The 87,240-nt window shown below is 63.3% G+C and carries 95 protein-coding genes and 2 pseudogenes; 52 read left to right on the forward strand and 45 right to left on the reverse strand.

Annotation, left to right across the window (positions count from 1 at the left end):
• Positions 1-283: 283 nt before the first annotated feature.
• Both ACTHLA_RS05570 and ACTHLA_RS05575 read right to left on the reverse strand, forming a co-directional pair.
• A pseudogene (locus tag ACTHLA_RS05570) lies at positions 284-526 on the reverse strand (type II toxin-antitoxin system death-on-curing family toxin); the annotation flags it as partial.
• Between the two features lie 161 nt (positions 527-687).
• Positions 688-849 (reverse strand): hypothetical protein, encoded by a 162-nt coding sequence (locus ACTHLA_RS05575; RefSeq protein ID WP_440186096.1) that lies wholly within the window; start codon positions 847-849, stop codon positions 688-690.
• A gap of 211 nt (positions 850-1,060) precedes the next feature.
• On the opposite strand from ACTHLA_RS05575, the gene ACTHLA_RS05580 reads away from it, so the two are divergent.
• From ACTHLA_RS05580 to ACTHLA_RS05595, 4 genes are all read left to right on the forward strand, one after another.
• The gene (locus ACTHLA_RS05580; RefSeq protein ID WP_440186097.1) at positions 1,061-2,077 is read left to right on the forward strand and encodes a hypothetical protein; all 1,017 of its coding nucleotides are present in this window, start codon (positions 1,061-1,063) and stop codon (positions 2,075-2,077) included.
• Positions 2,078-2,176: 99 nt separating this feature from the next.
• Positions 2,177-2,509, forward strand: coding sequence for an ArsR/SmtB family transcription factor (locus ACTHLA_RS05585; RefSeq protein WP_440186098.1), 333 nt, complete (start codon positions 2,177-2,179; stop codon positions 2,507-2,509).
• On the forward strand, positions 2,506-2,928 hold the full coding sequence (locus tag ACTHLA_RS05590) for an SRPBCC family protein (protein WP_440186099.1): 423 nt from the start codon (positions 2,506-2,508) through the stop codon (positions 2,926-2,928). The genes ACTHLA_RS05585 and ACTHLA_RS05590 overlap by 4 nt, the downstream gene beginning before the upstream one ends.
• Positions 2,925-3,125 carry a hypothetical protein gene (locus ACTHLA_RS05595; RefSeq protein ID WP_440186100.1) on the forward strand — a complete coding sequence of 67 codons (201 nt, stop codon included), beginning with the start codon at positions 2,925-2,927 and terminating at the stop codon, positions 3,123-3,125. Before ACTHLA_RS05590 ends, ACTHLA_RS05595 begins: the two co-directional genes overlap by 4 nt.
• Before the next feature lie 10 nt (positions 3,126-3,135).
• Here ACTHLA_RS05595 and ACTHLA_RS05600 read toward each other — a convergent pair whose 3' ends face one another.
• The 3 genes from ACTHLA_RS05600 to coaBC all read right to left on the reverse strand — a co-directional run bounded on the left by ACTHLA_RS05600 (position 3,136) and on the right by coaBC (position 5,339).
• On the reverse strand, positions 3,136-3,483 hold the full coding sequence (locus tag ACTHLA_RS05600) for a hypothetical protein (protein WP_440186101.1): 348 nt from the start codon (positions 3,481-3,483) through the stop codon (positions 3,136-3,138).
• 117 nt (positions 3,484-3,600) lie between these two features.
• On the reverse strand, positions 3,601-4,095 hold the full coding sequence (dut, locus tag ACTHLA_RS05605) for a dUTP diphosphatase (protein ID WP_440186102.1): 495 nt from the start codon (positions 4,093-4,095) through the stop codon (positions 3,601-3,603).
• Between the two features lie 50 nt (positions 4,096-4,145).
• On the reverse strand, positions 4,146-5,339 hold the full coding sequence (gene coaBC / locus ACTHLA_RS05610; protein WP_440186103.1) for a bifunctional phosphopantothenoylcysteine decarboxylase/phosphopantothenate--cysteine ligase CoaBC: 1,194 nt from the start codon (positions 5,337-5,339) through the stop codon (positions 4,146-4,148).
• A gap of 73 nt (positions 5,340-5,412) precedes the next feature.
• On the opposite strand from coaBC, the gene ACTHLA_RS05615 reads away from it, so the two are divergent.
• Positions 5,413-6,006, forward strand: coding sequence for a hypothetical protein (locus tag ACTHLA_RS05615; protein WP_440186104.1), 594 nt, complete (start codon positions 5,413-5,415; stop codon positions 6,004-6,006).
• Here the strand turns inward: ACTHLA_RS05615 and ACTHLA_RS05620 are convergent.
• From ACTHLA_RS05620 to ACTHLA_RS05630, 3 genes are read right to left on the reverse strand one after another with little or no spacing between them, the layout of a single operon-like run.
• Positions 6,003-6,701, reverse strand: coding sequence for a DUF6445 family protein (locus tag ACTHLA_RS05620; RefSeq protein WP_440186105.1), 699 nt, complete (start codon positions 6,699-6,701; stop codon positions 6,003-6,005). The genes ACTHLA_RS05615 and ACTHLA_RS05620 overlap by 4 nt on opposite strands.
• Positions 6,701-7,705 (reverse strand): Gfo/Idh/MocA family protein, encoded by a 1,005-nt coding sequence (locus ACTHLA_RS05625; RefSeq protein WP_440186106.1) that lies wholly within the window; start codon positions 7,703-7,705, stop codon positions 6,701-6,703. Before ACTHLA_RS05625 ends, ACTHLA_RS05620 begins: the two co-directional genes overlap by 1 nt.
• Complete coding sequence (locus tag ACTHLA_RS05630) at positions 7,705-8,490, reverse strand: DUF72 domain-containing protein (RefSeq protein ID WP_440186107.1); 786 nt, start codon at positions 8,488-8,490, stop codon at positions 7,705-7,707. Before ACTHLA_RS05630 ends, ACTHLA_RS05625 begins: the two co-directional genes overlap by 1 nt.
• Positions 8,491-8,589: 99 nt before the next feature.
• On the opposite strand from ACTHLA_RS05630, the gene dinB reads away from it, so the two are divergent.
• The 5 genes from dinB to ACTHLA_RS05655 all read left to right on the forward strand — a co-directional run bounded on the left by dinB (position 8,590) and on the right by ACTHLA_RS05655 (position 13,278).
• Positions 8,590-9,675, forward strand: coding sequence for a DNA polymerase IV (dinB, locus tag ACTHLA_RS05635; RefSeq protein ID WP_440186108.1), 1,086 nt, complete (start codon positions 8,590-8,592; stop codon positions 9,673-9,675).
• Positions 9,676-9,816: 141 nt separating this feature from the next.
• Positions 9,817-10,479 carry a ribulose-phosphate 3-epimerase gene (gene rpe / locus ACTHLA_RS05640; RefSeq protein WP_440186109.1) on the forward strand — a complete coding sequence of 221 codons (663 nt, stop codon included), beginning with the start codon at positions 9,817-9,819 and terminating at the stop codon, positions 10,477-10,479.
• Positions 10,480-10,482: 3 nt separating this feature from the next.
• A complete protein-coding gene (locus ACTHLA_RS05645; protein ID WP_440186110.1) occupies positions 10,483-12,207 on the forward strand; it encodes a heparinase II/III family protein in 1,725 nt (574 codons plus the stop codon).
• 91 nt (positions 12,208-12,298) lie between these two features.
• Positions 12,299-12,682 carry a glycine zipper 2TM domain-containing protein gene (locus ACTHLA_RS05650; protein WP_440186111.1) on the forward strand — a complete coding sequence of 128 codons (384 nt, stop codon included), beginning with the start codon at positions 12,299-12,301 and terminating at the stop codon, positions 12,680-12,682.
• 155 nt (positions 12,683-12,837) lie between these two features.
• Positions 12,838-13,278: a glycine zipper 2TM domain-containing protein gene (locus ACTHLA_RS05655; protein ID WP_440186112.1), complete on the forward strand. Its 441-nt coding sequence runs from the start codon at positions 12,838-12,840 to the stop codon at positions 13,276-13,278.
• Between the two features lie 131 nt (positions 13,279-13,409).
• Here the strand turns inward: ACTHLA_RS05655 and ACTHLA_RS05660 are convergent, their stop codons facing one another.
• The gene (locus ACTHLA_RS05660; protein WP_440186113.1) at positions 13,410-14,273 is read right to left on the reverse strand and encodes a C40 family peptidase; all 864 of its coding nucleotides are present in this window, start codon (positions 14,271-14,273) and stop codon (positions 13,410-13,412) included.
• A 146-nt stretch (positions 14,274-14,419) separates the two neighbouring features.
• Positions 14,420-15,805, reverse strand: coding sequence for a leucyl aminopeptidase family protein (locus tag ACTHLA_RS05665; protein WP_440186114.1), 1,386 nt, complete (start codon positions 15,803-15,805; stop codon positions 14,420-14,422).
• Between the two features lie 90 nt (positions 15,806-15,895).
• On the opposite strand from ACTHLA_RS05665, the gene ACTHLA_RS05670 reads away from it, so the two are divergent.
• Positions 15,896-16,840, forward strand: coding sequence for a tetratricopeptide repeat protein (locus ACTHLA_RS05670; protein ID WP_440186115.1), 945 nt, complete (start codon positions 15,896-15,898; stop codon positions 16,838-16,840).
• A 1-nt stretch (position 16,841) separates the two neighbouring features.
• Here ACTHLA_RS05670 and mutM read toward each other — a convergent pair whose 3' ends face one another.
• From mutM to ACTHLA_RS05685, 3 genes are read right to left on the reverse strand one after another with little or no spacing between them, the layout of a single operon-like run.
• The gene (mutM, locus tag ACTHLA_RS05675) at positions 16,842-17,699 is read right to left on the reverse strand and encodes a bifunctional DNA-formamidopyrimidine glycosylase/DNA-(apurinic or apyrimidinic site) lyase (RefSeq protein WP_440186116.1); all 858 of its coding nucleotides are present in this window, start codon (positions 17,697-17,699) and stop codon (positions 16,842-16,844) included.
• A 9-nt stretch (positions 17,700-17,708) separates the two neighbouring features.
• Positions 17,709-18,344 (reverse strand): CatB-related O-acetyltransferase, encoded by a 636-nt coding sequence (locus tag ACTHLA_RS05680; RefSeq protein WP_440186117.1) that lies wholly within the window; start codon positions 18,342-18,344, stop codon positions 17,709-17,711.
• Between the two features lie 8 nt (positions 18,345-18,352).
• A complete protein-coding gene (locus ACTHLA_RS05685; RefSeq protein ID WP_440186118.1) occupies positions 18,353-18,862 on the reverse strand; it encodes a hypothetical protein in 510 nt (169 codons plus the stop codon).
• Positions 18,863-19,125: 263 nt separating this feature from the next.
• On the opposite strand from ACTHLA_RS05685, the gene ACTHLA_RS05690 reads away from it, so the two are divergent.
• Positions 19,126-20,070: an alpha/beta fold hydrolase gene (locus ACTHLA_RS05690; protein WP_440186119.1), complete on the forward strand. Its 945-nt coding sequence runs from the start codon at positions 19,126-19,128 to the stop codon at positions 20,068-20,070.
• 74 nt (positions 20,071-20,144) lie between these two features.
• A complete protein-coding gene (locus ACTHLA_RS05695) occupies positions 20,145-20,558 on the forward strand; it encodes an Hsp20 family protein (protein WP_440186120.1) in 414 nt (137 codons plus the stop codon).
• Between the two features lie 173 nt (positions 20,559-20,731).
• Here the strand turns inward: ACTHLA_RS05695 and ptsN are convergent, their stop codons facing one another.
• The 10 genes from ptsN to ACTHLA_RS05745 all read right to left on the reverse strand — a co-directional run bounded on the left by ptsN (position 20,732) and on the right by ACTHLA_RS05745 (position 28,411).
• Positions 20,732-21,196, reverse strand: a complete 465-nt coding sequence (gene ptsN, locus ACTHLA_RS05700) for a PTS IIA-like nitrogen regulatory protein PtsN (RefSeq protein WP_440186121.1) — start codon at positions 21,194-21,196, stop codon at positions 20,732-20,734.
• Positions 21,197-21,357: 161 nt separating this feature from the next.
• The gene (gene hpf, locus ACTHLA_RS05705; protein ID WP_440186122.1) at positions 21,358-21,972 is read right to left on the reverse strand and encodes a ribosome hibernation-promoting factor, HPF/YfiA family; all 615 of its coding nucleotides are present in this window, start codon (positions 21,970-21,972) and stop codon (positions 21,358-21,360) included.
• A gap of 199 nt (positions 21,973-22,171) precedes the next feature.
• On the reverse strand, positions 22,172-22,300 hold the full coding sequence (locus tag ACTHLA_RS05710) for a hypothetical protein (protein WP_440186123.1): 129 nt from the start codon (positions 22,298-22,300) through the stop codon (positions 22,172-22,174).
• A gap of 410 nt (positions 22,301-22,710) precedes the next feature.
• Positions 22,711-24,228 carry an RNA polymerase factor sigma-54 gene (rpoN, locus tag ACTHLA_RS05715; protein ID WP_440186124.1) on the reverse strand — a complete coding sequence of 506 codons (1,518 nt, stop codon included), beginning with the start codon at positions 24,226-24,228 and terminating at the stop codon, positions 22,711-22,713.
• A gap of 116 nt (positions 24,229-24,344) precedes the next feature.
• Positions 24,345-25,076 (reverse strand): LPS export ABC transporter ATP-binding protein, encoded by a 732-nt coding sequence (gene lptB, locus ACTHLA_RS05720; RefSeq protein WP_440186239.1) that lies wholly within the window; start codon positions 25,074-25,076, stop codon positions 24,345-24,347.
• 56 nt (positions 25,077-25,132) lie between these two features.
• Positions 25,133-25,714 (reverse strand): LptA/OstA family protein, encoded by a 582-nt coding sequence (locus tag ACTHLA_RS05725; RefSeq protein WP_440186125.1) that lies wholly within the window; start codon positions 25,712-25,714, stop codon positions 25,133-25,135.
• Between the two features lie 30 nt (positions 25,715-25,744).
• A complete protein-coding gene (lptC, locus tag ACTHLA_RS05730) occupies positions 25,745-26,461 on the reverse strand; it encodes an LPS export ABC transporter periplasmic protein LptC (protein ID WP_440186126.1) in 717 nt (238 codons plus the stop codon).
• Positions 26,462-26,477: 16 nt separating this feature from the next.
• A complete protein-coding gene (locus ACTHLA_RS05735; RefSeq protein WP_440186127.1) occupies positions 26,478-27,098 on the reverse strand; it encodes a ribonuclease D in 621 nt (206 codons plus the stop codon).
• Positions 27,099-27,164: 66 nt separating this feature from the next.
• Positions 27,165-27,695, reverse strand: a complete 531-nt coding sequence (locus tag ACTHLA_RS05740; RefSeq protein ID WP_440186128.1) for a hypothetical protein — start codon at positions 27,693-27,695, stop codon at positions 27,165-27,167.
• A gap of 53 nt (positions 27,696-27,748) precedes the next feature.
• Positions 27,749-28,411 carry a dienelactone hydrolase family protein gene (locus ACTHLA_RS05745; RefSeq protein ID WP_440186129.1) on the reverse strand — a complete coding sequence of 221 codons (663 nt, stop codon included), beginning with the start codon at positions 28,409-28,411 and terminating at the stop codon, positions 27,749-27,751.
• 135 nt (positions 28,412-28,546) lie between these two features.
• On the opposite strand from ACTHLA_RS05745, the gene ACTHLA_RS05750 reads away from it, so the two are divergent.
• The 5 genes from ACTHLA_RS05750 to ACTHLA_RS05770 all read left to right on the forward strand — a co-directional run bounded on the left by ACTHLA_RS05750 (position 28,547) and on the right by ACTHLA_RS05770 (position 32,730).
• Entirely contained in the window at positions 28,547-29,113 is a 567-nt protein-coding gene (locus ACTHLA_RS05750; protein ID WP_440186130.1) for a NifU family protein, read from the forward strand.
• Entirely contained in the window at positions 29,110-29,757 is a 648-nt protein-coding gene (gene tsaB / locus ACTHLA_RS05755; RefSeq protein WP_440186131.1) for a tRNA (adenosine(37)-N6)-threonylcarbamoyltransferase complex dimerization subunit type 1 TsaB, read from the forward strand. The genes ACTHLA_RS05750 and tsaB overlap by 4 nt, the downstream gene beginning before the upstream one ends.
• Entirely contained in the window at positions 29,754-30,212 is a 459-nt protein-coding gene (rimI, locus tag ACTHLA_RS05760) for a ribosomal protein S18-alanine N-acetyltransferase (protein ID WP_440186132.1), read from the forward strand. Before tsaB ends, rimI begins: the two co-directional genes overlap by 4 nt.
• A 10-nt stretch (positions 30,213-30,222) precedes the next feature.
• The gene (locus ACTHLA_RS05765) at positions 30,223-30,639 is read left to right on the forward strand and encodes a Fur family transcriptional regulator (RefSeq protein WP_440186133.1); all 417 of its coding nucleotides are present in this window, start codon (positions 30,223-30,225) and stop codon (positions 30,637-30,639) included.
• Between the two features lie 189 nt (positions 30,640-30,828).
• On the forward strand, positions 30,829-32,730 hold the full coding sequence (locus ACTHLA_RS05770) for a putative bifunctional diguanylate cyclase/phosphodiesterase (protein WP_440186134.1): 1,902 nt from the start codon (positions 30,829-30,831) through the stop codon (positions 32,728-32,730).
• Here ACTHLA_RS05770 and ACTHLA_RS05775 read toward each other — a convergent pair whose 3' ends face one another.
• The 4 genes from ACTHLA_RS05775 to ACTHLA_RS05790 all read right to left on the reverse strand — a co-directional run bounded on the left by ACTHLA_RS05775 (position 32,731) and on the right by ACTHLA_RS05790 (position 35,021).
• Positions 32,731-33,264, reverse strand: coding sequence for a hypothetical protein (locus ACTHLA_RS05775; protein WP_440186135.1), 534 nt, complete (start codon positions 33,262-33,264; stop codon positions 32,731-32,733). It abuts the gene before it with no gap.
• 36 nt (positions 33,265-33,300) lie between these two features.
• Positions 33,301-33,861 carry a TadE/TadG family type IV pilus assembly protein gene (locus ACTHLA_RS05780; protein ID WP_440186136.1) on the reverse strand — a complete coding sequence of 187 codons (561 nt, stop codon included), beginning with the start codon at positions 33,859-33,861 and terminating at the stop codon, positions 33,301-33,303.
• Positions 33,862-33,980: 119 nt separating this feature from the next.
• A complete protein-coding gene (locus tag ACTHLA_RS05785) occupies positions 33,981-34,535 on the reverse strand; it encodes a TadE/TadG family type IV pilus assembly protein (protein ID WP_440186137.1) in 555 nt (184 codons plus the stop codon).
• A gap of 21 nt (positions 34,536-34,556) precedes the next feature.
• A complete protein-coding gene (locus tag ACTHLA_RS05790; RefSeq protein WP_440186138.1) occupies positions 34,557-35,021 on the reverse strand; it encodes a pilus assembly protein N-terminal domain-containing protein in 465 nt (154 codons plus the stop codon).
• A 417-nt stretch (positions 35,022-35,438) separates the two neighbouring features.
• On the opposite strand from ACTHLA_RS05790, the gene ACTHLA_RS05795 reads away from it, so the two are divergent.
• The 11 genes from ACTHLA_RS05795 (at position 35,439) to ACTHLA_RS05845 (ending at position 46,802) form a co-directional block, all read left to right on the forward strand.
• Positions 35,439-35,624, forward strand: coding sequence for a Flp family type IVb pilin (locus tag ACTHLA_RS05795; protein WP_440186139.1), 186 nt, complete (start codon positions 35,439-35,441; stop codon positions 35,622-35,624).
• A gap of 98 nt (positions 35,625-35,722) precedes the next feature.
• Positions 35,723-35,905: a Flp family type IVb pilin gene (locus tag ACTHLA_RS05800; protein ID WP_440186141.1), complete on the forward strand. Its 183-nt coding sequence runs from the start codon at positions 35,723-35,725 to the stop codon at positions 35,903-35,905.
• 58 nt (positions 35,906-35,963) lie between these two features.
• On the forward strand, positions 35,964-36,488 hold the full coding sequence (locus ACTHLA_RS05805) for an A24 family peptidase (RefSeq protein WP_440186143.1): 525 nt from the start codon (positions 35,964-35,966) through the stop codon (positions 36,486-36,488).
• A gap of 176 nt (positions 36,489-36,664) precedes the next feature.
• Positions 36,665-37,597, forward strand: coding sequence for a Flp pilus assembly protein CpaB (gene cpaB, locus ACTHLA_RS05810; protein ID WP_440186145.1), 933 nt, complete (start codon positions 36,665-36,667; stop codon positions 37,595-37,597).
• Positions 37,594-39,177, forward strand: coding sequence for a type II and III secretion system protein family protein (locus ACTHLA_RS05815; RefSeq protein ID WP_440186147.1), 1,584 nt, complete (start codon positions 37,594-37,596; stop codon positions 39,175-39,177). Before cpaB ends, ACTHLA_RS05815 begins: the two co-directional genes overlap by 4 nt.
• 14 nt (positions 39,178-39,191) lie before the next feature.
• On the forward strand, positions 39,192-39,902 hold the full coding sequence (locus tag ACTHLA_RS05820) for a CpaD family pilus assembly protein (protein ID WP_440186149.1): 711 nt from the start codon (positions 39,192-39,194) through the stop codon (positions 39,900-39,902).
• 8 nt (positions 39,903-39,910) lie between these two features.
• Positions 39,911-41,383, forward strand: coding sequence for an AAA family ATPase (locus tag ACTHLA_RS05825; protein ID WP_440186151.1), 1,473 nt, complete (start codon positions 39,911-39,913; stop codon positions 41,381-41,383).
• 101 nt (positions 41,384-41,484) lie between these two features.
• Positions 41,485-43,008 (forward strand): CpaF family protein, encoded by a 1,524-nt coding sequence (locus ACTHLA_RS05830; RefSeq protein ID WP_440186241.1) that lies wholly within the window; start codon positions 41,485-41,487, stop codon positions 43,006-43,008.
• A 105-nt stretch (positions 43,009-43,113) separates the two neighbouring features.
• Positions 43,114-44,112, forward strand: a complete 999-nt coding sequence (locus ACTHLA_RS05835) for a type II secretion system F family protein (protein ID WP_440186153.1) — start codon at positions 43,114-43,116, stop codon at positions 44,110-44,112.
• Between the two features lie 13 nt (positions 44,113-44,125).
• Positions 44,126-45,154 carry a type II secretion system F family protein gene (locus ACTHLA_RS05840; RefSeq protein ID WP_440186155.1) on the forward strand — a complete coding sequence of 343 codons (1,029 nt, stop codon included), beginning with the start codon at positions 44,126-44,128 and terminating at the stop codon, positions 45,152-45,154.
• A gap of 79 nt (positions 45,155-45,233) precedes the next feature.
• Positions 45,234-46,802, forward strand: a complete 1,569-nt coding sequence (locus ACTHLA_RS05845; RefSeq protein ID WP_440186157.1) for an alpha-N-arabinofuranosidase — start codon at positions 45,234-45,236, stop codon at positions 46,800-46,802.
• A gap of 196 nt (positions 46,803-46,998) precedes the next feature.
• On the opposite strand, the gene ACTHLA_RS05850 is transcribed toward ACTHLA_RS05845, so the two are convergent.
• The 8 genes from ACTHLA_RS05850 to rdgB form a co-directional block, all read right to left on the reverse strand.
• Positions 46,999-48,687: an AmpG family muropeptide MFS transporter gene (locus ACTHLA_RS05850; protein ID WP_440186159.1), complete on the reverse strand. Its 1,689-nt coding sequence runs from the start codon at positions 48,685-48,687 to the stop codon at positions 46,999-47,001.
• A 48-nt stretch (positions 48,688-48,735) separates the two neighbouring features.
• The gene (locus ACTHLA_RS05855) at positions 48,736-50,259 is read right to left on the reverse strand and encodes a response regulator (protein ID WP_440186161.1); all 1,524 of its coding nucleotides are present in this window, start codon (positions 50,257-50,259) and stop codon (positions 48,736-48,738) included.
• 76 nt (positions 50,260-50,335) lie between these two features.
• Entirely contained in the window at positions 50,336-51,886 is a 1,551-nt protein-coding gene (locus ACTHLA_RS05860) for a YifB family Mg chelatase-like AAA ATPase (protein ID WP_440186163.1), read from the reverse strand.
• Between the two features lie 209 nt (positions 51,887-52,095).
• Entirely contained in the window at positions 52,096-53,049 is a 954-nt protein-coding gene (gene gshB, locus ACTHLA_RS05865) for a glutathione synthase (protein WP_440186165.1), read from the reverse strand.
• A gap of 63 nt (positions 53,050-53,112) precedes the next feature.
• Positions 53,113-53,487, reverse strand: a complete 375-nt coding sequence (locus ACTHLA_RS05870) for a YraN family protein (RefSeq protein WP_440186167.1) — start codon at positions 53,485-53,487, stop codon at positions 53,113-53,115.
• Positions 53,480-54,346: a 16S rRNA (cytidine(1402)-2'-O)-methyltransferase gene (rsmI, locus tag ACTHLA_RS05875; protein WP_440186169.1), complete on the reverse strand. Its 867-nt coding sequence runs from the start codon at positions 54,344-54,346 to the stop codon at positions 53,480-53,482. Before rsmI ends, ACTHLA_RS05870 begins: the two co-directional genes overlap by 8 nt.
• A gap of 3 nt (positions 54,347-54,349) precedes the next feature.
• Positions 54,350-55,462 carry a radical SAM family heme chaperone HemW gene (hemW, locus tag ACTHLA_RS05880; protein WP_440186171.1) on the reverse strand — a complete coding sequence of 371 codons (1,113 nt, stop codon included), beginning with the start codon at positions 55,460-55,462 and terminating at the stop codon, positions 54,350-54,352.
• Positions 55,463-56,077, reverse strand: coding sequence for an RdgB/HAM1 family non-canonical purine NTP pyrophosphatase (gene rdgB, locus ACTHLA_RS05885; RefSeq protein ID WP_440186173.1), 615 nt, complete (start codon positions 56,075-56,077; stop codon positions 55,463-55,465). It abuts the gene before it with no gap.
• Positions 56,078-56,187: 110 nt separating this feature from the next.
• Between rdgB and ACTHLA_RS05890 the strand changes: the two genes are divergently transcribed.
• Complete coding sequence (locus ACTHLA_RS05890) at positions 56,188-56,709, forward strand: DUF2975 domain-containing protein (protein WP_440186175.1); 522 nt, start codon at positions 56,188-56,190, stop codon at positions 56,707-56,709.
• Entirely contained in the window at positions 56,706-56,909 is a 204-nt protein-coding gene (locus tag ACTHLA_RS05895) for a helix-turn-helix domain-containing protein (protein ID WP_440186177.1), read from the forward strand. Before ACTHLA_RS05890 ends, ACTHLA_RS05895 begins: the two co-directional genes overlap by 4 nt.
• Here ACTHLA_RS05895 and ACTHLA_RS05900 read toward each other — a convergent pair.
• Positions 56,906-57,526: an SCO family protein gene (locus ACTHLA_RS05900; protein ID WP_440186179.1), complete on the reverse strand. Its 621-nt coding sequence runs from the start codon at positions 57,524-57,526 to the stop codon at positions 56,906-56,908. The two genes, ACTHLA_RS05895 and ACTHLA_RS05900, sit on opposite strands and share 4 nt — an antisense overlap.
• A gap of 60 nt (positions 57,527-57,586) precedes the next feature.
• On the opposite strand from ACTHLA_RS05900, the gene ACTHLA_RS05905 reads away from it, so the two are divergent.
• Positions 57,587-59,032 (forward strand): ActS/PrrB/RegB family redox-sensitive histidine kinase, encoded by a 1,446-nt coding sequence (locus tag ACTHLA_RS05905; protein ID WP_440186181.1) that lies wholly within the window; start codon positions 57,587-57,589, stop codon positions 59,030-59,032.
• Positions 59,029-59,616, forward strand: coding sequence for an ActR/PrrA/RegA family redox response regulator transcription factor (locus tag ACTHLA_RS05910; RefSeq protein WP_440186183.1), 588 nt, complete (start codon positions 59,029-59,031; stop codon positions 59,614-59,616). Before ACTHLA_RS05905 ends, ACTHLA_RS05910 begins: the two co-directional genes overlap by 4 nt.
• 11 nt (positions 59,617-59,627) lie before the next feature.
• Here ACTHLA_RS05910 and ACTHLA_RS05915 read toward each other — a convergent pair whose 3' ends face one another.
• Positions 59,628-60,236 (reverse strand): hypothetical protein, encoded by a 609-nt coding sequence (locus ACTHLA_RS05915; RefSeq protein ID WP_440186185.1) that lies wholly within the window; start codon positions 60,234-60,236, stop codon positions 59,628-59,630.
• Positions 60,237-60,350: 114 nt separating this feature from the next.
• Between ACTHLA_RS05915 and ACTHLA_RS05920 the strand changes: the two genes are divergently transcribed.
• The 3 genes from ACTHLA_RS05920 (at position 60,351) to ACTHLA_RS05930 (ending at position 65,427) form a co-directional block, all read left to right on the forward strand.
• Positions 60,351-61,373 (forward strand): alpha/beta hydrolase, encoded by a 1,023-nt coding sequence (locus ACTHLA_RS05920; protein ID WP_440186187.1) that lies wholly within the window; start codon positions 60,351-60,353, stop codon positions 61,371-61,373.
• A 105-nt stretch (positions 61,374-61,478) separates the two neighbouring features.
• Positions 61,479-63,902, forward strand: coding sequence for an ATP-binding protein (locus tag ACTHLA_RS05925; RefSeq protein ID WP_440186189.1), 2,424 nt, complete (start codon positions 61,479-61,481; stop codon positions 63,900-63,902).
• Positions 63,903-64,050: 148 nt separating this feature from the next.
• Positions 64,051-65,427: a chloride channel protein gene (locus ACTHLA_RS05930; RefSeq protein WP_440186191.1), complete on the forward strand. Its 1,377-nt coding sequence runs from the start codon at positions 64,051-64,053 to the stop codon at positions 65,425-65,427.
• On the opposite strand, the gene ACTHLA_RS05935 is transcribed toward ACTHLA_RS05930, so the two are convergent.
• The 7 genes from ACTHLA_RS05935 to sdhC form a co-directional block, all read right to left on the reverse strand.
• Positions 65,428-66,525: an HPP family protein gene (locus ACTHLA_RS05935; protein ID WP_440186193.1), complete on the reverse strand. Its 1,098-nt coding sequence runs from the start codon at positions 66,523-66,525 to the stop codon at positions 65,428-65,430.
• Positions 66,526-66,703: 178 nt separating this feature from the next.
• The gene (creD, locus tag ACTHLA_RS05940) at positions 66,704-68,092 is read right to left on the reverse strand and encodes a cell envelope integrity protein CreD (protein ID WP_440186195.1); all 1,389 of its coding nucleotides are present in this window, start codon (positions 68,090-68,092) and stop codon (positions 66,704-66,706) included.
• A 90-nt stretch (positions 68,093-68,182) separates the two neighbouring features.
• Positions 68,183-68,503: a 2Fe-2S iron-sulfur cluster-binding protein gene (locus ACTHLA_RS05945; RefSeq protein ID WP_440186197.1), complete on the reverse strand. Its 321-nt coding sequence runs from the start codon at positions 68,501-68,503 to the stop codon at positions 68,183-68,185.
• A gap of 118 nt (positions 68,504-68,621) precedes the next feature.
• Positions 68,622-69,395 carry a succinate dehydrogenase iron-sulfur subunit gene (locus ACTHLA_RS05950; protein WP_440186199.1) on the reverse strand — a complete coding sequence of 258 codons (774 nt, stop codon included), beginning with the start codon at positions 69,393-69,395 and terminating at the stop codon, positions 68,622-68,624.
• 1 nt (position 69,396) lies between these two features.
• Positions 69,397-71,196 (reverse strand): succinate dehydrogenase flavoprotein subunit, encoded by a 1,800-nt coding sequence (sdhA, locus tag ACTHLA_RS05955; protein ID WP_440186201.1) that lies wholly within the window; start codon positions 71,194-71,196, stop codon positions 69,397-69,399.
• Between the two features lie 5 nt (positions 71,197-71,201).
• On the reverse strand, positions 71,202-71,591 hold the full coding sequence (gene sdhD, locus ACTHLA_RS05960; protein WP_440186203.1) for a succinate dehydrogenase, hydrophobic membrane anchor protein: 390 nt from the start codon (positions 71,589-71,591) through the stop codon (positions 71,202-71,204).
• Positions 71,588-72,013 carry a succinate dehydrogenase, cytochrome b556 subunit gene (gene sdhC, locus ACTHLA_RS05965; RefSeq protein ID WP_440186205.1) on the reverse strand — a complete coding sequence of 142 codons (426 nt, stop codon included), beginning with the start codon at positions 72,011-72,013 and terminating at the stop codon, positions 71,588-71,590. The genes sdhD and sdhC overlap by 4 nt, the downstream gene beginning before the upstream one ends.
• A 450-nt stretch (positions 72,014-72,463) precedes the next feature.
• Between sdhC and ACTHLA_RS05970 the strand changes: the two genes are divergently transcribed.
• The 11 genes and pseudogenes from ACTHLA_RS05970 (at position 72,464) to ACTHLA_RS06020 (ending at position 79,025) form a co-directional block, all read left to right on the forward strand.
• Positions 72,464-72,946 carry a hypothetical protein gene (locus ACTHLA_RS05970; RefSeq protein ID WP_440186207.1) on the forward strand — a complete coding sequence of 161 codons (483 nt, stop codon included), beginning with the start codon at positions 72,464-72,466 and terminating at the stop codon, positions 72,944-72,946.
• Positions 72,947-73,063: 117 nt separating this feature from the next.
• The gene (gene mdh, locus ACTHLA_RS05975) at positions 73,064-74,026 is read left to right on the forward strand and encodes a malate dehydrogenase (RefSeq protein ID WP_440186209.1); all 963 of its coding nucleotides are present in this window, start codon (positions 73,064-73,066) and stop codon (positions 74,024-74,026) included.
• Between the two features lie 132 nt (positions 74,027-74,158).
• Complete coding sequence (locus tag ACTHLA_RS05980; protein ID WP_440186211.1) at positions 74,159-74,875, forward strand: MliC family protein; 717 nt, start codon at positions 74,159-74,161, stop codon at positions 74,873-74,875.
• Between the two features lie 12 nt (positions 74,876-74,887).
• Positions 74,888-75,214 carry a hypothetical protein gene (locus ACTHLA_RS05985; protein WP_440186213.1) on the forward strand — a complete coding sequence of 109 codons (327 nt, stop codon included), beginning with the start codon at positions 74,888-74,890 and terminating at the stop codon, positions 75,212-75,214.
• A 31-nt stretch (positions 75,215-75,245) separates the two neighbouring features.
• Positions 75,246-75,806 (forward strand): annotated as a pseudogene (locus tag ACTHLA_RS05990) (GNAT family N-acetyltransferase).
• Positions 75,807-75,878: 72 nt separating this feature from the next.
• Positions 75,879-76,223, forward strand: coding sequence for an ArsR/SmtB family transcription factor (locus ACTHLA_RS05995; protein WP_440186215.1), 345 nt, complete (start codon positions 75,879-75,881; stop codon positions 76,221-76,223).
• A 9-nt stretch (positions 76,224-76,232) separates the two neighbouring features.
• Positions 76,233-76,751, forward strand: a complete 519-nt coding sequence (locus tag ACTHLA_RS06000; protein WP_440186217.1) for an SRPBCC family protein — start codon at positions 76,233-76,235, stop codon at positions 76,749-76,751.
• Positions 76,752-76,754: 3 nt separating this feature from the next.
• Positions 76,755-77,228 (forward strand): SRPBCC domain-containing protein, encoded by a 474-nt coding sequence (locus tag ACTHLA_RS06005; protein ID WP_440186219.1) that lies wholly within the window; start codon positions 76,755-76,757, stop codon positions 77,226-77,228.
• 81 nt (positions 77,229-77,309) lie between these two features.
• Positions 77,310-77,990, forward strand: a complete 681-nt coding sequence (locus tag ACTHLA_RS06010) for a YceI family protein (RefSeq protein ID WP_440186221.1) — start codon at positions 77,310-77,312, stop codon at positions 77,988-77,990.
• A gap of 106 nt (positions 77,991-78,096) precedes the next feature.
• On the forward strand, positions 78,097-78,516 hold the full coding sequence (locus ACTHLA_RS06015; protein ID WP_440186223.1) for a VOC family protein: 420 nt from the start codon (positions 78,097-78,099) through the stop codon (positions 78,514-78,516).
• Positions 78,513-79,025 (forward strand): SRPBCC family protein, encoded by a 513-nt coding sequence (locus ACTHLA_RS06020; protein ID WP_440186225.1) that lies wholly within the window; start codon positions 78,513-78,515, stop codon positions 79,023-79,025. Before ACTHLA_RS06015 ends, ACTHLA_RS06020 begins: the two co-directional genes overlap by 4 nt.
• On the opposite strand, the gene ACTHLA_RS06025 is transcribed toward ACTHLA_RS06020, so the two are convergent.
• The gene (locus ACTHLA_RS06025; RefSeq protein WP_440186227.1) at positions 79,020-79,811 is read right to left on the reverse strand and encodes a LytTR family DNA-binding domain-containing protein; all 792 of its coding nucleotides are present in this window, start codon (positions 79,809-79,811) and stop codon (positions 79,020-79,022) included. The genes ACTHLA_RS06020 and ACTHLA_RS06025 overlap by 6 nt on opposite strands.
• A 97-nt stretch (positions 79,812-79,908) precedes the next feature.
• Between ACTHLA_RS06025 and ACTHLA_RS06030 the strand changes: the two genes are divergently transcribed.
• From ACTHLA_RS06030 to ACTHLA_RS06050, 5 genes are all read left to right on the forward strand, one after another.
• Positions 79,909-80,337, forward strand: a complete 429-nt coding sequence (locus tag ACTHLA_RS06030; RefSeq protein ID WP_440186229.1) for a DUF2306 domain-containing protein — start codon at positions 79,909-79,911, stop codon at positions 80,335-80,337.
• Positions 80,338-80,646: 309 nt separating this feature from the next.
• The gene (sucC, locus tag ACTHLA_RS06035) at positions 80,647-81,852 is read left to right on the forward strand and encodes an ADP-forming succinate--CoA ligase subunit beta (RefSeq protein WP_440186231.1); all 1,206 of its coding nucleotides are present in this window, start codon (positions 80,647-80,649) and stop codon (positions 81,850-81,852) included.
• A 5-nt stretch (positions 81,853-81,857) separates the two neighbouring features.
• Positions 81,858-82,745, forward strand: a complete 888-nt coding sequence (sucD, locus tag ACTHLA_RS06040; RefSeq protein ID WP_440186233.1) for a succinate--CoA ligase subunit alpha — start codon at positions 81,858-81,860, stop codon at positions 82,743-82,745.
• 309 nt (positions 82,746-83,054) lie between these two features.
• Positions 83,055-86,012, forward strand: coding sequence for a 2-oxoglutarate dehydrogenase E1 component (locus tag ACTHLA_RS06045; RefSeq protein ID WP_440186235.1), 2,958 nt, complete (start codon positions 83,055-83,057; stop codon positions 86,010-86,012).
• A gap of 92 nt (positions 86,013-86,104) precedes the next feature.
• Positions 86,105-87,240 (forward strand): biotin/lipoyl-containing protein (locus ACTHLA_RS06050; RefSeq protein ID WP_440186237.1); only part of this gene is annotated, 1,136 nt, incomplete at its 3' end.

Genomic DNA, 87,240 nt, shown 5'->3' on the forward strand with positions numbered 1-87,240 from the left:
ACGTCGCCCTAACCATCAACCCGATCAGAGGAAAATCAGTCCCAAGCGCGTGGCGAAAAACACGACACAGAAAAGTGCGACCGTATAAACCCCAAACTAAATCGAAATGAGAACCGCGTTACGATGAATGAAGCGGGCTAGGCTATCCGTGCAGATGGCCGAAGGCCATCATCCGTGTTTTGGCTGCGCCGAACGCCGTTTCCGTGGTTCAATCCAAATCTGCGTTCATCTGCGTCAATCTGCGGTTCCCCTTTTCCCTAGAGGCGCAGGAGGCGGCGGCGGTTCATAATCCCTGCCGCGTCACGACATGCCGCCGCAGCCACGGCTCCAGCCGCTCAAAACGCAAGGCGTTCGCGTCATAAAGCGGGATAACGAACCCCATCGCCGTGTCCAGATCGGCGTCCAGACCACAGCCGTTCAGGATCAGAAAAACGTGCATGGCCGCGAAGGCCGTGCGCTTATTGCCGTCGATAAACGGATGGTTTTGCGACAGGCTTTCCCAAAGCGCAGCGGCTTCGGCGACGAGATCGGGATAATAGCCGGTCCTTTTTCACAACTATGGACAGGACAAGAGCGGGTTTCTGGGCGTAGTTTTTATCCTTCCCCGTTTACGGGGAAGGGGGACCGCGAAGCGGTGGAAGGGGGGATCTCGCCGCGCGTTTGCCCCTGCCTCAAGGCTTCACACCCCTAAATCCCCACCCGCGATTCCGCCAGCCTCCAGCTTCCGACCGCCTCCTCCACCAGAGACTGAAGCTGACGCCCCTCAGTCTTGGCCAGAGCGCGCAGATCAGCCAGCATCGCGCTATCCATCTGCGTAGCGAACTTTTCCCGCGACGACTGCTCTGTCATGGCTGAAACTCCCTTATAAGCATTTTATCATGAAATTTCATGATGAGGCAGCCGCAACTTGAGGCTTGAAAGCGGCGTCGGTCTCACCTTCGAACACGTCCGCCAATGGCTGGCCCGCACCGAGGCCCAACCCTTCTTTACGGCGATGGAGAAGACAAAGGCCGGGTTTTGGGCGTAATATTTTATCTTTCCTCGTTTAAGGGCATTGATAATGCAGACGGACTTCATAAGCGCGCTTTGCGTGATTTGCTCGGACGTGTACGGCGGTAAATGCCATATTCACGGGGAAAGGGGCGGCTGGAGCGGCTACGAATGCGACGTCTGCGGCAAATACGGCCTCACTCACGACGCCTTGGGAAATTTTAGCGACCTGCGTTCGACTGATGCCTCTAAGCTGAAACGTGCAGCGCTATCGCACTATTTAAGCCGAAGCAAAGCTAATTCACCGGACAGGTATTTCGTTCTCAACCTTCAGAAGCTCCAGAGCATAGTTGAGACAGAACGCCTTCCTACGCCGCCGGAGCAGGTTCAAAATCTCATTGTGTATATTGGGAATTATGTTCGAGATAATGGCGTTGCATTTCACGGGTCTAAAGACCTTGCAGCAATAGTTGGGGCATTTAACGACGAACGCATACAGCAGATTGCTGATCAGATGATCGCCCGTGGTCTAATTTCACGCACCGATCCAAGGCCTCTTGAAAACGGAGAGCAGCCGCATGTCTATTATCCAAAGTACGACCTTACCTTAGATGGTTGGGAGCTTTACGACAAAGAAAAGCATGGAGAATTGACCGGTTCGTACGGATTCTTGGCGCGCAAGTTTAATGAACCAACGTTCGAGGCCTACTTAAAAGATGTCAAGGCTGGAGTCTTGGCAAACACGGGTTTCGAACTTCGCGAAGTGAGCACCTTCAAAGAGCCTGGAATTATAGACAATATTATGCGTCAGAAAATCCGCGAAAGCGCGTTCGTAGTCGCAGACCTAAGCCACGGCAATAAAGGTGCTTACTGGGAAGCGGGTTATGCGGAAGGGCTTGGAAAGCCTGTGATCTACATTTGCGAACGATCTGTCTTTGACCACCCTACCGATGGGCCGCATTTTGATACGAAGCACTGCAACACGGTAATATGGGAGTATGGTTCCGTCGATTACCTGATCAGTGAATTGACGGCGACCATCAAGACAATGCTAGCTTTAAGAGAAAGCGCTCCCCGTAGGAGCTAAAATGCATCCCCAATGACCCAAAAGTGAAGGGCAAAACGGTATTACGCGGATCACCCGTTACCCTTGACTCATTCATAACTAATGCATTATGAATAACCTATGAGTTATGAATCACCCCAAACCGACGCCATCTTCAAAGCCCTGTCCGATCCGACGCGGCGGGGCATTTTCGAGCGCCTGTGCCGCGAGGGCGAGCAGACGGTGGTGGCGCTGACCCGCCATGCCGGGATTTCGCAGCCCGCCGTCTCAAAGCATCTGGCGGCGCTGAAACTGGCCGGGCTGGTGACGGATCGCCCCGACGGGCGCCAGACCCATTACAGCGCGCAGCCCGCCGCGCTCGGTCCCTTGCGCGACTGGACCGTCGAGATGACCGCCTTCTGGCGGGGCCGCTTCGACAAGCTCGATAATCTCCTGAACAGGATGGACCAATGACCGACGCCGCCGAACTCCAGACCGTCGCCATCGAGCGCGACTTCGCCCATCCGCCGCATAAGCTGTGGCGCGCCCTGACCCAGCCGCACCTGATCCGCGAATGGCTGATGGACAACGATTTCGCCCCTGAGGTCGGCCACCGGTTCAAGCTGCGCGGCGAATGGGGCGGCGTGCTCGATTGCGAAGTGCTGCTGATCGAGCCGGAGCGCAGCCTGTCCTACACCTGGGATTTCAACAGCGACGACCCCGCCTATGCGCTCAAAAGCGTGGTCACCTTCACACTGACCCCGACCGAAACCGGCGCGCGCCTGCGCATGGAGCAATCCGGCTTCCGTCCCGAGCAGAAACAGGCCATCGGCGGCGCCAAATACGGCTGGGCGCAGTTCTTCGACAAGCTGGATCAGGTGGCCGCGCAATGACCCTCAGCCAGACCATCCGCACCACGCACCGCTGGCTGTCCATTATCTTCACCGTGGCGGCCCTGATCAATATCGCCGCCGTCATCATGCAGGTTCAGGCGCAATGGATCGGCCTTCTGGCCGCCGTGCCGCTGATTCCAATGCTGATCACCGGCCTCTACATGTTTTTTCTGCCGTACCTGCGCCGCCAGACCTGACCAGAGCTGATCAGTGCGCGGCCTTGGCGGCGCCCAGCTTGGTCATGCCTTTCAAGCCGCCCAGCACGCCGATCATGCCATAGGCGAAGACATAGAGCAGGAACAGATCGACCACCGCGCCGATATGGCTGAGATCGGGCCAGCGCGCATAGCCGTGGTTCATCACCACAGGCAGGAAGATCTGAAACGCCAGCACGACCACGACCGCCAGCAGCGCCTTGAGCCCCAGCCGGTCGGCCTTGGGCTGCAACAGGCCGATCAGGATCGCGACGATCAGCACCGGCAGCGGATTGAGCGTGGATAAGGCGTTGCTGAAACCGTCGCTGACGCCGGTGAAAAAATGCCAGATGTCATTCATGCTGGTCCCTTTTTATAATGGAGGAGGGGAGGAAGCACGCAACAAATACGGCGCGATGATACGCGCCGTTCGACTTTGGTTAAGGAATTATCAAAAAGCGATGCGGAAGGTAGCGGCTTATCGGCCGGTCGAGCCGAAACCGCCTTCGCCGCGCGTCGTGACCTCTAAACTGTCGGTCTGTTGCCAGACGATGCGCGCATGCCGCGCCACGATCATCTGCGCGATGCGGTCACCGCGCCGGATGACGAAATCCTCTGCGCCGAGATTGATCAGGATCACGCCGACCTCGCCGCGATAGTCGCTGTCGACCGTGCCGGGCGTGTTCAGGCAGGTAACGCCGAATTTCAGCGCCAGACCGGAGCGCGGACGCACCTGAACCTCAAAGCCCTGCGGCACGGCCATCTTCAGTCCGGTCGGCACCAGAGCGCGGCCTAGCGGCTTCAGCGTCAATTCATCGCCTTCGGGGATCGCCGCGCGCAGGTCGAGCCCCGCCGATCCGTCCGTCTCATAGGCGGGCAGGGACAGGCCGACGGCGTGCGGCAATTGCACGACATAGGCGGTGACGTCCGGCTGGGCGGGGGTTTGCGGCGTGGGTGGGATGGGTGGGTTCATTTGGGGCCTAATTTTCGCAAATTTCGGCTAATTCACACGATTCTCGGCCATTATCCCAATCGTTTTTGAATATATCCGACCAGAAAATCGGCGATCTCCGCCTTCGTCCCACCCTCGATCGGGGTGTAACCGCCAAGGTCCACCAGAGTCGCGCGGTTCTCCGCCGCGCCGAAAACGCCGCTCGACACATCGTTGGCGATGATGGCGTCGCAGCCTTTCGAGGCCAGTTTCGCCTTGGCGTAATCCTCCAGTTTTTGCGTCTCCGCCGCAAAGCCGATCACAAGGCGCGGGCGCGCGTCCAGATGCTTGGAAACCGATTCCAGAATGTCGGGATTCTTAACCAGGGTAAGGCTTAGCGTGTCCTCGGCGGTCTTCTTCTGCTTCTCGCTGGCCACCTCTTTGGCGCGCCAGTCGGCCACCGCCGCCACTCCGATAAAGGCGTCGCACGGCAAGGACTTATGCACGGCCTCATACATCTCCTGCGCCGTCTCGACGTCGATCCGCACGACCCCCGGCGGCGTCGCCAAAGCCACCGGCCCGGAGACCAGAACCACCTCGGCGCCCGCCTCCGCCAGCTTCTGCGCCACCGCATAGCCCTGCTTGCCGGACGACCGGTTGGTCAGACCGCGCACCGGGTCCAAAGGCTCGAAAGTCGGCCCGGCGGTCACTATAATCTTCTTGCTAATCAAAGACTTAGACGCTTCCTGCAACGCCGACATAATCGCGTCGAAAATCGCCTCCGGCTCCTGCATCCGCCCCGGTCCGAACTCGCCGCACGCCATTTCCCCCTCGTCTGGCCCCGCAAACAACACGCCATCCGCCTTCAAGGTCGCCAGATTCCGCTGCGTCGCCGCATGGCGCCACATGCGCACATTCATCGCCGGCGCCATCAAAACGCGCTTGTCCGTAGCCAGCAACAGGGTCGAGGCCAGATCATTCGCCAAACCGTTGGCCAGCTTGGCCATCAGGTCGGCGGTGGCCGGCGCGACCACGACCAGATCGGCCTGCCGCGACAGGCTGATATGCCCCATTTCCGTCTCGTCGGTCAGGTCGAACAGGTCGCTATAGACCTTGTCCCCGGACAGGGCGGCGGCGCTCAAAGACGTCACAAAGGCCTGCGCCGCCTGGGTCAGAACGACGCGGACCTCATGCCCGGCCTTCTTGATCAGCCGGATCAGCTCCAGCGACTTATAGGCCGCAATGCCGCCGCCGACGATCAGCAGGATACGTTTGGGACTGGCCATCTCGGCTCCTTTAACTCACTGCGCGCTTGTGCCATAGGTGGGGACGGGTCGGCAAGCCGTGAAGGGGGAAGCTATGCGAACGCGCGCCATTCTGATCGCCGGACTGTTGCTGCTGAGCGCCTGCGACGCCGGGCCGTCCGCCGTGATCGGCGACGGGCAGGGCGAGTCGCCGACCCTGCCCGCAAAGGCCGCGCCGCCAGCGTCCGACGCCGAGGCCTCCATGCCGGTGACGAACGACGCGCCGCCGCCGGAAACCGTTGCGCCGCAAACGGGCGCCGCCCTGCCCCTGCCGTCCGGGCCGCGCGCGCAGATCACCGAAACCGCTTACGGCGACTGGCCGCTCTGGTCGCAAAGCCGCAAATATTCCGCCGACGACAATGCCCATTATCAGTACGCGCATCACGGCGCCGAGATCGGCGCGAAATCCTACGCCGATTTTCTGGCCATGGCGCATGGCTTTGTCCACGCGCCGCCGAAGGGCGTGCAGACCCTGAAACGCCGCAATGGCGACACGCTGCTTTACGATCCGCGTCAGAATATCTTCGCCGTCATGACCAAACAGGGCGCGCCGCGCATCCTGTTCCGTCCCCGCGACGGCGCCGACTACTGGGAGCAGCAAAAAGACATCGAAGCTTCAGGCGGATGGCGCAAAGCGCGCAACGACTAGGCGGCACGGATAAAGCTGTTGGCGGTCAGGCGCCCAAGGCGCGGGTCGTCGCTTAACCGCGCGCCGTCGAACAGGGCGCAATGCAACACGCAGGCCGGATAGATAATCAGCCGGTTGAATCGCGCCTCGACAGCCTCGGTCAGGGTAAAGCCCGGCGTGTCCGGCCCGGCGAACCCTTTCAGCGCCGCGCCGTGCGCGTCCAGTTCGGCGTCGATGGCGGCCATATAGGCTTCGCGCCGGTCGGGCGTGATCGCCTCGAAGCCGCTGGCGTCATGACGGAAAAAGCCGGTGCCGCCGCCCTGATCGTGCGCCAGATAATGCACACAGGCCAGAATATCGGTTTCGGCGTGGTCATAATGCGGAATGCGCTGGCGCGGCGTCAGCTCGTCGGCGCGCCGGGTGGACAGGGCGAAGAAACCGTGCGCCGACAGCCGCCGGTCGGGCGCGATGCCGAAGACCCGCTGCAGGGACGGGCGCAGGGCGGGCAGCAGGGCTTCCAGATAGCTCTGCGGCAGGGCGGCGTTGACGCCGGGATACCAGATGCTGACCGGATCGCCGAACGGGGTCTTTATAGCGATGTCGCGCGCCGCCTCTGGATCGGCCAGCACGTTATCGACCATCAATAAAGGCGCGCTCTCTTTGCCGAGACGGCGCGCGCTGGCTTCGGCGGCGGGATTGACGGCGAAGGCCGACATCAGGCGATCTCGGCCCAGCCGCCGGACCGCTCTGATGCGAACAGGGCGTCGAGAATTTTCATGTTCCGGCGCGCGTCCGCCATTCCGTAGGGCAGGGACGCCTCGCCGCGGATGGCGGCGGCGAAGGCTTCGCCCATCAACTGGTACTGGTCGGCGACCGGCAGGGTGTGAACAATCGCCTCATGTCCGTCGAGCGTCGCGCCATTGTCGATGACGACGCGACTGGGCGTGGTCACCGGCTGGTTGAACGGAATGGGCAGGTTGAGCCGCGCGGTCTGGCCGAAGACATTGATCGTCTGACTGCGGCCCGCCTCGGTCGAGACCGTAAAGGACAGTTGCCGTCCCTGCCCGAAATCGAGCAGGCCGGAGGCGACCACATCCGTGCCGAAAATCTCGGAGCGTTTGACCAGCGAGACGGCGCGCAACGGTTCGGCCTCGAAGAAATAGCGTCCGGCGACAATGCAGTAGCAGCCGATGTCCATCAGCCCGCCGCCGCCCCATTCGACCTTGTTGCGGATATTGTCGGGATCAAGGTTTTCATAACTGAAATAGCTCTGGATCATATGCGGCGCGCCGATGGCGCCGTCGCGGATCAGATCGCGCGCCTTTTGCCATTGCAACGAGTGCCGCACCATGAAGGCTTCCATGATGTGGACGGACCGCGCCGCCTCTTCCAGCGCGTCGATTTCGGCGGCGTTGAGCGCCATCGGCTTTTCGCACAGGACGTGTTTGCCCGCCTCAGCCGCCTGAAGCGTCAGCGGCACATGCAGGTGATTGGGCAGCGGGTTATAGATCGCTTCGATTTCCGGGTCGGCCAGCAGGTCTTCGTAAGACCCATAGGCCTGCTCCAGCCCAAGCTTATCGACCGCAGCCTGCGCCGATTCCAGCGTGCGCGAGGCGATGCCCTTGACGCGAATCCTGTCGCTTTTCAAAAAGGCCGGGATGACCTTGTTGAGGCCGATTTTCGCGGTGGACAGGATGCCGAAGACGACGGGTTTTTGCATCAGGCAAGTCTCTCGATAAGCGCCATGGCGGCGGCGGGATTGGCGACCTTGTGGCCGCTGATCACAAAGGCATAGACGTCGCGCGGCGCCGCCTTGCGCTCGCCAGTGACGCAAGGCAGATCACCGGGGATGTCGCCCTCGCTCAACGCTTTAATGCGCTTGGCCCAGGCGTCGAGATCGGCCTCGCTATAGCCCCTGTCATGGCCCTCGGTCGTGCCCATCAGGCGCAAATACGCATAGTCCGCCGTCTGATCGGCGATGACCGGGAATTCGGAATCCGCGCCGGTGATGATGGCGATATTGTAGCGTTTCGCCAGGGCGATGAAGGCCGGGTCGCGGAAGCTGTCGTGCCGCACCTCGACCGCGTGGCGCAGACGCACTCCGTCCAGCTCCGGCGGCAGCAGTTTGAAGAAGTTGTCAAAGTCCTGCTCGTCGAACTTTTTGGTCGCCATGAACTGCCAGTTGATCGGCCCCAGCTTGTCGCCCAGTTCGGTAATTCCGCTTTTTAAGAAGCGTTCGACCGACTCGCTGGACGCCGCCAGATCCTTGCGGTTGGTGGCGTAGCGCGTGCCCTTGACGGCGAAGGTGAAGCCGTCCGGCGTCTCATTGCGCCATTTTCGGAACGATTCCGGCTTTTGCGAACCGTAATAGGTGCCATTGATCTCTATGCCGGTCAGTTTCGACGCCGCGTAGTCCAGTTCCCGCTTCTGCGTCAGGCCGTCGGGATAGAAGGTTCCGCGCCACGGCTCATAGGTCCAGCCGCCGATGCCGATAAAAATAGCCATGAGCTTCCTCCGTTGCCGTTTTTTGACGCATCCGGCGTCAACATGCCAGACGCAAATTACATGTTCACTTAATGTTCCTGTTGTGGCAGAGTCAAGCCGATGGATTCGTCAGAAAGCGACAGCACCCGGCATCGAAAGATCATCCATATCGATATGGACGCCTTTTTCGCGTCGGTGGAACAGCGCGACAATCCCGACCTGCGCGGCAAGCCGGTGGCGGTCGGCGGTTCGTCCTTGCGCGGCGTGGTGGCGGCGGCCAGTTACGAGGCGCGCACATTCGGCGTCCATTCCGCCATGCCCAGCGTAACGGCGAAGCGCAAATGCCCGGACCTGATCTTCGTGCGCCACCGCTTCGACGTCTATAAGCAGGTATCGCGCCAGATCCGCGATATTTTCGAGGACTATACGCCGCTGGTCGAGCCTTTATCACTCGATGAAGCCTATCTCGACGTGACGGAAAACCGGAAAAATATGGCTTCGGCCACCGAGATCGCGAAGGAAATCCGCGCGCGCATTTTCGAGGCCACGCAACTGACCGCCTCGGCGGGCGTATCCTATAACAAGTTCCTGGCCAAGCTGGCCTCCGATCAGAACAAGCCGAACGGCCTGTGCGTGATCCGGCCCGAACAGGGTGCGGCCTTCGTCGCCGCCCTGCCAGTCAAGAAATTCCACGGCGTCGGCCCGGCGACGGCGGCGAAGATGCACAGGCTGGGTATCGAAACCGGCGCAGATTTGCGCGCGCGGTCGCTGGACGATCTGACGCGCGCCTTCGGCGTGTCGGGCAAGCATTATTACTGGATCGCGCGCGGCGTGGACCGGCGCGAGGTCAAACCGGATCGCGAGCGCAAATCCATCGGCGCTGAAACCACTTTCTTCACGGACCTGACCGCGTTCGACGCCGCCTGGCGCGAACTGGAGCCTCTGATCGACAAGGTGTGGCGCCATGTCGAGACGAACGCGGTGCGCGCCCGCACGGTGACGCTGAAGGTGAAATTCTCCGACTTCCAGATCATCACCCGCTCGCACACCGGCGCGGTCCTGACCGATAAAAGCGAGATGATCGCAGCGGTCAACAGCCTGCTGCTCAACGTCTTTCCGCCGCCCAAGGGCGTGCGTCTTCTGGGCGTCACCCTGTCCAATCTGGGCGCGGAGGCGGATGAGCCGCAGTTGAGCCTGGGCTTGTAGCCCGAAAGGCAAAAGACGGCTTTGTGATGACGTCCTGCTGAGCTATGTCGGGTAAACGCCTTTGGCGCGTCAAAATGGTTGACCCCGCCGACGCAATAACGCTTTAAACATCACACCCCAATTCCGCGAGTTTTACCCCTTATGTCCGCTGCGCCGCTGATCTGCCCGTCCATTCTGGCCTCCGACTTCGCCGCGCTCGGCGCCGAGGTGAAGGCGATCACGGAGGCGGGCGCCGATTTCGTGCATATCGACGTGATGGACGGCCATTTCGTGCCCAACATCACCATCGGCCCGGACGTGGTCAAGGCGCTGCGCCCGCACACCGATCTGCCCTTTGACTGCCACCTGATGATCTCGCCCGTCGATGCGTTTCTTGACGCCTTCCGCGCGGCGGGCGCCGATCTGATCAGCGTCCATCCCGAAGCCGGGCCGCACCTGCACCGCACCTTGAAATATATCCGTCAGCTCGGCGCCAGGGCCGGGGTCGTGCTGAACCCCGCCACGTCGGTCGATGTGCTCGACTATGTGATGGACGATATCGACCTCGTGCTGGTGATGAGCGTCAATCCGGGTTTCGGCGGCCAGAGCTTTATCGACACTCAGTTGCGCAAGATCGAGGTCATCCGCAAAAAGCTCGACGCGGCGGAAAATCCGGCGATTCTGCAGGTCGATGGCGGGGTCAACGCCCAGAACGCCGGGCTATGCGTCAGCGCAGGCGCTACGGCCCTGGTCGCCGGGACGGCCGTGTTCAAGGGCGGACCTTCGGCCTACGCCGCCAATATCAAGGCGTTGAAAGGGCTGTAAACCGTGCAGCCCTTCGAGTCCGTCAGCCCCCACAGCTCCACCCCGACGCGCCCGTCCGTCGCGCGCATCCTGTCGGCGTGGTTCAAGCATCAGCTCGGCGCCGAGCTGTTCGGCATGCCGGGCTATGGCCTCACCTTGCGCGGACGCACGCCTGACGGTTTCCTGGCTGCGCCGCACGATGCCCGTCCGGCGGACGCGCGGCTCGGCAAGGCCATCCTGGCCGGACGCTTCGCCCTGGCCGATGCGCGCATGAGCGTTCAGGGCAGCGGCGATCCGTGGAACCGGCCTTCGCCGTCGCGCGCCTTCGCCGCCGAACTGCACCGTTTCTCCTGGCTGCCGTCGCTGATGGCGCAGGGCGAGCCGGGCGCGAAAGAGGCCTTGCGCCTGTTCGTCCTGTGGCTGCGCACCTTCCGGCGCTGGGCGCCCTTTCCGTGGGGCGCGTCCATCCTGCCGCGTCGCCTGATCAACCTGTCCGCCCATGCGCGCCGCATCGCCGCCGCCGGAACGCCCGAAGACGGGGTCTGGCTGGCTCAGTCGCTGTCCGAACAGGGGCGGCACCTGTTGCGTCTTTATAACGACCCGGCGACCCAGGCGACGCGCGCGATTGCGCTGAGCCTGCTCGGCTGCGTCCTGTCGGGGCGGATCGGCGACGGCTTTCGCCGCAAGGGGCTGAAGCGCCTGCCCGCCGCGTTGAAGCGCACCGTGCTGGCCGACGGCGGCCACGCTTCGCGCAGCCCGCAGGCGGCGCTGGAGCTGCTCTATGACCTCCTGATGCTGGAAGACGCGCTGGCGCAGCGCTCTCTGGCCATCCCGCCCGCCGTCGAACAGGCGGTCGAGGCTTTAAGCCGCTTCGTGCGCGCCCTGTCGCATCCGAACGGGAGCCTATGCGCCTTTCAGGGCGGCGAGGGCGTTTCCGAAACGCGCATCGCCCCGGCCCTCGTTCATACCGACGGCAAGGCCGGCGCCTTGCCCGGCGCGCTGGAGCAGAGCCGTTATCAGCGCCTGATCGCGCGTTCGCTCAGCGTCTTTGTCGATGCGGGCGAGCCGCGCATGGACGCCTTCGGAACCGCCGCCTGCGACCAGCCGATGAATTTCGAGGCGTCCGGCGGTCACGACAAGCTGATCGTCTCCAATGGCTGGTCGCCCCTGCAGGCGGACCGGCAGGCGTTCCGCGTCATCGGCGCCGGCAACGGCCTCAGCATCGGCGAGGACGCGATCCTGGCGCCGGTGACCGGCCCGTTCGGCCCCTTGCTCGACAATGCGCTGGAAGGTCCGCGCTATAAGGTCCGCTCGCGCCGCGCCGAGGCGGAAGGCGCCGGGGTGCTGCTGGAGATGGAGCATGACGGTTGGAAGCCGAAATACGGCATGCGTCACGAGCGTCGCCTCTACATCGACCTGCAACGCGACGAATTGCGCGGCGAAGACCGTCTGACCGCCATTGAAACGCGCAAGGATCTGCCCATGGCGGCGCCCTTCGCCATCCGCTTCGTGCTGCACCCGGAAGTGCAGGCCTCGCTGGCGCGCGACCGCAAGAGCATCCTGCTGCGCGGACCCGGCGGGCGCGGCTGGTGGTTGCGGCACGACGCGCGCGACGTGGCGCTGGAGGATAATGGAACGGTTTTCGAGGCCGGACAGCCGCGCCGCACGACCGTGATCGCCCTGCGCGGCTCCTGTCGGCTCGACGCGGCCACGCGCGTGCGCTGGAAATTATCGCCCGCCGAAGCGTAACATGCTCGCTTACAAAATCGGGACGGCTTACCGACTGCATCCTTATTCGGTCGCGGAGATACTGACCGCGAAGAGAGAAAGGAGCACAGTCATGTCTCAGTTTCATCACAAGATCGCCGCCGCCGTGGTCGGCGCGGGCCTGCTGACGGGCCTGGCCGCGATTCCGAACGTGGCCGACGCCACCAGCTATGTCTGCAAGTACGAAGAAAAGAAGAGCAGCAAGACCGGCACGGTGATCGGCGCGGTCGCGGGCGGCGCCATTGGCGGTTCGCTGGCCGACACGCACAATAAGGGCCTTGGCACGGTCGCCGGCGCCGTGGTCGGCGGTCTGGTCGGCTCGAAAATGGGCAAAAACCACGGCAAGGAGCGCTGCGAGGACGAGCACGCCTGGCGCGAACGCACGGTCTGGGAAAAAGATCGTCACGGTCGTCGCCACAAGGTCGTCTATAAATATGTCGATCCGCGCTATCGCTAGCGTTTTTGCAAAAGCCCCGCCGTCCGGCGGGGTTTTTTGTTACCTGAACCAGGATGAACGGGCGGCTCAAGCTCCGTTCAGCTTGCGGGGTTTATAACCGGTTTCATGATCGGTCGCGGAAACGCTCCGGGCCATAGAAGAAAGGAACTTAAGTTATGAACAAGATCGCTCGCAACGCCACAGTCGCGGTCATGTCGATGGGCCTGATCGCTTCCGCCGCCGCCGTCCCCGCCATGGCTGAGGCCCGTCCCGTCTATGGCTGCAAGGCCATGACGCAGGAAAAGGCCAAGACCGGGACCATCATCGGCGCCCTGCTGGGCGGCGCCCTGGGCGGCAGCGTCGCCGATACGCACAATAAGGGTCTGGGCGTCGCCGCCGGGGCCGTGGTCGGCGGTCTGGTCGGCAACAGCGTCGCCAAGGACAAGGCCCGCGACGACTGCTACCAGGCGCGCATGCAGCCGGTGCGTTACAAGGCTTATGACAGCCACAATTATAACCGCTACAGCTATGATCGCCACAGCTATAGCAACAACGACCGTCGCGACAGCCGCGACCGTTATGACCGCAATGATGGCCGCTACGGGGCTCGCTGGTAAATCTCCGGCTTGAGCCGCCCGGCCATCAAGAAGGCCCTGCCGATCCAGAGGCGGCAGGGCCTTTTATAGTATGTCATTGCGGTGATGACGCCGCCGCACTATCGGCGCGCCAAGCGGTTGAGCCTGATCGCTTACAGTCGGCGAAAGCCGGTCGGCTGGCCTGAGCCCGCCGCGTCGATGCGCGCAATCGCCTCGCGCAGCGGTTCGATGGCCACCTTCATATGATGGGCGTTGGCGTGGATGATGTGGTGATCGTCGACCATGATGGCGACATGGCCCTTCCAGAAGACGAGATCGCCGCGACGCAGGTCGCCCAGATCGGGACCGACCGTCAGCGCGACGCCGAGTTTCGCCTGCATGTCGGAATCGCGCGGGCAGCCGTAACCGGCGGCGTACAGCGACTGCTGCAACAGGCCGGAGCAGTCCAGCCCGATGCTTTCGCGCCCGCCCCACTGGTAGGGCGCGTTGATATAGGATTCGGCTACCGCCACGAAGTCCTCGGCGAAGCGCTCGAAATCGCTGAGGTGGTTGGCGAACACCCAGCCCATCTCGTTGATATAGGCAAAGCCGTTCTCATAGCGCGTCACCGACACCAGCGCGTTCAGGCTGAGCGCGGTCAGGATCGACGCCTTCAGGTTCGGCGCGGCGAAGACGTAGGTGCGAAGCGTCGCGACATAGTGGGTCGGCAGATACCAGTCGCGGCGGAAGGCCGACACCGGCACATAGCCGACATAGCCGTCGCGCAGCGCCTGACCCCAGAAGAAGTCGTGCTTGCGCTCGATCACCTTGAAGCGCTCGCCCATCAGGAGCTGGTCCCACTGCTCGGCGCCGTGTTCTGGCGAGGACAGGATCGGCGCCGTGGCGTCGTAACAGCTCAACACCTCGCCCGCGACGTAGGATCGCGCCCGGATCAGGCCTTCGTGCGCCTGGTCGGTCACGCCATCCTTGAAGGGCGTCGTGCGCTTGTCATAGGGTTCGTCGCTCATATGCGTCATGGAAGCTTCTGCCTTCACCAATACTATGAGGGCAGCTTAGCGCAGGGATGCAAAAGTCGCGTTAACAGCCACAGTCAATAAAGTGTTGCGAGCGTTTCCCCAAAAAGTGGTTCCACTTCTTGGATAAGGAAGAGCGACAAAAATATCTAATACGCTTTCAAGACCTCGTAAACCGCCCGCAGCGCCTGGGCTTCGGCGCCGACCGGATGGCCGGGGCGGCTGCGCGGGTTCCAGGCGTAGATGTCGAAATGGACCCAGGCGCCCGTCGTCGGGGCGAAGCGTTGCAGGAACAGGGCCGCCGTTACCGATCCGGCCTGCGCCCAGCCCGCCGGATCGTTGCGGATGTCGGCGATGTCGCTGTCGAGCGCGTCCTTATAGCCCGCCCACAGCGGCATGCGCCATAAGGGGTCGTGGCGCGCGATTGCGGCGACTTCGAGGCGGCGGGCCAGATCCTCGTCCTCGGTATAGAAGGGGATCACCTCCGGCCCCAGCGCCACGCGCGCCGCGCCGGTCAGGGTGGCGAAATCGACCGTCAGGGTCGGGTTCAACTCGCCCGCCCGCGTCAGGGCGTCGGCCAGGATCAGTCGACCTTCGGCGTCGGTATTACCGATCTCGATGCTGATCCCGGCGCGCGAGGCCAGCACGTCGCCCGGGCGGAAGGCGTCGCCCGACACCGAATTCTCCACCGCCGGAATCAGAATATGCAACTGCACCGGCAGGTTCGACGCCATCACCCAGTCGCCGAGCGCCAGAGCATGAGCGGCGCCGCCCATATCCTTTTTCATCAGCCCCATACTGGCGCCCGGCTTGAGATTCAGCCCGCCGGTGTCGAAGGCGACGCCCTTGCCGACCAGCACGATCACCGGCGCGTCCTTTTGCGCGGGGTTGCTGCGCCAGGTCATTTCGATGAGGCGCGGCGCATTGTTCGGACCCGCCGCGCGTCCGACGGCGTGGACGGCGGGGTAATTCTCTTTCAGCAGATCGTCGCCGGTGATGACCGTGATGTCGGCGCCATGGGTCTGGGCCAGGCGCCTCGCCGCCGCTTCGATCTCGGCGGGCCCCATATCGTTGGCGGGCGTATTGACCAGATCGCGCGCCAGCCTATGCGCGCCGACCTCGATCTCGACCTGCGCGCGGGTTTCGCCGTCCAGCTCGGCGTCGTCCAGTCTGGCCTCGATGGCCTTGCCCGCCTTGTAGCGCGTAAAAGCGTAGGCGCCGAAGCCCCAGGCGGCGTGGATGGCGGCGCGATCAAGCCCGACATCGGCCTCCAGCCGCCACAGCCCCTTGGGCAATTGCGTCGGCAGGGCGCGGAAGCGCATCGGCGTGTAATGACGGCGCGCCCCCAGGCCGAACCAGGCGATCAGCCCCGATTTCGACGGCAGCACGATCAGACTGCCCGCCTTGCCGCTAAACCCCTTCAGACGCAGGAAATCGGCTTCGGCGGCCAGACCGACGACGGACTCGGCCTCCTCCTCGAACACGGCGATCAGGCGGTGAGCGGTGGGGGCGGGCGTCTTGAGCGGCTTGGGCATGGTGGATCCGGTTAACGAAGGTTAAGCGCCTTAACTCTATCTTCATGAGATTAACCGAAAGCTTAAAATCGCCATTCGGGAGAGTCATGCGTGAGTCGTCATCGTCTTTTCGTCTTCGCCGCCGCTCTGGCTGTAAGCGGTCTTGTAACAGCCGCGCCCGCCTCGGCGGGCCTGTTCGGCGGCAAGCCGAAAGCGGATGCTGCCCCTGCATCGGGCGTGACGCCCTCGGTGAGCGGCAATACCCAGACCAGCGTGACCACCAACCTGCCCACCATGTCGGATGATGGCGGCGACGCGGCCTTCCACAAAGCCTCCAAGGACGAGATCGCCGCCGCCCTGCGCGCCGATCCGCTGGCCCAGTCGGCCTTCTTCACCAACCAGTTCGACCACGCGCCCGACGATCCTCAGATGGGGCTTTATTTGTCCAACGCCCTGCGCGCTTTGGGTCGCTACGATCAGGCCGCCGATATCGCCCATCGCGTTCTGCTGTTCGCACCGGACAATGTCGATCTGCTGCTGGCCGCCGCGCGCGCCCATATTGCGGGCGACGACGCGTTCTTAGCCGTCGCGCCGTTGCAGCATGTGATTGAGCTGAGGCCGAAAGACTGGACCGCCCATTCGCTGCTCGGCGTCGCCTATCAGCAGATCAAGCGCCCGGACGACGCGCAATCGGAATGGGCGGCGGCGCTGAAACTGTCGCCGGACAATCCCGACGTGCTGACCAATATCGCCATGGCCAAGGCGGCGGGCGGCGATCTGGCCGGGGCCGAGCCCTTGCTGCGCACCGCCGCCGCGCAGAAGGACGCCAGCATGCAGGTGCGTCAGAATCTGGCGCTGGTGCTGGGCCTGCAAGGCAAGCTGTCCGAGGCCGAACGTCTGCTGCGTCAGGATCTGCCGCCGCAGCAGGCCGATGCTGATCTGGCCTGGCTGCAACAGGCTTCGGCGGCGCGCCGCGCCGGTTCCGCCGCCGTGGCGCCCGCCGCATCGCAGGCGCCGATCCGTTCCTGGGCCTCGGTTCAGGCCGCCGGGGGATAGATTAAATCTGACAGACCGGGCAGAAGAAGGTCGAGCGTCCCTGATGGACCTTGCGCGCGATCATGCCGCCGTCCTTGCGCGCGCATGGCTCGCCTTCGCGGTCATAGACGCAGAAACGGTGCTGGAAATAGCCGAATTCGCCCGACGCCGCCGCAAAATCGCTGATTGACGAGCCGCCGGAGGCGATGGCGTCGTTCAGGACGGACCTGATCGCGTCGGTCAGGGCCGCCGCCTGATCGGGCGTCAGGTCGCGCGCCTTGCGGTCCGGCGACAGGCGCGCGCGCCATAACGCTTCGCAGACATAGATATTGCCAAGACCCGCAATCCCGGCCTGCGCCATAAGCAGCGCCTTGAGGTTGAGGTTGCGCCCCTGCGCCTTGCCGAGCAGATAGGCTGGCGTCAGATCGTCGGACAGGGGTTCGACGCCCAGCCCCTGAAACCAGCGGCTGGCGTAGAGTTCATCCGGCGTCAGCAGCAGCATAAAGCCGAAGCGGCGCGGATCGTAATAGTCGATCTCGACGCTCTGACCGTCTTTTTCGGCGATGACCTGAAAATGCCGGTGTTTGGGATCGGGCGCGGTCTGGTAATAGGGTTCCGAACCCGGCGCGGCATCGACGCGGAAGCGACCGGTCATGCCCAGATGCGTGACCCAGACGCTTTGCGTATCCAGATGGGCGAGCAGATATTTCGCCCGCCGCTCCAGCCGCAGCACGGTTGCGCCCTCCAGCCGCTCAGTGAACCGGTCCGGGAACGGCCAGCGCAGGTCGGGACGATGAAGGCGCGCCCGCGTCAGGCGCGCCCCTTCCAGATAAGGGATCAGGCCGCGCCGGACGGTTTCGACTTCGGGCAGTTCGGGCATAACGACTCTTTACGCGGAAGCCAGCGCGGCCAGGTACGCGCCTTCAATGGCCGCCAGATTGGCCGCGATCTTCTCCGGCGTCCAGTCCCACCAGCGGATACGCAGCAGTTCCGCCACCGTAGCGTCGTCAAAGCGGCGGCGGATAAGAGTCGCCGGATTGCCGCCAACGAGGCTGTAGGGCGCAACATCCTTGGTCACCACCGCGCCGGTCGCGATAATGGCGCCGTCGCCGATCGTCACGCCCGGCATGATCAGGGCGTTCATACCGATCCAGACATCATTGCCGACGACCGTGTCGCGACACGGCAGGTTCAGATAGTCGCCCATCGTCTCCGGGCGCAGCACCCGGAACGGGAAGGTCGAAAATCCGCCCATCGGGTGATTGGCCGAGGAGGTGATGAAGCGCGCGCCGTGGGCGATCTGGCAGAAGCGACCGATCACCAGCTTTTCACGGCTGATCGGGAACAGATAGGGCGCCAGGGTCTGCGCCCAGTCTTCGACCGGATCGAAGCTGGACGCATAGCTGAAATCGCCCGCCGTGATGCGCGGGTGGTCGATGACCTTGTTGAGATAGACGGTGTTGCGGATCTCGGTCCCGTCGGGCAGCGCGATCGGGTGGGTCTTGTTGGGATTAAGCCAGCTCATGTCGGGCCTCAATGGGTCAGAAGAAAACGCCGCGTCAGGGCGGCGACGATGCGGGCATGAGCCGCCGGATCGGCGGGCCGCACAAAGTCGTAGCCGATGTCGCGCCAGTCGGGATCGTCGGTCGTAAAGCCCAGCCGCGGCAGGATGGCGGTCGAGGTCACGAACATCTGCTGGCGATAGGGCAAAAGCACGCCGTCCGTCTCGGCGCGATGACCGGCGGCCTCCGCATGGTCCGTGAACCACGCATTGAGCGAATCCTTCAGGCCGGGCGCAGCGAAAAATTCGGAAAAGTCCGGTCCGTCGCAGGCCTGTTTCAGCGCCGCCCAGTTGGGATAGCCCGCCTCGTCGGCGATGACGGCCAGGGCGTGCTTGAGCTGGAAGGTCTGGGGCGGGATGCGCATGGCCAGGCGGGCGAAGCGGTCCATGGCCGAGGCGTGGCGCAATTCGTCGTCGCTGCGCATGCCTTTCAACAGGCGTACAGCGGCGCGGCGATAGGTATCGAGAGAAGATGAGGACATAGGGTCTCCTTTGCGAAACGGCCCGGTCCCCATCCCGGTCAGGCCAACAAAGAAGCGTCAATTGTCGTCGGCAAAGCCTTGCGTCCGGGTAGCTTGCGCTTTTCGTGGGGCGGGGCCTTTCCGGCAGGCCCGTTCGTTACATAGCCGCAAGCGGCGCCGGATTCAAGACTCCTGACGTTAGGCTTATCTTTACCCCCTGCCTCAATGATGCGTGAAACCCGGAAATGTGAGCGACTCCTTTGCGCCAGCTCAGCGAACAGCGGATGGAAACAGATGTTGCGGACTTCGCCCCCGAAGCGCCGCCGCTGCTGGTCCGCAAGCCCCTGCCCTATGCGGATCGCTGGTGGCGCAGCGAGGACGGCTTGCAGCTCTATGCGCGCGACTATCCGGCGGTGGCCGGGCGCGTGCGTCTGCCGGTGATCTGCCTGCACGGCATGCGCCGCAACAGCGCCGATTTCGAGACCGTCGCCCCCTATATCTCCGCCCTTGAGCGCCGCGTCATCGCGCCGGACCTGCGCGGGCGCGGCCTGTCGGAAAACGATCCCGACGCGGGCAATTATCACCTGTGGACCTATGCGCGCGATGTGGCGCAGATGTGCGACGCCTTCGGCATCGGTCAGGCGATATTTATCGGCAGTTCGATGGGCGGTCTGGCGGTTATGGTGCTGGCAAGCTTGCGCCCGCATCTGGTGCGCGCCGCCGTTCTGAACGATGTCGGACCGAAGCTGACGAAAAAGGGGCTGGCGCGCATCGCCGCCCGCGCCGAAGCCGAGCTTGCGCCCCACGACGACTGGGTTTCGGTCGCCGCCGTTCTGGCGGAACAGTCCGGCGAAGACTATCCGAACTATGAAGCGTCCGACTGGCTGAACATGGCGCAGCGCCTCTATCGTAAGGGCCGCGACGGGCGGCTGCACGCGGCCTATGATCCGCGCCTGACCGCCGCCTGCCGTCATCTGACGCTCGATCTGGCCGCCTACGATCTGGAGCCGTGCTATGCCAGCCTGGCGCATCAGCGCCCCGTCCTGCTGCTGCATGGCGCGCAGTCCGACCTGATCGGCGAAAAAGAGATTCGGGCCATGAAGCGCGCCAGCCGCGCGGGCGGCGGCGACTTCACCCGCGTCGATATCAGCCATGTCGGCCACGCGCCCGACCTGAGCGAGGCGCAGGCGCGGCTGGCGATACAGGATTTTCTTGACGTCCAGGCCTGAACGTCCAAAGCCCTGAACGTCTTGCCTTACTTGTGGCCAAGCCCCATATCCCATCTGCAACAGCGGAGATCGGCATGGCGCGCGGCGTGATATTCGACAGTCCCTATCTTCTGGGTTTTGACGAGATGCGCCTCCTGATCGAGCGCGTCGGGCGCAATCATGACGCCTACCCGCCCTATAATGTCGAGGCCCTGCCTTCAGGGCGTTTGCGCATCAGCATCGCCGTCGCCGGATTCACCTTGGATCAGTTGCGCGTCGAGGTGCGCGGCGCGCATCTGACGGTCAGCGCTATGCGCGATAAGGCTGAGAGTGTGGAGCGCGACTATCTGCATCGCGGCATCGCCCTGCGCGGCTTCAACCGCGCCTTCGTCTTGTCGGATGGCTGGCAGGTGACGGAAGCGGCTCTGGCGCACGGCTTGCTGCATATCGACCTGGAAAAGCCCGAACCCAGCGACGTCGCGCAGACGATACCGATTAAAGCTGAATAATTCCGAAGGCTCGCCTTCGGCAAGGGCGCTTAAATTATCTGCTTTGGCCGCCGCGCACGTTTGCGCGAGAGCCCCGGTTTTAGCGAAGCTAAAACGATGTCTGAGATGTTCATGTCCGCAAAAGCGGACATGGGGGCAATTGAACGCAAAAAAAGCTTAACCTGCTTTGCAGGTTAAGCCGCGTTGCTGTCGGCCATGTCGGTCAGCAGGGCGTAGATGGCGTCGGGATTGTCGATGGCGCGCAACTGTTCGCGCAGGTCTTTCTGGCGTAAGAGGCGCGACACCTTGGCCAGGGCGCGCAAATGCTCGGTCCCTGCGTCTTCGGGCGCCAGCAGGGCGAAGACAAGATCGACCGGCATGTCGTCGATGGCTTCATAATCCACCGGCGTCTCCAGCCGCATGAATACCCCGTACATACGGTCCAGACCCTTGAGCGCGGCGTGCGGCACGGCGACGCCCAGACCCACGCCGGTCGAGCCGAGCTTTTCGCGCTCCAGCAGGGCCTGCAGCACCTCGCCAGCGTCCAGTTTGAGGTTGCGCGCGACCGCGTCGGCGATCACCTGAAGCGCCTGACGCTTGGAATTGACGCTGACATGGCCCAGGATAGCGTTGCGTTCGAGCAGGGTGGCTAAAGACATAATCCGTCCGTGAAGGCTTAAATTTTGGCGCATCCGTAACGACGTTAACGCCGCGCGTTGCCTTAAAGGGGCGGGCCGCAGGCGTCAACCCACCCCTAGATGACAAGTTTTTGACTGGCTTTCAGCCCATTTCGCGTATTGCGCGCACAGAATCGGCGCGTTTACGCGTGGCCGCGCACATTGGTGCGCTCTGGATCGATCCAGCCGATATTGCCGTCTGGACGGCGATAAATGACTGAAAAGCCGCCGTGCGCCGCGTTGCGGAACATCACGACCGGATAGTTGGACATCTCCATTTCGGCCACGGCGGCGGAGACCGTCAGGGTGCGCAAAGGCGCCTGGGTCTCGGCGATGATCATGGCCTGCGGTTCGGAGCCGTGATCCATGCCGTCATCGAAATCATCGTCCACATCGGCGCCGTCAAGATCGGCCGCGCGCAGCACGGTGACATTGGCGATCTCTTCTTTTTGCGGCGCGCCGTTATGGTGGCTCTTGAGCCGTCGCTTATAGCGCCGGACGCGCTTTTCCATATTGTCGAGCGTACCGGAGAAAGCGGAATGGGCGTCGCCGCCAAAGGCGTGGGACACCAGCACCTGACCGGAGGCCAGGCGCACCAGACAGTCGGCCTTGAAGAGATAGCCCTGCTTCGAGATCGTGACCTCGGCGATGCCGCCGCGCTCGAAATATTTTGCGACGCCTTGCGACAGTTCGCTTTCGATGCGCTCACGCAGAGCCTCGCCGACTTCAACCTGTTTTCCGCTGACTTGAATTTGCATAGCGAAGTACGCTCCGTTCTTTTAGGTTAAGAACCTGACCGCCCGGGTGATGACCAAAAGCGGCTCGCCCCCGGCGCGCCCGCATCCTTCAGGATACCGAAGGTATGCAAGCAGGACTTTACGCCTTTCATGGGGCGTGAAAAGTCACGAAACTGTGTAAGCTCTGCGACCGAACGGCGCAGGCTTCACGTTGAATTTATTAATGAATATTGAAGTTTTCCGCACTGTGCGCAAAGCCGGGGGACAGGGAGGGCGCAGCGATCAGGGTTGAGCTGGCGGCCAGGGCCAGAAGCGCGGACAAGGCAAGCGGCAATCTATAGCGTGTCATGGGGCGACCGTTTTGACGAAGTTGATCTTCGCTTATAGACCGGTCGCCGTAAACGCTCAGGCGGGATATGGGTCGCGCGGTATAAGGCGCGGATCAGGAGAGGGGCGGATTACTCGACGACCGGCAGACGGTGCGCGCGGCCCCACAGGACGACAAGGCGGACGATGAATTGGGACAGGGTCTTCATGGGCATGGACCTTCTTGCTGAAATTAAAGCGCGGAGCCAGGGGCCATGCCAAAGGCGAGCAGGGCGGCGGCGATGCGGTCAAACAGGGTCTTCATAGGAACACACAATCTAAGTGTTGATGACAGCGCTGTCATAACACATCTCGCATATGCGAGAAAGAGGCGCCTCGGTCACAATTTCGGAGTGGGATTGTAACAATCCGCAGGACGCCGTTTTCGCGTCGTCAGCGCAATTGCCGCTTGCGTTCGACCGATGACGGGATGCGCAGGGCTTCGCGGTATTTGGCGACGGTGCGTCGCGCGATATCGACGCCAGCCTCTTTGAGAATATCGACGATGCGGTCGTCAGACAGGATTTCGCCCGACGCCTTTTCACCGTCGATCAGGCTCTTGATCTTGTGGCGCACGGCTTCGGCGGAATGGGCCGCCGTGCCGTCGGACGAGGCGATAGCGGCGGTGAAGAAGAATTTCAGCTCGAACACGCCGCGCGGCGTGGCGATATATTTGTTGGTGGTGACGCGCGACACGGTCGATTCGTGCATGCCGACCGCTTCGGCGACCGTCTTGAGGTTCAGCGGGCGCAGGTATTCGACGCCATAGACGAAGAAGGCGTCCTGCTGGCGCACGATTTCCGACGACACTTTCAGGATGGTGCGCGCGCGCTGATCCAGACTACGGATCAGCCAGTTGGCCTGGTTCAGGCATTCGTGCAGATAGGTCTTTTCCTGATCCGAACGCGCCGCATGGGCGACGCGGGCGTGATAGGTCTGATCGACCAGCACGCGCGGCAGGGTGTCGGAATTGAGGTCGATGCGCCATCCGCCGCTGGCGTCGGCGCGCACGAAGACATCGGGGACGATGGCGGGCGACGGTTCGGCGTCGAAGGCGGCGCCGGGGCGCGGATTAAGCGCCTTCAACTCGGCGATCATCTCGGCCAGGTCTTCATCATCGACGCCACAGATTTTGCGCAAAGCGCCGAGGTCGCGCCGCGCCAACAGGTCGAGATGTTCGACCAGAGCCGCCATGGCCGGATCGAAACGGTTGCGCTCGATCAGTTGCAGCTTCAGGCATTCCGGCACGCTGCGCGCCATCACGCCGGTCGGTTCGAAGCCCTGGCAGCGTTGCAGCACATCCTCGACCAGATCAAGGCCGCAGCCCAGCCGTTCGGCGATTTCGGGCAGGGAGACGCGTAAGTATCCGGCCTCGTCTACGCCGTCGATCAGGATCTGGGCGACGGCCATGTCGGATGTAGAGAAGTGCGCGATCAGCGCCTGATCGGTCAGGTGTTCGCGTAAGGATTTGTCGCGCGTCAGACTGCGCTCAAGCCCTTCGTCGTCGCCGTCGAAGCCGCCGCCGCCCTTGCCCGCCTTGGACCAGTCCACCACCGGACCTTCGCCCGCATCGGCGGTCGGTTCGCGTTCGCGCACCGAGGGCGCGTCTTCGCCATAGACGTCGCCGTCGCTGGCGTCGAGCTGGTTGTTGGCGTCGCCCGCGTCGCGGTCGGACAGGGTCAGTTCGCGCATATCGTCGCCGCCGGTCTCGACGGGCGCATCCGTCTCGGAGGCGTCCGCAGCCGGATCGGCGTCGTCGCGTTGCAGCAGCGGATTGCGCTCTAGCTCGGCTTCGATCACCGCCTCCAGCTCAAGATTGGACAATTGCAGCAGCTTGATCGCCTGCTGCAACTGGGGCGTGATGACCAGCCCCTGTCCCTGCCTGAGTTCGAGTCTTTGTCCAAGCGCCATGCGTCGCCGTGTCCGTAATCCTGTTGCGGACCCGATCCTGCCATGCGTTCGTTAATATTTGCTTGGAAAGCTTAACCGCCTGAGCAGATTGGCACGATTTTTGCGCGCATGGCTTTTTAAGCGCCGAAAGTGTCGCCCAGATAGACGCGGCGCACTTCCGGGTCGTGGGTGATTTCCTGCGCCGTGCCTTCGAACAGCACCTCGCCGGAATGGATGATCGAGGCGCGATCGACGATTTCAAGCGTTTCACGGACATTGTGGTCGGTGATCAATATGCCGATGCCGCGGCCCTTCAGATAGGTGATCACCTCGCGGATGTCGGAAATGGCCAGCGGGTCGATGCCGGCGAACGGCTCATCAAGCAGAATGAAGGAGGGCTTGCCCGCCAGGGCGCGCGCGATCTCGACGCGACGGCGCTCGCCGCCCGACAGGGCCGTGGCGGGAGAGCGGCGGATATGGGTGATGCGCAGTTCTTCGAGCAGGCGCGTCGTTTCCTCGGCGATGGCGCGCGGATTGTCGTCGTGCAGCTCCAGCACCGCCATGACGTTTTCCTCGACCGACATGCCGCGAAAGATCGAGGCTTCCTGCGGCAGGTAGCCGATGCCCATGCGGGCGCGCTGATACATGGGCTGGCGGGTGATGTCCTGACCGTCGAGCCGGATGACGCCGTAATCGGCCTCGATCAGGCCGGTGATCATGTAGAAGCACGTCGTCTTGCCCGCCCCGTTCGGCCCCAGCAGGCCGACGACCTCGCCGCGGCGCAGCGATAGCGACACGCTCTTGACGACGGCGCGCTCCTTATAGGTCTTGCCGACGCCTTCGACGCGGATGCCGTCGTCGTCGGAAATCGCGGTCGCTTTGACCGTGGGCGAGAGGATCGTGTCGGAAATCACGGCGTAGGTCCTTAATGCGCCGCGCTGCTGCTGGCGGAGGATGACGCGCTCGCGCCTTTCTTGTCGTCGGGATAGAAGACGGCGTGGACGCGGCCCGGATTGCCGTTGACCGGATTGGCGTCCAGCGTGGTGATGTGTTTGCCGACCTGAGAGACCAGCTTGTTGCCGGTCATCACGTTCTTGTCCTGGGTCAGCACCACGTCGCCGGTGACCACCATGGTGTCGTCCGACTTGGTATAGACCGCCTTGTCGCCCTTTACCGTCGAATCGGGGCGGACATAATAGATATTGCCGGTCGCCACGATGGTGCTGATCGGGCCGAAGCTGTTTTCGGTTTCGCCAGGCAGATAGGTCATGACGACGTGATCGGCGCGCAGGCGCGCGTCCTGCTGGATGATTTCAACCCGCCCGTCCAAGGTCTGGGTGTGATCGGCCTGGTTCATGGAGGCCGTGTCCGAGCCGACCATGATCGGCCCGCCCTGCGAGGACACCTGAGCCTGGGTCAGTTCAGGCGCAATCGCCGCAGCCGACACCAGGGCCAGCACCGCCAGAGTTCCGACCCATGTCGTCGCGCCTGATTTCCGCATCTTCATCTTGCCGTTCGCTCTTCCGCCGTCAGGGCGTCATTTGGTATTGTTGATGGTGATCCAGACCTTTGTGTCGCCCCGGCCATGGAAGATGGAATGGGCGCCATTGTCCGTGATGACGAAGGATTCCGCTTCTATATGACCCGAAGCGTTGGTTCCTTCAACGTGTTTGTCGCCGGCGATGCTGGAATTGATCAGATCGACCACGGCCTGTTCGGTCTTCATATCCATATCGCCGTCATTCAGGCGCACATTGCCCATCAGGGTCAGCTTGCGCGTATTCTGGTCATAGACGCCATTCGCCGCCGTCACATGGGTCACGCGACCGGAATCGGCGTTGAAGTCGATCATCGGCGCCTTGAGCGTAATGGTGGTCGAATCGCGCCCCTTGCGCACCGCTTCAAGGCCGCTGATGGTGAAATGCTCGCCATTGTCATTGCGCCCGAAATAGCGCGGATTGGTCATACGGATTTCCGCGTCGGCGCTGGCGTAAACGTTCATCGAATTGATGATGGTCTGGGTGACGATCCAGCCGATATTGAGCAGCAGCAGGGCGATGATCGTTCCCGGCAGCAGATAGCGCATCAGCTTGACGCGACGCGAACGCCTGCGCACCATGATCGCCTGCTTGGCCAGTCGCGCGTGGCGTTCGGCGATCTCTGTCTCGGCGTCGAGGCCGCGCGCCAGTCCGCCGCCGGACAGAAGTCCGGTGGGACGCGGGCCTTCGGGGGCGGCGAGATCGCTGAGATTCATCGGACGGGCCTGCTGATCAGCTCCAGGAATGGGCGAAAATATCGCAATCTTCCCAACCTGCCAAATCCAGTTTGACGCGGTGCGGTAAAAAATCGAACGCGGCCTGCGCCAGTTCGGCGCGGCCTTCGCGCGCCAGCATCATGTCCAGCTTCTCTTTCAGCGCGTGCAGGTGCAGAACGTCCGAGGCCGCATAAGCCAGTTGCTCCGGCGTCAGAGTCTTCTGGCCCCAGTCGCTCGATTGCTGCGCCTTGGACAGATCGACGCTCAGAAGCTCGCGCACCAGATCCTTCAGGCCGTGCCGGTCGGTATAGGTGCGCGCCAGCTTGGAGGCGATTTTGGTGCAATAGACCGGCGACGTGGTCACGCCCAGATGCAGTTCGAACATGCCGATGTCGAAGCGACCGAAGTGAAACAGCTTCAGCACCTTGGGGTCGGCCAGCAGACGCTTGAGGTTGGGACAGTCGTAAGCCGGACGGTTCAGGCGCACGACATGCGCATTGCCATCGCCGGACGACAATTGCACAACGCACAGATCGTCGCGGCGAAAGCGCAGGCCCATGGTTTCAGAATCAATGGCGACCGACGAGCCCAGATCGAGACCTTCGGGCAGGTCGCCTTCATGATAATGGATAGTCAAGATGCGCGGCCTTTCGGGAAGTCACGGAAATTCAAAGCTGTGGCCTAAGCCCAAACGCCGTTCAGGTCAATCGGCGTCCGCTCGACGGACAGAATCGCGCCGCAAAGCTTTCACAAGCGCCATAAAGCTCTCGGGCCGGGCCAGAAAAACATAGGCCAGCCCCAGACTGGCTACGGCGTGAAAAATATACGTCAACATATAGCCATTGTGCCTGGCATCCTCATTGAAACCGCCGTAGTTCACGATTTCAGATAAGAGCCGCGATAGCTCTGTCAGCAGGCCAGAGACGGAAAATGCCCCGGCCACCATGAGTCCCAGACGTTCCCATGCGATCGTCTGCCCGCCTGCGCCGGACGCTGAGGAAGGGAGGTCTGGAGACGGGGCGTCGGCGGCCAGCAGAGACGACACCCAATTCGCCTTGTTCCAGAAAATATAGGCGGCGATGCAGCCGACGATCGGAAACACCAGGACGATCAGGAAGTAGATAACGGGCCGCGTAACGTTCAGCTCGCTCCCCGCCAGGTAGCGACCTAGAATATCGGCCAGTTGCGGCATGACCTGAATGAGCAGCCAGGCCGCGAACAGGCGGCTGGCCAAATAGGCGATCTGTCGTACAGTCATGAAAATCCCCCCCCCTTGAGCCTTGCAGCCTAGAGCTTCGTCTTCAGGAAAGCAATCATCCGCGTCCAGGCCAGTTCGGCGGCTTCAGGATTATAGACTTCAGGGCGCGTCTTGTTGAAGAAGGCGTGATCGGCGTCGTAGGACCAGACTTCGGGCGGGTTGCCCGCCTTGGTCATTTCGGTTTCGAGGCCTGCGACGACTTCCGGCGTCACCCAGTCGTCCTTGGCGCCGAAATGGCCCTGAAACGGGATTTTTATCTGCTCCGGCGCGGCGAAGGCGCGCGGCGGGACGCCGTAGAAACAGACAGCGGCCCCGAAACCGTCGAGCCGCGCTGCGGCGGCGATGGTCAGCGCGCCGCCCATGCAGAAGCCCATAACCGCAACCTTCGGGTTGATCGTCTTCAGATGCGCGAGCGCGGCGGCGACGTCCTCATGCACGGCGCCCGGAAAGTCGAGGCCGTTCATCATATGGCTGGCCTCATCGGCGTCCCTGGCGACGCGGCCATGATAGAGGTCGGGCGCCAGGGCGTTGAAACCGGCGGCGGCGAAGCGGTCGCAGATCGACTTGATGTGATCGTTCAGCCCCCACCATTCCTGCAGGACGATGACGCTGGGACGGTCCGCCTCGATATCGGACTGATAGGCGGCGATTTCGCCGCCGTCGGGACGTTGCAAACTGATCATCTGGCCCATGGCGCTTCTCCGTATGCGTGTCGGTTGCGGTTTTATAGACCCCTTTTACGTCTGCGCAATCGCGCCGGATGACAAATTGACTTGTTTTCAGACCGCTTTGCGCCCATCTGTGCGGCGGAAAAGCGAGATTGCACCATGTTTATTCAGACCGAAGCCACGCCCAATCCCGACGTCATCAAGTTCATCCCCGGCAAAAGCGTGCTGGAGACAGGGACGCGCGAATTCCGCTCAGAACAGGACGCGGAGGCGTCGCCTCTGGCGCAAAGCCTGTTCGCGATTGACGGCGTATCGGCGCTGTTTTTCGGCTCGGACTTTCTCACCGTGCGCCGTTCGCCGGAATCGAGCCTGATCTGGGCGCAGTTGAAGCCGCCGATCCTGACCGCGATCATGGACTTCTACACGTCAGGCCAGCCAATCCTGCGCGAGGAAACGCACAAGGAAGAAACCGTCTATGAGGGCGAGCTGGGCCAGATCGTCGCTGAAATCAAAGACCTGCTGGAGACGCGCGTACGCCCGGCGGTGGCGCAGGACGGCGGCGACATCGAATTCGACTCGTTCGACCTCGACAGCGGCACGCTCTATCTGCATATGCGCGGCGCGTGCGCGGGCTGTCCGTCCTCCTCAGCGACCTTGCGTCAGGGCGTTGAGAGCCTGATGAAGCATTATGTGCCGGAGGTGAAGGCCATCGAGGCCGTGCTTTGATCCTGGTCATCGACACGGCGCTGGGCGCCTGTCAGGCGGGACTTTACCGCGACGGCGCAGCTTTGTTGACGCAGTCCGAGCCGATGGCGCGTGGTCATCAGGAGGCGCTGGGGCCGATGGTTGCGGCCTTGTTGCGCAAGGCGGAGGCGACGCCGCGCGATCTGACCAATATCGGCGTCACGCTTGGCCCCGGCTCCTTCACCGGCCTGCGCGTGGGCTTGAGCTTCGCCAAGGGCATGGCGGCGGCGCTGGATCTGAACCTGCAGGGGGTGGGGACGCTGGAGGCGCTGCTGCGTCATCCGGCGCTCGCAGGCGACGCTATGGCTGTGATCGACGGCGGGCGAGGGCGGTTTTACGTTCAGCACAGGGCGGGGGCGCATAGCCTCGACGCCGAAGGGCTGGTCGCTCTGGCGCGCACCGCCTCCGTCACGACCCTGACCGGTCCAGCGGCGGACAGGGCGGCGGACCTGTTGCCCGGCCTGCATGTGGTCGCGCAGGACTGGCCTTCGCTTGATGCGATAGCCGAATTGACAGCCCTTGGCGGGCGTGATGATCTGACGCCCCTTTATATGCGGGAGGCGGACGCCGTGGCGTCGAGGCGTGGCATTATCAGCTTACCACCGATTACGGACGCCGCCGGATGAGCGCCGTCCGACAGCTCGACGCGCCGTCGGCCCAGCTTGCGCATATCCACACCCGTTGCTTCGACTTCGGCTGGAGCGAAAACGTCTTCGCCGACCTGCTGATCAAGCCGCATCATCGCACCTATGTCTTCGAGGCCGACGGCGAGATCGTCAGTTTCGTCGTCATGGCCGTGGTGGCGGGCGAGGGCGAAATCCTGACCCTGGCCACCGATCCGTCTTATCAGAACAAGGGGCTGGCGCGGCTTCTGCTGCTGCAGGTGATCGAAACCCTGCGCAAGGAGGGGGCCGACAGCCTGTTCCTTGAGGTCGCCACTGACAATATGCACGCCATCCGCCTTTACGAAGGCTGCGGCTTTGTGCGCAGCGGGCGGCGCAAGGCCTACTATTCGCGCCGCAACGCGCCGCCGGTGGACGCTTATATTCTCAGGCTTGCCTTGCAGAACGGCGCGTCATAGAGTCCGCGCCATGGAACGCATTGAACAGAAGTGCATTGAAAAAGGCATGCGCATGACCGAACAGCGCCGCGTCGTGGCGCGCGTTCTGTCGCAGGCGCATGACCACCCGGACGTCGAGGAGTTGTATCACCGCGCAGCGGCGGTCGATCCGAACATCTCCCTGGCCACGGTTTACCGCACGGTGCGGCTGTTCGAAGAGGCTGGCGTGGTCGAGCGCCACGATTTCGGCGACGGGCGTTCGCGTTACGAAGAGGCGGGCGACGACCACCACGATCACCTGATCAACATCAAGACCGGCCAGGTGGTCGAGTTCTTCGACAAGGAGATCGAGGAGATGAAGGAGGCTCTGGCGCGCAAGCTGGGCTATCGCCTGGTCGGGCACAAGCTGGAGCTTTACGGCGTGCCGCTTGAGGAAGACGCCAAATAGGCGCGCCGTCCGGCGATAAAATTTCTCTCCCTAAACCGATTATATACGCTGATCCGCTAGACTGATTTTCCGGCGGCGCAAAAGGCGCGGCCAGAGGGAGAGATCAGGATTACAGCCCGGACGACAGGCAGATTCAAGCTCGACGCGATCGTCGCCCTGTTTCGGATTGCGTCCGATAACCGGGAGCTGATGCGGGCGCAGTTCAACGCCTTCTCCAAGCAGATTCCGCTGCTCTACTTTATATTGACCAGCAATTCGCTGGCCGCCGCCTACACCTTCTCGCATTTCGCGCCCTCCTGGCTCAGCATCTACACCCCTTTGGTCTTGGCCGGAGGCTGCTTTCTGCGCGCCATCTGGTGGCTGCGCGCGCGCAGGCGCCAGTTCAGCGACGCCGAGGTTCTGCGTCATATGCGCATGACGACCGTGCTGGCGGCGACCCTGACCCTGGCCTTCACCACCTGGGGGCTGATGCTTTATCCTTACGGCGATCCCTATGCTCAGGGACAGGTCGTCTTCTACATGGCCCTGACTGTGATCGGCTGCGTCTTCTGTCTGATGCACCTGCGTCCGGCGGCGCTACTGGTCACGCTGATGGCCAATATACCGTTCATCCTCTACTTCTTCTTCGAGGGCCACGCCTCGCTGCGCGCCATGGCGGTCAATCTGTTGCTGGTGTCCGCCGCCATGGTGATGATTCTTCTGGTCTATTCGCGCGATTTCGAGCGTCTGGTCGCTTCGCAGGCCGAAACGCGGCGCTTGTCGGAGGACAATTTCCGCATCGCCAATTGCGACAGCCTGACCGAACTGGCCAACCGCCGCTGGTTTTTCGCCGAGTTGGACGCGACTCTGGCCGTCGCCAAGGCGGACGGCAAGGGCTTTGCGGTCGGCATTATCGACCTGGACGGCTTCAAGCCGGTCAACGACACCTATGGCCACGCCACCGGCGACCGCGTTCTGGTCGAGGCGGCGCAACGCCTGCGCGCGGTCTGCGGCGGTCACGCCAGCGATCAGGTGACCTTGGCGCGCCTCGGCGGCGACGAGTTCGGCTTTATCTATACCGGTAATCCAAATGCGACCGCGCTCGATGGGCTGAATGCTGCGATCCAGACCGCCATCCGCCAGCCTTACGCCATCGGCGCCTCGCACGCGCTGCTGGGCGCTTCGGTTGGCGTGGCCTGCTATCCGTCGTCGTCCCGCGACGCCGAGGGCCTGTTCGAGCGCGCCGATTACGCCCTTTATCAGGTCAAGCGCCGTCAGCGCGGTCAGATGCTCGTCTTTTCAGCGGAACACGAAGGCGAGATCAACGCGCACCGCACTTTGGAACACGCCCTGCAAAACGCCGATCTCGACGCCGAACTGTCGCTGGTCTTCCAGCCGATCATCGACGTGGCCAGCGGCGAAACCACGGCCTTCGAAGCGCTGGCGCGCTGGACGCATCCGACGCTTGGCGCCGTCGGACCCGACGCCTTCATTCCCGCCGCCGAGCGCACCGGCATGATCCGTCAGGTCACCAAGACACTGCTGACCAAGGCGCTGGCGGCGCTCAAAGCCTGGCCGGAGCCGATGCGGCTGTCCTTCAATCTGTCGGCGCACGACCTGTCCGACGCCGAGACCGCCGTGCAGATCATCGCCCTGATCAACCGCTCCGGCGTTAATCCGCGCCGTCTCGATTTCGAGATCACCGAAACCGCCATCGCCAACGATACGCGTCAGGCTCGCGCCGCCGCGGTCACCTTCAAGGCGATGGGCGTCGGCATCTCGCTCGACGATTTCGGCACCGGCTATTCCTCGCTCAGCCACGTCCACAAGCTGCCGCTCGACAAGCTGAAGATCGACCGCTCCTTCGTCACCGATATCGAACATAACGGCGCCAGTCTGAAGATCGTCAAATCGCTGATCGCTCTGTGCGCCGATATGGGCCTGACCTGCATCGTCGAAGGCGTGGAGACCGAGGGCCAGTTGCGCACCCTGCAAGCTCTGGGCTGCCGCGCGGCGCAGGGCTATTATTACGCCCGCCCCATGTCGGGCGATGCGGTGTCGGCCTGGCTGGCTGGCGCAGGCTTCGCCGGAAAGACAGGCGCTCGCGTCTGATTATTTTTTCGGCGCTTTTTCCGCTGACTCCGTCATGTCGCGCACCTGCGGGGCCGAACCGTCGGATACGAAGGTCGCCGTGTACATGCCGTTATCGGTCGTGGCTTCGCAGCTGACGCTCTGCGGTCCGTCATCGGCGCCGGCGCGGGTGCAGACGCCGCGACCTTCATAGCTCTCATTGCCGTCCGGCCCGTTGAGCAGCACGCCTGCGACCGCAATGCTGCCCGGCGCCATGCCGCCGCCATTGCCGAGAAACGACACCGCCGCTTGCGCATGGTTGTCCGGGGCGACGTGGATGAAGCTGTAACCGACATCGCCGTCCGAATAGAGATTCTGGATCAGGGCGGGCGCGCAAGTCTGGCTGACGTCGCCATCCGGCGTGGTCAGGCTGTGGCAGGCGCCGCGATAAAAGCTGATGCTGTCGAGCTGGCGCGAGGGCGCCGCGTCCTGCGCCAGAACCGCTGCGGGCGCCGCGCCCATGAGAGACGCGGATAGAAGGGCCGCAGATACGAAAAGCGCTGAACAGGCCGACATGGCGATCTCCGAAGGCGATCCCGCCGCTATAGCCGATCAGGTGCAGTCCGTACAGTCAACCTCGGCGCCGTTCCGCGGGTGATGGTAATAGGTGTAGGTGAACGCGGTCTGGCCAGGCAGGAAATTGCCGATCGGCGAATCGTAATCGTACTCTACCTCGGTCATGATCAGGCTCTCGCCGTCGGAAATCTGCGAGGTGGTGATGCTGCCGACGACATAGCCTTTCGCATGCGCGGCGATATTGCCGTTGCTGCGGCTCCAGTCCACCGTCGCCTGCTCGGCGCCGGTGCTTTTGTTTTTGCTCATGGTCACGCTGCTGAGAATGATCTTCAGCTTGGTTCCGGTGTCGAACGGCGACAGCAGACTGTTCCCGATGTCGAACAGATCGTTGATATTGGCGACGGTCAGGCTTTCCGACTGCGCGGCCAGATCGCCGACCGCCGCGCCGAGGTGCGCGGTGCGGCGTGACGCCATCATGCCCAGGGTCAGCTCGGCCAGGGCCAAGTAGAGCATGATCAGGATCGGCGCCACAAAGGCGAACTCGATCGCTGACACGCCGCGCTGATCGGCGGCGAAGGCTTTAAAGCGTTTCCCCAAAAAGTGGCTCCACTTTTTGGATAAGGAAGAGCGATGCAACAAAGACTTAGAGCGCCGATCTGATGTCATCAGATCGTAAGGCGCTTTAAGACGAGTCAGGGCGTTGAGGCGGCGCAGCATCAGAACGGCTCGTTGCGGAAGACGGCGGTTGAGGTGATCAGGGCGTCGCCATTGGCCATGGTGGACAGACCCGGTTTCAGGAAGGGCGTGAACAGGGGCCATTCATAATAGGCGCGCACAAGCTGAATCTTGGAGCCGCCGCCGACCTGATATAAAAAGGTGCTGGCGTCGAACTTGCCGTTTTTGATCGGCGGCGTCATGTCGACCAGGGCGAAGCTGTCGAAGGTGCGCACATCGACCTCTAACGAGGCCGTGCAACTTCCGGCCAGCCAGCTCATATTGTTGCAGATGAGCTGCTTGAAATCGTCGGCGGTCGAGGCGCTGGTCACCTCGCCGGTGCGGATTTCGCGCGAAGCGATATCGGTGGCGTTATCGAGCGTCACGGTGACGAGAATGACCAGGGCCAGTTCGAGGCAGCACATGATCATAAAGATCAGCGGTCCGACCACCAGGGCGAATTCGATCGCCGTGGCGCCACGCGGATCGCGGACCCATGTCCGCGCGAGTCGCCGCGCCTTTGCCCGCCACATCTGACCCAATGTCCCGATCCGCATCGCCGCGCCTTCAGGCTGGTTTTAACCGGCGTTCATGGCGATGGGCGCCGAAACCGGCGCGCCGTCACCTGAAGCTGCGCCCGAGGCCACGCCCGCCGATGCGGCGTCGTCGGCGCTGATACAGACATTCGAGCAGACGACGCTCGACGCCTTGGCGCCGCGGTAAACCGTGATGGCGCCGCGTTGCGCGCCTGTGACCACGACCTCGCCATCAAACAGGGAGCGGCCCGCCGCGTCCGTGACGGTCACCGCGCTGGAGCCGAAGCCCTTGCCGATAATATAGATGGTGTGTGAATCGACGACATTGACGTCGGCGATGTCGGGATTGCCGACGATCACCGATCCGGCGGAGCCGCGCAGGGCGACGCGCACCATATGATTCTTTTCCACGGTGACGGACTGGCCTGCCTGAGCGGCGCCCGCTGTTATGGCGACGCCCGCGGCGACGGCCCATAAGACGCGGCGGAAATGACTGTGAGCTTTCATTGGGGCGGTCTTCATCATGGCTGCGGCTCATATATCTAGGCGACGGGCCTACGCAGAAAAGCGCAAAAGACGCCGACGCACGTTCAGGCTTCACCCCAGACTGACGCGCAGAACTGAGGAATCCGTTAGCCACAAGGGTAAATAACAAATGTTTAAAATTGCTAAACATGATGTTAACGGAGAATTTGTGTTTAAATTCAGAATTAAACGATTTTAATAAGATTTAACCTTAACGCATTTTAAGTATAAATATATATTAACTATATAATATTTTCGAAAAAATCGCGCTGTTTACTGGCTTTTAATCAAGACTGACTATTCTGCACTCGTGTTCGGGAGCATTTGAGCCATTCACCTCGAAGCCCGATCTGAGTAATGGATCAAATTGCTAACAGTAGAAAACCAGGAGAGACCTTTATGACCAAGTTCTTCAACCGCTTTGCTCAAGACGAATCCGGCGCCACCGCCATCGAATACGGTCTGATCGCCGCCCTGATCGCCGTCGCCCTGATCACCATTCTGGGCACGCTGGGTTCGACCCTGCACGACACCTTCAGCACGGTTTCGAGCAAGCTGGATACCGCCAACAAGGTGACCACCTAAGTCTCGTCCACGACGACGCAATAAAAGGGCCGTGGGCGTTACTTCGCCTGCGGCCCTTCTTTTTCCCGCTTATCGTGGAACTTTTACCGGAGGCGAGCATGTTGGGGCATTTTTTACGCGATGAGCGCGGCGCCACCGCCATTGAATACGGCCTAATCGCGGCTCTCGTCTTCTTGGCCTGCATCACCGCCTTCTACGCTTTCGGCGACAGCGCCACCGGCATGTTCAGCTATATTTCCGATCATATCGTCACGGCGACGTCGCACGCCGACGGATCGTAAACCTATCTTAACCGCTGACTGAATAGACCTTGAGGACATCGCCGTCTTCGAGGTTTTCGTGCTGTTCACGCTCGCCCTTCTGTTTGCGCTCGCCTATCCGGCCTGTCTTTTGGCCGGAGCCTTCACCGATCTGACCAGCATGACCATTCCGAACCGGCTGACCCTGGGTCTGGCCGCCGCCTTCGCGCCGACGGCGGTTCTGATGCAGCTCAGCGGACATTTCGGCTGGCCGCAATGGGGCGAGCATCTGGGGCTCGGCGTATTTGGCCTCGTTCTGGGCATGATCTGTTTCGCCTTGCGCTTCATGGGCGGCGGCGACGCCAAGATGATCGCGGCGGCCTCTTTGTGGCTGGGCTGGCATGGTTTTATCGCCTTTTTGATCTATACGGCGCTGGCGGGCGGTGTTCTGACCCTTGGCCTTATCGGCGCGCGCAAGGCGTTTGTGCTGGCGGCGCCGCGCCTGCCCGCCTGGCTGGGCCGCCATCTGGAGGCGAAGGGTGACATTCCCTACGGCATCGCCATCTGTGTCGGCGGTCTGGCGGCGATCTGGCAAAGCGACTTTCTCAGCCTGATTCATCCGTAAGTCGTTCTAGCCATAAAATCGGGTCACGAGAAATTCCTCCGCCCCAACGATTTTAACCATGCCCGAACTTTCTTTAGGCGAAAGTTAACGAACCTCACGCCAACATTGCGCAAACTGATTCACCGCTGCGGGCGAACAATGCGCGTCCGCACTCTTTCGGGCAGGGGAATGTGAGCATGAAGACGTCCAAATACGTCATCTATGGCGTGGCGGCTCTGGCGGCGGTTCTGCTGGCGCTGGTCGTGCGCAATATGATGACGGGTAAGCCGTCCACCCCGGCCAGGGCCAGCGTCGAGGCGCCCGCCGCTGCGCCGACCGCGCGCGTCCTCGTGGTGTCGCACGACATCAAGGCGGGCTCGCGCCTGACGGACTCCGATCTGAGCTGGCAGGACTGGCCGATCGCGTCGCTCAATCCGGCCTTTATCGTCGATGGCGGCAATCCGCAGGCCGCCGCTGCGGCGTCCGCATCGGGCTCCGCTGCGCCGGATGCGCCGACAGCGGTCAAGAAGGCCGACGGCGTGGTCGGCGGCGCCGTGCAGGCGGTCGCCGACAAGGTCGCGCCTTCGCCCGCCCGCGACGCCTATATCGGCGGCGTGGCGCGGCAGGATATGTTCGCTAACGAGCCGGTGACCGACGACAAGATCGTGCGCGCCGACGAAGGCGGCTTCATGGCCGTCATGCTGCATCCGGGCATGCGCGCCATGGCGGTGCCGGTCAGCGTCGATAATACGGCGGGCGGCTTCATCCTGCCCGGCGACCATGTCGATATTCTGGCCACGCATCAGACTCAGCGCGCCAGCGGCGGCGGTACGATCGACTCGGTGCAGCCGGTTCTGCGCAATATCCGCGTTCTGGCCATCGACCAGCAGGTCAGCCCCGACAAGGACAAGCAAAGCGTTATCGGCGCCACCGCTACGCTGGAGGTCTCGCCGCAGGACGGTCAGGTTCTCACCCTGGCCAAGGCGTCCGGCACATTGTCCTTGATGTTGCGTTCCTATGCTGACGCCTCCGGCCCGACCGGCGTCGTCGATCCGACCCCCAGCGGCGGCGAACAGGCTGTCCGCATTTACCGCAACGGCCAAGCCACAGAGGTTCTGGTATCGCGATGAAAACCAACACCCTCCTGAACTGCCTCGTCCTTGGAACCGCCATGCTCAGCCTGGCGGCCTACGGCTTTGCCGCCAGCGCAGAGACCCTGCCCACGGCCCCGTCCATGACCATGACGGCCGCGACGCCTGTTCCCTACAGCCAGCTCAATGGCGGCCAGATGCCGGTGCGAGAGCAGACCTCGACGGCGGTCAGCCGCGTACTCAATCTCGGCAAGGGACGCTCGGCGGTCGTGGACCTGCCGATGGACGCCTCCGACGTCTTTGTCTCCAACCCCAAGGTCGCCGACGCCATCCTGCGCACGCCGCGCCGCATCTTCGTGCTGGGCGTCGATGCGGGCCAGAGCGACGCCCTGTTCTTCGACCGCATGGGGCGGCAGATTCTCAATTTGTCGATCCGCGTCAACGCGCCGACGGATGAGCTGAGCGACGCCGTGCATCGCCTGTTTCCGGACAGCCATGTCGAGGCGCAGAGCCTGAACGGCCACATCATCCTCAGCGGTCTGGCCCGTGACGACGGCGAGGCCGACCAGATCCTGCGTCTGGCCCAGACCTTTGTCGACAAGCCGGAAGACGTGCTGAACCTGATGAGCATCGCCGGCAAGGATCAGGTCACGCTCAAGGTGCGCATCGTCGAGGTCAACCGCTCGGTGATCAAACAACTGGGCATGAACAACTCGATCACCTACAATTTCGGCACGCGCAGCTATTCCTGGGGCCAGAGCGCCAGTTACGGCGCTAACGGCGCCTATCAGGGCACCGCCAACGCCTGCTTCGGCCAGACCGGCGCCGCCACGATTAACGGCACAACCACCACCTCGACGTCGAACACTTCCGGCAATCAGACGGTCGATCAGACCCTGACCAATACGGGATCGAAGATTTTCGGCACCAACGCCAGCAACTGCCTGCAAGCCTTCGAGCGCGTCGGACTGGCGCGCACCCTGGCCGAGCCGAACCTGACCGCCGTGTCGGGCGAGGCGGCCAAGTTCCTGGCGGGCGGCGAATCCCCCGTGCCGGCTTCGCAGGACAGCCAGGGCCGCGTCACGGTCGAGTTCAAGCCGTTCGGCGTCGGCCTCGGCTTCACGCCGGTTGTGCTGTCGGGCGGCCGCATCAGCCTGAAGCTGTCCACCGAAGTGTCGGACCTGACCAATGTCGGCGCGCTGCAAACCGGCACGGGCCTGAACATTCCCGGCCTGACCGTGCGCCGCGCCGAAACCACGGTCGAGATGCAGTCCGGTTCGTCTTTGATGATCGCGGGCCTGCTGCAATCCAATTTCAAGCAGTCAATCGACTCTTTGCCCGGCCTGACCACCCTGCCGGTGCTGGGCGCCCTGTTCCGCTCGCGCGACTTCCTCAATAACGAGACGGAGATGGTCGTCATTGTCACCCCGTACCTGACCTCGACCATGTCGCCCGATCAGGTTCAGACCCCGGCGGACAATCTGCAAACGCCCAATGACGCCACCAGCGTCTTCATGGGCCAGATCAACAAGGTGATTGCCGACAAGGGCGCAGGCCCCGCCGCTACCCCGCCGCCCGCCGCCCCCTATCAGGCCCCCATCGGCTACGTGATCGAATAGGACTGGAGCAGATCATGCGCATCCTCAGCACAAACCCGGTTCGCATCGCCGCCGCTCCCGTCCTGCTGGCCCTTATGGCGCTGGCCGGTTGCGCGTCCAGCGGCCCGGCGACCCAGACGGCGCTCAATAACGGCATGGACCCGAATCCGCCCCTGCCGACCGAGCAATATCCGCTCAAGGCGCAGAGCCGCACGCGCGCCATCAATCTGCGCGTTAATCCGAACGGTCTGTCCAATAATCAGCGACTGGCGCTCAGCCAGTTGGCGCAAAACGTCAGTTGGACCCGCGGCGAACCCGCCGATGTCGAGATCGTCACCGCAGGCGACCCCACCGCCGTCGCCGCCGGTCGCGCGGTTGGCGACTTCCTGATGGCGCACGACGTCGATTCCTCCGACCTGTCGCAGGCCAGCCGTCAGGACCAGCCCGCCGACATCGTCACGGTCAACGTCACCGAATACCGTGCGCGCACCTATGACTGCAACCAGAGCTGGGAAAACCTGTCGCGCACGGCGGACAACAAGCCCTACAACAATTTCGGGTGCGCCATCTCGTCCAATCTGGCCGCCATGGTCGCCGATCCGCGCGATCTGGCCCGTCCGCAGGACGCGACGCCCAGCGATGCGACGCGCAAATCCGTCATTCTCGGCAAATACCGCAACGGCGACGTCACCTCCTCGGCTCAGGACGACCAGAGCAAGGGCAGCATCTCCAATGCGATTCAGTGAGGCCATCCATGGTTAATCCGGCACGGCACAACGATCCTTTTGACAGCCTGGACGATCTGGACGACGAATTCGTGGACTATGCGCCGCGGGCCAGAAACCGTATGGACGCTGACGCGGGCGATGATTACGATCTGAGCGCCGAGCCGTCGCCCGGCGCGCCGGAAGACCCGTTCGCGGACCCGCTTGAGCCTGCGCCCGCGCCGACCCAGCGTCAGGCCTTCGCCAGCACGCTGGGTTTGCGCGACGCGCCCGCCGCCTTCGGTCATTTCGGCGAGCAGGACGATATCGGCGCGATCTCGATCCCGCGCATCGCCATCCATTTCTTCGCCGGTTCCGACGCCACCTTACAGGCCTGCGACACCGCCTCGCTCGACCGCCGCATGGCGCGCGCGCAATGCGTGGTGCGTCCGGGCGGCATAGACGGCGCCATTGACGCCTATCGCAACGAACCGACCCCCAGCCTCCTGTTCGTCGAAGCGTCCGAGCGCGGTCGCGACCTGCTGGACCGTCTGGGGCAACTGGCCGAGGTCTGCGACGCCAACACCAAGGTGGTGGTGATCGGCGCGCATAATGACATTTCGCTCTATCGTGAACTGATCCGTCAGGGCGTGTCGGAATACATGGTCGCGCCGGTGCAGCCTCTGCAACTGATCAAGACCATCGCCACCTTGTTCAACGACCCGGAAACGCCCTTCGTCGGGCGCGCCATCGCCTTTGTCGGCGCGCGCGGCGGCGCAGGCTCGTCCTCGATCGCGCACAATTTCGCCTATAATCTCAGTGAGCAGTTGCAGGCCAATACGGTGATCGTCGATTACGACCTGCCGTTCGGCACCGCCGGGCTCGACTTCAATCAGGATCCGCTGCAAGGCATGGCCGACGCTCTGGGCGAGCCGGACCGGCTCGATTCGGTGCTGCTGGACCGTATGCTGACCAAGTGCAGCGAGCGTCTGTCGCTGTTTTCCTCGCCCGCCGTGCTGGATCAGGACTATACGCACGACGCCGACGCCTATTCGGAGGTCACGCGCAAGGTGCGCGCCGCCGCGCCTTACATCGTCATGGACATGCCGCACGTCTGGACGCCGTGGCTGAAGGCCAATCTGATCGCCGCCGACGAGGTGGTGATCGTGGCGACGCCGGACCTGGCCTCCTTGCGCAACGCCAAGAACATTATCGACCTTTTGAAAAGCTCGCGTCCCAATGACGCCCCGCCGCGTCTGGTGCTGAACCAGATGGAGATTCCGGGCCGCCCGGAAATTCCGGTCAAGGACTTCACCGCTGCGCTGGGCGTCGAGCCGTCCTGCCTGATTCCGTTCGATCCCAAACTGTTCGGTCAGGCCTCCAATAACGGCCAGATGATCGCCGAATGCGGCCCGTCCTCCAAAACGGCGGAAGCGCTGAACCAGCTCACCGCCGCCATCACCGGTCGCGCGCCGGAGGTCAAGGCGAAGAAGTCTCTGCTCGCCTCCCTGCTTGGCAAATGAGGTAAATCAAGGTGTTCGGCAAACGCTCAGGTGATCCCGGCTCCGCCCCGGCTTTCGGCGCCAAACCCGCAGCGGCCCGCCCCGGCGGCTCGCCGCAGGAATTGCGCGCCCAGGCCCTCGGAAAGTCGGCGAACCGCGCTGCGCCGCCGCCCGCAGCCTCCGGCGCCGACATCGCCACGCGGCCGCAAAAGCTCGATCCCGGCCAGTCCACAACCAAAATCGCCCTGCCGGAGCTGAGTCAGGAAAAGCGGGTCGGCGGCGAGGCCGACAGGCCCGCCCCCGCCAGCAAGCTGGCCGCCGGTCTGGAGCAGATGCATCAGGCGCAGGCGGTCACTGAGATCGTCCGCGAGCAGTCCGACTATTACCACGCCACCAAGACGGCGATCTTCAATGCGCTGATCAACACCATCGACCTGTCGCAACTGGCGCAGCTCGACGCGCGCGCCGCCTCCGAGGAAATCCGCGACATCGTCGCCGAGCTGGTGGCGATCAAGAACGTCTCCATGTCGGTGTCCGAACAGGACAATCTGGTTCAGGACATTATCAACGACGTTCTGGGTTATGGGCCGCTCGAACCCCTGCTGGCGCGCGACGACATCGCCGACATCATGGTCAATGGCGCCCAGCGCGTCTTCATCGAAGTCGGCGGCAAGGTGCAGCTCACCAATGTGCGTTTCCGCGACAATGCGCAGTTGATGAACATCTGCCAGCGCATCGTCTCCCAGGTCGGGCGCCGCGTCGATGAATCTTCGCCGATCTGCGATGCGCGCCTGCCCGACGGCTCGCGCGTCAACGTCATCGCCCCGCCCCTGGCGCTGGACGGGCCGACCCTGACCATCCGTAAGTTCAAAAAAGACAAGCTGACCATGCGCAATCTGGTGGAGTTCGGCTCCATCAGCCCGGAAGGGGCGCGCGTGCTGGGCGTCATCGGCGCTTCGCGCTGTAACGTGCTGATCTCAGGCGGCACCGGTTCGGGCAAGACGACTCTGCTCAACACCATGACGGCCTTCATCGACCCGACCGAACGGGTGGTGACCTGCGAAGACGCCGCCGAACTGCAATTGCAGCAGCCGCATGTGGTCCGTCTCGAAACCCGCCCGCCCAATCTCGAAGGCCAGGGCACGGTGACCATGCGCGATCTGGTCAAGAACTGTCTGCGGATGCGTCCCGAACGCATCATCGTCGGCGAAGTGCGCGGACCCGAAGCCTTCGATCTGTTGCAGGCGATGAACACCGGCCACGACGGCTCGATGGGCACGCTGCACGCCAACTCGCCGCGCGAAGCCGTGTCGCGTCTGGAATCCATGATCACCATGGGCGGCTACGGCCTGCCGTCGCGCACCATCCGCGAAATGATCGTCGGCTCGATCGACCTGATCATTCAGGCCGCGCGCCTGCGCGACGGCTCGCGCCGCATCACCCATGTCACCGAGGTGCTGGGGCTGGAAGGCGACGTCATCGTGACGCAGGATCTGTTCCTGTATGAGATGGAAGGCGAGGACAAGAACGGCAAGATTATCGGCCGCCACCGCTCCACCGGCATCGGTCGCCCGCGTTTCTGGGACCGCGCGCGTTATTACGGTCTGGAGCGCGAATTGGCGGAGGCGCTTGATGCCAGCGAGTAACGGACGGCGAGGGCGCGGCGCGCGACAAGCGCTTAACGCGCTCAAGCAGCGAAGCGGTAGCGCAAGCATAAACGCGCTCAAGCAGCGAAGCGGCGGGGCGCGATCATGATCCAGATACTTATGATCGCCTTTCTCGGTTTCGTCGTCATCGCCAGTCTCGGCTTTGCGATGGCGGGCGGGGGCGGCGGTTCGGCGCAACTGAGCAAACGCACCCAGGCCATCGGCGCGCGCGCGACCACGACGGCGCGGCGGCAGAAGGGCGCTGCGGCGCGCACCCCGGAAGAACGCCGCCGCCAGATCAGCGAACAATTGAAAGAGGCCGACCGGCGCGAACGCAAGACGCGCCTGACCTTGCGCGCGCGCATGCTGCACGCCGGCTTGGAGCCGAACGAAAAGCGCTTCTGGATCGTCAGCGCCGTGCTGGGTGCGGTCGCGTTTTTCGTGCTGCTGCTGCTGCTCGGCAAGATGCCGTTCGCCCTGCGGCTGCTGGTGTCCGCTGGGGCCGCCTTCGCCTTCACCTACGGTCTGCCGCGCTGGGTGCTGGGTTTCATGGCCAAACGCCGCGTCGCCAAATTCACGCTGGAATTTCCCAACGCCATGGACATTATCGTGCGCGGCATCAAGTCGGGTCTGCCGGTCAATGACGGGCTGAAGCTGGCCGCCAAGGAATGTTCGGCGCCGCTGGGGCCGGAATTTCAGCGCCTGTGCGAAAACGTCGCCATCGGCATGTCGCTGGAGCAGGCGCTGGAAAAGATGAGCGAAAGCATGCCGGCGCCGGAGCTGCGCTTCTTCGCCATCGTCATCGCCATTCAGCAGAAGTCGGGCGGCAACCTGTCCGAAGCGCTCGGCAATCTGTCGGCTGTGTTGCGCGCGCGCAAGATGATGCGCGAAAAGATCAAGGCGTTGTCCTCCGAAGCCATCGCCTCGGCCTCGATCATCGGCTCGCTGCCGCCGGGTGTGGGTATTATGATCTTCGTGACGCGCCCAGACTATATCTCGATCATGTTCAGCAGCGCCGTTGGCAATCTGATGCTGCTGGGCGGCGTGGTGTGGATGGGGCTGGGCGTGCTGATGATGCGCAAGATGATCAACTTCAAGTTCTGACGGGGATCACAGCATGGAAGCCTTCGCCGCCACCATTATGAACCCCGGAAATCTGGTCGCCATCGTCGTGGCGGGCATGGTGTTCTTCACGGTCATCACCCTCGGCCAGAGCCTGATGTCGGGCGAGCAACTGGCCAAGCGCATGAAATCCGTCGCCACACGGCGGGAGGAGCTGCGCCGTCTGTCGCGCCAGAATGTCGGCCGCGACGCCACCGGGGGCTTACGCCGCACCGACACCAGTCCGTACCGCGCCCTGGTCGAAAAGCTGAACCTGAAGACCCTGCTGGAAGACCCGAAGGTGGTTGAGAAACTGGCCTCCGCCGGCTTTCGCGGTCCCAAGCCGGTTTCGACCTTCTATTTCTTCCGCTTCGCCATGCCGTTCGTGCTGGCTGGCGGCGCCGCCTTTTACCTGTTCGGGCTGAATGTCGGCCATCTGCACCTGCAGATGAAGGCGCTGATCTGCATGGGCGCCTTGGTGCTCGGCTATTACGCGCCCAACCTCTACATCTCCAACATGGCCTCCAAGCGCCGCCAATCCATCGTCGCCGCCTTTCCCGATGCGCTCGACCTGCTGCTGATCTCGGTCGAGTCGGGCATGTCCATCGAGGCGGCACTGCATCGGGTCGCCGGGGAAATCGGCTCGGCCTCGATCGAACTGGCCGAGGAGCTAAGCCTGGTGGTGGCGGAGTTGTCCTATCTGCCGGAGCGTCGCATGGCGTACGAAGGTCTGGCCGTACGCACCAACCACCCTGGCATCAAGGCGGTCTGCACCGCGATGATCCAGGCCGAGAAATTCGGCACGCCGCTCGGCACGGCCCTGCGCGTCATGGCCAAGGAAAACCGCGACCTGCGCCTGTCCGCCGCCGAAAAAAAGGCCGCCGCCCTGCCCGCGCAACTGACCGTGCCGATGATCGTCTTCTTCCTGCCTGTGCTGTTCGTGGTCATTCTCGGTCCGGTCGTGCTGCGCATCACCGCCATGCAGAAGCACGACACCTCGGCGCCGATCATCAACCAGCATCCGACGGAAAAGAACGAACGGTAAAGCGCCCGATTGCGTTCCCGAACTGAGCGTGATAGCGATATCATAACTCAGACATATAACCGCACCAGGGAACATCATCATGCGTCTTTTCACCAGCGCCGCCCTCGGCGTTTCGCTTCTAGCGCTCGCCAGCGCCTCTGCGACCGCCGCCACGCCGCCCATCTCGCTCAGCATCGACGCAGGTAAGCCTGGCGCGACCATTGACCGGCATATTTTCGGCCAGTTCGCCGAACATCTGGGTCACGGCGTCTATGGCGGCGTCTGGGTCGGCAAGGATTCGAGCATCCCCAATACGCGCGGCATCCGCAACGACGTCGTGGCCGCGCTCAAGGCGATCAAGGTGCCCGATGTGCGCTGGCCGGGCGGCTGCTATGCCGACAGCTATCACTGGCGCGACGGCGTCGGCCCCGATCGTAAAACGCGCGTCAATACCGCCTGGGGCAATGTCGTCGATCCGAATACGTTCGGCACCGACGAATATATGGACTTCATCAACCAGATCGGTTCCGAAGCCTATGTTTCGCTCAATATCGGCTCCGGCACAGTCGGCGAGGCGCAGGACTGGATGGAGTATATGACCGCCGACCAGCCCACGACGCTGCAACAGGAGCGCGCTAAAAACGGCCATCCCGCGCCCTATAATGTGCCGTTCATGGGCATAGGTAACGAAAGCTGGGACTGCGGCGGGCTGATGACGCCGGACGAATACACCGCCGAGCTGCGCCGCTATGCCCGCTTCGTCGGCAGCTATAACCCGAAAGAGCCGACCATGAAGATCGCGGTCGGCCCCGGCACGGACGACACCACCTGGACCGACGCCGTCATGAAGACCTGGAAGGAGCGCCGCGGCTGGTCGTTCGACTTCCAGGGCCTGTCGCTGCATTCCTACACCGTCTATGACGGCTGGCCGCCGCACATGCCTTCGACCGATTTCGACAAGACCGCTTATGCGCACGTCCTGAAGGAGACCCTGAAGATGGGGCCGCTGATCGACAAGCAGTCGGCGGTCATGGACAAGTACGATCCCGACAAGAAGGTCGCGCTGGTTGTCGATGAATGGGGCGCGTGGCTGGCCCCGACGCCGGGCTCGAACCCCGCCTTCCTGATGCAGCAGAACACCCAGCGCGACGCCGTGCTGGCTGCGCTCAACCTTAACATCTTCGCCCGCCACGCCGACCGCGTGCGCATGGCCAATATCGCCCAGATGGTCAATGTCTTGCAGGCCATGATCCTGACCGACGGCCCGAAGATGGTGCTGACTCCGACCTATCACGTCTTCAAGATGTACGTGCCCTTCCAGGATGCGACCATCATTCCGGTCACCTATGATGCCGGAACCTATACCCAGGGCGATACGACCCTGCCGCGCCTCGACGCCATCGCGGCCAAGGGCAAGGACGGCAAGATCTGGCTCTCACTGACCAATCTCGACCCGGACCAGCCGCTTGAGGTCGACGCCGCCGCGCTCGGCTTCAAGGCCAGCGCTGCGACCGGCCAGACCTTAACCGCGCCCAAGGTGGACAGCCTCAACGACTTCGACCATCCCGACACGGTGACGCCGAAGCCGATCAGCGGCAAGCTCAAGAACGGCGCCATTGTCCTGACCCTGCCGCCCGCCTCGGTGACGGTTGTGTCGCTGGAGCCTTGACGCTGGCACTACGCCCGCACGACGGCCTTGGTATGAATGCCGTCGTGCGTGGCGATCAGCCGCATAATCCTGCTGCGGCGCTTCGAATCGCATGACCGCGTCACCGTATCCGGCATAGCGTCCACTGTTTTTTAGATCTCCTGCACAGGATGCGTTGCGAAATCTCGCAAAGCGCACGGGCCGAGAATAAAAGACTTTATTTTGCGACGTCTGTGGGTCTGCGTCGGCAATAAAGCCATACGCTCATGGCGATGGAGACAAAGCCGATCACGATGGTGTAGGCGAAGAAGGTGAAATAGCCCGCCCCCAGCGCGGCGGGCGTCACCCCCAGTTTCGCGGCGGGCGCGACGTAGGAGTCTGAATGCAGATGCGCCATCAGGCCGGTGAACAGGGAGGCCACGCCGCCATGATCGGCGCCCCTGGCTGAGGCTTCGACGATGCGGCCCGACTGCGACGCCACCAGCTTGCCGAGGATCGAATACAGGCTGGAGAACAGGGCGTATTGCGTGGCGGTGAACGAGGCCGAGGTCAGGGACGACATGTAGGCGATCAGCACCGTGCCGGAGACGCTGGCCGAAATATTGTCCATGGCCATGGCGATGGCGAACACCTTGACGTCATGCCCGGCGCAGGCCAGCCACATGAAGCCCGCATGGCTGAGCGGCCCGACCACCGCGCCGATCACCAGAGCGCGCATCAGGCCGAACTGCGCGATGATCCAACTGGCGAAGCCTAAGCCGATCATCGACATGATCACGCCCCAGACCTTGCGCATACCGGCGATGGTATCGAGGCTGAAGCCGAGATCGACGTAAAACGGGTTCATGATGTTCAGAATAAACTCGCTGACGCGATAGACCAGGATCAGCGCCAGAATAAATGCGGCCCAGTTTTCGTAGCGCTTGAAGAAATCCGCGACCGGCGCGACGAAAGCCCCCTTAAAATAGGCGCCGGGTCGGGTCTTCCACGGCAGCGGCAGGCAGCAGGCCGCCAGAACGCCGAAGCCGATCAGAAAAGCGGGTATCTGCAGGAAGACGCCGGTGGTCTTGGCGGTCCAGACGGCTTTGAGCGCCGCCTGCGCCGCATCGCTCAGGCCGACAAGACCCAGCACAAAATCGAGCGCATTGACATTGCCGGTCAGGCCGCAGCCCATCAGAATCGCCGCCAGAACGATCAGCACGCCGCGCGCGGTCCATTCCAGCGTCTCGCGCCACGGATGCGGGGGCAGGTCGTCCATATGGATCGGGCGGATAATATGCGCCTTCTCGCGCGGGGCCAGAAAGACAGCCGCGATCCCGACCGCCATGAAGGCCGCCATGATGGCGTAGGCGGCGTTCCAGCCGAGCGGTCCGGCCAGCACCAGCGGCAGCACGCCCGACAGGATCATGGCGATGCGATAACCCCATTGATAGCAGGACGCCATCAGGCCCTGCAGCTTCTCCTCGACCGCTTCAATGCGCCAGGCGTCCATGACGATGTCCTGCGTCGCGGCGATGAAGCCGGTCAGCGAGGCAATGATCGCCATGCCGACAATGCCGCGTTCAGGATGGCTGAGCGAAATGCCGATCAGGCCCGCCACGAGCAGGCCCTGCACCAGAAGCAGCCAGCCGCGGCGATGGCCGAAGGCCTGCGTCAGGAACGGCAGGTTCAGCCGGTCGATCACCGGCGCCCACATGAATTTCAACGTGTAACTGAAGGTGGTGAACAGAAAGAAATAGCCGATATCGGCCAGCGACACGCCCGCCTGACGCAGCCAGACGCTGGCCGTATCATAGATCAAAAGATAGGGCAGGCCGGACGAGAAGCCGAGCGCCAGCATGACTGAGGCGGGCCAAAGATTGTGTTTCAGCTTCGCGCTTTCGTCCGTCGCGGATGTATTCGACATGCCTTACTCCGTCTTTTGCCTGACGGTATGGGGCTTTGGCGGCGGCGTCTAGGCGGATTTCGTTTTCGCCGGTTCGCTGGTCCAGGTTTGCAGGCGGTGACGCAGGGCGGCGACTTCGATTGGCTTGGCGAGAAAATCGTTCATGCCCGCGCTCAGGCTGGCGCGGCGGTCTTCTTCATAAGCGTTGGCGGTCAGGGCGATCACAGGCGTGGTCACGCCACGCGCGCGCAGGGCGCGGGTGGCGCCGAGGCCGTCGAGACCGGGCAGGCCCAGATCCATGAAAATCAGGTCGAAACTGTCTCTGGCGGCGATGTCGAGCGCTTCCTCGCCGGAGGCGGCGCGCTCGACGCGGCAACCTTCACGTTGCAACAGGATTTGCGCCAGCAGGGCGTTGACCGGATTGTCCTCGACCAGCAGAACCGATTTGTCGGCGGCCGCCTCGCTGACGATGCGCTCATCTTCGGCGTGCGGCGTCGTGGAGCGGCCGCGCAGAGCGGCCAGACGTTCAAGCAGGGACACGCGGCGCAGCGGTTTGATCAGATAACCGGCCCAGCCCTGAGCGCGCCAGGCGTCCAGTTCGTCGCGCTGCTCCGGCGCCAGCAGGATCAGACTGTTGCGCGACGGCGCCGGGCAGGGGCCGTCCAGCACCGCGCGATCGCACAGAACGACGGCCTGCATGTCTGTGACATCCTCTGGATGCGCAACGACGCGGACGCGACAATCGGCGCCCGCGAGATGGCTCAGTGCGCCGTCGCGCAGCACCGGATTGGCGGTGACGAGGCTGAGCGCGTTGGGAAGGCGCGTCGTTTCATAGCCCTTGCGCAGACCGTAGGGCGCGCGGAATTCGACGATAAAGCACGAACCGGCGCCGACCTCGGACTCAAGCGACACCTGACCGTTCATAGCCTCGACCAGTTTCTTGACCACGACGAGGCCAAGGCCTGCGCCGCCATAGCGCGTGGCGTCGCTGGCCTGAACCTGACCGTATTCTTCGAAGATACGCGCGCGCGCTTCTTCGGGAATGCCCGCGCCGGTGTCGCGCACGCTAAAACGGATCAGGCCCTGATCGGTCAGTCCGACGCGGATCAGAACGCCGCCGGTCGCCGTGAACTTGATCGCGTTGCCGGCCAGATTGAACAGGATTTGACGCAGACGCCCCTCATCGGCCTGAATATGCTCCAGACGCGATTCCAGCGCCCAGGCGATTTCGATGCCGCCGGCATGGGCGCGCGGCGATAAAAGTTCAGCCACGCTTTGCAGTAAGGGTTCGAGTCTGACCTGGGTGGTTTCGAGCTGAATGCGACCGGCGTCGATGCGCATATAGTCGAGCAGATCATTGACGAGGGTGAGCAGATGTTCGCCCGACTCGCGCGCGGTGGCGAGATAGGAGTCCTGATCGGGCGACAGGGGCGTGCGCGACAGCAGCGACAACATGCCCATCACGCCATTGAGCGGGGTGCGGATTTCATGACTCATCAGCCGGAAGAAGTCTTCACGCGCCTTGAGCCGGTCTTCCGGCGACAGGTTGTGATCGGAGGAACCGGGCGATGAAGAGGCGAACTGGGAGGTCATAGGCGGATTTTCCGTCGAGATCGTTCTGAGGCCGCCAACCCTAACCGCAAAAGGTTAAGGTCACGCCAAACGGAGGTTAAGAAGGGGTATAGAGACGCGCCTCCATCGCGCCTTCGCGGCTCTGGCGACGATAGATCAGCGCCTCGGCGACATGGCGACGCAGCACCGCACCCGACTGTTCGAGATCGGCGATGGTGCGCGCCAACCGCAGGGTGCGCGTCCAGCCGCGCGCGCTTAAATTGGCTTTTTCCGCCGCCTGGGTCAGCAGCGCCTTCGCCTTGTCATCCAGTGGGCAGATGGCCTCCAGCCCCGCGCCATAGGCCGTGGCGTTGAGGGCATTTTCCGGCGCCAGATCAAGTTTTTGCGCGCGCTGCGCCTGAATTTCGCGCGCCGCCATGACGCGCGCGCCGACCTCCTTCGATCCTTCCGCGGGCGCGGGCAGGGCCATGTCCATCGCCGTTACCGGCGGCACGTCGATTCGCAGGTCAATGCGGTCCATCAAAGGGCCGGAGACGCGGTTCTGGTAATCGTTCTGACAGCGCGGCGCCTTGCCGCATGCGCCCTTGCCCAGACCACCATGCCCGCAGCGACAGGGATTCATCGCCGCGACCAGTTGCACGCGCGCCGGATAGCGCACATGGTTGTTGGCGCGCGCCACCACGACATCGCCGGTCTCCAGAGGCTGCCGTAATGAGTCCAAGGCTTGCGGCGAAAACTCCGGCAATTCATCTAAAAACAGCACGCCATTATGCGCCAGCGACACCTCGCCCGGCTTGGCGCGCATGCCGCCGCCGGTCAGGGCCGCCATTGACGCTGAATGATGCGGCGAGCGAAACGGGCGCGCGCGCGTCAGTTCGCCCCTGGCGATCAGACCGGCCATCGACCAGATTTGCGAGGTCTCCAAAAGTTCGCGTGACGTCAATGGCGGCAATATGCCGGGCAGCCGCTGCGCCAGCATCGACTTGCCCGAACCCGGTGGTCCGACGAACAGGAGATTGTGTCCGCCCGCCGCCGCGATTTCGAGCGCGCGCTTGGGCGTTTCCTGTCCCTTGACCTCATTCAGGTCCATCGGTTTTCCGGGCGTTTTCACCTCGCCCGGAACCGGCGGCGTCAGCACGGCCTGACCTTTGAAATGGTTGATCAGCGCGATCAGCGAGCGCGGCGCCAGAATGGCGACATCGCCCGCCCACGCCGCCTCGGCGCCGTTATCGTGCGGACAGATCAGCCCCATGCCATAGGACGAGGCCGCAATGGCCGCGGGCAAGGCCCCGGCGATCGCCGCAATCGAGCCGTCGAGCCTTAATTCTCCGACGCAGACAAAACCATCGAGCGCATCCTGCGGTATGACCCCCATCTCGGCCATCAGGGCCAGCGCAATCGGCAGATCGAAATGCGTGCCTTCCTTGGGCAGATCGGCGGGCGACAGATTGGCGACGATGCGCTTGCCGGGCAGGGCCAGTCCCATGCCCGCAAAGGCGCCGCGCACGCGCTCGCGGCTCTCCGCCACCGCCTTGTCGCCCAGGCCGACGACCTGAAAGGCGACCTGGCCCTGAGTCAGGACAATTTCAGCTTCGACGCGGCGCGCCTCGGCGCCTTCAAACGCAATGGTGGTGACTCGCGCGGGCATGACATCCCCCTGATGCTGCGCTGAAAATCCTAAAAGAACTCAACCTTAATGCGGTGAGGACATACAGAATCTATCCACAAGCTAGCGGGGATAAGCATACAAAGCAAGAACAAAAATTGAACAATTAGCAAACTCGCTCAATTGTATGCGCAAAAATTGTGCAAATCGCTGAAATTATTAAAGATTTATGAAGGCGCGCGTCCGGGTGATCACCCCTTGACGGCGTGCAACGCCTCGATCCGCTCCCACATCAGTTCAGTCGCGTCCACGCCCTCAAACGCTTTTAACTGCACGGCGCCGGTGGGGGAGGTGACATTGATCTCGGTCAGATAATCGCCGATCACGTCGATGCCGACGAACATCAGCCCTTTCTCTTTCAGAACAGGTTTGAGCCGCGCGCAAATCTCGCGGTCTCGCGCCGTCAGCGCCAGTGGCTCCGCCCGCCCGCCGACGCGCAGGTTCGAGCGCACCGCGCCTTTCTCCGGCACGCGGTTGATGCCGCCCGCGATCTCGCCGTCGATCAGGATGATGCGCTTATCGCCCGCGCTGACCGCCGGGATGAATTTTTGCAGGATCACCGGCTCACGGCTGATATTTCCAAAAAGTTCGATTAAGGCGTCGAGATTGCGATCGCCCGCCTTGAGCTTGATCACGCCATTGCCCGCCGCGCCATGCAGCGGCTTGAGGATACAATCGCCATGACGCGCGAAGAAGTCGTGGATGGCGACCGGATCGGCGCTGACCAGGGTGGGTGGCTGCAAATCCGGGAAATGCGTCGCCAGCAGCTTTTCCGGCGCGTCGCGCACGCTGGTCGGATTGTTGACCACCAGGGTCTTGGGGTGGACCATCTCCAGCAGATAGGTCGAGGTGATGTAGGCGATGTCGAACGGCGGATCCTGGCGCAGCAATATGACGTCGAGATCGTCCTCAAGATCGAGCTTTTCAAAATCGCCCGCCGTAACGTGATCGCCCTTGACGTCGCGCAGGCTTACCCGGCGCGCGCGTGCAAACGGGCGGCCATCCTCAAGCGACAGATGTTTCGGTTCGAACACCCAGAGCTGATGTCCGCGCGCCTGCGCCGCCATCATCATCAGAAAGGTCGTATCGGAGGCGATATTGACCTTTTCAATCGGATCCATCGAAACGGCGACGCGCAGGCTCATGTGGTGTTCCTTTATGCTGCCGCCGATATGTGTCGCCCGCGCGGCAAAGGCAAGCGCTTCCGGCTAAAAAGGCGGCGCTTCGAAGGCGTTGATCCGGTGTTGCGGCCAGTGACCGGGCGCCAGAATGTAGAGATCAATGTTTAGATCAAAGCTTTGCAACTGCGGCTTCTTCGCCTGCAAGGCCAGTCCGGCCTGCCACAGCCGCGCCTGCTGCGTGGCGGAGACCGTTTCATAAGCTTCCTGCGGCGTGCGTCGCGACTTGACCTCGACCACGGCCAGACGACGGCCCTTCTGCGCCAGAATGTCGATTTCGCCGCGCGGCGTTTTCAAACGGAAGCCCAGGATGCGGTAGCCTTTGAGCATCAGATGGATGAGCGCGACATATTCCGCCAGATGGCCGGCCCGGTGCGCCTTGCGTCCTCTGATGATCCTATCCACGCGCCTTGCCCTGCATCTCAAGCGCCTTCTGATAGATCAGCTTGCGCGGCAGGCCGAACATCTGGGAAAGTTGCCGGGCGGCGTCGGCGGGACTGTACGACTCCAGCGCCAGTTTCAGCGCTTCGTCGAGATTGTCCGTGGACGGAGCTTCCTCCAGGGGCGGGGCGACGACGATGACGATTTCGCCCTTTGGCTCTTGCAGAGCAGGATCGGCGATCAGGACGGACAACCGCCCGCGATGGCCGGTTTCGTAAAGCTTCGTCAGTTCACGACATACGCATGCCTCACGGTCGCCCAGCGCCGCCAGCATGTCGCCCAGCGATTCGTGCAGGCGCGGCCCGGTCTCGAAAAACACCAGGGTCGCGGCCTGCGCAGCGAAACCGGCGAAGAAGCTTTTGCGCGCGCCGCTCTTGTTCGGCGCGAAGCCTGCGAACAGAAAACGGTCGGTCGGCAGCCCCGACAGGCACAGCGCCGCCAGCACCGATGAGGCGCCGGGGATCGGGTGGACTTTGAGGCCTGCGCTTTGCGCCTCCGCCGCCAGCCGGAAGCCGGGATCGGAGATCAGCGGCGTGCCGGCGTCGGAAATCTGCGCGATCACCTCGCCGCTGCGCAGGCGGTCGAGAATTTCCGGCAAGACCTTCGGCCCGACATGATCGTCATAACGGATCAGCTTTTTCTTCAGATCGTAGGCGGCCAAAAGCTTGCCCGCCACGCGCGTATCCTCGGCCAGCACGACATCGGCGGCGCGCAGCACGTCGAGCGCGCGCAAGGTGATGTCGCGTAAGTTTCCGATTGGCGTGGCGACAATATAGAGGCCAGGGCTGACAGGCCTTGGCGGCGGAGCGAACAGAGATTCCATGTGCTAACCTAGTAGCTCCAATAACAGCCTGTCCAGCACGACGCGGCCCTTATCGGTGGCGCGCAGACGCTCCCTTGTCTGTTCGAGAAAACCGTCCGTGATCAGAGCATCGGCCTTTTCGCGGTCAAGATGCGGGATGCGCGTCCATCGCACGCCGTCGATCAGGCGCAGGCCCAGCATCAGCGCCTCCTCCTCAGCCTCCTGCGGCGACAGGGCGGTGGCGGCGATCGGATCAGTCGCCGCCGTATAGGCTTTCAGGTCCGGCTCGGCGACGGTGGCGTAACGCACGCCGCCGCGCGTCAGCCTGCCATGCCCGCCTGGACCAACCCCCATATAATCGACGCCCTCCCAGATGAAGACATTATGCGCCGAGCGGGCGGCGGGGCCACGCGCGTGGTTCGACACCTCATAGGCCTCAAAACCGAGATCGCCGAGCGTGTCCTGCGTCGTCTGGTACAGCGCCTCGGCCAGCTCCGGGTCGGGCGGCGCCCAGACGCCGCGCCGCACCGCGCGTCCGAAGGCGGTCGTCGGCTCGATGGTCAATTGGTAGGGCGAGATATGTTCGACCTCAAGCGCAGCGGCGCGGCGCAGCTCCGCCGCCCAGCCTTCCGGCGTCTGACCGGGCAGGGCGTAGATCAGGTCCAGCGATACGCGCCCGAACACCGTCTGCGCGGTCTCGATCCCGCGTATCGCGTCCTGCGCCGAATGATTGCGGCCCAGAAAGCGCAGCGCCTCATCGTCGAGCGCCTGCACGCCGAGCGACAAACGGTTGACGCCCGCCACGCGGAAGCCTTCATAACGCGCAATCTCGGCGTCGGTCGGATTGGCTTCGAGTGTTATTTCTATATTGCCGGAAAGTGGGAATAGTTCTGAAGCCGTCGCGATCAGCTCCGCCACCCACTCCGGCGGCAGCAGCGATGGCGTGCCGCCGCCGAAAAAGACGCTGGCCAAGCGGCGTGGCCCTAAACCCTCCGCCTGTCGCTGCAGATCGGCCAGCATGGCGTCAAACAGGGCGCGCTGACCGGCCTGCTTTCGATCGCGTGTGACGTTGAAATCGCAATAGGGGCAGATGCGCGAGCAATAGGGCCAGTGGACGTAGAGGGCGAGCGGCTCCACTTAGAACAAGGCCTTGCGCAACTGCTCGAACGCCAGGTGGCGATGGCTGATCGCGTCCTTGGCTTCGGGGTCCATCTCGGCGAAGGTCATGTCATGGCCGTCGGGCCGGAAGATCGGGTCGTAACCGAAGCCCTTGTCGCCGCGCTTCGGAAAAACGATGTCGCCATCGACGCGGCCCTCGAACACGCAGGCATGACCTTCGGGCCAGGCGACCGCCAGCGCGCAGGTGAAAAAGGCGCGCGTCGTATAGCCGTCGCCCTTGGCCTCTTTCGCCAGCCGCAACTTATGCTCGATGACTTCGATCGCGCGGTCGAAATCCTTGTATGGCCCGGCCCAGCGCGCCGAATAGACGCCCGGATCGCCGTCCAGCGCCGCGATGCTCAGCCCCGAATCGTCCGCCAGCGCGGCCATACCCGCCTTCATCGCGGCATGGCGCGCTTTGAGAATGGCGTTGCCGATAAAGCTGACCTCGGTTTCCGGCGGCTCCGGCAGGCCCAGCTCTCCGGCGGGAATGACCTCAAACCGGTCGTCCAGCAGGGCGGAAATTTCGCGCGCCTTGCCTGGATTGTGCGTGGCGGCGATCAGCTTCTGGCCGGGGATCAGGGACAAACTCATGCGGCGCTCCTTGTCGCTCGCCTTTTAAACGGATACGGGCAAATGGAAAGGCCTGTTGCGTTGCGCGCCCACAATGTACGACAATGCGGCTTGAGTTCAGGGGAGGTCTTATGCGCCTGTTAGGTCCGCGCTCTATCGCCAGCCTGCTGAAGACGGCGCTCGACGTCGTCTATTACGGGCTTTACACGCTGATCTTCGGCGCCGCCATCGCAGTGGTGTGCGTCCTCAGCGTGCCGAATCTGGCCGCCGAAGTGGTGCGGCGGCTCAATATCGGCGCCAATCTGTCCGCCGGGTCGCAGGCGGTGATGCTGATCGCCTTCGCTATTTCGCTGGGCGGGTATCTGCTGGTCATGCGCTGGACGCGGGCCATTTTTCGCACCCTGGCCGACGGCGACGTGTTTCATCCCGACAATACGGTGCGGCTGCGTTCGATCGGGGTGGCGCTGGCGGCGCTCGAAGTCTTCGGCTACGCCGCGCGCGCCTTTGCCTCGGGCTTTTTCCATATCGAGTTCGAGCCGATCTACGGCCTGCGGGCGGTGACCATGTGGTTCCTGGTGCTGGTGGTCTTCGTGCTGGCCGAAGTGTTCAAGGAAGGCGCGCGCCTGCGCCACGAGGCGGACCTGACCATATGATCCGCATCCGTCTCGCCGAGGCGCTGGCCAGGCGCCGCCTGTCCATCGTCGAACTGTCCGACCGCACGGGGATCAGCGTGCGCGATCTGGAAATCCTGCGCGATAACAAGGCGGTGGCGGTGCGGCTGACGACGCTCGACGCCCTGTGTCGGGCGCTCGACTGCGCGCCGGGCGATCTGATGACCTATGAGATCGATTAATATTCCTGCATAGCCTGCCGGATCTGGTCGGCGTTCTGCTGCGCGGTCATGCTGGCGGTCAGGGGCGCCGCAAACTGGCCTTTCGGGTTCATCAGATAGACAACCGAGGTGTGGCTGTAGGTGTAATCATCGCCGGAGCCCGACTTGACCGCGCTGACCTTGTATTCTTTTTCCGCCTGTTCAATCGCGGCGGGCGCCCCGGTCAGGCCGATGACGTTTTTCGGAAAGCCGTTCGAGGCCAGATAGGCTTTCAGCGCAGCGGGCGTATCGCGCGCCGGATCGACCGTGACGAAGACGATCTGCAAATCCCTGGCCTTATCGCCGAGAAGGCCTTGCGTGCGCGCCAGGTTTTGCAGGGTCAGCGGGCAGACATCGGGGCAGAAGGTGTAGCCGAAAAACACCGCCGACCACTTGCCCTTCAGCATGGCCTCGGTGACCGGCTTGCCGTCCTGATCGAGCAGTTTGAACGGCCCGCCGATATCGGCCACGCCGGTCGTGGTGGTCGGGTGCGACATGCCGCCGCGCGTGGGCGGAAAGACGCGCCAGAGATTGACACCGATCAGTCCGATCAGCAGGGTGGCGGCGATAACGATCACCGTGAGTCGAAACTTGCCCATGCGTGTGGTCTCCTTCAGCCCTTCCTGCCGGTTTAGTCCGGCCAGCCCGCGATCTCAACCATGTTTGTCGTCCGCGCCCTCGAACAGGTGTCCCGCATCCTCAACGGCCCCGATCCCGGCGCCGCCGGAGACGGTCTCTCGCTGAGCCAGCCGCGCGCTCAGGAGCATTTACGCCTGCGCACCCTGATCATGTTGCGCTGGCTGGCCGTGTTCGGCCAGACCGCCATGATCCTGCTGGTGGGCTACGGACTGAATTTCACCATTCGCACCGGCCTGTGCCTTGGCGTCGTCATGGCCAGCGTCTGGCTCAACATCATTCTCAGTCTCGGGCGCCGCAAGGTGACGCGCGTGCGCGGCTGGGAAGCCATGATGCAGCTCAGTTTCGACACCATCCAGTTGGCTGTATTGCTGGGCGTCACCGGCGGGCTGAACAATCCGTTCTGCCTGATGCTGATCGCGCCGCCCAGCGTCGCCGCCGCCAACCTGCCGACGCGGCATGGCCTTGCGGTGGTGATCGTCTCTTTGCTGGCGACTGTGGCGCTGGCCTTCTGGTCCCTGCCACTGCCGTGGTATCCGGGGCAGAGCTTTGTTCTGCCGGAGATTTACCGCGCCGGTTTTCTGGCCGCCATCCTGATCGGCATCGCTTTTACGGCGGGTTATGCCTGGCAGACGGCGCTGGAGCAGACGCGCATGGCGCGCGCCCTGGCCGCGACCCAGGCCGTGCTGGCCAAACAGCATCGGCTCGGCGCGCTCGGCGGTCTGGCGGCGGCGGCGGCGCATGAGTTGGGCACGCCTTTGGGCACGATTCAGGTCGTGGCTAAGGAGATGCTGCACGGTCTGAAGCCCGGCGATCCGCTGTACGAGGACGCCGAACTGCTGGTGTCGCAGACCCAACGCTGCCGCGATATCCTCAAAGCCTTGTCGGCGCGCCCGGATCGCGGCGACGCGGTCTATGAACGCGTCTCGCTGCGCAACTTCCTCGAAGAGGCCGTGGAGCCGTTCCATGCGCGCGGCAAGCGAATCGAGATCAGCATCGAGGTCCAGCCCGCCGTGCGCGCGCGGCTCGGCGATGGCGATCCGGGCCTGAACATAAGTCTGCGCCGCCGTCCCGAATGGCTGCACGCGGTCTCGGCCTTTGTCGGCAACGCGGTCGATTTCGCCCGCTCCAGCGTTTTCGTGCGCGCCGAACTGACCGCGGGCTACGCCAGCCTGACGATTGTAGACGATGGACCGGGTTTCGCCCCGGACATTTTGTCGCGGCTGGGCGATCCTTACGTTTCGTCGCGTTATCAGGCTGATCCGGGCGAAAACCGTTCAGAAGCAAAGCATTCCGGCATGGGACTGGGCTTCTTCATCGCCAAGACCCTGATTGAAAACACCGGCGCCAGCGTCACTTTCGGCAATCGCGAAGCGGGCGGCGCCTATGTCCGGGCCTTGTGGCGGCCCGAGCAAATAGATATTTTGTCGCACGACACAATTGCGGATCAAGGCGGGCGAAACCCATGAGCGAAACACAGGATCACGAAGCGGCGAAAGCGGCGCTGGCCGAACGCATCGCCGCCCTGCCGGACAGGACTTTGTTGCTGATGGATGACGACGCGCCGTTCCGCAACCGGCTGGCGCGCGCGCTGGAAACGCGCGGTTTCGTCGTGACGGTCGCCGAAAGCGTCGCGCAGGCCATCGAGATCATTAACGCCAATCCCCCCGCCTATGCGGTGATGGATATGCGCCTTGACGACGGCAATGGCTTGCAGGCCGTACAGGCTCTGCACGTCGCCAGACCCGACGCCCACGCCGTCATGCTGACCGGCTACGGCAATATCGCCACGGCGGTCGCGGCGGTGAAGTCCGGCGCCATCGACTATCTGTCCAAACCCGCCGACGCCGACGATGTGGCGCGCGCCCTGCTGGCGGTCGAGGACAAGGCTCCGCCGCCGCCGGACAATCCGATGTCCGCCGACCGCGTGCGCTGGGAGCATATTCAGCGCGTCTATGCCCTGTGCAATCAGAACGTCTCCGAAACCGCAAGGCGCCTCGGCATGCACCGCCGCACCTTGCAACGCATCCTGGCTAAGCGGGCGCCGAAGTAAGGCCGCCCCCTTTACTCGTCCGCGATCACGATCCCCGGCTGATCGGGCGGGATGAAGTCGAACAGGCCGAAATCAAGCGCCTTTTGCGGGCGGGCGGCGGTCAGCGGGTTTTGCGACAGGGCCAGCAGTTCCTCCGGCGTCAAGTCTTTGGCTTCCGGCTTGCGGCGCAGGTGGCGCGCCTGTCCCTTGGCGGCGCCCGGCTCAGAGCGCGTCGCGTCGCTGTCCAGTATCTTCCAGTAGCCGATTGACAACTGCCACGCCGCCTTCGCAACGCGGGCCGGTTCCGGCCAGCGGCGGCCATCGGAGAAGCTCGGCGCCAGCGGCGCCTTGTGCGCGCGAATATCCTCAGGAACGCGGCTCAGCAGTCGGCATACGCGATCCTCCGGCAGGGGAACGAACACACGGCCTTTGCGGTCGTCCTCGATCAGACCGGCATAGGCGTCGAGCGCGTCCTCGCGCCGTTCATAGACGGGGCCGAGCGTCTGGGTGACAAAGGCGACGCGCCCCTCCACCAGCCTTTCCGCTTCACCCTGCCGACCTGCGCGCGCGCCCTTGCCTTCGCGAAGCTGGCTCAGGGCGAGATGGGCGTCCTTGGCGATCGGATAGGCGGGTACGGGCATAATTGTTCACGTTTTATTCCGGGGTTTCACCATAGACCTGCACAAGCGGGGTGACAAGGGGGCGATCCTGCCCTTATGGTCGCCAAAAGTCACATAAATTACAGGATAAACGTCATGGACCCGATGCGCCGCAACCTGATCCTGAGCGGACTGGCCGCTCCCGCCTTGGCGCCTGCGCTGGCCCCCGCCCTGGCCCTCGCCCAGACCGCCGCGCCGGTGGCGGACGATCCTTCGCGCGCGGCCCTGTCGTGGCCGACTCCAACCTTCACCATCGACCTGTGGCCGAACGGCGCGCCGGGCCAGCTTCATCCCGATATGAAGGAAAACGTCGAGGAAACCTCTAAGGATCCAAAACAGCATTTTCGTCGCGTCAACGGGATCAGCCGCCCGCGCGTCGCGGTGTTTCCGGCGCAAAACCCCAATGGCGGCGCCATGCTGATCATTCCGGGCGGCGGCTTTTACTGGAACTATTTCGATCATGAAGGCTATCAACTCGCCGATTTTCTCAACCGCCAGGGCGTGACTTGCTTCGTGCTGTTCTATCGTCTGGCGGCGGACGGCTGGGACAAGCCCGCCTATGTCGGCAACGCCGACGCCCAGCGCGCCATGCGCGTGATCCGGTCGCGCGCCGCCGAACTCAAGATCGACCCGGCGCGTCTCGGCGTGACCGGCTTCTCGGCGGGCGGTTTTCTGACCTCAAGCCTGGCTACGCGCCATGCCGCCAGCTTCTATGCGCCGGTGGACGCCGCCGATCAGCAATCGGCCAGACCGTTTCTGGCCGCGCCCATCTATCCGGTGCAGAGCGTCGATCCGGCCTACGCCTATCCGGGCGTGATCTCGACCCTGTTCGGCGGTCAGGTCACGCTGGACATCATCAAGACCTGGTCGCCGGATCAGAATGTCGGCCCCGATACGGCGCCGTGCTTCCTGTGCCAGAATGAAGACGACACGACCGTGCCGGTGCAGAACACCGTCGCCTTGCGCGACGCGCTGGCCGCCGCGAAAATTCCGGTCGAAACCCACCTGTTCGCCAAGGGCGGCCACGGCTTCGGCATGAAGGACGAGCCCGCCCAGCCCTGGCATATCTGGCCGCAACTGCTGGCCAATTTTGCGCGCAGCCGTGGGATGATGGGCTGAACCGAGCCATAGGCTGTAAGCGTTTACGGGCGTTCTTTTTACACGCGAATCAACTTGCTCTATAGTTAAGACTTCTGTGATTCGTATGGACGATAGGCGCGCCGCATGGCCCTTGCGACCCTGGCTTATTCCGCAGCGGGCGGAGCAATGGCTCTGGCCCTGTCGACGACGTGGCTGGCTCTGCGGTTGCGGTCGCGCCTGACCGCCGCGCAAGGCGCGCTTCGCGACGACCTCAGCCACAAACAGAGCCTGCTGCGCGAACTGGACTCCGCCACCCAGGCGTTCGACGAGGCGTTTCTCGCCGTCGAAGGCGATACGGTGCGCCCGGTTTGGGGGGAAGACTCCTTGCGCGCCTGCGCCGAAGCCCTGGGCCTGAAGGCTCTGGACAGCGATCTGGCGCCCGCCGTCATGGCGGCTCTGGGTGACACCTCGAAAGAGGCCGCCGAGGGGCTGAAAGCGCTGATCTCCGAAGGCCGCGCCTGCCGCTTTGAGATTTTCACCGGCGGCGACCCCGATGACGTCAACGCGCCGCCGGGGCGCACACTGATCATCGAAGGCCGCGCGTCCGGCGCGACGGCGTGGATCCGGCTGGCCCTGGCGGGCGACCGCGCTTCGCTGTCCTCCGGCCCGTTCGCCCAGATGGCCGAACGCCTGCCCGCGCCTTGCTGGATCTGCGCGCGCGACGGGCGCGTCGTCTGGGCCAACGGCGCATGGCTGCGCGCCGTCGAGGCGTCGTCGCTCGATCAGGCGATCAAGGGCAATCTGACCCTTGACCGCAACGCCGACGCGCTTGTCTTAGAGGCGCTGGAAACGCGCGTGCGCCGCGACGGCTTCCGCTGGCTGACCCTGAACGGCCAGCGCCGCGCCTTTCAGATCATCGCCGAGCCGCTCAACGACGCCTATGTCTGCGCCTATGTTTTGGATGTGACTGAGGCCGAGGAGAGCCGCGAGGCCCTGCGCCGCCACGCCAAGGCGCACGATGAGACGCTCGACGCGCTCGAAGACGCGGTGGCCATTTTCGGCCCGGAGCGGCAACTGACCTTCCATAACCGCGCCTTTGAACAATTATGGGAGCTGGAGCCCGCCTGGCTGGCCGAGCGACCGACGCACGGCGAATGGCTCGACCGGCTGCGCCAGAAGCGCCGCCTGCCGGAAACCTCCGACTACGCCGCCTTCAAGAGCAAAGAGAGCGAGGCGTTCAGCCTGACCCATACCGGCGATGACGAGATGTGGAGCCTGCCTGACGGGCGGTCCTTACGCGTCGTGCATCAGCCGCATCCGTTGGGCGGGCTGCTGCTGCTGTTCTCGGACAAGACCGGCGAACTCAAGCTCAAGGCGCAGTTCAACGCCCTGATTCAGGTGCAGAAATCGACGCTCGACCAGTTGAACGACGCCGTATCGGTCTATGGTTCGGATGGACGGCTGCGCCTGCGCAATTCGTCGTTCGACCGCTTCTGGAATATCCGCCCCGACGATATGGCCGCCGTGATGGACTTCGCTGAGGTCGCCGAGCTGTGTCTGCCGCTGGTGCATGATCGCGGCTTCTGGAGCGAACTGAAGGCGCGTGTCACCGACACCGACCCGCTGGCGCGCGCGCCGCAAAAGGGCGAAATCAGAGTATCAGACGGGCGGCTGGCGCAATGGCGCACCCAGCCCCTGCCGGACGGCGCCACCCTGGTCGCCTTTTCCGACATCACCGCCACGCGCCAGTTGGAAAAGGCCATTGAGGACCGTGACGAGGCGCTGAATGAGTCCGTGCGGCTCAAGCGCGACTTCGTCGCCAATGTCTCCTACGAGCTGCGCACGCCGCTGACCACCATTGTCGGATACGCCGACCTGTTGCAAGCGCAGGCGGGCGCCAACCCGAAACAGACCGCCTATCTCGATTCGATTCAGGCGGCGGCGCAGGAACTGGCGCGCTCCATCGACGATGTGCTGGACATGGCGCAGATCGACGCGGGTGAAATGTCGATCACGCGCAGCCCGGTGCGGCTGCTCGATCTGGTCGCCGAGGTCGGGGCGCGTCTGGCCGACAGCTTCAAAGCGCGCAGCGTCGGTTTTGACTATCACGGCGTCATCGAAACCGGCGAGATCAGCGTGGACGCCAAACGATTGGGGCAATGCCTCGACCACCTGCTCGGCAACGCCATTCGTAACGCGGCGCAGGGCGGTTCGGTGACGCTGAACGCGCGCCGCAACGGCGATACGCTGGAACTGGAGGTCGCCTATACCGGACGCGGCATTCCCTATCATGTTCAGGCGCATATCTTCGATCGCTATATCGGGCGCGAGCGCGGCGGGCCGGGTCTGGGCCTGGCCTTGGTCAAGGCCCTGGTCGAACTGCACGATGGCTGGATCACGCTGGAATCCGAGCCGGACAAGGGCGCCAGCTTCAAAATCCACCTGCCGGGCCAGAGTGCAATCCAGTCCTCCGCCGCCGTCCACGTCGTCGAGGACAGAAGCGCCGTCGCCGAAGACGAATCGGAGGACGGAGCCGCGGGCGACGATCCGGTGCTGGGCGTCGCCTGATCCGGGGAACGATCCAGACGCGATTGTAGGGATTTGCAACCGGATGTGACCGTTTCGGGGTTGATCCTGGGGACAAGATGGCCGATAGGCTGCCCATCCCCGACTTGTTCCGCCTCGCAACGACTACGTGCAGGAGCCCGCCGACCCTATGCCCAAGGATCTTCGCCGCCTTCGTCCGGTCATCAGCCGCTGGATGAGCCTGCGCCACTGGCGCTCGCAACTGGTGTTCTGGAGCGGCGGTCTGCTGGTCGGTCTGGTGGCGGTGTTCATGGCGATAGTGGCCGACCGGGCGCAGTCCCTGTTCGGCCTGATGCGCACGCACATCTTCTGGCTTCCCCTGTTCCTTACGCCGATCGGTTTCGCGGCGTCCAGCTATGTCACCAAGCGCTGGTTCGGCACTGCGCAGGGCTCCGGCATCCCTCAGGTCATCGCCGCCAGCGAGATCGTGCGCCACGATCCTGCAAAGGCTGAAAAACTGGTGTCGATACCGGTGGTGCTCGGTAAGATCGCCATGCTGATGCTGGGCCTGTTGTGTGGCGCGCCGATCGGGCGCGAAGGGCCGACCGTGCAGGTCGGCGCCGCCCTGATGCGCATGACGGGCCGCATCGGCGGCATCGTGCAGAATGAATCGGCCCTGCTGCTGGCGGGCGGCGCGGCGGGCGTGGCGGCGGCGTTCAACACGCCTCTGGCCGGGATCGTCTTCGCCATCGAGGAGCTGGGCAAGTCGTTCGAGCAACGCACTTCCGGCACGGTGATCCTGACCGTGATGCTGGCTGGCGTCGCCTCCATGGGCCTGATGGGCGACTATACCTATTTTGGCCGCCACACCACCCATATTGAAGGCTGGACCGATGTGCTGGCCGTGGCGGTGTGTGGGATCGGCGGCGGGCTGCTGGGCGGCGGTTTCTCACGCGCCACGATTTTCGGCCTGAAGCGTCTCGGTACATTTTTCGGCGGCTGGACCAAGCAGCATCCGATCTGGTTCGCGGCCGGTTGCGGCCTGCTTCTCGCCATCCTCGGCGTGGCGTCGGGCGGCGCGGCCTTCGGCACCGGTTACGGCGATGCGCGCGACCTGCTGGCCGGTCAGCAGCACGTCATCTACGGCTATGGCCTGCTGCGCGTGGTCGCGGCGCTGGTCATGGCCATTTCCGGCATTCCGGGCGGTCTGTTCGCGCCCTCCCTGTCGGCGGGCGCAGGCGTCGGCGCCGATCTGCACCTGATGGTCCCAATCGTGCCGCTGGCCACCATGGCCCTGCTCGGCATGGTCGGCTACTTCTCCGGCGTGGTGCAGTCGCCGCTGACCGCCTTCGTCATCGTTATGGAGATGACCAATGACCACGACATGGTGCTGCCGCTGATCGCCACCTCGCTGCTGGCCTATTCGGTGTCGCGCCTGATCTGTCCGCACCCGCTCTATCACAGCCTGGCGCAAGGCTTCATCAAGCAGGCCAGAGCGGAACAACGGGCTGAAAAGGCGGAGACGAAACTGACCGTTGAACCGGTGAAAGCGACCCCGGAAGCCTGATCAGGCGGCGTGATACAGCGCCCGCATCGCGTCCGAGGCGCTGATAATCCCGACCAGCCGCCGGTCTTCGTCCAGCACCAGCACATGCCGCCGATCGCCGCGCGCGAATAGGGGCGTCACCTCGGCCAGAGGCGCACCGGCGCGCGTCGTCATCACATCTTCCTGCATCACCTGCCCGGCGACTTCGGGAATGTCGGAGTGGACACGCCCGCTTGGCGTCAGAAACGCCCTCAGCCCGCCGTGACGCGCCGCTTCGGCTTCGATAGCGGCGCGCGTCAGGAGGCCATGCACGCGACGGCGACGGTCAATCACCGGCAGGGCCTTGATATCGTGCTTGTCCATTAGCGCATAGGCGTCCTTCAGGTGCGTTCCGAAATGCACGGCGTGAACCGGCGCGGTCATCGCCTCGCCGCAGAGGCGCTGACCAGCCAGCCGCGTCCAGGCCAGTTGTTCGCTGCGCGCCAGCAGCCGCGCCAGATCGTCGGCGGCGATGTCCAGCACCTCGTCCTGCTCGCGCAGCGCGGCGCTGAGATCGGCCTCGCTGATGCGCAGCAGCCCCGACTTCGCCGTCGCCGCGACCGGCGCGACGTGCGGATAGGACCGCCGCGTCAGATTGTTCCAGATGAGCCCCGCTGCGACCAGCAGCAGCGAGTTCAGGCAGGCTGGAAACAGGATAAAGAGCGGCGCCTTCGTATGCGTCAGCACGACCAGCAAAGCCATCGCGCCGCCCGGCGGATGCAGGCAGCGGAAGGTAAACATGGCCGCAATGGCCAGCCCGACCGCCAAGGCCGCCGCCATGATCGGATCGGGGACCAGGTTGCACATGGCGACGCCCATGACCGCCGAAACCGTATTGCCGCCGACCACCGACCAGGGCTGGGCCAGTGGCGAGGACGGCACGGCGAAGACCAATACGGCGCTGGCGCCCAGAGGCGCGACCAGCCAAGGCGACAGATGCGCATGGCCTGCGAGGCTCAGACAGATCAGCCCGGTCAGGGCGATGCCGATCGCGCCGCCGAGGGAGGCGCGCAGGCGCTCGCCAAAGCTGATCGTCATCGGACGCGGCCAGAAGGCTCTGAGAACAGGGCTGAAGGTCATGGGCTTTCACGCAAAAGGACGCGGGCCTTGTAGCGGCCCGCGTCCTTTCGGCAAAACCAGAAATTCTGGCTTAGAGCGCGTTTCGATCTGATGCGATGAGATCGGCGCTATAAACTTATGTTTTGTCGCTCTTTCTTATCCAAAAGTGGAGGCGCTTTTTGGGAAAGCGCGCCGGGAATCAGCCCGTCTTGCTGTCGCGATCCCCGTACCAGTTCAGATTGCGCGTCAGCATCATGACGGCGGCGATGGTCAGGAAGGCGGACACCGCGCCGACCAGCAGGGCGTAATCCTCCATGCGCATCAGGATATAGATCAGGCCGTAGAGCAGGCCGAACACAATAAGCGCCGCGACGCCGCGCAGCAGGCTCTTGAACACCATGCCCGCATAGGCCGAGATCAGGCCGACCGTCGCGACGGCGGCGGCGGCGAAGGCGGCGTCGAAGCCGATGCGTTCGGCCAGAGACAGCAGCAGCAGGTAGAAGGTGATCTGCGCCAGCCCGATCAGGATATATTGCGCCGGGTGCAGCTCGGTCTTCGTCATGCTCTCGAACAGGAAGAAGGTCAGAAAGACCAGCCCGACGAACAAAAGCGCGTATTTCAGCGAGCGTCCGACATTCTGATACGGGTTGGTCGGCTCGACGAAACTCACCGACAGAGCGGACTTGTCGAGCGAGGACAGGGCGGTCTGGGTGATGACCGGCGGCAGACCGCGCGCGATGAACGGCACCGACCAGGTCGCCTTGAAGCCGGACTTCAGATCCTGTTCGCCCGCCACCAACGGCTGGGTCTGGTCGTGGTGAAAGGCGCGCGTCGCGGGCAGGAAGCCGCCGCCAAAGGACGGCCAGTTCCAGTCGCCGCTCAAACTGGCCGTGGTCGATTTGGCGAAGGCCAGCACGGCCAGGCTCTGCGCGCCGGTGAAATCCATGCTCAGATCGACGTCGAGCGGCTGTGACAGGTCGAGACGGTCGAGCGGAACCGAGAACAGATCAAACGTGTCGCCATTGTCCATATTGGCGCCCGCGGCGTCGGGCGCCAGCGTCAAGGCTTGGCCCGCGACATGCGCGACGATGTCGCTGCGCGCGCCGCGCGAATCCGACGCGCCGGTCATCAGCCGCGCATGGCCCCAGTCGAGCGTCGCGTTCGGCACGGGCGAGACGACCTGGCTGAGGTCGAACCGCGCCGTGAAGGCCAGATGGGCGTCATAGACCGGCACGCGGAACAGGGAGCGCGAACGCACCTCGCTTTTCGACGTCACCTGCGCGTCGCCAGTGGCCGGAAAGATGATGAGATTGCCGGTCTGGACCTGGGGCGTGGTTGTATCGGAAGCATGCACGGGCGCGGTGTAGGGAACGCTGATCACCGGCCCCATAAAGGTCTGTGGCCCGCCCATCAGCCCGCCGATCTCATCGGCGACCTGTTCGGCGCGGTGGCTGCGGTCGTGCAGCAACAGAAAGACAAAGCCCGCAGGCACGGACATCAGCACGGCCAGAAAGCAGACGATCAACAGCTTGGCGCCGCGCGAACGGCTGATAAGCTGTGGTTTGTAAGGCGTTGCGGTATTCGACATATCCTCCCCCTTCAATTGGGCGAGGTCATGCTATCACGCGCGCAGCCTGTGGAAAAGCATAATTTGAACGACGTTCAAAAAACAATGCGGTCAGTGCTGATCGGCGGGCATGCGCACGATCAGGCCGTCGAGATCGTCATTGACAATGATCTGGCACGACAGGCGCGAATTGGGTTGCAATTCGTTGGCGAAGTCGAGCATCGACTCCTCCATCACCGAGGCGGTCCCGGTCTTGTCGCGCCACGCCTCATCGACATAGACATGGCAGGTGGCGCAGGCGCAGGCCCCGCCGCAATCGGCGTCGATGCCGGGAATATTGTTCTTGACCGCGCCTTCCATCACGCTGTTGCCGCTGCGCACCTCGATGACGTGCTCGGTTCCGTTGTGTTCGATATAGGTGATCTTGGGCATGGCGGGGTCACTTTAACAGGCGCAGAGCCGAAGCTAGGCTCCGGCTCTTAAAACAAAAAGCAAAATTTTTCGAATCGAAAAAGGGGCAAATGAGGGAAAGACCGTTTCCCCCATGACCTTACTTCGCGGGCATCATCTTCTTGATTTCGGCGATGGCCTTGGCCGGGTTCAGCCCCTTGGGGCAGACCTGCGCGCAGTTCATGATGGTGTGGCAGCGATAGAGCTTGAACGGGTCTTCCAGCGCTTCCAGACGGCCCTTGGTGTTCTCATCACGCGAATCGGCGATCCAGCGATAGGCCTGCAACAGGGCTGCGGGTCCGAGATACTTGTCCTGATTCCACCAGTAGCTCGGGCACGAGGTCGAGCAGCAGGCGCACAGGATGCACTCGTAAAGGCCGTCCAGCTTGTCGCGGTTGGCCGGGCTTTGCAGGCGCTCCTTTTCCGGGTCGGGCGTCTTGGATTCCAGCCACGGCTCGATCGAGGCGTACTGGTTGTAGAAGCCCGTCAGGTCGGGGACCAGATCCTTGACCACCGGCATGTGCGGCAGCGGCGAAATGGTGATCTCACCGGAGAATTCGTCATGACCCTTGGTGCAGGCCAGGGTGTTGCGCCCGCCGATATTCATGGCGCACGATCCGCAAATGCCTTCGCGGCACGAACGGCGGAAAGACAGCGTCGAATCGACGTGATTCTTGATGTGGATCAGCGCGTCCAGCATCATCGGACCGTGATCATTGCTATCGACCTCATAGGTGTCCCAGCGCGGGTTTTCACCGGAATCGGGATCGAAGCGGTAGATCTTGTAGGTCCGCGTCGTCTTGGTCTTTTTCTCAGCCTTGAAACGCTTGCCCTGTTTGATCTGCGAATCGCGGGGGAGGGCTAATTCAACCATATCAATACACTCTCGCTTTCGGCGCGATATAGGCGATGTCGTTGGTCATGGTGTAGGCGTGGACCGGGCGATAGTCGATCTTCGTCTTGCCCGTCGCCGTGTCGATCCAGGTCAGGGTGTGCTTCATCCACGTCTCGTCGTCGCGGTTCGGGAAATCCTCGCGCGCATGGGCGCCGCGGCTTTCCTCGCGATTGGCCGCAGAATTGACGGTGACGACGGCCTGGCTGATCAGATTGTCATATTCCAAAGTCTCGACCAGATCGGTGTTCCAGATCAGGCCGCGATCCTTGATGCCGATATCGGCCCCGCCCGCGAACACCTCATCAAGGCGGCGGACGCCCTGTTGCAGGGTTTCGCCAGTGCGGAAGACGGCGGCGTCCTCCTGCATGGCGCGCTGCATTTTCAGACGTAGCTCGGCGGTCGGGGTCGAGCCAGAGGCGTAGCGGAACCTGTCAAGACGCGCCAGATGCTTATCGACCTCAGCCGTGCCGATCTCCTTGTGCGGCTCGCCGCTCTTGACCAGCTCCTTGGCGCGCATACCGGCCGCGCGGCCGAACACCACAAGGTCGATCAGCGAATTGGAGCCGAGGCGGTTGGCGCCATGCACCGACACGCAGGCCGCTTCGCCGACCGCCATCAGGCCTGGCACGACCGTATCGGGATTGCCGTCCTTAAGCGTCAGAACTTCACCGTGATAATTGGTCGGTATGCCGCCCATATTGTAGTGGACGGTCGGGATGACCGGGATCGGTTCCTTGGTGACATCGACGCCCGCGAAAATCCGGGCCGATTCCGAAATGCCCGGCAGGCGCTTGTGCAGGATTTCCGGCGGCAGGTGGTCGAGGTGCAGGAAGATGTGATCCTTCTTGGGGCCGACGCCGCGGCCTTCGCGGATTTCCATCGTCATGGCGCGCGACACGACGTCGCGTGAGGCCAGATCCTTGGCCGAGGGCGCATAGCGCTCCATGAAGCGCTCGCCCGCCGAATTGGTTAGATAGCCGCCTTCGCCGCGCGCCCCTTCGGTGATCAGGCAGCCCGAACCATAGATGCCGGTCGGGTGGAACTGCACGAACTCCATATCCTGCAAAGGCAGGCCAGCGCGCAACACCATGGCGTTGCCGTCGCCGGTGCAGGTATGGGCGGAGGTCGCCGAGAAGTAGGCGCGGCCATAGCCGCCAGTGGCCAGAATGACCAGATGGGCGCGGAAGACATGGATGTCGCCGGTGTCGAGCTGCCAGCAGGTGACGCCGCGGCACACCCCGTCATCCATGATCAGGTCGAGTGCGATATATTCGATGAAGAACTCGACCTTTTCGCGCACCGACTGGCCATAGAGCGTGTGCAGCATGGCGTGACCGGTGCGGTCGGCGGCGGCGCAGGTGCGTTGCACCGGGCCTTCGCCGAAATTGCGCGTCATGCCGCCGAACGGGCGCTGATAGATCTTGCCGTCCTCGGTGCGCGAAAACGGCACGCCCCAGTGTTCGAGCTCATAGACGGCCTTGGGCGCATTGCGCACCAGATATTCGATCGCGTCCTGATCGCCCAGCCAGTCCGACCCCTTGACGGTGTCGTACATGTGCCATTCCCACTTGTCCTCGCCCATATTGCCGAGCGAGGCGGCGACGCCGCCCTGGGCCGCGACGGTATGCGAGCGGGTCGGGAAGACCTTGGTGATGCAGGCGGTCTTGAGGCCCGCTTGACCGGCGCCCAGCGCCGCGCGCAGGCCCGAACCGCCCGCGCCGATCACCACCACGTCATAGTCGTGGTGGACGATGTTGTAGGGTTTTTTCGTATCGGACATGAGTTTTACGCCGCCTGATGGACCAGATAGAGCGCCGCGCCGGTCGCAACCAGCAGGACGAGGCTCAGGAGAAAGATGAGGAACAGATAGAAGCCGCGGCCTTCGGTCTTGTCGAAATAGTCTTCGATGACCACGCGCAGGCCCATATACATGTGCCAGACCGCGAAGATGGCGGTCAGACCGATCAGACCTGCATTGAGCGGCAGCTTGACGAAGGCGATGGCCGCCTCATAACCGCCCCCGGCCAGCTTGATCGCCGAATACGCGACCCAGACGGTCAGGACGGCGAGGACCACCGAGGTCAGACGCTCGGCCAGCCATGTGCCGGCGCCATGATGTTCGGACTTTTTCCAGTCGGCGACCGAACGGCCGATCAGATCGCGCTTAGAGCTCACAGCGACACCTTTCCGGAAGCGAAGAGACAGGCCCAGAAGGCCAGGGTGAGGACAAGGCCAGCCGCCATCGTCCAGAAGGCCAGTTGATCGGCGCTCTTGGGCGTGAAGCCCGCGCCTAAGTCCCAGATCCAGTGGCGGACGCCGCCGGTCAGATGCACGAAGCCGCCGAGGCTTAGCAGGAACCAGACGATCAGGCCCAAGGGCGAGGCCGCGAAGGTGAGAAACGCCGCATAGGCCTGATGCCCAAGCGCGAGGCTGACCAGCCACGCCACAAGCATGATCAGACCGACGGTCGAGCCGAAGCCGGTGACGCGGTGCATGATCGAGGAGAACATGGTGATATGCCAGCGCCAGACCTGCAAATGCGGCGATAAGGCGCGGCGCGGGGTTGGGGAAGGTTTTCCGGAAGCCGTTTGGGACATGCGATCTCAGCCTTTATCCACGGTCTGTTGTACGCGCCTGATGCGGTATCGGATGACGCAGGCGCACACGAATCCCCGAAATAAGTCTTCGGGGGGTTACACTTGGGGGTCTTATTAGACCCTGACGCCCGCCTGTCAATTCAGCATTCCGCGAAGCGCGCCGTTTTTTCGCTCTGCACCCTAAAAGTTTTCGCAATCGCTAATCATTTGCAAAAAGCGCCGTCCTCACGCGCATGTGAGATGAGCGTCAAAGCTTCGCCCTATTTCCTGACCAGAAGCGTTCGCCCCATAAGCGTTCCCCTCCGGCGCGCGTCCGGTTGCTATCCGCGACGGAACGCGCCAGCCTGCGCGTGATCATGGGGTTTCCTTCCTGAAAGCCCGCCAAGCGCCCTGAATAAAGTGAGTCCGATTACCGTGTCGCCAGCCTTGTTGCTTTCCGCCGCCCTTATCATGCAAGCCGCCAGTCCCGCGCCCGATGCGCCGCCTCAGGGCGTCCATGTCAGTGATTACAAAGGCCATTATGGCAAGGGCCGCAATCCCCGCGAAGAGCAGTTCAACGCCAATATCGTTGACGCCTATCACGCCAAGGAGCGGGCGGTCGGCAATCTCGAAGGCGCGTGGCGCTTGAGCGACGCGACCGGCAGGGGGCTGGTGCAGTTCGAGTTGCGCGCGCCCAAGACGCGCGGCGGCGATATCGAAGGCGCCTGGCGCTCGCTCACCGTCCCGCTTGGGGCTGCGCATGCGGGCTTTGTCTCCAGCCTGACCCTGAGCGACGACGATCTGGAGATCAATTACATCGTCGGCCATGCCCGCTCGCCCGACATTTTGCACCTGCAACGCAAGGATGACGCGACCTGGACCGGGACGCTGACGGCGGTTTCCGGCGCGCGCATCCCGGTCGTGCTGCAACGTGTCCGCGCGGTTGGCGGCTAAGGGACTTGCGCCGCCGCCATTATGGGATTAAGTCGCAGCCACCATTTTGGTTGCGCCGCACATTTCCTATAACGACGCAACAGGCTGTATCGCGGCATATTGAAAAAGGGAGTTCCCATGGCACGCGCTAAGATTGCTTTGATTGGTTCGGGTATGATCGGCGGCACGCTGGCGCACATCGCCGCGCGCGAAGAACTGGGCGATGTCGTCCTGTTCGACATCATGGAAGGCACGCCGCAGGGCAAGGCGCTCGACATCGCCGAAGCCACCGCCGTGATCGGCACGGATGTCGCGCTGAAGGGCGCCAATGATTACGCCGGCATCGCCGACGCCGATGTCTGCATTGTCACGGCGGGCGTGCCGCGCAAGCCGGGCATGAGCCGCGACGACCTTCTGGGCATCAATCTGAAGGTCATGAAGGCCGTGGGCGAGGGCATCAAGCAATATGCCCCGAACGCTTTTGTCATCTGCATCACCAATCCGCTCGACGCCATGGTCTGGGCCTTGCGCGAATTTTCCGGCCTGCCGCACAACAAGGTGATCGGCATGGCGGGCGTGCTGGACTCGGGCCGCTTCGCCTATTTCCTGGCCGAAAAGACCGGCGTGTCGGTCGAAGACATCCGCGCCTGGACCCTGGGCGGCCACGGCGACGACATGGTGCCGATGGTGCGCCATTCGACCATTGGCGGCCTGCCCCTGCCGGACGCCGTGGCGCAGGGCTTCCTGACCCAGGACGAGCTGGACGCCATTGTGAAGCGCACGCGCGGCGGCGGCGGCGAGATCGTCGCCCTCCTGAAGACCGGCTCGGCCTTCTACGCTCCGGCGGAATCGGCCATCGCCATGGCGGCCTCGTACCTGAAGGACAAGAAGCGCGTCCTGCCGTGCGCCGCCTATCTGCAAGGTGAATACGACCTGCGCGGCCTCTATGTCGGCGTGCCGGTGGTCATCGGTAAGGACGGCGCGGAAAAGATCCTGCAATTCACGCTCAATGACGACGAAAAGGCGATGTTCGCCAAGTCGGTCGAAAGCGTGCAGGGCCTGATCGCCGCCTGCAAGACCATCGACCCGTCGCTGGCCTAAAACTTTCGCGCTTTAAAAAGCCGGAAAAGGACGCCTTCGGGCGTCCTTTTTTGTTTGTGGCGGCGGTATAAGAAGCACATCGCTTTTTCACGAAATTTCGGTCAGCCTGCGCGGCGAAGGGAGAAAGCCCGCATGAAGCCGTCCTATCTGTTCGCCATCGCGCCCGCCCTGCTGCTCGGCGCCTGTCATCAGACGCCGCCCGCCGGTTCGGAAGCCAGCGTCTCGCAAAGCGCCGCCGCGAGCATGGCGTCCGATGCGTCCGCGCCCGTGGCTTCCGCTGTTTCAGCCTCGCCCAGTTTCGACTGCGCCCACGCCCTGCCCGGCGCGCAGACCGTGGTGTGCGGCGACAACCAGCTGGCGCAGCTCGATGCTGAAACCGACCGTTTGTACAAGCTCATCGACGCGCATGTCAGCGATCCGGAACGCCTGGCGCTCAAGCGCTTGCAGGACGGCTGGACCGCCAAGCGCGACGCCTGCGCCGCCACGGTCGCCGTCAAGACCTGCCTCGTCCAGGCCTACGCCAGCCTCATCGCGGACCTGCGCGCCGGTTACAAGATCGCGGCGGACGACGCGACCGGCCTTAGCCTGGGACCGGTGAGCTGGCGCTGCCCTGGCGCCGGGGCGCTCCTGTCCTCGACCTTTATCAATGTCAGTCCGGGCCTCGTCTTTCTGCGTCGCGACGACACCTCGGTCGTGCTGACCCAGGCGGTCAGCGCCGATGGCGGACGCTATACGGCCAGTCTGCCCGATGGACCTTCCGGCGGCGATTATGAATTCTGGACCAAGGGCGACGAGACCCGCTTCACCGTCCCCGGTCAGGCCGCCGTCACCTGCACCAGGGTCGGCTGAGGAGATATCGTGATGAAAACCCGCAATCTGGTTCTGTTCGCCGCATCGGCGATCCTGCTGATCGCCCTGTCCGCCTGCGCCCAGCGTCCCATGGGGACGACGGGCGATCCCGCCTTTCTGCGCGGCCTGATCGACGGCCTGCTGGCGCCGATCACCTTCGTGCTGTCGTGGTTCTCCAGCACGATCCGCATGTACGCCTTTCCCAATATCGGGCGTCTGTACGATTTCGGCTTTCTGATCGGCCTGTCGGTCTGGGGCGGCGGCGGTAGCCATGTGGTGACGCGTTATATTTACGTCGATCGCCGTTCGGGCCGCCGCTTCGAAGAGGTGGACGATTGACCTGAACTGCGGCGATGGTTACGCCTTACGCATGATCACATCGTCGCCTCTTGGCCCTACGCTTGAAACCGAACGTCTGATCCTGCGCCCGCCGGTCGTGGAGGATTTTGACGGTTTCTGCGCCTTCTGCGCCGACGCCGAGGCGATGCAATATCTGGGCGGCGTACAGTCGCCCGCCATGGTCTGGCGTATGCTGACCTCGGTGGCCGGCGCCTGGCATCTCTACGGCTTTCATATGTTCAGCGTGCTCGACAAGGCGTCGGGCGCCTGGATCGGCCGCATTGGCCCGTTGCAGCCGTTCGGCTGGCCGGGTCAGGAGGTCGGTTAGGGCCTGATGACCGCCTGGCAGGGCAGGGGACTTGCCCGTGAAGCCGCTGTCGCCTGCATGGACCATGTCACCGAAACGCTGGGCTGGGACGATGTGATCCACACTATCAATCCAGATAACCGCGCCTCCGCCGCCTTGGCGCAGGCGCTGGGCTCCGTCAATCGCGGCCCCGGCAAACTGCCCGATCCTTACGCCTATGAGCGCATCGACATCTGGGGCCAGAGCCGCGCCGACTGGCGCGAAAATCGCAAGCGCTTTTCGTAAAACACCGCCTTGACTCACAGGTTCGTCGCGCGTATTTAACCAAGCAGTTATTTAACTATTGAGTTTAATGCCGTGCCGGAGCTTCACGATCCTCTCAGCCAGACCCTGACCGCGCTCGCCGATCCGACCCGCCGCGCCATCCTGGCGCGGCTATCGCACGGCGAAGCGTCGGTGACCGAGCTGGCCGAGCCGTTCGAGATGAGTCTGCCCGCCGTCTCCAAACATCTGAAAGTGCTGGAAAAGGCGGGCCTGATCTCGCGCAGCCGCGAGGCGCAATGGCGTCCGTGCAGGCTGGAGCCCGCGCCCTTGCAGGCCGTTGACGCCTGGCTCGGCGACTATCGCAAAATGTGGGAGGAGAGGCTCGACCGCCTCGACGCCTATCTCAAAGCCTTAAAGCCCAATGGCGATCTGAATTAGGAGACGCGCATGCCCCTCGAACAACCGGCTTCTGCCGCCGAAATCTTCACCATCGAGCGCGTCTTCGACACCTCGCCGGAACTGCTGTGGGACGTCTGCACCAAGGCCGAACATCTCGGTCAGTGGTTCGGCCCGCCGGGTACGACCGTCAAGGTCAAGACGCTCGATCTGAAACCCGGCGGCGTCTTCCTCTACGGCATGGAGATGCCGGGCGGCGTCACCATGTGGGGCACGTGGGTGTTCCGTGAGATCGACGCCCCGCGCAGCCTCGCCTACGGTGTCTCCTTCTGCACAGAGGACGGAACGCCGGTGCGGCATCCGATGGCCCCGATGTGGCCGCTGGAGGTGCTGGCCGTGCAGGAATTTTCCGCCGAGGGCGGCAAGACGCGCATGAAAAGCCGTTCCTGGCCGATCAACGCGACGTCTGAGGAGCGCGCCGTCTTCACCGCTGGCCACGCCTCGATGCAGATGGGCTTCAGCGGCGCCTGGATGCAGCTCGACGCCTATCTGGCGCGGATGAAGGGCTAGGTCATGACCCTGATGATAACGCCCGCCACCTTTGTCTGCGAACGCGATTTCGAGCATTCCGTCGCCCTGCTGTACTTCGCCTTCACCGACCACGAGGCGCGTAAGGTCTGGTATGGCGGCAAGGAGCGCGGCTTTAACGTCGCGCATCACACGCTCGACTTCCGCGCAGGCGGCGCAGAATCGTGGCGCGGCCAGCCGCACGGCGACGCCTGGATGACCAATGACGCGACCTTCATCGACATCATGCCTGAGCAGCGCGTCATCTACAGCTACGTCATGACGATGGACGGCGCTCTGTTCACCGTGTCGCAGCAGGCGGTGGAGTTTTCCGCGCGCGGGACCGGATCGCACATCAGGCTGACCGAGCAGATCATGTTCATCGACCGCAGCGATCATCTGACCGGGCGCATCGAAGGCACACAGGCCATGCTTGACCACCTGAACGCCTGGCTTGACGCTCATATAGCCGCAGGCTGACAGCATGTTCGTCGTCGCCGCCATTCTGCTGATCGCCCTGGCCCTGACCTGGGCCATCGTCAAACTCACGGAGCCGAAATCATGAAGAAGCTCATTCTGCTGCTTGCCGTTCCGGTCCTGCTGACCGCCTGCGCCAAGCCCGCTGACAAGACGCCCGCCGCCAGCGCCTCCGCCTCCGAAGCTGCGCCGGATGTCAGTCAGCTGCCCGCAGGCGACTATCACGCCGATCCGGCGCACACCTCGCTGACCTTTGAGGTCAACCATCTCGGCTTCTCGCACTATACGGCGCATTTTACGAAGATTGACGCCCAGATGAGCCTCGATCCCGCCCATCCAGAGGCGGCGCAACTGACGGCGGTGATCGACCCGCAATCGCTTGAGCTGAACGCCCCGCCCAAGGGTTTCCACGACGCGCTGATGAGCAAGGACTGGTTCGGCGCTTCGCAATTTCCTGAAATAAGGTATCAATCCACCGCCATCACCCGCACCGGACCGGCGACGGCGGACGTCAGCGGCAACCTGATCTTGCACGGCGTCGCTAAACCCGTCGTGTTGCATGTGCGCTTCAATGGCGGTTATCCGGGCCTGCAGGGTTACGATCCGAACGCGCGCATTGGCTTTTCGGCCGCGGGTTCGCTGAAGCGCTCCGACTTCGGCATCAGCTTTGGCGTGCCTCAGGCCGGATCAAGCATGGGCGTCAGCGACCAGGTCGATTTCCAGATCGAGACGGAGTTCACAGGCCCTGCGCTGAAAGCGTCATGATCGCGGATCATATTGCTTCTTGATCTGCAGCGGACTTCAGTGACGCTGCTGCCACAATCGGGCGGCCCGGCGCGCAGTCTGGAAATGCTTTAAAAGGAGAAACGCCATGCTCACCAACCTGTCGCCGCACCTGGCTTTCAATGGCGATTGCGCCAAGGCCTTCGACGCCTATGTGAACATCTTCGGCGCCGAGATCACCTTCATGATGACCATGGGCGAATCGCCGATGGCCGCTGAGGTTCCGGTCGAAACCCATGGCGCCATCATGCACGCCACGATCAAGCTGCCCAATGGCGCGCTGATCATGGGCGCCGATGCGCCGCCGCACATGTACGAGGCCCCGCGCGGCACGACGGTCAGCCTCAGCTATGACGATGTCGAGGAAGGCCGCCGCGTCTTCCACGCGCTGGTCGAGGGCGGACGCGAGATCATGGCCTTTGGCGAAACCTTCTGGGCCAAGGGCTTCGGCATGTGCGTCGATCGTTACGGCCAGCACTGGATGATCAATTGCGGAGACGCGATGTGACCGGTGACGGCGCATTTGAATTCTGTGTTTCCAGAACTCTGGATGCAAGCCCGCAGCAGGTCTGGCGCGCCTTCACCGACGAAGGCGCGCTGACGGCGTGGTGGGGGCCGCATGGCTTCACCGCTGCGGCGCGGCTTGACGTGCGCGACGGCGGCGCTTTCGAGATCGTCATGACCGGCGCCGACGGCGTCGCCTATCCGATCGAGGGTCAGTACCTGTCGGTCGAAGCGCCCCGCCGGCTGGTCATGGAGATGTCGCTGGAGAACCATCCGGCCAACTGGCATGACTATCTGGCCGAACAGTTCATAAAAGCGGGCGGCGCGCCGGAGCAACTGGCGCAGGTGCGCGTGATCACCCGCGTGACTTTAGAGCCGCTGGACGGCGGGCGCACCCGGTTGCTGATCGCGCAGGTCTATGAGTCGGAAGCCATGCGCGACGCCTTTGCGGGCATGGGCAATGCCGAGGGCTGGGCGCAGTCGCTCGACCGGCTGGAGCAGGCCCTGCTATAGCCAGCCGTCGGCCTTCAACGCCTTGACATAGCTGCGGCTGACCGGCGCGGCCACGCCATTTTTCAGCGTCAGGGTCGCCTTGCCGTCGCCGCGCGCCGCGTCCGTGACCGCCGCCTTTGCGACCCACCATGAGCGATGAGTCTGGCTGCCTTCGATCCCGTCCAGCTCGCGAATGGCGTCGTAGAGCCGCATCAGGATCAGGGTCTCTCCCGCCGAGGTGAAAACCCGCAAATAGTGATCCTCCGCCGCCAGCGCATAGATATAGATATCGGCGTGGCGGTGCTTGAACGGCAGGCGCTCGCGAAAAACGGCGCCCGGTTCGACGGAAGCGGCGTCCGGCGCGAAGGCGTGGCTCTGCGCCGGAACGCGGTTGATCTGAGTGTGCAGCACCGCCACCGCCAGCGCAATGACGAAACTGGGCAGGACAAAGGCGGGCCAGCGCGCCGCCTCGAACCGCCCGCCGCCGAACAGTCCGGTCACACCCCACGCATAGGTCGCGATCAGCGGCGTGATGACAATCAGCATGAGGGCGATCTGCGGCCACAAAGGCAGGTTCAGCCGGTCGAACAGGGCGCCAGTCAGGTTCGCAATCCCCGTGCCGCCCAGCATCAGAATCAGCCAGTAGGCCAGCCGCGTCGCCATCCCGGCTTCGCCCGTGCCCATGGCGCCGGTGAAGGCCAGCAGTACGCCGATCAGCGCCGCCACGCCATAGGTGCGCGGCCAGCGCGTTCCGAAACGCTGTAAAATCCATGCAACTGGCGAAGCGCGAACGGCGGCGTCGGTCATTTCACGTCAGGACAAGGGGTGTTCACGAAGACGCAGCCGCCAGACGCGGCGCGATCTGCTCCTTATGCGGCATCCGTTCGCAAAAAGGAACCACGACATGACCATGATCGACGCCTTCTCTCATCCCCATGCGCCTAATCTGAGCCTGATCATGCAGGCGCCGCTGGTCATCCGCCTTCACCTGCTGGTCGCGTTGGGCGCCTTTGCGGTGGCGACGTTTCAGATGCTGGGACCGAAAGGCACGGGCCTGCACCGCGTTCTGGGCTGGATATGGGTGGTGTTCATGGCGGTCGTCGCCGTCACCAGCTTCTTCATTCACCTGATTAATCCGTCAGGTTTCAGCCTGATCCATGTCCTGTCCGTCGTGACCCTGATCGCCCTGCCGGTGTTGGTCTATGCGGCGCGGCGGCATAATGTGAAACTGCACAAGGGCGTGGCGACGCGCCTCTACCTGTTCGCCCTGATCGGCGCGGGCCTGTTCACCCTGTTTCCGGGGCGGCTGATGTGGCAGGTGTTTTTCGGCTGACAGCGCTGTCCGCCAAGCAGGCATTGCGTTAGCGGTAACACGCTTGTCGCGTCTGCCTTAGCGGGACATTTAATTTTCATGAAACCGGTCAAAATTTTGTTAGTGAGCGGTTGCACACAGGCCGTCGCCTCATTATAAAGCGCCCCGATCGCAAGATACGTCCTCAGGGCGGAGCCACGCCTGTGTCCTGGCTTTTACCCCGTCGGCGTCACGGGGCCGGTGCGCCGGTCCGCAACCTCGGAGCCGATTGCGTCCGTTTTAACGCCGGGCGGGACCGTCTCTTCCAGTCTTTTATCAAAGATCGGTTTCATGAACATTCACGAGCATCAAGCCAAGGCCGTCCTGAAAGAGTTCGGCGTGGCCGTTCCGCGCGGGTATCCCGCCTTTTCCCCCGATGAGGCCTTGAAGGCCGCCAAGACCCTGGCGTCCGAAGCCGGGTCCAAGGTCTTCGTCGTCAAGTCGCAGATCCACGCTGGCGGGCGCGGCAAGGGCCGTTTCGAGGGGCTTGGCCCCGACGCCAAGGGCGGCGTGCGCGTCGTCAAGTCACCGGAAGAGGTCAAGGCCAATGCCGACGAAATGCTGGGTCGCGTGCTGGTGACGCACCAGACGGGCGCTGCGGGCAAGCAGGTCAACCGCCTCTATATCGAAGAAGGCGCGGACATCGCCAAGGAACTCTACCTGTCGCTGCTGGTCGATCGCGTCTCGTCCAAGGTCTCGGTCGTCGCCTCGACCGAAGGCGGCATGGACATCGAAGACGTCGCCCATTCGACGCCGGAAAAGATCCACTCCTTCACCATCGACCCGGCGACGGGCGTTTGGCCGACCCATACCCGCGCGCTCGCCAAGGCGCTGAACCTGAAGGGCGACGTCGCCAAGCAGGGCGCCAAACTCCTGCACCAGCTCTATGCCGCGTTCAACGCCAAGGACATGGACATGCTGGAGATCAACCCGCTGATCATCACCGGCTCGAATGAGCTGATCGTGCTCGACGCAAAGGTGTCGTTCGACGGCAACGCCCTGTTCCGTCACCCGGACATTGTCGAGCTGCGCGACGTCACCGAGGAAGACGAGAAGGAAATCGAAGCTTCGAAGTTCGACCTCAGCTACATCGCCCTCGACGGCGAGATCGGCTGCATGGTCAACGGCGCGGGCCTCGCCATGGCCACGCTCGACATCATCAAGCTCTATGGTTCCGAACCCGCCAACTTCCTCGATGTCGGCGGCGGCGCGACCACCGAAAAGGTGACCGCGGCCTTCAAGATCATCACCTCGGACCCCAAGGTGAAGGGCATTCTGGTCAACATCTTCGGCGGCATCATGAAGTGCGACATCATCGCCACCGGCGTGATCGAAGCGGTCAAACAGGTTGGCCTGAAAGTGCCGCTGGTCGTGCGCCTCGAAGGCACGAATGTCGATCTCGGCAAAAAGATCATCAATGAGAGCGGCCTGAACGTGATCGCCGCCGACGACCTGGCCGACGCTGCGGCCAAGATCGTCAAGGCCGTGAAGGGTTAAGCACTATGTCCGTACTTATTGACAAGAACACCAAGGTCATCACGCAGGGCATTACCGGCGCGCAAGGCACCTTCCACACCCAGCAGGCCATCGCCTATGGCACGCAAATGGTCGGCGGCGTCACCCCCGGCAAGGGCGGCCAGACGCACCTCGACCTGCCGGTTTTCGACACCGTTGCCGAGGCGCGTGAGCGCACCGGCGCGACCGCGACCGCCATCTATGTGCCGCCCCCCTTCGCGGCGGACTCGATCCTCGAAGCGATCGAAGCCGAGATGGAGCTGATCGTCTGCATCACCGAGGGCATCCCCGTGCTCGACATGGTGCGCGTGAAAAAGGCGCTGCAAGGCTCCAAGTCGCGCCTGATCGGGCCGAACTGCCCCGGCGTCCTGACCCCGAACCAGTGCAAGATCGGCATCATGCCGGGCAATATCTTCTCCGAAGGCTCGGTCGGCGTCGTGTCGCGCTCCGGCACCCTGACCTATGAAGCCGTGTTCCAGACCACCAATGCCGGCCTGGGCCAGACCACGGCGGTCGGCATTGGCGGCGACCCGGTCAAGGGCACCGAATTCATCGACGTGCTGGAAATGTTCCTGGCCGACGAGGCGACCAAGTCGATCATCATGATCGGCGAAATCGGCGGTTCGGCCGAAGAAGACGCCGCCCAGTTCATCCTCGACGAAGCCAAGCGCGGCCGTAAAAAGCCGATGGCTGGCTTCATTGCAGGCCGCACGGCGCCTCCGGGCCGCCGCATGGGCCATGCCGGCGCCATCATCTCCGGCGGCAAGGGCGGGGCGGAAGACAAGATCGCGGCGATGGAAGCCGCCGGGATCAAGGTCGCGCCGTCGCCTGCGGCGCTCGGCGAGACGCTTTTGAGCGTTCTGAAAGGTCTGTAAGACGAATTTACCGAAAGGCGCCAAACTTCATTAAGCAGTTTGGCGCCTTTTGCGGTAATATGCGTACATTCGCCGCACCCGCCCCAAAACGGTCATCGCCGTGGGGTAGGGACGGCGGTTCACCGGACGGGCGGCGATGTTCAGCCAAAGCCGCCTGTTCAGCAAACTGAACTGCCCCGCAGTGTCGTTGTTGGCTGCGGGTTTCAACAGCGCTCAAGCCTCAGTCCTTAACCGGGCCCAGGGGTGGTTGCGCAAACCTTATCTGAAAGGGAGGCGGTGTCGTCATTGGCCGCCTCGACGGGTAACATCATGGCGGATGATTCCAGCCGGCTGAACCAGGTGTTCGCAGAGACCTCGTTTCTCTACGGTACGAACGCCATTTTCATTGAACAGATGCAGGAACAATGGGCGCGCGATCCCAATTCGGTTTCCCCCGAATGGCGCGCGTTTTTCGATTCCTTGAAGGACCGCCCCGAAGCGGTCAGCGCCAATGTCGGCGTGGCCGGATGGGGCCGTCCCGATGGAGCCCCACGCGACGAGCTGATCTCGGCGATGGACGGCGTCTGGCCTGCGGTGCAGGCCAAGGTCGAAAAGGGCCTCGCGGCGAAGACGCCGGGCGCGTCTCCGGCGGACCTGCAAAACGCCGCGCGCGATTCGATCCGCGCCCTGATGCTGATCCGCGCCTACCGTATTCGCGGCCATCTGCAATCCAATCTCGATCCGCTGGAGCTGGAGCCCAAGGGCGACAACCCGGAACTGCACCCCAGCTACTGGGGCTTCACCGACGCCGATATGGGCCGCACCATCTTTATCGACGGCGTGCTGGGTCTGGAATCGGCCACTTTACGCGAAATCATCCAGATCGTGCGTCGCACCTATTGCGGCAATATCGGCGTGCAGTACATGCACATCGCCGACCCGGCGGAAAAGGCCTGGGTGCAGGAGCGCATCGAGGGCCGCGACAAGGAAATCACCTTCACCAAGGAAGGCAAGATCGCCATCCTCAAGAAGTTGATCGAGGCCGAGGGCTTCGAAAAGTTCTGTCACCGCCGCTTCCCCGGCACCAAGCGCTTCGGCCTCGACGGCGGCGAAGCCATGATCCCGGCGCTTGAGCAAATCATCAAGCGCGGCGGCGCTTTAGGCGTCAAGGACATCATCTTCGGCATGGCCCACCGCGGGCGCCTGAACACCCTGACCGCGGTGATGGGCAAGAGCTATCGCGCCATGTTCCACGAATTCCAGGGCGGCTCGTCGCTTCCGGCGGACATCGAAGGCTCATCGGACGTGAAGTACCATATGGGCGCTTCGTCGGACCGGGAATTTGACGGCAACAACGTCCACCTGTCGCTGACCGCCAACCCGTCGCACCTTGAAATCGTCAATCCGGTGGTGCTGGGCAAGACGCGCGCCAAGCAGGCCGCCTATCTGAAGACCAAGGAAATCGAGGACAAGCCGGACCGCAGCATGGCGATGGGCCTGCTGATCCACGGCGACGCGGCCTTTGCGGGCCAGGGCGTCGGCATGGAATGTTTCGCGCTGATGGACTTGAAGGGTTACCGCACCGGCGGCACCTTGCACTTCATCATCAATAACCAGATCGGCTTCACCACCGCGCCGCGCTTCTCGCGCTCCTCGCCCTATCCGTCGGATGTGGCGCTGATGGCGCAGGCCCCGATCCTGCACTGTAATGGCGACGATCCCGAAGCGGTGGTGTTCGCGGCCAAGATGGCGACCGAGTTCCGCCAGAAGTTCGCCAAGGACGTGGTCATCGACATGTTCTTCTATCGCCGCTTCGGCCATAACGAAGGCGACGATCCGACCTTCACCCAGCCGATCATGTACGCCAAGATCAAGAACCACCCGTCGGTCAGCGAGCTGTATTCGCAGCGCCTGATTGCCGAAGGTGTGGCGACGCAAGGAGATATCGAGGGCTGGCAAAAGGAATTCGACGCCTTCCTCGATTCCGAATTCGATGCGGGCAAGACCTACAAGGCGACCAAGGCCGACTGGCTGGACGGCAAGTGGTCGGGCCTCGGCCTGCCCGAAGAAGACGAGCGTCGCGGCCTGACCGCCGTGCCGCGCGCGAAGCTGGTCGAGATCGGCACCAAGATCACCACCATCCCGAACCATATCGACATCCACAAGACCTTGAAGCGCGTCATCGAGGCGCGTCAGCAGATGATCGCGTCCGGCGAAGGCCTCGACTGGGCCACCGCGGAATCGCTGGCCTTCTGCTCGCTGCTCGACGAAGGTTTCCCGGTGCGCCTGTCCGGTCAGGATTCGTTGCGCGGCACCTTCTCGCAGCGCCATTCGGCCTTTGTCGATCAGACGACCGAAGAACGCTACCTGCCGTTCAACCATATCCGCGACGGGCAGGCCATGTACGAAGGCATCGACTCGGCCCTGTCCGAAGAAGCTGTGCTGGGCTACGAATACGGCTATTCGCTGGCCGATCCGAACACCCTGACCCTGTGGGAAGGCCAGTTCGGCGACTTCGTCAACGGCGCGCAGGTGGTGATCGACCAGTTCATCAGCAGCGGCGAGCGCAAATGGCTGCGCATGTCGGGCCTGGTCATGCTGCTGCCGCACGGCTACGAAGGTCAGGGGCCGGAACACTCGTCGGCGCGGCTTGAGCGCTTCCTGCAAATGTGCGCCGAAGACAATATGCAGGTCGCCAACTGCACGACCCCGGCCAACTATTTCCACATCCTGCGTCGCCAGGTTCACCGGCCTTTCCGCAAGCCGCTGATCCTGATGACGCCGAAATCGCTGCTGCGCCACAAGAAGGCGGTGTCGTCGCTGGCCGACATCGCGGAAGGCTCAAGCTTCCACCGCGTGCTGCACGACGACGCCGAGCGCAGGCCCGACGTCGCGGGCGTCAAGCTGGTCGGGGACGACAAGATCCGCCGCGTCATTCTGTGTTCGGGCAAGGTCTATTACGACCTGCTCGAAGACCGCGAAAAGAAGGGCGTCAAGGACGTGTACATCATGCGCCTTGAGCAGTTCTATCCGTGGCCGATGAAGTCGCTGCTGACCGAGCTGGGCCGTTTCAAAAACGCCGAACTGGTCTGGTGTCAGGAAGAGCCGAAAAATATGGGCGGCTGGACCTTCGTCGATCCGTGGCTAGAGCTGACGCTCGACAAGCTCAACATCAAGGCCAAGCGCGCCCGCTATGTCGGTCGTCCGGCCTCGGCGGCGACGGCCGCCGGCACGATGAGCCGCCACCTCAAGGAACTCGAAACCTTCCTCAACGAGGCGTTCGCCTAAAATCGCCGTCATCCGGCCTTTGCGCGGGCGCGCGGAGGCCGCATCCCTTTCCATTCGCGTAAAGCAAAAACCAAATCCGGAGCCTGAAACTCATGGCCGATATCCTCACCCCCACCCTTGGCGAATCCGTAGCCGAAGGCGCCATCGCCAAATGGACGAAAAAGTCCGGCGACGCCGTCAAAAAGGACGAGATCCTGATCGAGATCGAAACCGACAAGGTCTCGCTCGAAGTCGCCGCCCCGGCGGACGGCGTGCTGCAAATTCTGGTCGGCGAAGGCGAAACCGTCACGCCGGGCATGGTGCTCGGCACGGTCAGCGGCGCCGGCGCGGCTGCGGCCCCCAAAGCCGAAGCCCCCAAGGCCGCTGATGCCCCCAAAGCCGCCCCTGCCTCACTGATCGAGGTCAAGACCCCGGTTATGGGCGAGTCGGTCGCCGAAGGCGCGATCGGAACCTGGACGAAAAAGGCTGGCGACGCGGTCAAGAAGGACGAGGTGCTGGTCGAGATCGAAACCGATAAGGTCGCGGTCGAAGTCTCCGCGCCCGCCGACGGCGTGCTGGCTGAAATCCTCGCCCCCAATGGCGCGACGGTCACGCCCGGTCAGGTGATCGCGAAAATCTCCACCGACGGCAAGGCGGTCGCGGCCGCGCCCGCCGCCCCTGCATCGGCTCCGGCCGCCGCTCCGGCTGCGGCCTCGACCGACAAACCGCTGTCGCCCGCCGTGCAGCGCATCGTCTCCGAAACCGGCCTTGATCCGAATGGCGTCGCGGGCACCGGCAAGGACGGGCGCATCACCAAGGGCGACGCTCTGGCGGCTCTGGCTTCGGCGCCGGTCGCTTCGGCTCCGGTCCCGGCGCCCGCGCCTGTCGCCGCCGCCCCGCGCGCGGTCGGCCCGCGCGAGGAGCGCGTGAAGATGACGCGCCTGCGTCAGACCATCGCCCGCCGCCTGAAGGAATCGCAGAACACCGCCGCCCAGCTCACCACCTTCAACGAGGTGGACATGACGACGATCATGAATCTGCGCACCGCCTACAAGGACGTGTTCGAGAAGCGCCACGGCGTCAAACTCGGCTTCATGTCCTTCTTCGCCAAGGCCGTGGTCGCCGCGCTCAAGGACATCCCGGCGGTCAATGCCGAGATCGACGGCACGGACATCATCTACAAGAACCACTACGACCTCGGCATCGCCGTCGGCACCGAAAAGGGCCTGGTCGTGCCGGTGCTGCGCGA

Origin of the sequence: Asticcacaulis sp. (genome assembly GCF_051956075.1) — a bacterium.
GTDB lineage: Bacteria > Pseudomonadota > Alphaproteobacteria > Caulobacterales > Caulobacteraceae > Asticcacaulis.

What these genes read in the sequence shown, in the direction of transcription:
- rimI (WP_440186132.1), top strand. Translation starts at nt 29,754, where the DNA reads ATGAGCGCCGTCCGACAGCTCGACGCGCCGTCGGCCCAGCTTGCGCAT.
- hpf (WP_440186122.1), bottom strand. Translation starts at nt 21,972, where the DNA reads ATGCAAATTCAAGTCAGCGGAAAACAGGTTGAAGTCGGCGAGGCTCTG.
- ACTHLA_RS05745 (WP_440186129.1), bottom strand. Translation starts at nt 28,411, where the DNA reads ATGGGCCAGATGATCAGTTTGCAACGTCCCGACGGCGGCGAAATCGCC.
- ACTHLA_RS06030 (WP_440186229.1), top strand. Translation starts at nt 79,909, where the DNA reads ATGACCATGATCGACGCCTTCTCTCATCCCCATGCGCCTAATCTGAGC.
- ACTHLA_RS05985 (WP_440186213.1), top strand. Translation starts at nt 74,888, where the DNA reads ATGAAAACCCGCAATCTGGTTCTGTTCGCCGCATCGGCGATCCTGCTG.
- ACTHLA_RS05695 (WP_440186120.1), top strand. Translation starts at nt 20,145, where the DNA reads ATGGCGCGCGGCGTGATATTCGACAGTCCCTATCTTCTGGGTTTTGAC.
- rdgB (WP_440186173.1), bottom strand. Translation starts at nt 56,077, where the DNA reads ATGAGTTTGTCCCTGATCCCCGGCCAGAAGCTGATCGCCGCCACGCAC.
- cpaB (WP_440186145.1), top strand. Translation starts at nt 36,665, where the DNA reads ATGAAGACGTCCAAATACGTCATCTATGGCGTGGCGGCTCTGGCGGCG.
- sucD (WP_440186233.1), top strand. Translation starts at nt 81,858, where the DNA reads ATGTCCGTACTTATTGACAAGAACACCAAGGTCATCACGCAGGGCATT.
- ACTHLA_RS05980 (WP_440186211.1), top strand. Translation starts at nt 74,159, where the DNA reads ATGAAGCCGTCCTATCTGTTCGCCATCGCGCCCGCCCTGCTGCTCGGC.
- ACTHLA_RS05685 (WP_440186118.1), bottom strand. Translation starts at nt 18,862, where the DNA reads ATGTCCTCATCTTCTCTCGATACCTATCGCCGCGCCGCTGTACGCCTG.
- ACTHLA_RS06045 (WP_440186235.1), top strand. Translation starts at nt 83,055, where the DNA reads ATGGCGGATGATTCCAGCCGGCTGAACCAGGTGTTCGCAGAGACCTCG.
- ACTHLA_RS05900 (WP_440186179.1), bottom strand. Translation starts at nt 57,526, where the DNA reads ATGGGCAAGTTTCGACTCACGGTGATCGTTATCGCCGCCACCCTGCTG.
- ACTHLA_RS05795 (WP_440186139.1), top strand. Translation starts at nt 35,439, where the DNA reads ATGACCAAGTTCTTCAACCGCTTTGCTCAAGACGAATCCGGCGCCACC.
- ACTHLA_RS05600 (WP_440186101.1), bottom strand. Translation starts at nt 3,483, where the DNA reads ATGAATGACATCTGGCATTTTTTCACCGGCGTCAGCGACGGTTTCAGC.
- sdhC (WP_440186205.1), bottom strand. Translation starts at nt 72,013, where the DNA reads ATGTCCCAAACGGCTTCCGGAAAACCTTCCCCAACCCCGCGCCGCGCC.
- ACTHLA_RS05895 (WP_440186177.1), top strand. Translation starts at nt 56,706, where the DNA reads ATGATCCGCATCCGTCTCGCCGAGGCGCTGGCCAGGCGCCGCCTGTCC.
- ptsN (WP_440186121.1), bottom strand. Translation starts at nt 21,196, where the DNA reads ATGTCTTTAGCCACCCTGCTCGAACGCAACGCTATCCTGGGCCATGTC.
- ACTHLA_RS06000 (WP_440186217.1), top strand. Translation starts at nt 76,233, where the DNA reads ATGCCCCTCGAACAACCGGCTTCTGCCGCCGAAATCTTCACCATCGAG.
- ACTHLA_RS05575 (WP_440186096.1), bottom strand. Translation starts at nt 849, where the DNA reads ATGACAGAGCAGTCGTCGCGGGAAAAGTTCGCTACGCAGATGGATAGC.
- ACTHLA_RS05945 (WP_440186197.1), bottom strand. Translation starts at nt 68,503, where the DNA reads ATGCCCAAGATCACCTATATCGAACACAACGGAACCGAGCACGTCATC.
- ACTHLA_RS05835 (WP_440186153.1), top strand. Translation starts at nt 43,114, where the DNA reads ATGATCCAGATACTTATGATCGCCTTTCTCGGTTTCGTCGTCATCGCC.
- ACTHLA_RS05930 (WP_440186191.1), top strand. Translation starts at nt 64,051, where the DNA reads ATGCCCAAGGATCTTCGCCGCCTTCGTCCGGTCATCAGCCGCTGGATG.
- ACTHLA_RS05850 (WP_440186159.1), bottom strand. Translation starts at nt 48,687, where the DNA reads ATGTCGAATACATCCGCGACGGACGAAAGCGCGAAGCTGAAACACAAT.
- ACTHLA_RS06010 (WP_440186221.1), top strand. Translation starts at nt 77,310, where the DNA reads ATGAAGAAGCTCATTCTGCTGCTTGCCGTTCCGGTCCTGCTGACCGCC.
- mutM (WP_440186116.1), bottom strand. Translation starts at nt 17,699, where the DNA reads ATGCCCGAACTGCCCGAAGTCGAAACCGTCCGGCGCGGCCTGATCCCT.
- sucC (WP_440186231.1), top strand. Translation starts at nt 80,647, where the DNA reads ATGAACATTCACGAGCATCAAGCCAAGGCCGTCCTGAAAGAGTTCGGC.
- ACTHLA_RS05595 (WP_440186100.1), top strand. Translation starts at nt 2,925, where the DNA reads ATGACCCTCAGCCAGACCATCCGCACCACGCACCGCTGGCTGTCCATT.
- ACTHLA_RS06015 (WP_440186223.1), top strand. Translation starts at nt 78,097, where the DNA reads ATGCTCACCAACCTGTCGCCGCACCTGGCTTTCAATGGCGATTGCGCC.
- ACTHLA_RS05770 (WP_440186134.1), top strand. Translation starts at nt 30,829, where the DNA reads ATGCGGGCGCAGTTCAACGCCTTCTCCAAGCAGATTCCGCTGCTCTAC.
- gshB (WP_440186165.1), bottom strand. Translation starts at nt 53,049, where the DNA reads ATGAGCCTGCGCGTCGCCGTTTCGATGGATCCGATTGAAAAGGTCAAT.
- rsmI (WP_440186169.1), bottom strand. Translation starts at nt 54,346, where the DNA reads ATGGAATCTCTGTTCGCTCCGCCGCCAAGGCCTGTCAGCCCTGGCCTC.
- ACTHLA_RS05585 (WP_440186098.1), top strand. Translation starts at nt 2,177, where the DNA reads ATGAGTTATGAATCACCCCAAACCGACGCCATCTTCAAAGCCCTGTCC.
- ACTHLA_RS05655 (WP_440186112.1), top strand. Translation starts at nt 12,838, where the DNA reads ATGAACAAGATCGCTCGCAACGCCACAGTCGCGGTCATGTCGATGGGC.
- dinB (WP_440186108.1), top strand. Translation starts at nt 8,590, where the DNA reads ATGGATTCGTCAGAAAGCGACAGCACCCGGCATCGAAAGATCATCCAT.
- ACTHLA_RS05590 (WP_440186099.1), top strand. Translation starts at nt 2,506, where the DNA reads ATGACCGACGCCGCCGAACTCCAGACCGTCGCCATCGAGCGCGACTTC.
- ACTHLA_RS05710 (WP_440186123.1), bottom strand. Translation starts at nt 22,300, where the DNA reads ATGACACGCTATAGATTGCCGCTTGCCTTGTCCGCGCTTCTGGCCCTG.
- ACTHLA_RS05825 (WP_440186151.1), top strand. Translation starts at nt 39,911, where the DNA reads ATGGTTAATCCGGCACGGCACAACGATCCTTTTGACAGCCTGGACGAT.
- rpoN (WP_440186124.1), bottom strand. Translation starts at nt 24,228, where the DNA reads ATGGCGCTTGGACAAAGACTCGAACTCAGGCAGGGACAGGGGCTGGTC.
- ACTHLA_RS05855 (WP_440186161.1), bottom strand. Translation starts at nt 50,259, where the DNA reads ATGACCTCCCAGTTCGCCTCTTCATCGCCCGGTTCCTCCGATCACAAC.
- ACTHLA_RS05665 (WP_440186114.1), bottom strand. Translation starts at nt 15,805, where the DNA reads ATGCCCAAGCCGCTCAAGACGCCCGCCCCCACCGCTCACCGCCTGATC.
- ACTHLA_RS05920 (WP_440186187.1), top strand. Translation starts at nt 60,351, where the DNA reads ATGGACCCGATGCGCCGCAACCTGATCCTGAGCGGACTGGCCGCTCCC.
- ACTHLA_RS05660 (WP_440186113.1), bottom strand. Translation starts at nt 14,273, where the DNA reads ATGACGCATATGAGCGACGAACCCTATGACAAGCGCACGACGCCCTTC.
- lptC (WP_440186126.1), bottom strand. Translation starts at nt 26,461, where the DNA reads ATGAATCTCAGCGATCTCGCCGCCCCCGAAGGCCCGCGTCCCACCGGA.
- ACTHLA_RS05725 (WP_440186125.1), bottom strand. Translation starts at nt 25,714, where the DNA reads ATGAAGATGCGGAAATCAGGCGCGACGACATGGGTCGGAACTCTGGCG.
- ACTHLA_RS05860 (WP_440186163.1), bottom strand. Translation starts at nt 51,886, where the DNA reads ATGCCCGCGCGAGTCACCACCATTGCGTTTGAAGGCGCCGAGGCGCGC.
- rpe (WP_440186109.1), top strand. Translation starts at nt 9,817, where the DNA reads ATGTCCGCTGCGCCGCTGATCTGCCCGTCCATTCTGGCCTCCGACTTC.
- sdhA (WP_440186201.1), bottom strand. Translation starts at nt 71,196, where the DNA reads ATGTCCGATACGAAAAAACCCTACAACATCGTCCACCACGACTATGAC.
- creD (WP_440186195.1), bottom strand. Translation starts at nt 68,092, where the DNA reads ATGTCGAATACCGCAACGCCTTACAAACCACAGCTTATCAGCCGTTCG.
- ACTHLA_RS05625 (WP_440186106.1), bottom strand. Translation starts at nt 7,705, where the DNA reads ATGCAAAAACCCGTCGTCTTCGGCATCCTGTCCACCGCGAAAATCGGC.
- ACTHLA_RS05840 (WP_440186155.1), top strand. Translation starts at nt 44,126, where the DNA reads ATGGAAGCCTTCGCCGCCACCATTATGAACCCCGGAAATCTGGTCGCC.
- ACTHLA_RS05820 (WP_440186149.1), top strand. Translation starts at nt 39,192, where the DNA reads ATGCGCATCCTCAGCACAAACCCGGTTCGCATCGCCGCCGCTCCCGTC.
- mdh (WP_440186209.1), top strand. Translation starts at nt 73,064, where the DNA reads ATGGCACGCGCTAAGATTGCTTTGATTGGTTCGGGTATGATCGGCGGC.
- ACTHLA_RS06025 (WP_440186227.1), bottom strand. Translation starts at nt 79,811, where the DNA reads ATGACCGACGCCGCCGTTCGCGCTTCGCCAGTTGCATGGATTTTACAG.
- ACTHLA_RS05690 (WP_440186119.1), top strand. Translation starts at nt 19,126, where the DNA reads ATGGAAACAGATGTTGCGGACTTCGCCCCCGAAGCGCCGCCGCTGCTG.
- ACTHLA_RS05650 (WP_440186111.1), top strand. Translation starts at nt 12,299, where the DNA reads ATGTCTCAGTTTCATCACAAGATCGCCGCCGCCGTGGTCGGCGCGGGC.
- ACTHLA_RS05775 (WP_440186135.1), bottom strand. Translation starts at nt 33,264, where the DNA reads ATGTCGGCCTGTTCAGCGCTTTTCGTATCTGCGGCCCTTCTATCCGCG.
- ACTHLA_RS05750 (WP_440186130.1), top strand. Translation starts at nt 28,547, where the DNA reads ATGTTTATTCAGACCGAAGCCACGCCCAATCCCGACGTCATCAAGTTC.
- ACTHLA_RS05910 (WP_440186183.1), top strand. Translation starts at nt 59,029, where the DNA reads ATGAGCGAAACACAGGATCACGAAGCGGCGAAAGCGGCGCTGGCCGAA.
- ACTHLA_RS05765 (WP_440186133.1), top strand. Translation starts at nt 30,223, where the DNA reads ATGGAACGCATTGAACAGAAGTGCATTGAAAAAGGCATGCGCATGACC.
- ACTHLA_RS05785 (WP_440186137.1), bottom strand. Translation starts at nt 34,535, where the DNA reads ATGCGGATCGGGACATTGGGTCAGATGTGGCGGGCAAAGGCGCGGCGA.
- ACTHLA_RS05815 (WP_440186147.1), top strand. Translation starts at nt 37,594, where the DNA reads ATGAAAACCAACACCCTCCTGAACTGCCTCGTCCTTGGAACCGCCATG.
- ACTHLA_RS05615 (WP_440186104.1), top strand. Translation starts at nt 5,413, where the DNA reads ATGCGAACGCGCGCCATTCTGATCGCCGGACTGTTGCTGCTGAGCGCC.
- ACTHLA_RS05800 (WP_440186141.1), top strand. Translation starts at nt 35,723, where the DNA reads ATGTTGGGGCATTTTTTACGCGATGAGCGCGGCGCCACCGCCATTGAA.
- coaBC (WP_440186103.1), bottom strand. Translation starts at nt 5,339, where the DNA reads ATGGCCAGTCCCAAACGTATCCTGCTGATCGTCGGCGGCGGCATTGCG.
- dut (WP_440186102.1), bottom strand. Translation starts at nt 4,095, where the DNA reads ATGAACCCACCCATCCCACCCACGCCGCAAACCCCCGCCCAGCCGGAC.
- ACTHLA_RS05630 (WP_440186107.1), bottom strand. Translation starts at nt 8,490, where the DNA reads ATGGCTATTTTTATCGGCATCGGCGGCTGGACCTATGAGCCGTGGCGC.
- ACTHLA_RS05970 (WP_440186207.1), top strand. Translation starts at nt 72,464, where the DNA reads ATGCAAGCCGCCAGTCCCGCGCCCGATGCGCCGCCTCAGGGCGTCCAT.
- ACTHLA_RS05680 (WP_440186117.1), bottom strand. Translation starts at nt 18,344, where the DNA reads ATGAGCTGGCTTAATCCCAACAAGACCCACCCGATCGCGCTGCCCGAC.
- ACTHLA_RS06005 (WP_440186219.1), top strand. Translation starts at nt 76,755, where the DNA reads ATGACCCTGATGATAACGCCCGCCACCTTTGTCTGCGAACGCGATTTC.
- ACTHLA_RS05925 (WP_440186189.1), top strand. Translation starts at nt 61,479, where the DNA reads ATGGCCCTTGCGACCCTGGCTTATTCCGCAGCGGGCGGAGCAATGGCT.
- ACTHLA_RS05935 (WP_440186193.1), bottom strand. Translation starts at nt 66,525, where the DNA reads ATGACCTTCAGCCCTGTTCTCAGAGCCTTCTGGCCGCGTCCGATGACG.
- ACTHLA_RS05845 (WP_440186157.1), top strand. Translation starts at nt 45,234, where the DNA reads ATGCGTCTTTTCACCAGCGCCGCCCTCGGCGTTTCGCTTCTAGCGCTC.
- ACTHLA_RS05620 (WP_440186105.1), bottom strand. Translation starts at nt 6,701, where the DNA reads ATGTCGGCCTTCGCCGTCAATCCCGCCGCCGAAGCCAGCGCGCGCCGT.
- ACTHLA_RS05915 (WP_440186185.1), bottom strand. Translation starts at nt 60,236, where the DNA reads ATGCCCGTACCCGCCTATCCGATCGCCAAGGACGCCCATCTCGCCCTG.
- ACTHLA_RS05580 (WP_440186097.1), top strand. Translation starts at nt 1,061, where the DNA reads ATGCAGACGGACTTCATAAGCGCGCTTTGCGTGATTTGCTCGGACGTG.
- ACTHLA_RS05950 (WP_440186199.1), bottom strand. Translation starts at nt 69,395, where the DNA reads ATGGTTGAATTAGCCCTCCCCCGCGATTCGCAGATCAAACAGGGCAAG.
- ACTHLA_RS05905 (WP_440186181.1), top strand. Translation starts at nt 57,587, where the DNA reads ATGTTTGTCGTCCGCGCCCTCGAACAGGTGTCCCGCATCCTCAACGGC.
- ACTHLA_RS05890 (WP_440186175.1), top strand. Translation starts at nt 56,188, where the DNA reads ATGCGCCTGTTAGGTCCGCGCTCTATCGCCAGCCTGCTGAAGACGGCG.
- ACTHLA_RS05790 (WP_440186138.1), bottom strand. Translation starts at nt 35,021, where the DNA reads ATGAAAGCTCACAGTCATTTCCGCCGCGTCTTATGGGCCGTCGCCGCG.